111 protein-coding genes and 2 tRNA genes (2 of these 113 running past the window's edge) are annotated in these 113,502 nt (G+C 67.9%); 48 read left to right on the top strand and 65 right to left on the bottom strand.

Annotation, left to right across the window (positions count from 1 at the left end):
* A protein-coding gene (gene glmU, locus OG817_RS00835; RefSeq protein WP_406051501.1) for a bifunctional UDP-N-acetylglucosamine diphosphorylase/glucosamine-1-phosphate N-acetyltransferase GlmU crosses the window boundary here: on the bottom strand, window positions 1-1,424 show its 5' portion. Its footprint begins 64 nt before the window's first position; the window shows 1,424 of its 1,488 coding nt (coding positions 1-1,424); it begins with the start codon at window positions 1,422-1,424; the stop codon falls past the left edge of the window.
* A 155-nt stretch (window positions 1,425-1,579) separates the two neighbouring features.
* The gene (locus OG817_RS00830; RefSeq protein WP_406051500.1) at window positions 1,580-2,632 is read right to left on the bottom strand and encodes a hypothetical protein; all 1,053 of its coding nucleotides are present in this window, start codon (window positions 2,630-2,632) and stop codon (window positions 1,580-1,582) included.
* A gap of 266 nt (window positions 2,633-2,898) precedes the next feature.
* On the opposite strand from OG817_RS00830, the gene OG817_RS00825 reads away from it, so the two are divergent.
* Both OG817_RS00825 and OG817_RS00820 read left to right on the top strand, forming a co-directional pair.
* A complete protein-coding gene (locus OG817_RS00825) occupies window positions 2,899-3,396 on the top strand; it encodes a DUF664 domain-containing protein (RefSeq protein WP_406051499.1) in 498 nt (165 codons plus the stop codon).
* 13 nt (window positions 3,397-3,409) lie between these two features.
* Window positions 3,410-3,742: a VOC family protein gene (locus OG817_RS00820; RefSeq protein WP_406051498.1), complete on the top strand. Its 333-nt coding sequence runs from the start codon at window positions 3,410-3,412 to the stop codon at window positions 3,740-3,742.
* Window positions 3,743-3,813: 71 nt separating this feature from the next.
* Here OG817_RS00820 and OG817_RS00815 read toward each other — a convergent pair whose 3' ends face one another.
* Window positions 3,814-5,025, bottom strand: a complete 1,212-nt coding sequence (locus tag OG817_RS00815) for an IS110 family transposase (RefSeq protein WP_406046741.1) — start codon at window positions 5,023-5,025, stop codon at window positions 3,814-3,816.
* Window positions 5,026-5,288: 263 nt separating this feature from the next.
* On the opposite strand from OG817_RS00815, the gene OG817_RS00810 reads away from it, so the two are divergent.
* Complete coding sequence (locus tag OG817_RS00810) at window positions 5,289-5,507, top strand: VOC family protein (RefSeq protein ID WP_406051497.1); 219 nt, start codon at window positions 5,289-5,291, stop codon at window positions 5,505-5,507.
* 49 nt (window positions 5,508-5,556) lie between these two features.
* The gene (locus OG817_RS00805; protein ID WP_406051496.1) at window positions 5,557-6,396 is read left to right on the top strand and encodes an alpha/beta fold hydrolase; all 840 of its coding nucleotides are present in this window, start codon (window positions 5,557-5,559) and stop codon (window positions 6,394-6,396) included.
* Between the two features lie 6 nt (window positions 6,397-6,402).
* On the opposite strand, the gene OG817_RS00800 is transcribed toward OG817_RS00805, so the two are convergent.
* From OG817_RS00800 to OG817_RS00790, 3 genes are all read right to left on the bottom strand, one after another.
* A complete protein-coding gene (locus OG817_RS00800) occupies window positions 6,403-7,077 on the bottom strand; it encodes a nucleotidyltransferase domain-containing protein (protein WP_406051495.1) in 675 nt (224 codons plus the stop codon).
* Complete coding sequence (locus OG817_RS00795; RefSeq protein WP_406051494.1) at window positions 7,074-7,478, bottom strand: GNAT family N-acetyltransferase; 405 nt, start codon at window positions 7,476-7,478, stop codon at window positions 7,074-7,076. The genes OG817_RS00800 and OG817_RS00795 overlap by 4 nt, the downstream gene beginning before the upstream one ends.
* A gap of 505 nt (window positions 7,479-7,983) precedes the next feature.
* Window positions 7,984-8,913 carry a phosphotransferase family protein gene (locus OG817_RS00790; protein WP_406051493.1) on the bottom strand — a complete coding sequence of 310 codons (930 nt, stop codon included), beginning with the start codon at window positions 8,911-8,913 and terminating at the stop codon, window positions 7,984-7,986.
* A gap of 1,528 nt (window positions 8,914-10,441) precedes the next feature.
* On the opposite strand from OG817_RS00790, the gene OG817_RS00785 reads away from it, so the two are divergent.
* A complete protein-coding gene (locus OG817_RS00785; protein WP_406051491.1) occupies window positions 10,442-10,579 on the top strand; it encodes a hypothetical protein in 138 nt (45 codons plus the stop codon).
* A gap of 77 nt (window positions 10,580-10,656) precedes the next feature.
* Here the strand turns inward: OG817_RS00785 and OG817_RS00780 are convergent, their stop codons facing one another.
* The 3 genes from OG817_RS00780 to OG817_RS00770 form a co-directional block, all read right to left on the bottom strand.
* Window positions 10,657-11,028 (bottom strand): hypothetical protein, encoded by a 372-nt coding sequence (locus tag OG817_RS00780; RefSeq protein WP_406051489.1) that lies wholly within the window; start codon window positions 11,026-11,028, stop codon window positions 10,657-10,659.
* 297 nt (window positions 11,029-11,325) lie between these two features.
* Complete coding sequence (locus OG817_RS00775) at window positions 11,326-11,796, bottom strand: hypothetical protein (protein WP_396397979.1); 471 nt, start codon at window positions 11,794-11,796, stop codon at window positions 11,326-11,328.
* Window positions 11,797-11,957: 161 nt separating this feature from the next.
* Window positions 11,958-12,155: a hypothetical protein gene (locus OG817_RS00770; RefSeq protein ID WP_406051488.1), complete on the bottom strand. Its 198-nt coding sequence runs from the start codon at window positions 12,153-12,155 to the stop codon at window positions 11,958-11,960.
* An 843-nt stretch (window positions 12,156-12,998) separates the two neighbouring features.
* On the opposite strand from OG817_RS00770, the gene OG817_RS00765 reads away from it, so the two are divergent.
* Window positions 12,999-13,199: a hypothetical protein gene (locus OG817_RS00765; RefSeq protein ID WP_406051487.1), complete on the top strand. Its 201-nt coding sequence runs from the start codon at window positions 12,999-13,001 to the stop codon at window positions 13,197-13,199.
* Window positions 13,200-13,272: 73 nt separating this feature from the next.
* Entirely contained in the window at window positions 13,273-13,566 is a 294-nt protein-coding gene (locus tag OG817_RS00760) for a hypothetical protein (RefSeq protein WP_406051486.1), read from the top strand.
* A 174-nt stretch (window positions 13,567-13,740) separates the two neighbouring features.
* Here OG817_RS00760 and OG817_RS00755 read toward each other — a convergent pair whose 3' ends face one another.
* A complete protein-coding gene (locus tag OG817_RS00755; protein ID WP_406051484.1) occupies window positions 13,741-14,100 on the bottom strand; it encodes a hypothetical protein in 360 nt (119 codons plus the stop codon).
* A gap of 518 nt (window positions 14,101-14,618) precedes the next feature.
* Between OG817_RS00755 and OG817_RS00750 the strand changes: the two genes are divergently transcribed.
* Both OG817_RS00750 and OG817_RS00745 read left to right on the top strand, forming a co-directional pair.
* On the top strand, window positions 14,619-15,218 hold the full coding sequence (locus OG817_RS00750; protein ID WP_406051483.1) for a hypothetical protein: 600 nt from the start codon (window positions 14,619-14,621) through the stop codon (window positions 15,216-15,218).
* Window positions 15,219-15,573: 355 nt separating this feature from the next.
* Window positions 15,574-15,993, top strand: coding sequence for a VOC family protein (locus OG817_RS00745; RefSeq protein ID WP_406051482.1), 420 nt, complete (start codon window positions 15,574-15,576; stop codon window positions 15,991-15,993).
* Window positions 15,994-16,118: 125 nt separating this feature from the next.
* Here OG817_RS00745 and OG817_RS00740 read toward each other — a convergent pair.
* Window positions 16,119-16,190, bottom strand: a tRNA-Gln gene (locus OG817_RS00740).
* A gap of 123 nt (window positions 16,191-16,313) precedes the next feature.
* On the opposite strand from OG817_RS00740, the gene OG817_RS00735 reads away from it, so the two are divergent.
* From OG817_RS00735 to OG817_RS00710, 6 genes are all read left to right on the top strand, one after another.
* Window positions 16,314-17,321, top strand: coding sequence for an acyl-CoA desaturase (locus tag OG817_RS00735; RefSeq protein WP_406051481.1), 1,008 nt, complete (start codon window positions 16,314-16,316; stop codon window positions 17,319-17,321).
* Window positions 17,322-17,386: 65 nt separating this feature from the next.
* Entirely contained in the window at window positions 17,387-18,028 is a 642-nt protein-coding gene (locus OG817_RS00730) for a TetR/AcrR family transcriptional regulator (RefSeq protein ID WP_131362973.1), read from the top strand.
* Between the two features lie 74 nt (window positions 18,029-18,102).
* Window positions 18,103-19,287 (top strand): sensor histidine kinase, encoded by a 1,185-nt coding sequence (locus OG817_RS00725; RefSeq protein ID WP_406051480.1) that lies wholly within the window; start codon window positions 18,103-18,105, stop codon window positions 19,285-19,287.
* On the top strand, window positions 19,284-19,952 hold the full coding sequence (locus OG817_RS00720; protein ID WP_406051479.1) for a response regulator transcription factor: 669 nt from the start codon (window positions 19,284-19,286) through the stop codon (window positions 19,950-19,952). Before OG817_RS00725 ends, OG817_RS00720 begins: the two co-directional genes overlap by 4 nt.
* 103 nt (window positions 19,953-20,055) lie before the next feature.
* Entirely contained in the window at window positions 20,056-20,835 is a 780-nt protein-coding gene (locus tag OG817_RS00715; RefSeq protein WP_406051477.1) for an ABC transporter ATP-binding protein, read from the top strand.
* Window position 20,836: 1 nt separating this feature from the next.
* Window positions 20,837-23,296, top strand: a complete 2,460-nt coding sequence (locus tag OG817_RS00710) for an ABC transporter permease (RefSeq protein ID WP_406051476.1) — start codon at window positions 20,837-20,839, stop codon at window positions 23,294-23,296.
* Here the strand turns inward: OG817_RS00710 and OG817_RS00705 are convergent, their stop codons facing one another.
* Both OG817_RS00705 and OG817_RS00700 read right to left on the bottom strand, forming a co-directional pair.
* Window positions 23,297-23,644, bottom strand: a complete 348-nt coding sequence (locus OG817_RS00705) for a VOC family protein (RefSeq protein ID WP_406051475.1) — start codon at window positions 23,642-23,644, stop codon at window positions 23,297-23,299.
* 2 nt (window positions 23,645-23,646) lie between these two features.
* Window positions 23,647-24,435, bottom strand: a complete 789-nt coding sequence (locus OG817_RS00700; RefSeq protein WP_406051474.1) for a methyltransferase domain-containing protein — start codon at window positions 24,433-24,435, stop codon at window positions 23,647-23,649.
* 97 nt (window positions 24,436-24,532) lie between these two features.
* Here OG817_RS00700 and OG817_RS00695 point away from each other — a divergent pair, with 97 nt between their 5' ends.
* The gene (locus tag OG817_RS00695; RefSeq protein ID WP_396396956.1) at window positions 24,533-25,030 is read left to right on the top strand and encodes a MarR family winged helix-turn-helix transcriptional regulator; all 498 of its coding nucleotides are present in this window, start codon (window positions 24,533-24,535) and stop codon (window positions 25,028-25,030) included.
* 442 nt (window positions 25,031-25,472) lie between these two features.
* Here OG817_RS00695 and OG817_RS00690 read toward each other — a convergent pair whose 3' ends face one another.
* Window positions 25,473-27,275, bottom strand: a complete 1,803-nt coding sequence (locus OG817_RS00690; RefSeq protein WP_406051473.1) for an ABC-F family ATP-binding cassette domain-containing protein — start codon at window positions 27,273-27,275, stop codon at window positions 25,473-25,475.
* 49 nt (window positions 27,276-27,324) lie between these two features.
* Between OG817_RS00690 and OG817_RS00685 the strand changes: the two genes are divergently transcribed.
* A complete protein-coding gene (locus tag OG817_RS00685) occupies window positions 27,325-28,167 on the top strand; it encodes a fructosamine kinase family protein (RefSeq protein ID WP_406051472.1) in 843 nt (280 codons plus the stop codon).
* A 100-nt stretch (window positions 28,168-28,267) separates the two neighbouring features.
* On the opposite strand, the gene OG817_RS00680 is transcribed toward OG817_RS00685, so the two are convergent.
* Window positions 28,268-30,166 carry a GTP-binding protein gene (locus OG817_RS00680; protein ID WP_406051470.1) on the bottom strand — a complete coding sequence of 633 codons (1,899 nt, stop codon included), beginning with the start codon at window positions 30,164-30,166 and terminating at the stop codon, window positions 28,268-28,270.
* Window positions 30,167-30,461: 295 nt separating this feature from the next.
* On the opposite strand from OG817_RS00680, the gene OG817_RS00675 reads away from it, so the two are divergent.
* The 3 genes from OG817_RS00675 (at window position 30,462) to OG817_RS00665 (ending at window position 33,671) form a co-directional block, all read left to right on the top strand.
* Entirely contained in the window at window positions 30,462-31,787 is a 1,326-nt protein-coding gene (locus OG817_RS00675) for a hypothetical protein (protein ID WP_406051469.1), read from the top strand.
* Window positions 31,788-31,954: 167 nt separating this feature from the next.
* The gene (locus tag OG817_RS00670; protein WP_406051468.1) at window positions 31,955-33,304 is read left to right on the top strand and encodes a class I tRNA ligase family protein; all 1,350 of its coding nucleotides are present in this window, start codon (window positions 31,955-31,957) and stop codon (window positions 33,302-33,304) included.
* A 1-nt stretch (window position 33,305) separates the two neighbouring features.
* On the top strand, window positions 33,306-33,671 hold the full coding sequence (locus tag OG817_RS00665) for a hypothetical protein (RefSeq protein WP_406051466.1): 366 nt from the start codon (window positions 33,306-33,308) through the stop codon (window positions 33,669-33,671).
* Between the two features lie 25 nt (window positions 33,672-33,696).
* Here the strand turns inward: OG817_RS00665 and OG817_RS00660 are convergent, their stop codons facing one another.
* The 11 genes from OG817_RS00660 to rsmI form a co-directional block, all read right to left on the bottom strand.
* Complete coding sequence (locus OG817_RS00660; protein ID WP_406051464.1) at window positions 33,697-33,840, bottom strand: hypothetical protein; 144 nt, start codon at window positions 33,838-33,840, stop codon at window positions 33,697-33,699.
* A gap of 8 nt (window positions 33,841-33,848) precedes the next feature.
* Window positions 33,849-34,781, bottom strand: coding sequence for a 4-(cytidine 5'-diphospho)-2-C-methyl-D-erythritol kinase (locus OG817_RS00655; RefSeq protein ID WP_360442170.1), 933 nt, complete (start codon window positions 34,779-34,781; stop codon window positions 33,849-33,851).
* A 17-nt stretch (window positions 34,782-34,798) separates the two neighbouring features.
* Window positions 34,799-35,686, bottom strand: a complete 888-nt coding sequence (gene rsmA, locus OG817_RS00650; RefSeq protein ID WP_406051463.1) for a 16S rRNA (adenine(1518)-N(6)/adenine(1519)-N(6))-dimethyltransferase RsmA — start codon at window positions 35,684-35,686, stop codon at window positions 34,799-34,801.
* A 12-nt stretch (window positions 35,687-35,698) separates the two neighbouring features.
* Window positions 35,699-36,823, bottom strand: a complete 1,125-nt coding sequence (locus OG817_RS00645) for a ubiquitin-like domain-containing protein (RefSeq protein ID WP_406051462.1) — start codon at window positions 36,821-36,823, stop codon at window positions 35,699-35,701.
* A 220-nt stretch (window positions 36,824-37,043) separates the two neighbouring features.
* Window positions 37,044-37,658: a nitroreductase family protein gene (locus tag OG817_RS00640; protein ID WP_406051460.1), complete on the bottom strand. Its 615-nt coding sequence runs from the start codon at window positions 37,656-37,658 to the stop codon at window positions 37,044-37,046.
* Window positions 37,645-38,568 carry an ornithine cyclodeaminase family protein gene (locus OG817_RS00635; RefSeq protein WP_406051459.1) on the bottom strand — a complete coding sequence of 308 codons (924 nt, stop codon included), beginning with the start codon at window positions 38,566-38,568 and terminating at the stop codon, window positions 37,645-37,647. The genes OG817_RS00640 and OG817_RS00635 overlap by 14 nt, the downstream gene beginning before the upstream one ends.
* Entirely contained in the window at window positions 38,562-39,476 is a 915-nt protein-coding gene (locus OG817_RS00630) for a TatD family hydrolase (protein WP_360442185.1), read from the bottom strand. Before OG817_RS00630 ends, OG817_RS00635 begins: the two co-directional genes overlap by 7 nt.
* Window positions 39,477-39,486: 10 nt before the next feature.
* Window positions 39,487-39,912 carry an SRPBCC domain-containing protein gene (locus OG817_RS00625; RefSeq protein WP_396396935.1) on the bottom strand — a complete coding sequence of 142 codons (426 nt, stop codon included), beginning with the start codon at window positions 39,910-39,912 and terminating at the stop codon, window positions 39,487-39,489.
* A 5-nt stretch (window positions 39,913-39,917) separates the two neighbouring features.
* The gene (metG, locus tag OG817_RS00620) at window positions 39,918-41,717 is read right to left on the bottom strand and encodes a methionine--tRNA ligase (RefSeq protein ID WP_406051458.1); all 1,800 of its coding nucleotides are present in this window, start codon (window positions 41,715-41,717) and stop codon (window positions 39,918-39,920) included.
* A gap of 42 nt (window positions 41,718-41,759) precedes the next feature.
* Window positions 41,760-43,325, bottom strand: a complete 1,566-nt coding sequence (metG, locus tag OG817_RS00615) for a methionine--tRNA ligase (RefSeq protein ID WP_406051456.1) — start codon at window positions 43,323-43,325, stop codon at window positions 41,760-41,762.
* Between the two features lie 28 nt (window positions 43,326-43,353).
* Entirely contained in the window at window positions 43,354-44,196 is an 843-nt protein-coding gene (gene rsmI, locus OG817_RS00610; RefSeq protein ID WP_406051455.1) for a 16S rRNA (cytidine(1402)-2'-O)-methyltransferase, read from the bottom strand.
* Window positions 44,197-44,350: 154 nt separating this feature from the next.
* Between rsmI and OG817_RS00605 the strand changes: the two genes are divergently transcribed.
* The gene (locus OG817_RS00605) at window positions 44,351-46,033 is read left to right on the top strand and encodes a dolichyl-phosphate-mannose--protein mannosyltransferase (RefSeq protein WP_406051453.1); all 1,683 of its coding nucleotides are present in this window, start codon (window positions 44,351-44,353) and stop codon (window positions 46,031-46,033) included.
* Window position 46,034: 1 nt separating this feature from the next.
* On the opposite strand, the gene OG817_RS00600 is transcribed toward OG817_RS00605, so the two are convergent.
* The 15 genes from OG817_RS00600 to OG817_RS00530 all read right to left on the bottom strand — a co-directional run bounded on the left by OG817_RS00600 (window position 46,035) and on the right by OG817_RS00530 (window position 59,841).
* The gene (locus OG817_RS00600) at window positions 46,035-46,490 is read right to left on the bottom strand and encodes a GNAT family N-acetyltransferase (protein WP_406051451.1); all 456 of its coding nucleotides are present in this window, start codon (window positions 46,488-46,490) and stop codon (window positions 46,035-46,037) included.
* Between the two features lie 52 nt (window positions 46,491-46,542).
* Window positions 46,543-47,223: a DUF1707 domain-containing protein gene (locus tag OG817_RS00595; RefSeq protein WP_406051450.1), complete on the bottom strand. Its 681-nt coding sequence runs from the start codon at window positions 47,221-47,223 to the stop codon at window positions 46,543-46,545.
* A gap of 75 nt (window positions 47,224-47,298) precedes the next feature.
* Window positions 47,299-48,555, bottom strand: coding sequence for an MFS transporter (locus OG817_RS00590; RefSeq protein ID WP_406051448.1), 1,257 nt, complete (start codon window positions 48,553-48,555; stop codon window positions 47,299-47,301).
* Entirely contained in the window at window positions 48,552-49,364 is an 813-nt protein-coding gene (locus tag OG817_RS00585; protein WP_406051446.1) for a Rossmann-like domain-containing protein, read from the bottom strand. The genes OG817_RS00590 and OG817_RS00585 overlap by 4 nt, the downstream gene beginning before the upstream one ends.
* Window positions 49,365-49,398: 34 nt before the next feature.
* A complete protein-coding gene (locus OG817_RS00580; RefSeq protein ID WP_406051445.1) occupies window positions 49,399-50,445 on the bottom strand; it encodes a pyridoxal-phosphate dependent enzyme in 1,047 nt (348 codons plus the stop codon).
* Complete coding sequence (locus tag OG817_RS00575; protein WP_406057644.1) at window positions 50,442-51,935, bottom strand: ABC transporter ATP-binding protein; 1,494 nt, start codon at window positions 51,933-51,935, stop codon at window positions 50,442-50,444. The genes OG817_RS00580 and OG817_RS00575 overlap by 4 nt, the downstream gene beginning before the upstream one ends.
* A 413-nt stretch (window positions 51,936-52,348) precedes the next feature.
* Window positions 52,349-53,155 (bottom strand): ABC transporter permease, encoded by an 807-nt coding sequence (locus OG817_RS00570; RefSeq protein WP_406051444.1) that lies wholly within the window; start codon window positions 53,153-53,155, stop codon window positions 52,349-52,351.
* Window positions 53,152-54,090: an ABC transporter permease gene (locus OG817_RS00565; protein ID WP_406051443.1), complete on the bottom strand. Its 939-nt coding sequence runs from the start codon at window positions 54,088-54,090 to the stop codon at window positions 53,152-53,154. Before OG817_RS00565 ends, OG817_RS00570 begins: the two co-directional genes overlap by 4 nt.
* Window positions 54,091-55,632: an ABC transporter substrate-binding protein gene (locus tag OG817_RS00560; protein ID WP_406057642.1), complete on the bottom strand. Its 1,542-nt coding sequence runs from the start codon at window positions 55,630-55,632 to the stop codon at window positions 54,091-54,093. It abuts the gene before it with no gap.
* 185 nt (window positions 55,633-55,817) lie between these two features.
* Window positions 55,818-56,387, bottom strand: a complete 570-nt coding sequence (locus OG817_RS00555) for an NAD(P)H-dependent oxidoreductase (protein WP_360448210.1) — start codon at window positions 56,385-56,387, stop codon at window positions 55,818-55,820.
* 126 nt (window positions 56,388-56,513) lie between these two features.
* The gene (locus tag OG817_RS00550) at window positions 56,514-56,999 is read right to left on the bottom strand and encodes a MarR family winged helix-turn-helix transcriptional regulator (RefSeq protein ID WP_360448208.1); all 486 of its coding nucleotides are present in this window, start codon (window positions 56,997-56,999) and stop codon (window positions 56,514-56,516) included.
* Between the two features lie 46 nt (window positions 57,000-57,045).
* Complete coding sequence (locus OG817_RS00545) at window positions 57,046-58,038, bottom strand: copper resistance D family protein (protein ID WP_406051442.1); 993 nt, start codon at window positions 58,036-58,038, stop codon at window positions 57,046-57,048.
* Window positions 58,035-58,547, bottom strand: a complete 513-nt coding sequence (locus tag OG817_RS00540; protein ID WP_360448203.1) for a copper resistance CopC family protein — start codon at window positions 58,545-58,547, stop codon at window positions 58,035-58,037. Before OG817_RS00540 ends, OG817_RS00545 begins: the two co-directional genes overlap by 4 nt.
* A gap of 2 nt (window positions 58,548-58,549) precedes the next feature.
* The gene (locus OG817_RS00535; RefSeq protein WP_406051441.1) at window positions 58,550-59,239 is read right to left on the bottom strand and encodes a YcnI family protein; all 690 of its coding nucleotides are present in this window, start codon (window positions 59,237-59,239) and stop codon (window positions 58,550-58,552) included.
* A gap of 53 nt (window positions 59,240-59,292) precedes the next feature.
* Entirely contained in the window at window positions 59,293-59,841 is a 549-nt protein-coding gene (locus OG817_RS00530; protein WP_406051440.1) for a hypothetical protein, read from the bottom strand.
* Between the two features lie 92 nt (window positions 59,842-59,933).
* Between OG817_RS00530 and OG817_RS00525 the strand changes: the two genes are divergently transcribed.
* The 4 genes from OG817_RS00525 to proS all read left to right on the top strand — a co-directional run bounded on the left by OG817_RS00525 (window position 59,934) and on the right by proS (window position 65,350).
* Window positions 59,934-60,770, top strand: coding sequence for an ROK family protein (locus OG817_RS00525; RefSeq protein WP_406051439.1), 837 nt, complete (start codon window positions 59,934-59,936; stop codon window positions 60,768-60,770).
* Between the two features lie 30 nt (window positions 60,771-60,800).
* Window positions 60,801-61,469, top strand: a complete 669-nt coding sequence (locus tag OG817_RS00520) for a pentapeptide repeat-containing protein (RefSeq protein ID WP_406051437.1) — start codon at window positions 60,801-60,803, stop codon at window positions 61,467-61,469.
* 87 nt (window positions 61,470-61,556) lie between these two features.
* Window positions 61,557-63,776 carry an NADP-dependent isocitrate dehydrogenase gene (locus tag OG817_RS00515; RefSeq protein ID WP_406051436.1) on the top strand — a complete coding sequence of 740 codons (2,220 nt, stop codon included), beginning with the start codon at window positions 61,557-61,559 and terminating at the stop codon, window positions 63,774-63,776.
* A gap of 161 nt (window positions 63,777-63,937) precedes the next feature.
* Window positions 63,938-65,350 (top strand): proline--tRNA ligase, encoded by a 1,413-nt coding sequence (proS, locus tag OG817_RS00510; RefSeq protein WP_406051434.1) that lies wholly within the window; start codon window positions 63,938-63,940, stop codon window positions 65,348-65,350.
* A 101-nt stretch (window positions 65,351-65,451) separates the two neighbouring features.
* Here proS and OG817_RS00505 read toward each other — a convergent pair whose 3' ends face one another.
* The 8 genes from OG817_RS00505 to OG817_RS00470 form a co-directional block, all read right to left on the bottom strand.
* Window positions 65,452-66,435, bottom strand: coding sequence for a LuxR C-terminal-related transcriptional regulator (locus tag OG817_RS00505; RefSeq protein WP_406051433.1), 984 nt, complete (start codon window positions 66,433-66,435; stop codon window positions 65,452-65,454).
* Between the two features lie 60 nt (window positions 66,436-66,495).
* The gene (locus OG817_RS00500) at window positions 66,496-67,281 is read right to left on the bottom strand and encodes a hypothetical protein (RefSeq protein ID WP_406051432.1); all 786 of its coding nucleotides are present in this window, start codon (window positions 67,279-67,281) and stop codon (window positions 66,496-66,498) included.
* Window positions 67,282-67,655: 374 nt separating this feature from the next.
* A complete protein-coding gene (locus OG817_RS00495) occupies window positions 67,656-68,654 on the bottom strand; it encodes a LuxR C-terminal-related transcriptional regulator (RefSeq protein WP_406051430.1) in 999 nt (332 codons plus the stop codon).
* A gap of 89 nt (window positions 68,655-68,743) precedes the next feature.
* Complete coding sequence (locus OG817_RS00490; RefSeq protein WP_406051429.1) at window positions 68,744-70,180, bottom strand: GuaB1 family IMP dehydrogenase-related protein; 1,437 nt, start codon at window positions 70,178-70,180, stop codon at window positions 68,744-68,746.
* A gap of 132 nt (window positions 70,181-70,312) precedes the next feature.
* Window positions 70,313-70,876, bottom strand: a complete 564-nt coding sequence (locus OG817_RS00485; RefSeq protein ID WP_406051428.1) for a nucleotidyl transferase AbiEii/AbiGii toxin family protein — start codon at window positions 70,874-70,876, stop codon at window positions 70,313-70,315.
* On the bottom strand, window positions 70,821-71,342 hold the full coding sequence (locus OG817_RS00480; RefSeq protein ID WP_406051427.1) for a helix-turn-helix transcriptional regulator: 522 nt from the start codon (window positions 71,340-71,342) through the stop codon (window positions 70,821-70,823). Before OG817_RS00480 ends, OG817_RS00485 begins: the two co-directional genes overlap by 56 nt.
* A gap of 107 nt (window positions 71,343-71,449) precedes the next feature.
* Entirely contained in the window at window positions 71,450-73,696 is a 2,247-nt protein-coding gene (gene katG / locus OG817_RS00475) for a catalase/peroxidase HPI (RefSeq protein WP_406051426.1), read from the bottom strand.
* A 37-nt stretch (window positions 73,697-73,733) separates the two neighbouring features.
* The gene (locus OG817_RS00470; protein WP_393379657.1) at window positions 73,734-74,165 is read right to left on the bottom strand and encodes a Fur family transcriptional regulator; all 432 of its coding nucleotides are present in this window, start codon (window positions 74,163-74,165) and stop codon (window positions 73,734-73,736) included.
* 45 nt (window positions 74,166-74,210) lie between these two features.
* Between OG817_RS00470 and OG817_RS00465 the strand changes: the two genes are divergently transcribed.
* Window positions 74,211-74,657, top strand: coding sequence for a GNAT family N-acetyltransferase (locus tag OG817_RS00465; protein ID WP_406051425.1), 447 nt, complete (start codon window positions 74,211-74,213; stop codon window positions 74,655-74,657).
* Between the two features lie 608 nt (window positions 74,658-75,265).
* Here OG817_RS00465 and OG817_RS00460 read toward each other — a convergent pair.
* The 9 genes from OG817_RS00460 to OG817_RS00420 form a co-directional block, all read right to left on the bottom strand.
* Entirely contained in the window at window positions 75,266-75,973 is a 708-nt protein-coding gene (locus OG817_RS00460) for an aminoglycoside N(3)-acetyltransferase (RefSeq protein ID WP_406057640.1), read from the bottom strand.
* Between the two features lie 405 nt (window positions 75,974-76,378).
* A tRNA-Ala gene (locus OG817_RS00455) sits at window positions 76,379-76,451 on the bottom strand.
* An 83-nt stretch (window positions 76,452-76,534) separates the two neighbouring features.
* Window positions 76,535-77,317 carry a hypothetical protein gene (locus OG817_RS00450; protein WP_406051423.1) on the bottom strand — a complete coding sequence of 261 codons (783 nt, stop codon included), beginning with the start codon at window positions 77,315-77,317 and terminating at the stop codon, window positions 76,535-76,537.
* 97 nt (window positions 77,318-77,414) lie between these two features.
* Window positions 77,415-78,032, bottom strand: coding sequence for a GNAT family N-acetyltransferase (locus OG817_RS00445; protein ID WP_131362872.1), 618 nt, complete (start codon window positions 78,030-78,032; stop codon window positions 77,415-77,417).
* Window positions 78,032-78,520 carry a molybdenum cofactor biosynthesis protein B gene (locus OG817_RS00440; RefSeq protein WP_406051421.1) on the bottom strand — a complete coding sequence of 163 codons (489 nt, stop codon included), beginning with the start codon at window positions 78,518-78,520 and terminating at the stop codon, window positions 78,032-78,034. Before OG817_RS00440 ends, OG817_RS00445 begins: the two co-directional genes overlap by 1 nt.
* A complete protein-coding gene (gene moaC / locus OG817_RS00435) occupies window positions 78,517-78,999 on the bottom strand; it encodes a cyclic pyranopterin monophosphate synthase MoaC (protein WP_396396885.1) in 483 nt (160 codons plus the stop codon). The genes OG817_RS00440 and moaC overlap by 4 nt, the downstream gene beginning before the upstream one ends.
* On the bottom strand, window positions 78,996-80,222 hold the full coding sequence (glp, locus tag OG817_RS00430) for a gephyrin-like molybdotransferase Glp (protein WP_406051419.1): 1,227 nt from the start codon (window positions 80,220-80,222) through the stop codon (window positions 78,996-78,998). The genes moaC and glp overlap by 4 nt, the downstream gene beginning before the upstream one ends.
* A 96-nt stretch (window positions 80,223-80,318) precedes the next feature.
* Window positions 80,319-80,801: a GNAT family N-acetyltransferase gene (locus OG817_RS00425; RefSeq protein WP_396396882.1), complete on the bottom strand. Its 483-nt coding sequence runs from the start codon at window positions 80,799-80,801 to the stop codon at window positions 80,319-80,321.
* A gap of 23 nt (window positions 80,802-80,824) precedes the next feature.
* Window positions 80,825-82,213, bottom strand: coding sequence for a UTP--glucose-1-phosphate uridylyltransferase (locus OG817_RS00420; RefSeq protein ID WP_406051418.1), 1,389 nt, complete (start codon window positions 82,211-82,213; stop codon window positions 80,825-80,827).
* 66 nt (window positions 82,214-82,279) lie between these two features.
* Between OG817_RS00420 and OG817_RS00415 the strand changes: the two genes are divergently transcribed.
* The 3 genes from OG817_RS00415 to OG817_RS00405 are packed head-to-tail and all read left to right on the top strand — an operon-like array spanning window position 82,280 to window position 84,811.
* Entirely contained in the window at window positions 82,280-82,846 is a 567-nt protein-coding gene (locus OG817_RS00415) for a 5-formyltetrahydrofolate cyclo-ligase (RefSeq protein ID WP_406051417.1), read from the top strand.
* Window positions 82,839-83,747, top strand: a complete 909-nt coding sequence (locus tag OG817_RS00410; RefSeq protein ID WP_406051415.1) for a phosphotransferase — start codon at window positions 82,839-82,841, stop codon at window positions 83,745-83,747. The genes OG817_RS00415 and OG817_RS00410 overlap by 8 nt, the downstream gene beginning before the upstream one ends.
* A complete protein-coding gene (locus tag OG817_RS00405) occupies window positions 83,747-84,811 on the top strand; it encodes a serine hydrolase domain-containing protein (RefSeq protein WP_406051413.1) in 1,065 nt (354 codons plus the stop codon). Before OG817_RS00410 ends, OG817_RS00405 begins: the two co-directional genes overlap by 1 nt.
* Here OG817_RS00405 and OG817_RS00400 read toward each other — a convergent pair.
* A complete protein-coding gene (locus tag OG817_RS00400; RefSeq protein WP_406051412.1) occupies window positions 84,792-87,323 on the bottom strand; it encodes a penicillin acylase family protein in 2,532 nt (843 codons plus the stop codon). The genes OG817_RS00405 and OG817_RS00400 overlap by 20 nt on opposite strands.
* 79 nt (window positions 87,324-87,402) lie before the next feature.
* On the opposite strand from OG817_RS00400, the gene OG817_RS00395 reads away from it, so the two are divergent.
* Both OG817_RS00395 and OG817_RS00390 read left to right on the top strand, forming a co-directional pair.
* Entirely contained in the window at window positions 87,403-87,867 is a 465-nt protein-coding gene (locus OG817_RS00395; protein ID WP_406051410.1) for a DUF1203 domain-containing protein, read from the top strand.
* A 77-nt stretch (window positions 87,868-87,944) separates the two neighbouring features.
* Complete coding sequence (locus tag OG817_RS00390; protein WP_406051408.1) at window positions 87,945-88,313, top strand: FmdB family zinc ribbon protein; 369 nt, start codon at window positions 87,945-87,947, stop codon at window positions 88,311-88,313.
* Between the two features lie 17 nt (window positions 88,314-88,330).
* On the opposite strand, the gene OG817_RS00385 is transcribed toward OG817_RS00390, so the two are convergent.
* Window positions 88,331-89,437 carry an IS110 family transposase gene (locus OG817_RS00385; RefSeq protein ID WP_406051407.1) on the bottom strand — a complete coding sequence of 369 codons (1,107 nt, stop codon included), beginning with the start codon at window positions 89,435-89,437 and terminating at the stop codon, window positions 88,331-88,333.
* A gap of 273 nt (window positions 89,438-89,710) precedes the next feature.
* Between OG817_RS00385 and OG817_RS00380 the strand changes: the two genes are divergently transcribed.
* The gene (locus tag OG817_RS00380; RefSeq protein WP_406051406.1) at window positions 89,711-90,328 is read left to right on the top strand and encodes a hypothetical protein; all 618 of its coding nucleotides are present in this window, start codon (window positions 89,711-89,713) and stop codon (window positions 90,326-90,328) included.
* Window positions 90,329-90,447: 119 nt separating this feature from the next.
* Complete coding sequence (gene mscL, locus OG817_RS00375; protein ID WP_406051405.1) at window positions 90,448-90,837, top strand: large conductance mechanosensitive channel protein MscL; 390 nt, start codon at window positions 90,448-90,450, stop codon at window positions 90,835-90,837.
* A 74-nt stretch (window positions 90,838-90,911) separates the two neighbouring features.
* Here the strand turns inward: mscL and OG817_RS00370 are convergent, their stop codons facing one another.
* The 3 genes from OG817_RS00370 to OG817_RS00360 are packed head-to-tail and all read right to left on the bottom strand — an operon-like array spanning window position 90,912 to window position 92,177.
* Window positions 90,912-91,394, bottom strand: coding sequence for a GNAT family N-acetyltransferase (locus OG817_RS00370; protein ID WP_406051403.1), 483 nt, complete (start codon window positions 91,392-91,394; stop codon window positions 90,912-90,914).
* A gap of 10 nt (window positions 91,395-91,404) precedes the next feature.
* Window positions 91,405-92,040 (bottom strand): alpha/beta fold hydrolase, encoded by a 636-nt coding sequence (locus tag OG817_RS00365; protein WP_406051401.1) that lies wholly within the window; start codon window positions 92,038-92,040, stop codon window positions 91,405-91,407.
* Window positions 92,037-92,177, bottom strand: a complete 141-nt coding sequence (locus OG817_RS00360; RefSeq protein WP_396396861.1) for a hypothetical protein — start codon at window positions 92,175-92,177, stop codon at window positions 92,037-92,039. Before OG817_RS00360 ends, OG817_RS00365 begins: the two co-directional genes overlap by 4 nt.
* A gap of 246 nt (window positions 92,178-92,423) precedes the next feature.
* Between OG817_RS00360 and OG817_RS00355 the strand changes: the two genes are divergently transcribed.
* The 5 genes from OG817_RS00355 (at window position 92,424) to OG817_RS00335 (ending at window position 97,091) form a co-directional block, all read left to right on the top strand.
* Window positions 92,424-93,029, top strand: coding sequence for a hypothetical protein (locus tag OG817_RS00355; RefSeq protein WP_406051399.1), 606 nt, complete (start codon window positions 92,424-92,426; stop codon window positions 93,027-93,029).
* Between the two features lie 152 nt (window positions 93,030-93,181).
* On the top strand, window positions 93,182-94,498 hold the full coding sequence (locus OG817_RS00350) for an alpha/beta fold hydrolase (protein ID WP_406051397.1): 1,317 nt from the start codon (window positions 93,182-93,184) through the stop codon (window positions 94,496-94,498).
* A 118-nt stretch (window positions 94,499-94,616) separates the two neighbouring features.
* A complete protein-coding gene (locus OG817_RS00345) occupies window positions 94,617-95,111 on the top strand; it encodes a SigE family RNA polymerase sigma factor (RefSeq protein WP_396396856.1) in 495 nt (164 codons plus the stop codon).
* On the top strand, window positions 95,108-95,707 hold the full coding sequence (locus OG817_RS00340) for an META domain-containing protein (protein WP_396396854.1): 600 nt from the start codon (window positions 95,108-95,110) through the stop codon (window positions 95,705-95,707). Before OG817_RS00345 ends, OG817_RS00340 begins: the two co-directional genes overlap by 4 nt.
* Window positions 95,708-95,798: 91 nt before the next feature.
* Complete coding sequence (locus OG817_RS00335) at window positions 95,799-97,091, top strand: hypothetical protein (RefSeq protein ID WP_406051395.1); 1,293 nt, start codon at window positions 95,799-95,801, stop codon at window positions 97,089-97,091.
* On the opposite strand, the gene OG817_RS00330 is transcribed toward OG817_RS00335, so the two are convergent.
* Window positions 97,065-97,952 carry a hypothetical protein gene (locus OG817_RS00330; protein WP_406051394.1) on the bottom strand — a complete coding sequence of 296 codons (888 nt, stop codon included), beginning with the start codon at window positions 97,950-97,952 and terminating at the stop codon, window positions 97,065-97,067. The genes OG817_RS00335 and OG817_RS00330 overlap by 27 nt on opposite strands.
* A gap of 175 nt (window positions 97,953-98,127) precedes the next feature.
* Between OG817_RS00330 and lysX the strand changes: the two genes are divergently transcribed.
* Genes lysX through OG817_RS00315 form a run of 3 tightly spaced genes read left to right on the top strand, consistent with a single transcriptional unit; the run spans window position 98,128 to window position 103,706 of the window.
* Window positions 98,128-101,493, top strand: coding sequence for a bifunctional lysylphosphatidylglycerol synthetase/lysine--tRNA ligase LysX (gene lysX, locus OG817_RS00325; RefSeq protein ID WP_406051393.1), 3,366 nt, complete (start codon window positions 98,128-98,130; stop codon window positions 101,491-101,493).
* 14 nt (window positions 101,494-101,507) lie between these two features.
* Complete coding sequence (locus OG817_RS00320) at window positions 101,508-102,950, top strand: basic amino acid/polyamine antiporter (RefSeq protein ID WP_406051392.1); 1,443 nt, start codon at window positions 101,508-101,510, stop codon at window positions 102,948-102,950.
* A 12-nt stretch (window positions 102,951-102,962) separates the two neighbouring features.
* Window positions 102,963-103,706 carry a hypothetical protein gene (locus OG817_RS00315; RefSeq protein WP_406051390.1) on the top strand — a complete coding sequence of 248 codons (744 nt, stop codon included), beginning with the start codon at window positions 102,963-102,965 and terminating at the stop codon, window positions 103,704-103,706.
* A gap of 1,109 nt (window positions 103,707-104,815) precedes the next feature.
* Here OG817_RS00315 and OG817_RS00310 read toward each other — a convergent pair.
* Complete coding sequence (locus OG817_RS00310) at window positions 104,816-105,559, bottom strand: LuxR C-terminal-related transcriptional regulator (RefSeq protein ID WP_406051389.1); 744 nt, start codon at window positions 105,557-105,559, stop codon at window positions 104,816-104,818.
* 840 nt (window positions 105,560-106,399) lie between these two features.
* Between OG817_RS00310 and OG817_RS00305 the strand changes: the two genes are divergently transcribed.
* The 7 genes from OG817_RS00305 to OG817_RS00275 all read left to right on the top strand — a co-directional run.
* Window positions 106,400-107,089 carry a class I SAM-dependent methyltransferase gene (locus tag OG817_RS00305; RefSeq protein ID WP_406051387.1) on the top strand — a complete coding sequence of 230 codons (690 nt, stop codon included), beginning with the start codon at window positions 106,400-106,402 and terminating at the stop codon, window positions 107,087-107,089.
* Window positions 107,090-107,378: 289 nt separating this feature from the next.
* The gene (locus OG817_RS00300) at window positions 107,379-108,737 is read left to right on the top strand and encodes a hypothetical protein (RefSeq protein WP_406051386.1); all 1,359 of its coding nucleotides are present in this window, start codon (window positions 107,379-107,381) and stop codon (window positions 108,735-108,737) included.
* Window positions 108,738-109,212: 475 nt separating this feature from the next.
* On the top strand, window positions 109,213-110,007 hold the full coding sequence (locus OG817_RS00295; protein ID WP_406051384.1) for a hypothetical protein: 795 nt from the start codon (window positions 109,213-109,215) through the stop codon (window positions 110,005-110,007).
* Between the two features lie 160 nt (window positions 110,008-110,167).
* Window positions 110,168-110,656 (top strand): hypothetical protein, encoded by a 489-nt coding sequence (locus OG817_RS00290; protein WP_406051383.1) that lies wholly within the window; start codon window positions 110,168-110,170, stop codon window positions 110,654-110,656.
* Window positions 110,657-110,788: 132 nt separating this feature from the next.
* Window positions 110,789-111,391 carry an AAA family ATPase gene (locus tag OG817_RS00285; protein ID WP_406051382.1) on the top strand — a complete coding sequence of 201 codons (603 nt, stop codon included), beginning with the start codon at window positions 110,789-110,791 and terminating at the stop codon, window positions 111,389-111,391.
* 195 nt (window positions 111,392-111,586) lie between these two features.
* Window positions 111,587-112,291: a VOC family protein gene (locus OG817_RS00280; protein WP_406051381.1), complete on the top strand. Its 705-nt coding sequence runs from the start codon at window positions 111,587-111,589 to the stop codon at window positions 112,289-112,291.
* A gap of 161 nt (window positions 112,292-112,452) precedes the next feature.
* Window positions 112,453-113,502, top strand: the 5' portion of a protein-coding gene (locus OG817_RS00275) for an IS110 family transposase (RefSeq protein WP_406049628.1). It continues 42 nt past the right edge of the window; only the first 1,050 of its 1,092 coding nucleotides appear in the window; its start codon is at window positions 112,453-112,455; the stop codon falls past the right edge of the window.

The raw sequence follows: 113,502 nt of genomic DNA, 5'->3' as shown, positions 1-113,502 counted from the left end.
GACAGCGCTTCTTCGGCCGCCTTCGCCGTCTTGGTGCCGGCCCGCTTGCGCGCGACCCAGCCCTTGATGTTGCGCTGCCGCCCGCGCGCGACCGCGATCTCGCCCGGGCCGACGTCCTCGGTCAGCGCCGTACCGGCGGCCAGGTAGGCGCCGTCTGCGATGGTCCGCGGTGCGACCAGCACCGAGTTGCTGCCGATGAACGAGTGCTTGCCGACAATCGTCGGGTGCTTCGCCACGCCGTCGTAGTTGGCGAAGATCGTGCCGGCGCCGATGTTCGCGCCCTCACCGATCGTCGCGTCTCCGGCGTACGACAGGTGCGGCACCTTGGCGCCGTCGCCGATGGTGCTGTTCTTGGTCTCGACGAACGTACCGATCTTGGCCTTCACGCCCAGCTTGGTCCCGGGGCGGAGGTAGGCGAACGGTCCGACGTTCGCGCCGTCGCCGATCACCGAGCTCGACCCGTGCGCGCGGATGATCGTGGCGTCGGAGCCGATCTGTACGTCGGTCAGCGTCGTGTCCGGGCCGATCGTCGTACCGGACCCGACCGTGGTCGCGCCGTGCAGCTGCGTGTTCGGCAGCAGGGTGGCGTCGCGCTCGATCCGGACCGTCTGGTCGACCCACGTGGTGTTCGGGTCGACGACCGTCACGCCGGCGCGCATCAGCTTGTCGAGGTTCCGGCGGTTCAGCTCGGCTCGTAGCGTGGCCAGTTGGACGCGGTCGTTCACGCCCTCGGTCTGTATCGCGTCCTCGGTCGCGTAGGCGCCGACCCGCTTGCCGTCACTCTTCGCGATGGCCAGTACGTCGGTCAGGTAGAGCTCGCCCTGCGCGTTGTCGGTGGTCAGCCGGCTCAGCCCATCACGCAGCGTGGCCGCGTCGAAGGCGTAGATGCCGGCGTTGATCTCGTCGATCTGTCGCTGCTGCGGCGTCGCGTCCTTGTGCTCGACGATCCCGGCGACGGTGCCGTCGTCTCCCGGGATGATCCGTCCGTACCCGGTCGGGTCGGGCACCCGCGCGGTGAGGACGGTGATCGCGTTCCCCTGCTTGTCGTGCTCGGCGATCAGCTCGTGGAGCGTCTCCGCCTCCAGCAGCGGCACGTCGCCTGACGTGACGACGACCGAGCCCTCGAAGTCGGCCGGTACGGCGGTCAGCCCGGCGCGAACCGCGTCACCGGTCCCGCGCTGCTGCTCCTGGACGGCGATCCGGGCTCCGGGGTCGATCTCCTTCAGATGAGCCTCGACCAGCTCCCGGCCGTTGCCGACCACGACCACCAGGTGTTCGGGGTCGAGTGCACGGGCGGTGACCACCGCGTGCCCGACGAGACTGCGCCCGCCGATCTCGTGCAACACCTTCGGGATCGCCGATTTCATCCTGGTTCCCAGACCGGCGGCCATGATGACGACCGCCGCGGGACGATGGGAAGTCACGCGGTCTTCTCCTCGAGTTCCCTGCGAGTTTCTGGAACAAGTATCGGCACGGACACTCGAAACTGTGCCCGCGCAAGCCTACTTGCTCCTCAGACCGGAACCCGCACGGCCTCCGCGCGGCCGTGCGGGATCACGTGACTCGTCTCACGGCATTGTCAGTAGGCGAAGGCGGTGAAGGCCGAGAACGGAGCGTCCGGAGTGGCGCTGGTGAGGCCGGCCGTCCACAGCCGCCCGTCGGCAGCGGCGGCTCCGGTCAGGGTGCCGTACTCGGCGCCCGGGCTCGGTGCTTCGACGAACTTCGAACCGCGATACTCCAGCACGTAGGGCTTCGCGAAGATGCTGTTGCCGGATTCCTCGAATCGCTCCCCCACTGCGACCGGGCGGTTGTCACGCAGTGCGACGTCGTACAGCTGTGACCATCCGGTCGGGGCCGGCACCCGGGTCCAGGAGACGCCGTCGTAGTGCAGGACCAGTGGACGCTCCTCGGCGACATGCTCCACACCGACGAGCCAGATGTCCTTCGGCCCGGCCACCGCGATGCCGGTGGGGATCTGGGAGCCATCGGCCGGTACGTCGTCCACCAGCGTCCACCGCTTGCCGTCGAAGTGCGCCAGTCCGCCGTTCAGCCCGAGCCAGGCGTCCTGCGCGGAGATGACGGCCAGGGTGTTGCCGTTGATGGATCCCTCAAGTCCCGCCGTCAGTGGCTGCCACGATCCACCGGCGTACCGGTAGACGACCGCGTGCTCCTGCCCGTCGACGTTGGCCCAGCCAGCCGCCCAGACGGCGCCGTTCGGACCGATGGCGACGGTGCCGAACGACCCAGTCGGCACTGACGGCCCCGGTACGACGCGCCAGCGGGTGCCGTTCCAGTGCATCACCAACGGCTTGGGGGTCGCGGGATCGGCACGGTCCTCGCCGACCGCCCAGACGTTCTTGGCTCCGGCCACTGCCACGCTCTGAAGCGTCGCGTTCGTGCGCACCGGCTGTGCGGTGGCCGTCCAGCGCTCGCCGTCCCAGCGCAGCGCGAGCGGCCGCTGGTCCTGGAACCCGTCGATCTGGTCCCCACCCACGGCCCAGGTCTCCCCCGCCCGGCTGTCGATGTCGTCAAGGTTCGCCGGCTGCCGCCCGGTCGGAGTCACCGTCCACTGCAACGCCGCCTGCGCGGCGGCCGGCTGTGCTTCCGCGGTGATCGAGCTGCCTGTGAACACGCACGCAACCACCCCGAGAACCGCCACAAGCCTGCGCGTCCCCCGATTGTTCTCCCGCACTGAATGCCTCCACATCACTGTCCGGTCCCACGCGAATCGCAGGCACCACACCTCTAGACGCCTTCAACCCCACGTCCCGTCACGCCTGATCTGCATATGGCCCGACGCGGACGGGAGGGTCTGCGCATGGCGCGGCGCGGAGTGAGTTTGTTGTGACGGTTGGGCAGCTGGCGTGGGAGTGACCTCCGCAGGGGAGGATGGGTGGTATGGAGCGGGTTGGGCAGCCGAGGGATGGGGATGAGCGGGGGATCTTGCTGGGGTGGTTGGGATTTCATCGGGATGCGTTGCGGGCCAAGTGTGACGGGCTGAGTGCGGAGCAGCTGGTGACGCGGGCGGTGGTGCCGTCGGCGTTGTCGCTGCTGGGGATCGTCCGGCACATGGCGGAGATGGAGCGCGCGTACGGCGTCTGGGCGCTCGGCCCGAAGACCGAGTTGGAATGGGTCTGGGGGCAGTACACCGACGACGGTCCTGAGTGGGACTTCGACGTCGACGCCTCGATGGTGGACGCGTCGATGGCTGCCTGGGAACGCGAACGCACGGCCCACGACGAGCTGATCGCGCGGCACACCTCACTCGACGACATCGGACCCGCCAGCGGCATGAGCCTGCGCTGGAACCTGCAGAAGCTGGTCGGCGAGTACGCCCGCCACAACGGCCACGCCGACCTGATCCGCGAAGCACTCGACGGCCGAACCGGCGAATGACCAGGAGCGAACCATGGGACTCACTCTCGGAGCAATCGTTCTCAACGTGAAGGACATCGGCCCCGCGGCCGAGTTCTGGCGTCAGGCTCTCGGGTACGGCGCCGCACCCGACAACCCCGACTTCCTCGTCCCGCCAGGCGGCCGGCCCACCGAACTCCACCTCGACGAAACCGACCGCACCCACCTGGATCTCTGGGTCGACCGCAGCACGTCCACCGTCGAGGCCGAGATCGACCGCCTGATCGCCCTCGGCGCCCGCCGCGTCGAGGACTGGACCTACCCGCCCAACGCGGACTTCGTCGTACTCGCCGCCCCTGACGACACCGTCTTCTGCGTCATCGGTTGAGCAGTCGCCGAACCGCAGCTCCGGCCAATCCCCCTGCTCCACACCATCTGGAACTGATGCTCCTATTGGTGTCAAGCCGTGTTGAGCCAGGCGCGGTAGCGGTGGGCGAGTTCGTAGTCGGGGAACGTGCCGAGTTCGGTGCGGGTGATTTTGGTGATGTAGGTGTTCATCGCCTGGGCGGCCGCGGCGAGGGTGATGTTTTTGGCTTGCCGGGTGGGGCGGAGGTCGGCGAGCTCGGGCGCGGCCTGGCCTTGGGTGAGGGATCGGAAGATCTCACGGGCGAGGGCTCGTTTGAGGCGGCGGAGGATTTCTGCGGTGTCGCGGCCCTTGGCGCGGTGGGCCCGGACGTAGTCGCGGGTGCGTGGGTCGCAGGTCATTCGGACCAAGGCGATGGTGTGGAGTGCGTGGTTGGCGGCCCGGTCGCCGCCACGTGAGAGCCGGTAGCGGGTGGTTTTGCCCGACGAAGCCGGGACCGGGGCGGCGCCGCACAAGGCGGCGAAGGAGCTTTCGCTGCGCAGCCGGTCAGGGTTCGCGCCGGCGGTGACGAGCAGTTGTGCCGCGGTGGCCGGCCCGACCCCGCGCAGCGAGAGCAGGTGAGGGTTGGCTGCCCGGGTGAGATCCTTGAGCTGCTGGTCGAGTTCGGCGACCTGCCGGCTGAGGAAGCGGTGACGCTGGGCCAGCGCCTTCAACGCGGTCAGCACGGCCCGGACGATGGAGTCGCGGTGGTGGGCTGGTCGGCAGCCGGCCAGCGCGTCGACCAGTGGCTGGTCACGCAGCGGCCGGTATTTCTCCCGCAGCACGACGGGAGCCGTGATGAGCATGTGATGGATCTGGTTCATCGCGGCGGTACGTGCCTTGACCGCGGACCGGCGGACGATGTGCAGGGCACGGATCGCCTCGACCTGCTCGGTCTTGGCGGCCGCGTCGGCGCGGCCGGCCAGCACCGCATGAGCGGCCTGATAGGCGTCCAGAGGATCGGACTTGCCACGCATCCGGCGCCGGGCACGATCCGGGCGGGTGACTTCGCGGACCTCGATCCCCGCGGCCTGGGCGGCCCGAGTCAGCCCGGCGCCGTAGGAACTGGTGCCCTCGATCCCGATCACCACCAGCGTCCCGAACGTCGCCAGGAACGCCAGCGCGGCCCGGTAACCGTCCGGGGTGGTGCCGAACTCACGATCACCTAGTTCGCGGCCGACCTGGTCAACCGCCGCGACGTGGATCGTGTCGGCGTGGGTGTCAACGCCTCCGGTCACCGTGCCCGCGGCAGCAGCAGTCACTGTCATGATGGGTCTTGCCTTCCGTGTCGATCGGACAGGTCGACGCCGGCCGGGCGGCAGACAAGACATTAATGAGGCTTTGCCAGGCTCTTATTAGGTCATGCCGCCCGGCCGGCGACGGAACTCCCGAGCACCGGACGGACCAATTTGCAGTCAACCCAGCAGGGCGACAGTCGGCGGACGAGCCACGGCGCCCGAGAGCCTGCCCATCATTAATGTCGGCGGTGGGTGTGATGCTGTCCACGTTCGATCGGCGAAAGGGGACACAGATGTCCGGCAGAGAGGCTCCCCGTCTGACGCATGTCCGCGCGAATGTGCGCGACCTGCCCAGCGCGATCACGTGGTACGAGGATTTGCTCGGCGTCCAGGCACAAGGGCATTGGCCACCCGACGCCCCGACGTACGCCCACTTCACCCTCGGCCCCACGCAGTTCGCCCTCGGTCAGCCCTCGCAGCCTGCGACAACGCGCTTGAACGGGACCATCTGACGCACCGACGAGCAACACTCCGGGCCTGAGGTTTGGCATGCTCGGTGGCATGGGTGATGGGGCGCTGGTCGACGTCGGGGATGTCACGTTGTTCGTGCGGGAGCTCGGCGAGCGTGGTGACAAGCCGTCGTTGGTGGTGATGCACGGCGGGCCGGATGTCGGGCACGGCTATCTGGTGCCCGGGTTCGAACCGCTGGCTCGCGACCATCACGTCGTACTGTTCGACTTCCGTGGCTGCGGCCGGAGCACCCGGGGCCTTCCCGACGAGGACCTTCAACCGGAGTACGTCGTACAGGACACGCATCAGCTGATCGACAAGCTTGGCCTCGGACAGGTGGACCTGCTGGGCTTCTCCACCGGCGGCAGGGCGGCGATGCAGTTCGTGGACAGGCATCCTGAGCAGGTACGGCGGCTTGTCCTCGCGTCGACCACGGCTTACACCGATGCGGAGCAGTACCTGGCGGGCTGGGAGGAATACCAGCGGCGCCAGCGAGCGGAGGACGCCGCCGGCGGGAGGTTGCGGAACTCCACCGTCTTCGTTTGGGACCTCGACCTCGCACCGGCGTACCTGGAACTGCTGGAAAGCCTGGGTTCCGACACCGGCGACTGGAGCGAGGAACGCGCCATCAACGGCGACATGCACCCGTGGTGCCCCGGCGACCCCGAATGCATCCTCCGCGACTCCGGCAAGCCCATCCTCATCCTCCACGGCGAACAAGACATGGGCTTCCCCGTCCAACTCGCCCGCCGCCTCCACGCCGCCCTCCCCACCAGCCACCTGGCCGTCATCCCCAACACCGCCCACATGTGCCACTTCGAAAACCCAACCACCTGGTCCAACCACATCCGCGACTTCCTCCAGTCCCCTGAGCAGACCGCCGACAGCTGAGGCCGGTTAGCGGCTGAGTTGCTGCAGCCAGGGGTGGTTGTTGTCGGTACGACGGATCATGTTCCGAAGCCAGAGCTGCTTGTCCTGACTCAGCAGCGGCCAGACGCACGCCAGATCCCGCTCGTCCTTCGGACGCCGCTTTCGGGCCTTGAACAGCAGAACGATCTCGGGGTTGAGGTACCGAATCCCGTCGCCCGCAACCCACGTGACCTCGTCGAGCGGCGCAACGTGATCAGCGATGAACTTGTTCGTCCACAGACCATCGCGATCCGGCGTCAACGGCAGATCGATCACCCACGGAGCATCACCATGCTCCCGCACCCAGATCTGACTCGCCGGATGAAACACCTCCGGATGCCGATCAGTCAGCGGCCGCATGTCCTCCCCGGCAAGACACCACAGATGCCACCGATCCCCGACGTACGTCCGAAGCGCAGGCACATCAGAAGCAAAGATCGAGACATCCACATCGTCATGCCGGCGGCCCACCCCCGTGAACGCATCGACGGCCCACCCACCGACTACCCACCACGGCCGCCCGAACCCCTCCATGAACCCGGCAACCCCAGCCAGATCCATCGCCTCCCAGCGCCCATAAAGCCGAGCCCAGTACGCCGCCTCAGCCAACTCGTCGACCGTCGGCCCCAACCACTCGGGCCGCTGGTTCATCCAGCCGCTCACAGACTTCGGCGTACGACGACGTTGCGTTTCGCCTTGGTGCGTTCCTCGCCGTACACCGTGAACCCGGCGGCGAGAAAGGTACTCAGCATCCCGCGCCCAGGATCCCCGGGCAGGGCCTTGACCGGATACGCCTCCACCACCCGCGCGCCCGAACTACGAGCGTATTCGACGGCCGCCTCGACCATCGGCAGCGTCGTGCCACGCCCGCGATACCCACTCTGCACGAACAGACAGTTGATCGCCCAGATCGACTCATCCTCCGGCTCGTCGATAGGCAACACCCGCGAGTGGACGATCGCGTAGTACTCCGTGCGCGGCGCAACCGCACACCAAGCAGCCGGCCGCTCATCGACATACCCGATCAGCCCAACCGGCTCCCCCGCCCGCACAAACCCCTCCATGGCGGCCCGATTCTCCGCACTGCCATTCACCGCAACCACCGAACTCGGCAACCGCCGAGCCATGCACCAACACCCCCGCGTCCCCCCACTAGGCCCAAACAACTCAACCAGGTCCTCCCACCGCCGCTGATCAACCGCCTGAACCATCACGTCCATCCCCGCATTCAACCACCGCCCCCGGACAGAAACCCGCCCTCCAGAACGCACCACCAGGCGACGCAGGAGCACGCACCCATGGGCGGGTACGAGCACGCGAGTACACCGCTCCCGGAAACTATTCGTCGCTGGGTGCCCCTTTGTTTCCGAAGATCGCGACAGTCACCGATCCGGGGTCGAGCAAGGTCGAGCTACCTGCGTTGTCCGACGCTGAGGGTGGAGCCAGCGTCCGTGGCCTGCCGTCTGGTCAAGGCAGGCCTGCGCGTCCGCTGAGATGCATGTCGGTGGATTACCGGGTCGCTGTCCGCTGGGAGCGCGCGTTGCGCCGCGCATCCGGCATGGATGCTGATCACCGTTGGACGAGCAGTGTCTCGAGGTCTGGAAGTCGGGCGAACATGTCGGGGAGGCCGCGTACGCCGTTGCGCACGGCCTCGTGCGATAGCGCGAGGTCAGGGCCGGTGCTCGCCTCGACACCGGCCAGGCAGCGCAGGATGTTCCACCGTGTGTGGCCCAGCCAGCCACCGATCATGAACACGAACCAGCTTGGACCGGACGGCGGCAGCGCTCCGCCCCCGGCGACGTAGCCGTCGAGGACCGAGCGGAAAATGGCCGGCTCGATGGTGTCGAAGCCAGGTCCCTTCGCGAGGCTCAGCGCGGTCGAGCCGAGCTCACCGGACAAGTCGAGCATCCCCGAGAGCTCCCAGTCGAGCACTACCGGCCGACCGTCTCGAGCGAGCAGGTTCCACGGTTGAATGTCCTTGTGGGTCAGCACAACGGGGCCCGGCCGTTCGCAGGTGTCGACGAAGTCGGCAATCGCGAGCAGCGTCTCAACGTGGGAGGCGAGTTCGTCGGCCCACGGCTGTACGGTCGCCGCCGCCCGCTCGGCGAGCTCGGGCCAGTCCCGTGGCGTCGGATCCTCGACCGACACGTCGGTCCATTCGACGTCCAGCGCATGGATGCGCGCGAGAATCTCACCGATCTCGAACGCGTACGCCCCCGACACCGGTGCTTCGGGCACCTTCTCTCCCTCCACCCACCGGTGGACGAGCGCGTGATGGCTGACCGAGATCGGCTCAGGCATCGGTACGCCGGCTGCGAACGCCGCCTGCTCGAACCTGAACACGTCCTCGAAGCGGTAGGTCCAGCGGCGGTCGACGAGGTTCAACTCCTTCACCGCGAACGATCCCTGGTCGGTGTCGAGCCGGAACATCCGGTTGGCGAACCCGCCATGGACCCGGATCATCGGCCCGATCGGCGTACCGAGATGCGAAAGATCCACCCCACGCACTCTAGGACCCGCACTTCATCGACGCACCGGAATTGCCCGGAACGCATGCATCCAGGCTGAATGCCTGCGCGACGTCAGCGAGGCGGTCGACTTCTGCGGTGTGCTGGTGGGCTGGGACGGCTCGTGCCGCATGCTCGGCTGCACGACCTTCGACATGTGTACGCCGCCCTGCTCCTGATCGCCGGTGTCCGGTCCGCGTCGTCGCGGAACGCCTCGGCCACGCTGATCCGGTGATCACCCTCCGGGTCTACGCACATGTGATCCGCCAGCACGCGGACGAGGCTGCTCAGAGCGTCCCGAGCCGGGCTCCAGTTGCTCCCCCGCCAGGTTTCGATCCTGGTCTTCGAGATTCAAAGCTGCCGCCGACCCATCCAACCCGGTCCACATGTCCCCGCTACGAGCGAAGTGCCTAGAGCCAGGGCGGGTCGTATCGGCCCACATAGGCGCGTGCGCGTTCTGTGGGATCTGCCCAGTACTGGTGCGGTTGTCGATGCACGTGCTCTTCACAGAACTCCCGAAGGTCACTGCTGATCGTCTCCACCTGACGGACTGGGAGACCCTCGAAGTCGCTGTTGACCTGCAGAAGTTCGGACTCCAGGTTCCAACCCGACGCATCGAACGCCCACGTGCCCCACCTCGCGTACGTGTGAAGTGGATGCTCGTGGTCACCCAAGTACACCGCCGCCAAGGCGATCCCCTTGTCGGGATAGAAATCCCTGCACGTCCAGGCCAGCACGTGGCATGCCCCACTCGAGAAGAAGGCCTGATCCGTTCGTTCCCAGGAGACTCGTTGATCTGTCCGCTCGATCGCGGTTCGCCGGAACACCCCAGACGCTGTCACTGCCATGGGGCGATGCTAGCGACGCGGTCCCCGTCCGCGATGAGGCTCCAAGTACCCCGATGTGTCTTCCCGCCTGCCGACCAAGATGCCGGCCGATTCGGACCCGTCATCCCGGAGTCGCGAGGCCCCGCCAGACGCAAATGCTCTTGGCTCTCGTGAAGACCACCAGGGCGGGCGCGGGCGGTGAACGGCCGGAGGCCGCATCCGCACGGCCGCGCCTTGATCCATAAGAGCCAGATTCGGCAACGGGCCACGCGGCAAGACTGTCCTCCTTCGGCTGCGGCGCGACACTCGTCCGCCAGGTGATCTGCGACAGTCGAAAGCGCGGATCGCGGCAAATCCGGACGTTTCGGCCAGGAGGTCCATGCGTACTATCGGCGCTATGGCCAATGTCGTCCCAGGCAGGACTTCAGCTGCAGGTGACCGTGACTACTGACCAACACTGGCTGAAGCTCCACGCCGGCAGCGAGTACGACAAGGAATGGGAGCGCTACTTCAGCCTCCGCGAGGAAGCGCGCGTGACCAAGCTCGCTGAGGCCATCGCGGCCGAAGCAGAGCTCCTCGAGTCGGCTCTGAAATGGCGCTCGGCGACCGGCGGCCAACGGCTCTTAATGGTCCTCGTGCTTCACAAAGAGCGGAGCAGACTGATCAGAGCGCCTGGACAAGGACGACGGCAGCATGCAGTACGTCGAAACGGTGCTGCCATGGACCCGGCTCATCGATCTCACACCGGATCAGCAACAACGAATCATCGTCGAACGGATTAATCAGGTCCTCGACGAGCTGGCTCGCCGCGTGCTGGACCCAAGCAAGTAGCTCACCACCCAACACGACAGACCCTGGCCCAGTCTGCGGTCCGTCGGCTGTGACATGAGCTCGTTGCCGGCTGGACCCTAGGCGAAGAGGTCCTGCCCCTCCGCGCCAGTCGGATCGGAGGACAAGAGATCCTCGTGAAGGAACTCCAGGACTGAGCCGGTGTCGGGCGTTGGCTCGTCAGAGTCGTCGAAGCTGGTCTCGATGATTGTCCATCCCGTCTGGGCCTTGTCGTCCCCCTCTTCGGCATGCTCGGCGGACAAGAGGAACAGCAATCGGAACGCCGTCTCGTAGGACGCCGCGGTCATCGCTCGGGCGAGGTCGGCTGGAGACGCGCCCGCGTCGATGGCGCGTCGCGCCGCGGGAACGTTCAAGATGTTCCTTTCGTCGGTGGAACGAATCTCTTTCCAGACGACCTGTAGGAGTCGTTCGCGAACCCTGTCATCGGCCATGCAGGAACCCTAGATGCCCACCGTCGAGCAGGTCCGCTCATCGGCATGACAGCGCGGATCGCGGCTAGATCCGGACGTTACGCGAGCCGATGGCGCACCACTCGCGGCGGATGACGCATGCGCTGGCTCGGCGAGGGATGCACAAGTAAAGCTGACATCTCACCGCACTCGCTGACCGTGGCGTACGCCCGTTGTGCGGGCCGCTTGGGCCGGGCACCGGCGCGGCGCCAGCCTGGGACGACTACGTGGTCGTTCAAGCTGCCATGCTGCGCTGGTTTGATCCCGACAAGGTCGTCGTCAGCTATGCCCGGCAGAAGGTCGTGGTCGCTGGGTGGTCGTGCGCCACGCTGCTCGGAGGGCTTCGAGTTCGTGTCGGGGGAAGGGCCGGCCCCACTGAGTCTGGTAGTCGACCTCGCCGAGGTCGGCGGCGACGGCGTCGAATGCACGGATTACTGTCCAGGCAAGTGTGGTGATCGGCTGTCGACTGTGCCAAATCAGATTTCCGGCATGCTCGGGTGTTCTCGAATCGGCTGCTTCGACGAGGCGAATGTCGACCGTGTCGCCGTGACGCTGGAAGAACCATCTGTAGACGGTGGGTTCTGCCTCGAACTCGGCCTGTGTGTCGGTCTCGTACAGGACGATCCTGGATACGGCGCTTAGCAGTTGTTCGGGACCGTCGGTGACGTAAGAGACGACCGCCTCGGCACTGGTGTGGTCATCACTGACCGAACAGAAGGCCCATCCGTGATGTCTCAGCGTCCAGATCACCCGCACACCCCGCATTGTTGCACGACACAATGGCCAGGTCGTCATTCAATCGGGTCGGTTGCCTGCTGTGATTCTGCTTGCGCCGGCGCCCCCTCATCGGCATGACCGCGCATCACTATCCGCAGCAAATCCGTGCGTTTGCTGGCTGGGTGACGCTGGGGTCACTCGGAGCCCATGCCGGCGGCGATCGGCTGGAGCTCAGCCAAGAGCCGCTTGAAGATCCCTAGCGGTCCGTGCGCCTCCAGGGGTATGTGAGGCGCGTACTCCAGCAGATTTCGTAGCGCGAGCACCTCGGCTCGCGAGAGCTCCACCACTGCGACGTTCTTCGATGCAGCCGAGACATTCACGCTGTTCAGCATGGCACCAACCTCGCGCTCACAAGCAGTCCTGGGCGTTCACTATCCGCGGCAAATCAGTGCGTTCTAGGTTGCTACCGGCGGGACTGGAGTCTCGGACAGCCAGACGGCCGACCTGCCGTGGCCTGCCGCCTCAACGGCCGCAGTTGTACGACGCTCTGCAGGGCTTTCCCCTCGACTCACACTGAAAGCAGCGCGAGGCCCCCAGTCCCGGCGATCAACAGAATCTGACCAGCTCTCGCCCCTTCCTGCCGCGTCTTGACACAGAAGGAGCCATGAGAGTGCGTTGAGACGTACTCGGTCTGAGGGCTCAGTGGTAGGGGACGTAGTCGATTCTTTCGGCCCGCCGCCGCCAACCAGGCCACGGCCAGGCGTTCCTCCAGGTGCGAGGCTCGTGGTTGGAGCCGCGCACTTTGATGCAGCCACCCCGCCCTAGGTGAAACGCGGTCGCACGTCCCTCGACCGCAATATCGATGAAGGAGTCGATCGCTCGGAGGTCCAAGGCCAGATCGTCGCCGAGTTCCGCGGGAGCGGAAGCAGGGTCGTCGAGGCTGACCGTGCAGAGACCGCCAGATCCGAGGTACATCACCACACCCACCGCGCTTGGGTTATGTGGCCTCAGTCGATGCGTCGTCGCCCATTCTCCTTCTGAGACCTCCAACGTTGCGCAGTCCCGGAGACCTGCGACGCGCTTCTCGAAGTGGCTCCTGAGCCCGGACATGGGCAGACCTTAGGACAACCGGAACTCTTCCGCCCGCTCGCACGCTCATCGACATGATCGCGCTTCACTATCGGCGGCATGAGCGGACGTTCGGTGACGGGGCCTGAGCCACTATTGTCGAGGCCATGGAGCGTGCTGAGCGTGGGGGCTTGTGCCTGACCCTTGAGGAGGCTGAGATCGTTCGAGCCGCTCTCTTCACCATTGAGCATTACATGAACAACGTTTGGGATCAGAGCGAGGTCCGTGCCGTCTCAGGTTTCACGGTCGACCGGTTTGCGAGTGTCCGTCAGGCGATCGGCACGGCCAGCGATGGGCCATCCCGCTGAGCTCATTGCTCGCGCCGGGTTATCACCACTCCGCCTTGATCGCGGCAGATCCGCGCACTTCTATGCTCAAGACATGGGAGATGTGCCGGAAGCCTATCGAGCCGCAATCCGCGCGGAGTTGGACGCCCTGACGGCTGGCGCTCGACCAGACTTGCTCCACTGGGCGCGTGCCTATCCAGCGACGCTGGTCCGCCAGCCCGAGGAGATCTGGACACATTCCGAATCTGAGGTGGTCAGGCGGGACGACGGCACCGCCTGGAGCGTTCTGCCGCTGTGGACGACTGACGCGTCGCCGAGCGACTTGAGCGCGGAGATCGAGATCAACGCTGAAGGCCGCGTGACCATCCACGACGTGCACGTCCTGTAGCCCTCGCTGGGCACCAACGCGGCCATGTCGGTGTGTCCTCCCTTATGGGCCCGGAGCGGCCGAATTGCGGCGGCCGTCTCCACACGCCGCGAGTTGCGCTGATCCTCAACTCGGGCTGGGCGCGGAACCCCGTCTGGGCCTCACCACCTCCAGCTGTCGACGTGCGGTCTATTGCTACCGCGCACGCCAGTGCATCAGGTAGAGCCGCCGGTGGTGATATCCGGTCCAGGACGGGTCAGCGTCTCCGACCTGCAGATGGAGCTCGACGCTCGGCATCGGGTCGACGATTGGATCCATTGCCGACTCCAGGTCGTCAACCAGTTCCTGCATGTCCTCGCGAGTGTCGGCGTCATCGGTGCTTACGCAAGCATGCAGAACCACCCGCTCGTAGCCGGCCTCGACCGCCAGTCCTCGAACAGCGGTACCGATTCGGCCCTGGGAGGCTTGGAGCGCCTGCACCAGGACACCGTTCTCCCACTCGATTCGGGGCCCGTAGTCCGGTCCATAGGTAGTCTCGGGCGGCTCATGACGCATGGCCGCATCATCCCGTGACGGAGGTAAGAAGCGCTACCCGGTGCCAGCGCACTCAATCCGGCTACTTGTGCGTGCGTTGGCCAGCGTCCCAGGATCAGGCCAGGCTTCTAGCCTGTCGCGCATCAGTTGGCGGACATGTGTCGCAGATCTATTGGCGGATCACAGCCCGCGGAGCTGGTTGTCCTGTGACGGCTGATGCCTGACATTCGTCTGCCAGCTGGTGGTTGTCATCGGCACGACCGCGCGGAACGCGGCAGATGCGGACGTGTCCCTGCGGCTTCGAGCACGTGCGCCGGGGCCAGGTCCTGAGCACGCGCCCCTTCGCCGTAGTCTCGCCGTCACTCTGGCGGCAGACGCCACATGGGTATGTGCGTCAGCCTGCCGACATGCCATAATCGCGCGGTGAACCGGGGCGGCGGGTCCAAGCCGAAGCCCCCCGTTTCCAGGCGCGGCGGAGGTTGCGGATCTGGGCCTCATGCCTGGTTCTCTGCCTGGTTTTCGGACTGCTGTTTCCCGCGATGTTCTACGTCCGCTACGGCCTCGGCTGGGCCGCCATCTGGGCAGTGATGTTGATTGCCTCGTCGCTTCCGGTTCGGCTCATCAAGCCTCCGACCTGGCGGACCTGGCCAAGAAGACATTTGAGCTGGGCGTTTGCCTACTGGGTATTCGTCATGACGACACTTTTCTTCGGCCTGGTCGCCCTCCTCTTGGGACTTTGGCTGTCGCCATGGTGGTGCTTGGTGATCTCTCTTTGTGCCGGAGTGCTATCTATCGCTGGGATCTGGCCCGCCCAGCTGCGCCACTACGAGCTGCAGCGGAGCCTGGCTGATGCCGAGCAGAAACACCGGAAGAGCGGATGGCTCGCTGTGAGTGTTTGGGAGCACGAAGACCGCAGCTTCGAGGTAGTGATGGCTTCAGATGTCATCCGCGACGGGATGGGTCTCGAACTAACGGACCTCGGCTCATCCGAGACCGGCCCCGTCCTTGAGGCGTTCTGGCACGACGACGGCACCGGCTTCGACTTCATCGTCCATCACGCGGGCACACTCCCCTTCGCCGTTGTCGAGCGCTTCGTGGCCGCCGCGAAGAGGAGTCTTGCGCCCACCGAGCAGTCCTGAGAGCGGTCCAGCGGACGATCGCTCATCGGCAGATCCGTGCGTTGCTCCGTCACGTGGACGGCGGACTTCTAGCCTGTCTTCGCCGCTGCGGTTGATGGGACCACTTCGGCGGCCACCGCAGAGTCTGACAGGGACCCTGCGTTAGTTGCTTGTCGGCAAGTCCGTTAGCAAACGGCCCCTGCATGAGCGAGCCCCCAGGTCTGAAACGCTCTGACCTGGGTCTCGTCGCTCCCCCGCCGGGTTTCGATCCTGGTCGTCGAGGTTCAACGTTGCTGATAGTCCGTCCATGGTGGTCTGTGCTAGGCCTGTCTGTCCTGGTTCGCGAGCCTGAATCCAGGCGGTCTGATCCATACTCGTGCGCATCGATCCACAGTTGCTGTTAGCAAGAACGATCCTGAAGGAGCAGAGCATGCCGGGTTCGACGGGCGGGGCTCTTGTCCATATCAACCCGATCCTGAACGTCTCCGACCTACGGGCCAGCATCAAGTTCTACACAGAGGTCCTCGACTTCGAACTCCTTGGCACCTTCGGAGATCCAGCCGACTTCGGCATCATCCGCTGGGACGATCACGAGATCTATCTGTGCGTGAACGGCCAGGGACAGCCTGGCACGTGGCTCGCGCTGTTCGTCAGCAAACCCGCCGCACTCTACGACCGACTCGTCACCGACGAAGCCAAGGTTCTGATGCCCTATGCAGGCGACGATGGTGAATTCCGCGTCGCCGACCCGGACGGACATGTGCTCCGGGTGTTCCCAGGTTCCCCAGAGGAGTAGCCGGTCTGACTCTGACGTGCAGAGCAGGAGACCCGCTGGGTCACGCGCACGTCCTCCGCACGCACACCGACGAGTAGCGGCGTGTTAACCCCGGCTCAGAGCGTCCCGAGCCGGGGTTTGCGTTGCTCCCCCGCCAGGTTTCGATCCTGGTCTTCGAGATTCAAAGTCTCGCGGGCTGCCGATTACCCCACGGGGGATCGTGGTCGCCGGGACAGTTTGCCATGGAGTGGGGTGGACGACACGCTGAGGGGTTCCTTACCTACGGGTCCGTAGGTTACGGTAGCGTAGGTAAGCAATCCTCCATCCGAGGGATCGAACACATGACTCCACCCGCCGTTGCCGCACCGGAGGCGCCGACCCGCGCCCAGCAGGCCGACGATTTCGACGTCGACACCGGAACGCTCGGGGGTGAGCAGAAGCGCCCATGGGAACAGGTTGCGCTGGCGTTGTTCATCGGTATCCCGTTCCTGGCCGTGCTGGCCGCCGTACCGATCGCGTGGGGCGGATTCCTGGGCTGGCGCGACGTGGTCCTGGCGGTGGTCTTTTACACGCTCGCCGGGCACGGCATCTCGATCGGTTTCCACCGGCTGTTCACGCACAAGTCGTTCAAGCCGAACCGCCCGATGAAGTACGCGCTCGCCATCGCCGGCTCACTGGCGATCGAGGGCCCCGTGGTCCGCTGGGTGGCCGACCACCGCAAGCACCACAAGTTCTCCGACCGTGACGGCGACCCGCACAGTCCGTGGAAGTACGGCAACACCGTGCGTGCACTCACCAAGGGCTTCATGCACGCCCACGTCGGCTGGCTGTTCGATACCGAGCAGACTCCGCAGCGGCAGTACGCGCCGGATCTGCTGAAGGACAAGGACGTCGTCCACGTGTCCCGGATGTTCCCGATGCTCGTCGCCGTCTCGCTGCTCGCGCCGGCCGTCATCGGCGGCCTGTGGTCCTGGTCGATCGAGGGCGCGCTGACCGCGTTCTTCTGGGCCAGCCTGGTCCGGATCGCGCTGCTGCACCACGTCACCTGGTCGATCAACTCGATCTGCCACACGATCGGCGACCGGCCGTTCAAGAGCCGGGACAAGTCCGGCAACGTGTGGTGGCTGGCGATCCTGAGCCAGGGCGAGTCGTGGCACAACCTGCACCACTCGGACCCGACCTGCGCGCGGCACGGAGTGCTCAAGGGACAGCTCGACACGTCCGCCCGGTGCATCTGGTTCTTCGAGAAGATGGGCTGGGTCAGCGACGTGCGCTGGCCGGTGCGCGAACGCCTGGAGGCCCGCCGTGTCGACGCCGACGCCAAGACCCCGCTGAAAGCGGCTGCCTGAGGCGCCACCGGTAAATCTCCCGCTGGCAACACCGAAGTACGGCATGATGCTGACGTGATCTTGACGTGACGGAACCCAAACCGCGGCGGTCCGGCCGGATCCGGATGACGAGTGCCGAGCGTCGCGAACAACTCATCACCATCGCCCGCGGCCTGTTCGCCCAGAAGGGGTACGAGGCGACGTCGGTGGAGGAGATCGCGGCCCGCGCCGAGGTCTCCAAGCCCGTCGTCTACGAACACTTCGGCGGCAAGGAAGGCCTGTACGCCGTGGTCGTGGACCGCGAGGTACGGGCGCTGCTCGACGGTGTCACCCAGTCGCTGACAGCCGGCCGCGCGCACGAACTGGTCGAGCAGGCGGCGCTCGCGCTGCTGGACTACATCGAGAACAACTCCGACGGCTTCCGGATCCTGGTCCGTGACTCGCCGGTCGGGTCGTCCACGGGCTCGTTCATCTCGATCCTCAGCGACGTCGCCACCAGGGTCGAGCACATCCTGGCCGAGGAGTTCAAGCGCCGCGGCCTGGACCCCAAGAACGCCCCGATGTACGCCCAGATGCTGGTCGGCATGGTCGCGCTCACCGGCCAGTGGTGGCTCGACGCCCGCCGCCCGAAGAAGCCGGACGTCGCCGCCCACCTGGTCAACCTCGCCTGGAACGGCCTGTCCGGCCTCGAAGCCAAGCCGACCCTGTCGACCCGCCCGCACAAGTAACAACCGCTGGTCGTACGCCGATATCCGCCCGTGGCATGACCCCACGGCGGTGACCGCGCCGTACCCTGGCCCGCATGACGGGGATCCTGACCGCGCGGCCCGTGCCTGCCCGCAGCAAGGCGTTCGACCTGCTGCTGACCGGCGGCCTGTGCATGGTCTTCGGACTCCTGTCGATCGCGCAGTCCGGGTTCGAAGGCATCCTCGGCTTCGGCATGCTGGTGCCGCTGATCTGGCGCCGCAGCCATCCCGAGCTCGTCTTCTTCGGCGTCTCCGCAGTCGCCTCGGTGCAGTGGCTGTTCGGCGCCCAGCTGATGCCGGCCAACGTCGGCCTGCTCGTCGCCCTCTACACGATCTCGGTGTACGGCGAGGTCCGGTACAGCCGGATCGCGCTCGGAATCGGCGGCCTCGGCGTCCTGATGGCGACGTCGCGGTACTGGACGAACTCCGACTGGCGCCAGCAGGTGACCATGATGGTTGCCCTCGGCGCGCTGGTCTTCGGCGTCTGGGCGTTCGGCGAACGGCGCCGTACCCGCGGCCTGTACGTCGCCCAGCTCGAGGAACGCGCCGAGCAGTTGGAACGCGACCGCGACCGTGAGGCCAAGCTGGCCGTGTCCAACGAGCGGACCCGGATCGCGCGCGAGATCCACGACGTGGTCGCGCACGGTCTCTCGATCATGATCGTCCAGGCCGACGGCGGACTGTACGCCGCGGACAAGTCACCGGAGCAGGCGAAGAAGGCGCTGGCCACGATCGGTGACACCGGACGCGCGAGTCTGACCGAGATGCGCAAGATGCTCGGGCTGCTCAAGCAGGACGAGCAGCCCGAGCTCGACCCGAACCAGCCCCGCCCGCAACCGGGCGTCTCGTCCCTGCCCGAGCTGATCGACAACGTCCGCGACGCCGGGCTCACTGTCGGCTACCAGGTGACCGGCGAACCGCGCGACCTGGAGGCGTTGCTGGGCCTGACGGCGTACCGGATCGTGCAGGAGGGCCTGACCAACACGCTGAAACACGCCGGGCCGGGAGCGCGGACCTCCGTCCTGCTGGACTTCGGGCGCGAGGTGCTGACCGTGGTGGTCACCGACGACGGCCGCGGTGCCGGGGTCGCGCCGAGCGCGGACCCGGGGCACGGCCTGGTGGGGATGCGGCAGCGCGCCTCGATCTCGGGCGGTACGGTGAGCGCCGGACCGAAGGCGGGTGGCGGTTACGAGGTGATCGCCAAACTTCCGTACCACCTTCCCACTGGAGGCGAGCAGTGAGCGATGACGTGATCAGGGTCTTCCTCGTGGACGACCAGGAGCTCGTCAGGGCCGGGTTCACCATGCTGGTGGACTCGCAGCCGGACATGCGGGTGGTCGGCCAGGCCGGCGACGGCGGCGAGGCGGTGGAGAAGATCCAGGTGACCGCGTGCGACGTCGTACTCATGGACGTCCGGATGCCCCGCCTGGACGGCGTGGAGGCCACCCAGCGGCTTCAATCGTTGCCGCAGGCACCGAAGGTGATCGTGCTGACCACGTTCGACCTGGACGAATACGCGTTCGCCGCGATCAAGGCCGGCGCGGCCGGCTTCCTGCTCAAGAACACGCCGCCGGCCGGCCTGCTGTCGGCGATCCGCCAGGTGTACTCCGGTGACGCGGTGGTCTCCCCCAGTACGACGAAGCGGCTGCTGGAGCAGTTCGCCGGCGCACTGCCCGACACCGGGACCGAACGGCCGGATCTGGCCGAGCTGACCGCCCGGGAGCGCGAGGTCCTGCTCGAGGTCGCCCGCGGCCTGTCGAACACCGAGATCGCCCAGTTGTTCACGTTGTCCGAGGCAACGGTCAAGACGCATATCGGCCGGATCCTGGCCAAGACCGGGCTGCGTGACCGGGTCGCCCTGGTGGTGCTGGGCTACGAAACGGGACTGGTCCGGCCGACCAAGTAATACCCAGGTCGTACTCCGACTCCAGTCTGCGGTCCGACGAGATCCGGTGGCGGAATCACTAACTTCTTGACCAACGTCAGGTTCAGTTGAATCAAGGAGTGACATGAGTTTGCAGACCGGTGAGCTTGCGGTCGGGCGGTTGCCGCAGGACGGGACGCCGCGGACCGCGATCCGGGCGCACGAGTTGCGCAAGGTGTACGGACAGGGCGACACCGCGGTCGCCGCGCTCGACGGTGTGTCGGTCGACTTCGGCGTCGGCCGGTTCACCGCGATCATGGGTCCCTCCGGCTCGGGCAAGTCGACGCTGATGCACTGCCTGGCCGGGCTCGACACCCCGACCAGCGGCCAGGTCCTGCTCGGCGAGACCGAGCTGACCCAGCTGCCGGACGCCGAGCTGACCAAGATCCGCCGCGACCGGGTCGGCTTCGTGTTCCAGTCGTTCAACCTGCTGCCGATGCTGTCGGCGAAGGACAACATCCTGCTCCCGATCGAGCTGGGCAACCGCAAGCCCGACCAGCAGTGGCTCACCACGCTGATCGACGTACTCGGACTGCAGGACCGGCTCACGCACCGCCCGTCGGAGCTGTCCGGCGGCCAGCAGCAGCGCGTCGCCGTCGCTCGCGCGCTGATCGGACGGCCGGAGGTCGTGTTCGCCGACGAGCCGACCGGCAACCTCGACTCGCGCTCCGGCGCCGAGGTGCTCGGGTTCCTGCGCCGCTCGGTCCGCGAGTTCGGCCAGACCGTGGTGATGGTCACCCACGACCCGCTCGCCGCGTCGTACGCCGACCGCGTCGTGATGCTTGCCGACGGCAAGCTCGCGGGCGAGCTGCACGACCCGAAGCCGGAGACCGTGCTGGACGCGCTGCGGCAACTGGGGGCCTGACGTGCGACGCTCGATTCTCTCCTCGCTGCGCGCCCACCTGGGCCGCCTGGTCGCCGCCTGCCTGGCGATCGTGCTGGGGGTCGGCTTCGGCACCCTGGCGATGACCGCGCACGGGTCGGCGTCGCACGGCGTCGACACGACGATCGGAGCGCAGTACCGCGGCGTCGACGCCCTGGTCTTCCCGGAGAACGCCGAGATCACCGCGGCGGACCTGACCAAGGTCGAGAAGGTCCCGCAGGCCGCGTCGGTCGTCACGCTGACCACCGCCTACCTCGAGGCGTCGTACCCGGGGCTGGTCCGGGACGAGAGCGTCGAGGTCGACGCGCTCTACGACACCACCAAGATCGCCGGCCCCGGTACGTCGTCGGGCCGGTTGCCCACCGCAACGAACGAGATCGCGCTCCCGGCCAAGCCGGCGGACAAGCACAAGGTCTCGGTCGGCCAGAAGCTCCGCCTCAACTCGTGGAACAACAAGTCGTGGGACGTCACCGTGGTCGGCCTGCTGGACGACTCGAACTCGGTCGGCCAGGCGCATGCCGTCGCCACCCCGGCGGCGGTGAAGATCTTCGAACCGGACGGATCCACCCGGGCGGTCGCGATCGCGGCGAGGCCCGGCGTGGATCAGGAGGCACTCGCCGCCGCCGTCCAGAACGTCGTCCCGCAAGATCTGAAGGTCTACACCGGTGAGGAATGGATCGACCACGAGGTGAAGGGCTACACGAACGGCATCGACGTCCTCGGCGGTGTGTTCGGTATGTTCGCGGTGATCGCACTGTTCGTCGCCTGCCTGGTGATCGGCAACACCTTCACGATCGTGATCGCCCAGCGCACCCGCGAGATGGCGCTGCTGCGCTGTGTCGGCGCGTCTCGCCGGCAGGTGTTCTCCTCCGTGCTCGCGGAGGCGAGCGTGGTCGGCGTGGTCGCGTCCGCGATCGGCGTCGTGTTCGGGGTCGCGCTCTCCGCGCTGGCGCTGGCGCTCGCCCGCGAGTTCGACTGGGGCATCCCGCCGGTACCGCTGCACCTGGACGTGTGGTCAGTGCTCCTGCCGCTGCTGCTCGGGACCGTGGCGACCATCGTGGCCGCCGTCGTACCGGCTCGCCGGGCGACCCGGGTCGCGCCGCTGGCAGCGCCTCGCCCCGAGGCCGCTCCGGCCGCCGGGTCGAAGGCCGGTGTAGTGAGGCTGGTCCTCGGCTTCCTGTTGCTCGCGGGTGGTGGCCTGCTGCTGGCCGTGGGTGCGGGGAGTAGCCAGGTGATCGTCGGCGTGGCCGGCGGTGTGCTGTCGTTCCTCGGCGTTCTCGCGGTCGGTTCGCTCCTGGTACCGGCGCTGATCAGGGTGATCGGCGCGTTGCCGGCCCGTACCGGCGTACCGTCGCGGATCGCCGTCGCCAACGCGGTCCGGAACCCGAAGCGTACGGCGGCCACCACCTCGGCACTGCTGATCGGTGTGACCCTGATCAGCCTGACCTGCGTCGGGATCGCGTCGGTGCGCAAGACGTTCGACGTGTCGATGGACAGTCAGTACCCGGTCGACCTGGTGGTGCGGGCGTACAACGACAAGATGCCGGCCAGTGCCGAGCAGCAACTGCGTGACATCAAGGGCATCACGCAGTTGGTCCCGGTGAGCCAGGTGACACTGAAGGCCGGCGATCAGCAGGTACCGGTGACCGGGATCGACCAGGCCGCGGCCGGGTCGGTCATCCACGACCCGACGCTGGCCGGTCAGCTGAAGCCGGGTACGGCGCTGCTCGACTACCAGACCATGACCGGGTTGGACATCAAGAGCGGCACTCCGATCACGCTCGTCTCCGGTCAGCACAAGTTGACGGTCACGGCGCAGGGCGCGACCGGACTGGACCCGATGACGATCACGGCCGCCGACCTCGCGAAGCTCGTCCCGACCGCCGCGGTGAACGGGTTCTGGGTGGCGTCCGACCCGAAGGCGGACGGGTCGCAGGTGATCGACTCGGTGGAGCAGTCGATCCCGACGGTCAAGGATCTGTCCGTCAGCGGCGGCCTGGCCGAACGGACCAGCTACACGAAGATCTTCGACGTCCTGCTGCTCGTCGGCATCGGTCTGCTCGGGGTCTCGGTCCTGATCGCCCTGGTCGGCGTGGGCAACACGCTCAGCCTGTCGGTGCTGGAACGGACCCGGGAGAACGCGCTGCTCCGGGCCATGGGTCTGACCCGGCGCCAGCTCCGAGGGATGCTCGCGGTCGAGTCGTTGCTGATGGCACTGGTCGCGGCCGCGCTCGGCATCGTCCTCGGCCTGATCTACGGCTGGACCGGGACCAGCGCCCTGATGGGCGGCCAGACCGTCGACGGCGGCGTGGAGTACGCCGTACCCGTCACGCTGCTGGTCGCGATCGCCGCGGTCGCTGCGGTCGCCGGCCTGCTCGCGTCGGTCCTGCCGGCCCGGCGGGCCGCCAAGGTCGCTCCGGCCGGCGCCTTGGCAACCGAGTAGTCAGACGATCTCGACCCGATTCCCGTGGCCGTCGGCGGTGTGGAACCGCCGGCGTCCCGGGATCGTCTCGATGTCCCAGGTCACCGGATATCCGAGCTCGGTGAGCTTGGCAGCCAGCGCATCCAGGTTGTCCACGGCCAGCGCAGGGTGCGCCTTCTTCGCCGGCCGGAAGTCCTGCTCCACGCCGACGTGCACCTCCGCGGTGCCTTCCTTGAACCAGCAACCGCCTCGAGCCTTCAGCAACTCCGGCTTCTCCACCTCGGTCATCCCGAGCGCGTCCCGGTAGAAGGCCCGCGCGATGTCCTCCCCGCCTGGCGGACAGGACACCTGTACGTGATCAAGCCGCATCCTCAGCTCTCCTTCTTCTGAGCCACGGCAAAGATCCGCCGGAACGGCAGCAGAGTCCCGTAGTCCCGCTGCGGGTACGCCTCCGCCAACCGAGCGCCGTACTCCGCCTCGAACCGCACGCGTAGGTCGTCCGGCAGCGACTGCAACACCGGTCGCGCGCCGGTCCCCTTCACCCATTCGAGTACGGCGTTGTCACCTTGCAGAACGTGGAAGTACGTCGTCTCCCACGCGTCGACGACACACCCTTCAGCACTGAGTACGTCGATGTACTCCGCCGGACCAGGGACGTCAGGCCGTAGCGAGGTGTCCTTCGCGTACTCCGCGTACGGCTCGGTGGCGGCGAGTTCACGCAGGATCGCGTGCGACGGAGCGTTGCCATTGCCGGGGATCTGGATCGCCAGCCACCCACCTGGCCGCAGCGCCTTGACGAAGCCGGGCAGCAGGTCCACCTGCTCCGGGATCCATTGCAGCGTCGCGTTGGTCACGATCACATCGATCGAACCTGCCGGCGCAGACCATTCGCGTACGTCGCCGAGCTCGAACGTCAGCCGGTCGTCGGCGTACTCCTGTGCCGCCTCGAGCATCTGCGGCGAGTTGTCGACGCCGACGATGGTTGCCTCCGGCCACACCTCCCGCAGCGTGACGGTCAGGCCGCCGGGGCCACAGCCGAGATCGACGACCGTGCGGACGTCCTCGGCCCGGACCCGGCCGACCAGATCCGCGTACGGCCGGCCGCGTTCGTCGGCGTATGTTCCGTACTGCACTGGGTTCCACACCGGTGACGTGCGCATGGCGAGCACCTCTCTGACGCATTTATCTTGATGTCGAGATACTCTAGTCCTCCCACTTGTCTTGATGTCAAGACTCTTGATGACGTAATCTCGAAGCATGGATGACGAGGTCGACCGGCTGATCGAGGCCTGGCGCAGGGAACGCCCCGACCTCGACGTCGCGCCGATGGAGGTGCTGTCGCGGGTCAGCCGGCTGGCCCGGCACCTGGACCGCGCCCGCAGCCAGGCCTTCGAGACCCACGGTCTGGAGTCGTGGGAGTTCGACGTACTCGCCGCCCTTCGTCGCGCCGGAGCGCCGTACCAGCTGTCGCCGGGCCGGCTGCTCAAGGAAACCCTGGTCACCTCCGGCACCATGACGAACCGGGTCGACCGGCTCGCAGCCCGCAGACTCGTCGAGCGGCTCCCGGACCCGGGCGACCGGCGTGGCGTGCTCGTCCAGCTCACCACCACCGGCCGCGACGCGGTGGACGCCGCGATGGCCGATCTGCTCGCGCACGAACGCTCGCTGCTCGGCACGATCAGCGAGCGCGACCAGGCCAAGATCGCCCGGGTACTGCGCGAACTCGTCCGGCCGTTCGACCTGGAAAAGCACTGACCGGGTGCCGTTTGTATACATTCACAGGTGACTTTTTCCGGCCGCGGAGAAAGCCCGGGAATTGTGCCGGAATAATCCGAAAAGACGACCCGTCACCTCACCGGGGTTCCGATCGTTGCTAGTTGCAACGAGATCGAGAGGCTGCTGTAGCGGACGGCTATCGACACTGAGTGAGCACGCGCACTATGGTCCTCACTGTCGGTGTCCGATCGACCACGAAACGTCAAGAATACGGTGACTTCGGCGGCAAGAGGTGGTCCGCCGAAAGTGGCCGCGCGGTGTCCGGGGCTCGGGGCCCGAACAACGCCGGCCGGCACGGGGCCCGCTCACCCGGTAGGCGCGGCGCGCCCTCCGAAGAACAGGGGATCGGAGGACGCGCCGCGACTCGGTGGGATTTGATCACGCCGCGACTTCGCGGTGGAAAATCACCCGGGATTCGCGCTCATTCAGCGCGTTCGGCCGCCTCGAACCACGCGGTTTCCAGTTCGCCGCGTTCCTCGGCCAGCTTGCGCAACTCCGTGTCCAGCTCGGCCAGCCGCTCGTAGTCGCTCGCGTGCGTGGCGATCTGGTCGTGCAGCTTGGCCTCCGCCTCGGTGAGCTTCGCGAGCTGGCGTTCGATCCGGTTGAGTTCCTTCTTCGCCGCCCGAGCCACTGCCGCGTCAACGACCGGCTCGTCCGCCGGCGTCGATTCGTCGGACACCACGGGCTCGGAGGTCGAGGACGTGAACGTCGTACGGCGAGGGCCCCGGTCGGCGAGCTCCTCGATGTACTGGTCGACGCCACGAGGCAGATGCCTGACCCGGGCGTCGCCCATGATCGCGTAGACCATGTCGCTGACGCGCTCGAGGAAGTACCGGTCGTGGGTGACGGTGACGACGACACCCGGCCAGCTGTCGAGGAAGTCCTCGAGCACGGTGAGGGTCTCGACATCGAGGTCGTTGGTCGGCTCGTCGAGGATCAGTACGTTCGGTTCGTCGAGCAGGATGCGCAGCAGCTGCATGCGGCGCCGTTCACCACCGGACAGGTCCGAGATCCGGGTCGTCAGCTTGTCGCCGGTGAACCCGAACCGCTCCAGCAGTTGTGACGACGTGAGCTCTCCGCCCCGCCCCGCGAGGGCCGCCGTACGCCGGATCGCCGTGATGTGGTCGAGGACGGTCGCCGCACCGTCGACCTCGTCGAGGTTCTGCGACAGGTTGGCGGTCCGGACTGTCTTGCCCTGCTTGACCCGGCCGTGGTCCGGGGCGAGCTGACCGGTCAGCAGCCGCAGGAACGTCGTCTTGCCGGCGCCGTTCGGTCCGAGCAGCCCGATCCGGTCGGCCGGCCCGAGGCGAAACGTGACGTGGTCGAACATCAGCCGGTCGCCGAAGCTGAGGCTCACGTCCTCGGCGTCGAACACGTCCTTGCCGAGGCGCGCGGTCGCCAACTGGGACAGCGCCAGCTTGTCGCGCGGCGGCGGCTCGTTCTCGATCAGGGCGTTCGCGGCGTCAATCCGGAACTTCGGCTTGCTGGTCCGGGCCGGAGCACCACGCCGCAGCCAGGCGAGTTCCTTCTTCAGCAGGTTCTGCCGCTTCGTCTCGGAGACCTGGGCGCTCCGGGCGCGTTCCGCCTTCGCGAGCACGTAGGCCGCGTACCCACCGTCGTACGACGTGATACGGCCGCCCTGCACCTCCCACGTGTCGGTGCACACCGCGTCGAGGAACCAGCGGTCGTGGGTGACGACGATCAGCGCACCGGCCCGGTCGACCACGTGATCGGCCAGCCAGTTGACCGCCTCGATGTCGAGGTGGTTGGTCGGCTCGTCCAGGATCAGCAGGTCGACCTCGGTCAGCAGCAGCCTCGCCAGCGATGCGCGGCGGCGTTCCCCACCACTCAGGGTGCCGACGAGCGCGCCGTGGTCCACTCCGCCGAGCAAGTGCTCCATCACCGACCGCGTCCGCGGATCGGCGGCCCAGGTGTACGTCTCGACATCACCGAGCACCGCGTGCAGCACGGTCTGCTCCGGGTCGAGGTCGTCGCTCTGACCGAGGTACCCGAGCCGGAGGTCGCGATTGTGAGTGATCCGGCCGCTGTCGGGCTCCTCCCGCCGGGCCAGGAGCCGGAGCAGCGTCGATTTACCGTCGCCGTTGCGCCCGACCACGCCGACGCGCTCGCCCCGGCCTACGCCAAGACTTACCGAGTCGAGCAGTGTCCGGGTCCCGAAGCCCTTCGAAACAGCTTCCAGATTGACCAAGTTAGGTGCCGCCATAACGCGCCCCAGGGTAGCCGACCGGTGCGCACGTGCCAGGATCGTCCACGTGCTGAATCCCGCCTGGCTCGACGGCCTCTCCCTCGGCGACGTCGTGAGCGCCTCACCGGTGGACGGTGGGTACGCGAGCAAGACCTATCGCGTGAGTACGACGCTGGGCCGGTCGGTGATCGTGAAGACGCACGACGACGTACCGGTTGATCTGTATGCGCTCGAGGCGGATGGGCTCGAGGCGCTGGGCGTGCCGGGGGCGTTCGTCGTACCGAAGGTGCTGCGGGTCACACCGACGTTCATCGTTCTGTCCGACCTTGGGGCGTCGTCGCTGCCGGCGGACTCTGACGACTTCTGGCGTGATGCCGGCCGTCGGTTGGCTGTGCAGCACCAGCAGACCGCGAACAAGTTCGGCTATCACCAGGACAACTACCTGGGCGTCCTCCCGCAACGCAATCCGTGGAACGACGACGGTCACGCATTCTTCGCCGAGCACCGCCTGCTCCGCTACCTGGAAGTCCCCAACTGCTACAACGCCCTCTCCCCCGGCGACCGCCGCCGCCTGGAACGCCTCGCCAACTGCCTGCCCGACCTGATCCCGTCCCAGCCCGCGTCCCTCCTCCACGGCGACCTCTGGCACGGCAACCTCCTACCGGCTCCCGCCCTGATCGACCCCGCCGTCTACTACGGCTGGCCCGAAGCCGAACTCTCCATGCTCCACGGCTGCAGCAACATCCCCACCTCCTTCTACGACGCCTACCAAGAACTCCACCCCCTGAACCCCGGCTGGCTGGACCGCCTCCCCCTCCTCCACCTCCGAGAACACCTCTGCGTCCTGGCCCACTTCGGCCCAGCCCCCGAAACCCTCACCAAACTCCACACCACCCTGACTCGGTACTAGTCGCCCGCTCGCGCGCTCCTCGGAGCATTTTCGTCGCTAGGCGCAACTTTGTTTCCGAAGACCGGTTCGTCCGGGTGCGGGCAGCGCGTTCAGGGTTCGGTCATTGGCGGTTGAGGTGGACCAGGTATTCATTGTGGTTCAAGGGGTTTCCGTCGGTTCGAGGGCGGGTTGGGGCTGGGGTGGGGACGGGGTGGTGGGTGTGGAAGGTGGTGGTGAGGAGGGCTTCGCCGTGGGTGAGGGTGGGGAGGTGGGACTCGAAGGGGTGCGTGGTGGCGGCGGGGATGGTGCCTTCGAGGTGGGCGTGGTCGGGGTGCAGGGTGGTGTGCTCGACCAGGCCGCGGGATTCGGCGAGGTGGCCCAGCACGCGGGAGATCGAGTCGGGCGGGATGTCGAGCTCGAAGTGGTTGATGGGCTCCAGCACCGTCGTCCCGGCGTCATGGATGGCCTGCATCAGGACCGGCGGGACCAGGCGACGGAAGTCGGCGGCGGTCGTGCCCACGCTGCTGTATTCGGTGTAGGTGAGGTCGATCCGGCAGCTCGGAATCTCCCAGCCCGACAAACCCTGCTGCAGGGTCTGCCGGACCGTCTCCTCGATCGCCGTGTGGAACGCCCGCGGGAGCGCCCCCAGCTCGACCTCGAGCCGGTAATCGATGCCCTCGGCAAGCGGTGAGACGCGGAAACCGACCCCCGCCACCCAAGGGTTGCCGGCAGCACCCATCTCCCGGTACGTCGTTCCCACGCCGTCCACCCGTTCGACATAGATCGGACTGGTCTCGCTGAAGGTGACCGCCAACCCGTATTCGCTTTCCAGCAACGAGGCGATCACCTCCTTCTGCACCTCGCCGTACAGGCTCACAGTGAGGTCCTCCGCCTTCCGGACGCGGATCAGCGGGTCCTGCTCGGCGAGCTGGGTGAGCGCCTGGAAGAGCCTCATCCGATCCCCGGCAGAGACGACGGTTTCGAGCGTCGGTGGCGCGAACAGTTGCCCGACCCCGGCCGACGGCACGCCGAGCTGATCGCCGATCCGGATCTCCTTCAACCCGCGCAACGCCACGATCTGCCCAGCCTCTGCTCGCTCGACGGACCGCCGCGACCCGCGCTCGAAGACGTCCACGGCCGTCGGGCGAGCCTGGTACGACGGGCCGTCCGCAGGGTGCACGTCGACGTACGCCCGGGACGAGAGTGAACCGGCGAACACCCGAGCCGACGCGATCTTCTGCCCGGCCGCACCCCGCTCGACCTTGAACACCCGTGCCCGCAGGTCGTCCGACGGGCCAGCCGTTGCCCGCGGCAACCACGACCGAATGCCTTCGATCAACTCCGGCACCCCGTCGCCCGTCATCGCCGACCCGAAGTACACCGGATGAACCTGCGCAGCCCCCGCCTGCCGCCGCAACTCGGCCGCATAGTCGTCCACCGACAACGAGTCGTCCAGATACCCGGCCAGGAACTCGTCATTGCGCTCGGCAAGCAGTTCCCCGAGTCCCTTGTTCTGCAGGGAGAACGGCGAGAACCGCGCCGCCCGCGTGCCGAGATCCCGCACCGATCCCATCGGTACGGCGGAGGTCGTCAGCAACCGCGCGATGTCTGCGAGCAACTCGCCGTACCGGGCGCCGACCCGGTCGATCTTGTTCACGAACAGGCACGTCGGGATGCGCAGCCGGGCCAGCGTCCGCATCAGCAGGCGGGTCTGGACCTGCACACCCTCGACCGCCGAGATCACCAGCACGGCGCCGTCCAGCACGGACAGCGCCCGCTCGACCTCGGCGATGAAGTCGGAGTGGCCGGGGGTGTCGATCAGGTTGACACTCAGGTCACCCAACTCGAACGACACCACCGCCGAGCGGATGGTGATGCCACGTTTCCGCTCGAGGTCCATCGAGTCGGTCTGGGTGTCGCCCGCATCGACCCGGCCGACCCGGCCGATCACACCGGCGGCGTACAGCAGCCGCTCGGTCAGGCTCGTCTTACCGGCGTCGACATGCGCCACAATGCCCATCGTCAGAGAGTTCAAGGGTCCTCGCGAATACGTCGAAGTGATCAGTCCTGTCGAGGTAGATCACTGCGCGGCGCATCCCGGTCTCCTGTCACTGGTCCTGGTCATTCGGACCTTCGATGGCAAACGCTTGGATGGTAACCCCGGGCCCGGTACGTCGCGAGCGATTTTCCCGTCAGCCCTTTCAGGAGGCGATCGGCGCCGACTAACCTGCCGCCCACGCAGCCGCCCAGGTCCCGTTACATACTTCGCGGAACGGGACTTCCAGGGCGGCCGCTGGGGAGGACAAGGAGTTCTCATGTCTCTGACGGACGACTATCTCGCCGCCGCCATCACCCGGGGTCCCACGCCGAGCGCGATCCGCGCGGCGGTCGACCCGAAGCTCGACGCCACCACGTTCCTCGGCCGGTCGCTCAGCCGCCCGGCCTTCCTGGACGCGGCCGAGTACGGCCGGCTGACAACCGACCTGGATCTGCTGCACTCTGCCCTGACCCGGCTGCCGGAGCGCGTGTTCAACGGCGACCTGGGGGCGTTCGCTCGCGCGGTCGGCCTGACCGAGGCGCAGACCGAGGCCGTCGTTCGCGGTCGCGGGCCGGCTCCGAGCCGGATGGGTCGCGCGGATCTGTACAAGGACGAGCAGGGCTTCCATCTGCTCGAGATCAACATGGGCAGCACCGTCGGCGGGGTGGACAACCCGGTGCTGAACCGGGCGTTGCTGGAGCTGCCGTTCTTCGCCGAGTTCACCGACGAGCACCGGCTCACCTTCACCGAGACGATGGAGGAGGTCGTCCGGACGATCCTGACCGAGGCGAAGGTGCCGACCGGCGTACGGCCGGTGATGGCGATCGCCGACTTCCCGGACAGCTATCCCGACCTCGAACGGCAGTTGCACAAGAGCGCCGCGATGCTGGCGCCGATGGGGATCGACGCGCTCCCCTGCCCGGTGGACGCGCTGACGTACACCGACGACCGGGTGTGGCTCGGCGATCAGGCGATCGACGTGGTGTTCCGGTTGTTCATGATCGAGGACCTGCTGAAGCCGGGTGCGGTCGAGATGCTCGAGCCCGTCCTGCAGGCGGCCGAACGGGGGCACGTCGCGATCTTCACCCCGCTCGACGCCGAGCTGTACGGCAGCAAGGGATCGCTCGCGCTGCTGTCCGACGAGGCGTACCGCGATCGCTATCCGGCCGACGAACTCGCGGTCCTCGACCGCATCCTCCCGTGGACACGGATGGTCCGCACTGGTCAGGTCACCGTCGACGGACGGCAGGCGGATCTCCGGGAGTACGCGATCGCCAACCAGCAGGAGCTGGTCCTCAAGCCGACCTCGCTGCACGGCGGGGACGGCGTACTGCTCGGCTGGCAGACCGACGCGGCGACCTGGGCCGACCGGCTCGACACTGCGATGGGCAACCCGTGGGTGCTGCAACGCCGGATCCATCCGGTGCCGGAGACGTTCCTGACCGATGACGGGGACGAGCAGTGGTTGCTGACCTGGGGAGCGTTCCTGGTCGCCGGCGGCCTGGGCGGATTCCTGATCCGCGGATCGCGTGATCTCGACGGTGGCGTGGTCGGCATGTCCACCGGCGCGACCGGCGGCTGCTGCTTCTTCCAGGCACCATAGTCAAACGTTCGCTTCGTCCGGCGGTCTGAAAACCCCTTGTTTTCAAGGGTTTTCAGGCTGGCGGGTGACGGCTCCAGGGAGTAATCTCGCGGACTGCGACCGGCCCTGTGAGGAGAGTGATCGGGGATCGGCCGCGCACATTGCCGCCCCGAGGTAGGAGCCGCCGCATGATCACCTCCACCGGTGTGACCGTTGTCGTCGTGCCGCCGGCGACGGCCAACGGGCCGCTGCACGTCGGGCACCTGTCCGGGCCGTACCTGGCCGCGGACATCGCGGCCCGGGCGGCGCGGGCGCGCGGCGAGCGGGTGGTGACGACCGCCGGCTTCGACGTCCACCAGAACTGGGTGCTGACCCGCGCCGAGAAGGAGGGCGTCGACGTCGAGAAACTGGCCGCCGCCTACCGGGACGAGATCGTCGAAGCACTGGATGCCGCCAGAATCCAGTACGACGTGTTCCTCGACCCGCAAAGTACGGCGTACCAGCACGGCGTCACCACCCTCGCCGCCGACCTGACCGAGGCCGGCCGGTTCCCCATGCGCAGGCTGACATTGCTGGCCTGCGAGGACTGCGGACGCACGCTGCACCAGTCGTACGTCGTCGGCACCTGCGCCTGGTGTGGATCGGAGGCTGCGGGTGGCGGCTGCGAGGGTTGCGGCGGCTACACCTCGGCGGAGAACCTCGTGGACCCGGTCTGCAACCGCTGCGGTGGCGCGCCGAAACCGTTCCAGGCGAACGTCCCGGTGCTGTCGATGGAGGACTACCGCCAGGAACTGATCGAGATCTGGTTGCGCGCCGAACTCCCGGACCGCGCTCGCCGGATCGTCACGCACTACCTCGAGCACCGGCTGCCCGACATACCCATCGCGTATCCGACCAACTGGGGACTCAGAGGCACCGGCCCGCACGAGGGTCTGCGGCTGGAGGTGTACGCCGAGGTCGGGTTGTCCACCGTGTACGGCGTCGCGCAGTCGTTGCAACCCGGGGCGCTGGGACTGGAGAAGACCTCGCGGGCGTGGTCCGAGGTCGGCGCGCTGTGGCACTTCAACGGGATCGACAACGGGTTCTACTTCGCCCTGTTCTGGCCCGCGGTCTATCTGGCCTGCGGGGTGCCGCCAGAGGCGATCGGCGGGGCGCAGGTGAACGAGTTCTACACGCTCGACGGCTCGAAGTTCTCGACCAGCCGGAACCATGCGATCTGGGCGAACGACTTCCTGCACGACGAGGACGTCGACATCGTGCGGCTGTATCTCGCGTGGGACCGGCCCGACCGCTACGCCAGTGACTTCACGGTGTCGTCGTACCGGGAGTTCGAGGCGTACGTGCGACCGCTGCTCGACGGTGCGGTCAAGACGTCGGCGGTGCCCGCCGTACTGGCTGAGGAGGACGTGAAGCGGGGTGCGGCGGCGTTGAGGCCGCGCGGTTTCGATCCGGCGCTCGCGGTCCGGTCGGCGCTGACCGGGCTGGCTGCGAGTGCACCCGGAGTCGATCAACTGCTGTCGATCCTGATCGGGCGGTGACATGGACGTCCCGAACTACGACGGCCGGATCTTCCGCCCGCTCGGCAACCCGCCGGACGCACCAACCGGCCGCTACCACCAGAACGGCAAGCTGATCTGGGCCGAGTTCGGCGGCGGCCGCCTGTACTTCGGCCGCCTCGTCGGAACGTGTGACGACGACGGCGTCATCACCGCCACCTACTGCCAACTCGCCACCGACGGCACCGTCACCGCCGGCCAGGTCACCAGCACCCCCGCCTACACCCCCGCCGGCACCCTCACGCTCACCGAGCACTACCACCGCCTCGACGGCGCCACCGGCACCTCAGTAATAGAAGAGGTAGACCCTTCCCTGGCCCCACCCCCACCCGATTCCCTGACCGGCTGAGCACTACACCGAGGAGCCGGGGGTGTCACGTCAGGCGATCGAAGTCTTCGGCGATCGCTTGATTGGTCTCCGCGGAGTCCCACTCATCCGCGCGCACGATCCGTCCGGCGAGCGACCCGCGACCGGCAGGCTGCAGCCGCCCGGGAGTCTCTTCCTGCTGTTCGTCCATGATTCTGCCTAGCGGTTGGCGGGGGCGGGGAGGATTCGGGCTCCGGGGACGGGGGCTTCGGCTTGGCGGACCATGCGGCAGAGGCCGGACTCGGCGAGTTCTACTGCGAGATCGACGGCGCTGCGGCTGTCGGCGGCGAGGAACAGGCAGGTGGGACCGGAGCCGGACACCTGGGCCGCGAGGGCGCCCTGGTCGAGGCCGAACTGGAGGGTGTCGCCCAGCTCGGGGCGCAGCGAGAGAGCGGCCGCCTGGAGGTCATTGCCGAGGGCAACTGCGAGTGCGTCGGGCCGGCCGGAGAGCAGTGCGGTGAGGAGCTCGGGGCGTACCTCCGGCGACTCGACCCGGCGAAGCGGACGCAGCCGGTCCAGCTCGCCGTACACGGCCGGCGTCGACAGTCCACCCTCGGCAATCGCGAAGACCCAGTGGAACGTACCGCGCGACATCACCTCGGTGACCTGCTCGCCGCGGCCGTGGCCGAGCGCGGTGTGGCCGACCAGACAGAACGGTACGTCGCTGCCGAGCTCGGCCGCGAGATTCTGCAACTCGGTCTGTGACAACTGCAGGCCCCACAGCCGATTGCACGCCACCAGAGTCGCTGCCGCGTCAGTGGATCCGCCGGCCATCCCACCGGCGACCGGGATGGTCTTCCGAATCGTCAGCGCGACGCCTTCCTCGACGTCGTACTCCGCCTGCAGCAACCGCGCCGCGCGGACGGCGAGGTTCGTCTCGTCGGTCGGTACGTCGGCCGCGAAGTCACCGACCGCCTCGACCGAAACCGCCGCGTCGTCGTCCCGCACCACCGCGGTCACATCGTCGTACAGGGCAACGGCCTGGTAGACCGTGGCGACGGGGTGATACCCGTCCGGGCGCGGCGGACCGACCGACAGACCGAGATTGATCTTGGCCGGCGACCGCACCGTGACCTCAGCAGAAGGTGACACGCGGACAGGCTAGTGCCTTATGCAGGTGACGCGTCGTGTCCTGCGCCTGCGAGGGCGGCGAAGTCCGTGATTCCCAGCATCTCGCCGCGCAGGCCCGGATCGATGCCTGTGACGCGGAACACCTGGTCGAGGCGATCGCGGTCCGGCATCCAGCGCGCGAGCGCCGAGCGGACGGTCTTGCGCCGCTGCGAGAACGCCGCCTCGATCACCGCGAACACCTCCTGCCGGCTCGCACTGGAGACCGGCGGTTCCCGCCGCTCGAAGGCGACCAGCCCGGAGTCGACGTTGGGCGCCGGCCAGAACACGTTCCGCCCGACCGGGCCGGCCCGGCGGACCTCGGCGTACCAGGCGGCCTTCGCGGACGGTACGCCGTACGTCCGCGAACCGGGCGGGGCGGCGAGCCGGTCGGCGACCTCGGACTGGACCATCACGAGCCCGTGCCGCAGCGACGGCGAGACCTCGAGCAGATGCAGCAGCACCGGTACGGCGACGTTGTACGGCAGATTGGCGACGCACGCGGTCGGCGATCCGATCTGTTCGGGACCGACCGTCATCGCGTCGGCCTCGATCACCGTGAAGTCACCGGCCTGGTCCGGGGCGTACGTCGCGATCGTCGACGGCAACGCGGACGCGAGCACCGGATCGATCTCGACCGCGGTGACCGGGTGCCCGTCGGCCAGGAGAGCCAGTGTCAGCGACCCGAGGCCGGGGCCGACCTCGAGCACCGTCTCTGCGGCCGTCAGCGCAGCGGCCTTGACGATCCGGCGGACCGTGTTCGGGTCGATGACGAAGTTCTGGCCGCGCTGCTTGGTCGGGCGGACGCCCAGCGCGGCGGCCAGCGAACGCACTTCCGCCGGACCGAGAAGTCTCGGTCCGGCGGAAGTGGATGAATCAGACGAGGTCACCCCGTCAGTGTGTCAGGCTCGCTGGCCACACACTGGCCAGGCGCCGTACCCACCGCGGTCGGCCTTCACCTTCTCCGCGATCGCGATCTGCTGCGCCTTGGACGCACCGTTCGCGTTGTAGGCGTAGGCAGTGCCGCCGTAGGCCGCCCACGTGCCGTGGTCGAACTGCAGGCCGCCGTAGTACCCGTTGCCGGAGTTGATCGACCAGTTGCCACCGGACTCGCACTCGGCGATCCGGTCCCAGGCACCGGTGTTGCCACTCGCCGGCGGCTCGGTGTCGGTGGTCGGCGGCTCCACGGGCTTCGCCTTGGTGCCGACGAGGACCTTCTCGTCGACCGGCGCGGTGACCACCTTGGTCGTGAGCACCTTGCTGGTCGTCAGCTTGCCGTCCAGGTAGGTGTACACATAGGTGACCGCCTTCGAGCCGTTGGTCCCCTTCGTGGTGGTCTTCTTGGTGCCCTCGAGCATCGTGGCCGACTTGGTCTCGTCGGTCCCGTGCGCGATCGCCAGGGTCTTGGTGACCCGCTTGACGTCGACCTTCACGTACCCGACCCGGTTCACACCGGGCTTGAGGGCGGTGGTCGCCGCCGGGCTGATCCGGTCGTCGGAGTCCCAGGCGATCTTGGCGCCGGTGAGAGCCTCACCGACGGTCGAGGCCATGGACTTCACGGTCGCGACCTTGCCCTGCCGGACGATCTGCACCGTCTTCGGGGTCTTGACCACCAGCTCCAGGCCCTGGCGCCCGATCGGCGCGCTCCGGCTGGTGGAGAACACCGCAGCGCTGTCGTACCGCAGACCCAGGTCGGCCAGCGCCTCGTTCACGCTGTCCTCCGTGGTCCAAAAGGCCTTCTTGGTGCCGTCGGCGTCGACGATCAGCTGGCGGCCGTACTGCACCGCGATCTCCTGGCCGTCCTTCAACTTCGAGTCCGGTGACGGGGCGACGACGTCATGCTCGCCGATCTGAACTTTCTCGGCCTTCAGGGCGTCTGCCACGGTGGAGCCGAAGGTGTGCACCTTCTGCACCTGGCCGTCGACGGAGAGGCTCACGGTCTTGCTTTTCGCGGCGTACGCCACGGAACCGCCCGCAACGGCGAACGCAGCCGTCGCACCGACGACCGCGATGATGGACTTACGCACTAACGCTCCCAGGTAGGGCCACCCGGGCACGGGGGCGGACAGCGCTGGCGTAAGGCCGCAAGCTCCGGGTAATTCAGGGCCCGGGGACCACGGTCATCGCCGAGGGGCGCGCTGCCCGGAACCTTCCCCGATCCCGGCCAATATCACGAGACAGTAACGAAGATGTCCCGGAAGCGCCAATCCTCTCGTCGGCGAGTCGCAAAATAGGGTAATGGGCCAGTTACGCCAGGTGATGGCCCCACTGCCCTCGATGCACCACTTCGCCCGTGTTCCGGCGGCCTCGTTTCAGCGACGGGGAGCGCTTGTCCGGGGCCCGGTGGCCGACCGCCAGCAGGCCGATCAGGTCGAACCCGGCAGGCACCCCGAACTCGTCGTACAGCGTGCCCACCTTGTCCGCTGGAGGCCCGAAAAAGCACGCTCCCAGGCCTTCGTCGACGACCGTCTGCAGCATCAGCAGCACGGCCATCCCGGTGTCGACGTACCAGTACGGCGCCGTCCAGTGGGACTCGTCGCGGTCGGTCCAGCCCTTGTCCGCTTCGGCGTACCGATCGAGGTACGCGTCCTTGTGCGCGAAGGCGAGGACCAGCAGCGGCGCCCGACGCAATCCTGTGAGCCATCCCACATACTTCTCGTCGGGGTCGGCGGCCGCGATTCCCCAGTACCGCTCCCGATCGTCACCCTCCAGGGTCAGGAACGCCCACCCCTGGCTGAATCCGCCGGACGGGGCGTGCAGACCGTTCTCCAGGATCCGTTCCCGGACCTCTGCCGGCACCAGCCGGTCGGGGTCGAAGTTCCGCACCATCCGGCGCCGCCGCACTACCTCACTGAACTCCATGGGCACTGTCTACCAGCCGCGCCAGCAGGTAGGCCTCGGTGCCCGCGAGCCCGACCGAGCAGAAGATCACCGTCTGCTCGGCACTCGTCCTCCCCGGAGCGTCCCCGGCGAGCACCGCACCAAGACTGGTCAGCCGATCGTGCTGCGGGCTCCCGACCAGGATGAACGGCGGGTCGTACGCCGACGTCTGCGGGATCGAGTCGGTCACCGCGACATCCGCCCTGGCAACCAGGTCGGGACCGAACTCGGCCCGGCCAACCTGCTTGGGTCCGAGGGTCGTCACATACGCTCCCGGCGCGATCCAGCCGGCCTCGATCACGGGTACCGGACTGTTCGTCGCGAGTACGACGATGTCTCGCCCCTCGACCGCGTCCCGCGTCGACTCCACCGCGTCCGCGAGCAGTCCCAGCTCCGCGGAAACCCTTGCTGCAAAGGCGTTCCGGCGTACCAGGTCACGACTGAAGATCGCGACCGACGACAGCGGACGGACCGTGGCGATCGCCCAGAGCTGGGTCCACGCCTGGGTGCCGGTCCCGATCAAACCGAGGGTCGTCGCGTCCGGATTCGCCAGTGCGCCGACAGCGACACCACCGATCGCACCGACCCGTCGCGGCCCCAGTTCGTTGCCCACAGCAATGCCCCGGACGGCGCCGGTGCTCCAGTCGTGCACCACGACCACCTGGCTGCCGGGATCGGTGTCGAACGAGTCGTACGACCGGTAGCCGAACCACTCCCCCGTCAGCGCTCCCGTGGTGAACACGAGCCGGCCGTCGCCCAGGACAGTGCTGACCCGCGGCGGAGTGTGCAGTCGCCCCGCGTGGGCGGCCAGGATCGCCTCGCGCATCCAACCGACCGCGGCGGCGGGCTGGAGCCGGGCCGTGATGTCGGCGTCGGTGAGGACGTCTACCACGAGCCGCCGAAGGCCCGGTCGGCGTTGTCGCTCAGCGCACCGCACAGTTCGGCGACCGAGATGTTGAGTACACCGGCCATCTTCCGAGCCGTGTGCGGGATCAGGTACGACGCGTTCGGCTGGCCGCGATGTGGAGACGGGGTCAGGTACGGCGCGTCGGTCTCGACCAGGACGCGATCGAGCGGAGTCACCGCCAGCGCGTCGCGCAGCGACTGGGCGTTCTTGAACGTCACCACGCCGGCGAAGCTCAGGAACGCGCCCCGGTCGACGCACTTGCGGGCGAACTCGGTGTCGCCGGAGAAGCAGTGCATCACCAGCCGGTCCGGCACGCCCTCGCGGTCCAGGATCTTCAGGATGTCGTCGTGGGCGTCGCGGTCGTGGATCATCAGCGTTTTGTCCAGCCGCTTCGCCAGCTCGATGTGCGCGGCGAACGACTCGTGCTGTGCGGCCCGCCCGTCCTCGCCGGTGCGGAAGTAGTCCAGCCCGGTCTCGCCGATCACGCGAACCTTGTCCGAGGTCTGCGCCAACCGCTCGATCTCGGCCAGCGCGCTGTCCAACTCCCCTGCAGCCTTGAGTTTCGGCGCTTCGTTGGGGTGCAGAGCGACGCCCGCGATCAGGTTCGGGTACTGCTCCGCGGCCTCGACCGCCCAGACCGCGCCCGGCAGGTCACAGCCGACCTGGACGATCCGGGTGACGCCGACGGACGACGCCATCCGGATCGCCTCGGCCGGGCTCAGCCAGGCGCCGTCCTCGCCGTCGGCGATGTCGAGATGGCAGTGCGCGTCGACCACGCTCATCGGCAGCGGGTCGGGCAGCGCCGGACGGCGCCGGTCGCGCGACCGGCCGTCCTCCCCGATCGCCGCGCGTTCCCGGGTCGGCCGGTCGACCTCCACACCATCAGCAGACATGCTGCCCAGGTTACTGACCTTCTGCAGCTTCTTTGACCTTGGCCACGAGCATCTCCCACATGCCCTGGGAGTGCTCGGCCTCCTCCTCGCTCGCGTTGTTGTCCTGCGTGAGCTTGAGGTGGGTCGCGTCGTCGCCGGTCAGCTCGTAGGTGAGCGTGTGGTAGTTCTCGGGCACGTCGGGCTGTCCGGTCAACGGGCTGAAATGCGTCAGCCTCAGCAAGCGGCCGGACTCGACCTCGAGGACCTCGCCCTTGTCCTGATAGGGCTTGCCCTCCCACTCACCGCTCCAGGTGATCGGACTGCCGACCTGCCAGTCCGTCTCCACCTCGGCACCGAACCACAGCTGCTTCAGTTGCTTCGGATCGGTCAGCACCTCCCAGACCTGCGCAGGAGTCGCCGCGATGTCGGTCTCGGCAGTCGCCAGGTAGCCGGTCATTGTCATCAGCTCCTTTCTGCTTCGACCGTACGACCGTCGTCGCCTTCGCGCTTGTACAAACGCGTCAGTTCCGCGTCGACCACTTCCTGCCCCAGCTTCGTGAACACCGGCGTCGGCGGCCGCACAGGAGTTCCCGGTACGACGGGCTCCGATTCCCAGCGTGGTTGCGTGGTGTAGTCGCCGGTGATGATCGGGTACGACGGCCCGCCGTCGAGATCGTCGGCCTCACGAACCTCCGGCTGCGGCTGGAACGACCCTGTCCCGCCCAGCGTCTCGTGCACCTTCTGCGCCGAGTGCGGCAGGAACGGCGCGAGCAGCCGATTGCTGTCGGCCACCACCTGCGCGGCGACATGCAGGATCGTCGCCTTCCGCTCCTGATCGGACTCCTTCCAGGGCGCCTGCTGGGAGAGATACTGGTTGGCGTCCGCGGCGTTCTTCATCGCTGCCCCGATGCCGAGCCGGAGCCGGTGGTGCCCGAGGTGATCGCCGACCGTCCCGAACGCTTCCTTGCTGCTGGCAAGCAGTTCGCGATCGGCCCGGGTCAGCTCCCCGGCTGCGGGGATCGCGCCGAAGTTCTTCGCGATCATCGACGCGGTCCGGTTCACCAGGTTGCCCCAGGTGCCGACCAGTTCGTCGTTGTTCCGGCGGACGAACTCCGACCAGGTGAAGTCGGAGTCGTGCGTCTCCGGCCCGGCGACGGCGATGAAGTACCGCAACGCGTCCGGCCCGTACCGCTCCAGGACGTCGCGGACATAGATCACCACCGACCGCGAGGACGAGAACTTCCGCCCTTCCTGGGTCAGGTACTCGCTGCTCACGACCTCGGTCGGCAGGTTCAGGACGCCGTACGGCCCGGGCGAGGCGTTGTAGCCGAGCAGTTCGGCCGGCCAGATCTGCGCGTGGAAGGTGATGTTGTCCTTGCCCATGAAGTAGTACGACAGCGCCTCCGGATCGGACCACCACTTCCGCCAGGCCTCCGGATCACCGGACCGCCGGGCCCACTCAATGCTCGCCGAGAGGTACCCGATGACCGCGTCGAACCACACGTACAGGCGCTTGTTCGGGTTGTCCTCCCAGCCCGGCAGCGGCACCGGGATGCCCCAGTCGATGTCCCGCGTCATCGGCCGCGGGCGTACGTCGTCCAGCAGGTTCAGCGCGAACTTGAGGACGTTCGGCCGCCAGCCGGTCCTGGTGCGGAGCCACGCCCCGAGCGCATCGGCGAGGGCCGGGAGATCCAGGTAGATGTGCTCGGTCTCCACGAAGACCGGCGTCTCACCGTTGATCCGGCTGTGTGGGTTCCGCAGGTCGATCGCGTCCAACTGGTTGCCGCAGTTGTCACACTGGTCGCCGCGCGCACCGTCGTACCCGCAGATCGGGCAGGTGCCTTCGATGTAGCGGTCCGGCAGGGTGCGGCCGGTCGACGGCGAGATGGCGCCCAGCCCGGTCCGTGGGACGAGATATCCGTTGCGGTGAACGGTTCTGAACATCTCCTGTGCCACGGCGTAGTGGTTGCGCGTGGTCGTCCGGGTGAACAGGTCGTACGACAGCCCGAGCGCCTGTAGGTCCTCGACGATGACCCGGTTGTACCGATCGGCGAGCTCCCGCGGGGTGACGCCTTCCCGCTCCGCCTGGACGAGGATCGGCGTACCGTGCTCGTCGGTCCCGGACACCATCAGTACGTCGTTCCCAGCCATCCGTTGATACCGGCTGAACACATCGGACGGAACGCCGAAGCCGGAGACATGGCCGATGTGCCTGGGACCGTTCACGTACGGCCAGGCCACGGCGGACAGGATGCTGGTCATGCGCCCGACTGTAGAGGCCGGGCGCAGCACCAGGCGACCGAGTTAGACCTCTTCGAGCCGCGGGAAAAGCGGGTCGCCCTTGGTCAGGGTGGCGCCGGCGGGGAGCTGGCCCCAGGTGGCGGCGTCCTGGACACGCTGGTCCTTGAGCGCGCCGAGCTTCTCCTCTGCGCCGAGCAGGGTCCACAGCTTCGCGGCCGACTTCGGCATCGTCGGGTTGTGCAGTACGGCGACCGCCCGCAGCGCTTCGGCGGCGGAGTACAGGATCGTGGCCAGGCGATCCCGCTGGGTCTCGTCCTTCGCGACCTTCCACGGCTCCTGCTCGGTCACGTAGCCGTTGACCGCGCCGACCAGCTCGTTGATCGCGGCCAGGGCGTCCTGGAACGCGAGCGTGTCCATCGCCTTGTCCGCGGTCGCGACGGTCTGCGCGAGCTTGTCCGCCAGTGCCTGCTCGGCCAGCCCGTGGTCCGCCGGCTTCGGCAGCGCACCGTCGAAGTACTTCCCGACCATCGCCGCGATCCGGCTGGCCAGGTTGCCCAGGCCGTTGGCGAGCTCCGAGGTGTAGACCGCGCTCAGGTGCTCCCAGGAGAACGACCCGTCCGACCCGAACTGGATCGTGCGCAGGAAGTAGTAGCGGAACGCGTCCGACCCGAAGTGGTCGGTGATCTCGTGCGGCGCGATCGCGGTCAGCTTGGACTTGCTCATCTTCTCGCCGCCGACCAGCAGCCACCCGTGCGCGAACACCTGCTTCGGTACGGCGACCTCCGCGGCCATCAGCATGGCCGGCCAGATCACCGCGTGGAACCGGAGGATGTCCTTCCCGACCAGATGTACGTCGACCGGCCACAACCGCTCGAACCGCTCCGGGTCGGTGCCGTAGCCCGCCGCCGTCACGTAGTTCAGCAGCGCGTCGATCCAGACGTACAGGACGTGGTCCTCGTCCCACGGCACCGGGATGCCCCAGTCGAAGGTCGACCGGGTGATCGAGAGGTCCTGCAGGCCCTGCTTGACGAACGCGATCACCTCGTTGCGGGCGCTGGCGGGAGCGACGAAGTCCGGCTGGGATTCGTACAGCTCCAGCAGCTTGTCGGCGTACGCCGAGAGCCGGAAGAAGTAGTTGGTCTCGGAGACCTTCTCCAGCTCGGTGCCGTGGATCATGCACCGCTGGGTGCCGTCCTCGTCAGTACGGATGTCGGTCGGCAGCTTGAACTCCTCGCAGCCGACGCAGTACAGGCCCTCGTACTCGCCCTTGTAGACGTCGCCCTTGTCGTAGAGCTTCTGCCAGAACTCCCGGACCCGCTCGGTGTGGCGCTGCTCGGTGGTCCGGATGAAGTCGTCGTACGCGATGTCGACGTCGACCCAGGCCGGCTTCCAGGACTCCTCGACCAGCTTGTCCGTCCAGGCCTGCGGGGACATGCCCTGCGCCTCGGCGCTGCGCATCACCTTCTCGCCGTGCTCGTCGGTACCGGTCAGGTACCACTTCTGCTCGCCACGCTGGGCGTGCCAACGGGTCAGGACGTCCCCGGCCACCGTCGTGTAGGCGCTGCCGATGTGCGGCGGGGCCGTGACGTAGTAGATCGGGGTGGTGACGTAATAGGCCTTCTCGGACATAGGAAAAGGGTAGTGCCGAACGCCAGGGCTATTTACCGGGGTCTCGGGCGGCCAGGACGGCGTCGTACACGGTGCGCTTCGGGACGTTGAAGCGCTTGGCGACGTCCGAGATGGCCTGCTTGCGCGGTGTACCCGCCTCCTCGTCGGTCGCGACCTCGGCGGCGAGCTCGGCAGGGGTGAGGACCTTGTTCGGATCCGCGCCGGACACGACGACCGTGATCTCGCCCCGGACGCCGTCCTTGGACCAGGTCACGAGCTCGTCGAGCGGGCCGCGCTTGACCTCTTCGTACGTCTTGGTGAGCTCCCGGCAGACCGCCGTACGACGATCCGCGCCGAAGGCCTCCGCCATCGCCTCGAGGGACGCGGTCAGCCGGTGTGGCGCCTCGAAGAACACCATCGTCCGCGGCTCGTCCGCGAGGTCGGCCAGCCGCCGGGCCCGCTCCCCGGGTTTCCGCGGCAGGAACCCCTCGAAGGTGAACCGGTCCACCGGGAGACCGGACAGCGCCAGGGCGGTCAGCACCGCCGACGGCCCCGGTACGGCGGTCACCGCGACGTCTGCGTCGATCGCGGCGGCGACCAGCCGGTATCCGGGATCCGAGACGCTCGGCATGCCCGCGTCCGTCACCACCACGACGGTCTGCCCCGAGGTCAGCGCCTCCAGCAGCTCCGGCGTCCGCTCCCGCTCGTTCCCCTCGAAGTAACTGACCACCCGGCCCGCGATCACGATCCCGAGCTCCGAGGTCAGCCGCCGCAACCGCCGCGTGTCCTCCGCGGCCACCACATCGGCTTCGCCCAGCACTCGCCCCAGCCTCGGCGAGGCGTCCAGCCCGTCCCCGATAGGAGTCCCCGCCAACACCAATCGCCCGGTCATGCCGCTGAGTCTAGGGCGCGTGCATCTCGACAGGAGGTGTCGGTTTCGAGACGTCCGATCCCCGCCTGAGCATCGCTCAGGCCTGGCCTTTCCACCCGAGACGTCCTGTCGATCTGCACAGTCCGTGAGGCGGAGTGACCGGGGCGTCCGTACCATGGCGGGCGTGACTGCTGTGATCGAGGACGGAACCGCGCGCCGTGCGGACGCTGCCGCCGGGCGGGAGACGCTGGGGCGGGACGTGCTCGGGAGACGGTTGCCACCGCTCAAGGAACGGCTGTACCCGCCGATGCCGCGCGACTTCGAGGGCGGCTGGATCGCGACCCTGGCGATCACCGCGCTGGCCGCGTTCATCCGGTTCTGGCACCTCGGCGACCCGGCCAAGTTCGTCTTCGACGAGACGTACTACGCCAAGGACGCCTTCAGCCTGCTGAAGTTCGGGTACGCCCGGCAGTTCATCGACCAGCCGGAGGGCGCCGCGGACAAGGCGATCCTGGCCGGCAACCTGGACGTCTTCAAGGACACCCCGAGCCTGACCGTGCACCCCGAGGTCGGCAAGTGGATGATCGCGGCCGGTGAACAGCTGTTCGGGATGAACACGTTCGGCTGGCGCTTCATGCCGGCTCTTTTCGGTGCCCTGACCGTGCTGCTGGTGATCCGGACCGTACGGCGGATGACCCGGTCGACCCTGATCGGCAGCATCGCGGGCATCCTGCTCGCGGTCGACGGCCTGCACTTCGTGATGTCCCGGGTCGCGCTGCTCGACATCTTCCTGGCGTTCTGGCTGGTGGCGGCGGTCTCCTGCCTGGTCGCCGACCGGGACTGGACCCGGCGCCGGCACGCGAAGTCTCTCGATACCCCGGTCGCCGACGGCGAGCGCCGTGGCCTCGGCCGCTGGCTGCTGTTCCGGCCCTGGCGGATCCTGGCCGGTGTCTGCTTCGGCCTCGCGCTCGGTACCAAGTGGTCGGCGGTGTGGGTGCTGGCCGGCTTCGGCATCCTCGTCTTCGCCTGGGACTACGGTGCCCGGCGTGCGCTCGGCGTACGGCTGGCATTCCTCAAGTCGGTGCTGGTCGACGGCATCCCGGCGTTCATCAGCATCGTGCTGGTCGCGGGCGTCACGTATCTGGCGACCTGGACCGGCTGGCTGCTGCACGACAACGCCTACGACCACGACTACGCGTCCAAGAATCCGGCGACCGGGGTGATGAAGATCGTCCCGGACGACTTCCGATCGCTGCTGCACTACCACGAGGAAGTGCTCGCGTTCCACACCGGCGACTACATCAAGAACGCCACCCACCCGTACGCCTCGAACCCGGCCGGCTGGCCGATCATCGCCCGCCCGATCGGGTTCGACGCGGTCAACGACATCAAGCCGGGGACACCGGGCTGCAACCCGCCGGCCGGCCAGAACTGCCTGTCGGTGATCTCGGCCTTGGGTACGCCGATCCTGTGGTGGGGCGGAGCGCTGGCGTTGATCGCGGCCCTGGTGCTGTGGATAGGCTCGCGGGACTGGAGATTCGGGATACCGATCGTCGGCTACGTCACCTGCTGGGTGCCGTGGTTCGCGTTCGACGACAGACCGATCTTCTTCTTCTACGCGGTCACGATGATCCCGTTCACCGTGATGGCGCTGGCCTTGGTGCTCGGCAAGATCCTCGGCCCGGCCAGATCGGCGTTCGGCAACGCGACACCCCGTCGCCTGATCGGTAGCGCGGTCGTCGGTGCCTTCGTCGTCCTGGTCGTGCTGAACTTCGCCTACATCTGGCCGATCCTCACCGACAAGGTCCTCCCCCACGCCGACTGGCTCAGCCGAATGTGGTTCAAATCCTGGATCTGAGTTACCGGGACGCGTACTCGATCGTCCCGAACGGCCAGAGCGTGGCCAGCCAGGAACTGACGGCTTCGTACAGCGCCACGTCCAACTCGGCCCGGTCGGCGCGGACCCACGAACGAACATCGGCGATGTGCTCATCGCTGCGGGACGGATAGATGTACACGCAACCGATCACCTCGGCGCTGCCGGCCTCGAGCACGGTGTAGGTGAATCCCCGGCGCTGGACGAAGTCGTCCGCGTGACGCTGCAGGTCGCCCAGGTTCGCCTCCGCGCTCATGCCGCCGACCGGCGGCCAACTGCCCTGGAAGCCCGGGGTCGCGCGGATGTGGTCGATGCTGTCGGTCCACGCGGCGTAGTCGGAGGCGTTGTGCTCCGGGCCGAGCGGCGTCAGCCGGAACCGCGGCGTGATCAGCTCAGTGGGGACGACGAAGTCGGAGGGGACGAACGGTTGGCCGGTCATGGTCGAAGGCTAAGAGCCGGAGCGCCCGACCGCACCCGAATTGCTCCGGCGATCAATGCCCCAGTTGGCCGTGGCCGTGGTTCTTGAAGCGCTTCTTGTGGCGTTTGGCTGACGACTGACCGCCCACGCCGCCGAAGAGGGCCAGGCCCTTGACCACGACGACGGGCGCGTCGGGGTGCGGGTCGTCGCTCCCGCGGGCGCCGAAACCGCCGAAGATGCCGACGCCCTCGTTGCGGACGGTGACGCCCTCGGGGACGGTGATGTCGATCCCGCCGAACACGGCGAACGCCCAGATCGTCACCTCGCGGCCCTCGAACACCGCGTCGGTCATGTCGAGGTCGTGCCCGCCGAACACCGCGACCGCGTTGGTCCGGCGCTTCACCCGCCAGCGGCCGGTCCGCTCACCGCCGCCGAAGATGGCCAGCATGGTGTCGAAGCTGTCCTGCGGGTTCGCCGGCTCCTCGATCGGGACCGGGCTGTTCGACGTGGCCGGCTGAGCCATCGGGGTCGTCAGCGGCGTCGCCCCGCCCGGGATGACCAGGTCACTGGTGATCGGCTCCAGCTCGCCGAGAGTCTTGGCCTGCAACGTCTGCTCCAGCCGCTCGGCATGCTCGTCCTGAGACAACCGCCCCGACATCAGGGCTTCCCGCAGTACGTCGACAACCTGGTCGCGATCGGTGTCGGACGCGCGCAGGCGCGCATGCGGGTTCTGGCGGTCGGGCAGGTTCTCCATAAGACCGAACGATATATCGAGACAGGCCCGAAACGGAGCCTGAATCTTCCGGATCGATTCCCTGACCGCCGGGGGTCAGGTCAGTGTCGGAGCACGGCGTACTCGGACGGCGAAGAGGACTGCGATCAGCGTGATCGCGGAGAACGCCAGCGCGGTGCCCGGGTAGCCGCCGAGCCCCAGGCTGAGACCGCCGATGGCCGCGCCGAGGAACGTGCCGAGGCTCATCCCGGCGGCGTTGACGCTGAGGGCCGAGCCGCGGAGGTCTCCACTGCGGCGGACCAGAAGAGTGGTGACGCAGGCGGCGACGGTCGCGTGGCTGGCGCCGAGGAGCGCGGTCAGGAGGAGAGTCAGCGGGAGTGTCGGGGAGAAGTAGAACAGCGCGACGCTGGTCAGCGCGACGCTGAGGCCGATGAGCAGCATCTTCTCCGGACCGATCCACGGACGTTCGAGCGCGATGTAGCGGCCGGACAGGAGGTTGCCGAGGAAGAACGACGCGCCACTCAGCGACCAGACGAATGCGAACCAGCCTGGTGCGAGGTCGAACCTCGCGTCATAGAAGGCGGCGAGGTAGGCCAGGTAGCCCATGAAGGCAGCCGTCCGAAGCATCGCGACGACGAGCAGCGGGAGCGCGCCGGGGATCCGGGCCAGCTCGCGGTACGTCGTGAGGTAGCTCATCTGCTGGCTGCCGCCGGAGCGCAGCGGTGCCTTCCGGCCGCGACCACGCCAGAAGAACGCGGCCGACAACGCCAGCGAGACAACCGATCCGGCGAGCAGGTTGCCCCGCCAGCCCCACAGCAGCCCTGGTACGGCGAGAAGCGGCGCAGCCAGCATCGCCATCATCGAGGTGGTCGCGGACACGAGCGTCGCGGCCCGCCCTGCCGCGGCCGGAGACGTGAACCGATCAGCCGCGGCCGCACCGATCGACGGCGCCAGGATCGAGGTGGATGCCCCGATCAACAAACAGAACGCAGCCAGCGCAAACACGTTGCCCACAGCACCAAGTGCCGCCGAGACCCCCAGTAACGCCAGCCCACCCGCAGCCACCAACTCCCGCGCCAACCGGTCGATCAACGGCGCCACCAGGAACCCGACCACCAACGCGGCCAACCCACCCAGGCCGCGCAACCCTCCAACCTCGGCTACATCCCCACCGGCCGCGGCCGCGATCGGCACCAGGTACATCCCGAACACCGTGAACGGAATCAAACTCACCGCCGAAGCCACCAAGAACGGCCACAACCGCCGCACCATCCACCAATCCCCAGGTACGTCTGCCGATCGCCCGCCGACCACGCGTGCAGTGATCGCTGGGTTCTGACTGGGACTGCTCATGTGTCCGTCCTGGAGGGGTAGCGGTAGAGAGTGGTGGGGCGGGCACTGAACTGGGAGAAGGGGAAGGGCTCAGCGGAGAGGGCGGTGACTCCGGAGCCCAGGAAGGCGCGGACGACGGCGCTACCGGTCTGCGCATAGATCGCCAGCGGCTTCGATTGCTGGCGGCAACGGTCCAGGAGTACGTCGAAACTCCCGTTGGACAAGGTCATCCCGGTCGCCACGACGGCGTCGGCGGCATCGACGACCTCGGTCATGTCACGCGACACCGGCAGTCCGGATGCGGTCTCGCGCAGGTTGAAGTCGCAGGGAAGGCAGATCCCACCTCGCTCGGTGATCGCGTCGACGAGTGGGTTCACCACCCCGATCAGCGCAACTTTCCAGCCCGGTCGAACGTCGAGTAGCCCGGCGACCGCCGCATCCCGGGCCCGTGCGCGGATGTCCGGCGTACCGGCGGGGAGCACGATCTCCTCGGCTCCGGACGCCGAATGATGCGGCTCCACCGAGGCGAGATAGGCGTCCAGCGCCGCGATCTTCACCGGCAGCGGGCCATCCGCGATCAACTCGTCCAGCGAGATCCCGGACGCATCCGCGCAGTACGACGGATCGAGCTCGCCCGCCTCGAAGGAGCAGGCACCGAACACCTCGCCCACGCGGAGCAGGACGTAGTAGTTCCGGTACGTCACCTCGGCCCCCGGCAGCCGAGTCGTGTGATGCAACCAGAACGCGCTCGTGACGGACAACGCCGACGGATCCGGGCCAAGCGAACCGGCGAGGACGGAGGAGGTGAGCGCAGCCACGGAAGCGGTCATCGGCCAGCCTTTCGGTCGTCGGTCAGACCAGACACTAATGCGACGGAGTCGCAGATGGAAACTCCTCGCGCCGTGTCCAGGCGGATTCCCGGCGATCCCACGACATCGCCGACCACGGCACCGTGAGCTGGTCCAGCGAGTCGATCTCGCGCGGCCGCATCGACTCCATCGGCCGGGCATCGGCGTGCCGGGCGAACGCGGACTCGACGTACCGCGACCCGGTGTCGGCGGCCAGGAACACGTGCTTGCGGCTGCTGTCGCAGTTGTGTTCCCACAGCGCCGAGAGGTACGCCGCGCCCGCGGACAGGCCGGCGAACACCCCGGAGGTCCGCAGCAGGTCCACCGCGGCCGACATCGCGTAGTCGAACGACACCCAGTGCAGCCGGTCGTACAGCTCGTGCCGGACATTGCGGAACTCGATCGAACTGCCGATCCCCGCGATGATCATCTCCGGATCCTGGGTGTGCCCGGCGCCGAAGGTGATGCTGCCGAACGGCTGCACGCCGACCAGGTTCACGTCCCGGCCGCGATCGCGCAGGTACTCCGCGATCGCGCCCGTCGACGCGCCGGTTCCGACCCCTCCGACGAGACACAGCGGGCCGGCCGGCACGAGTTCGGCCACGAGATCCGCCACCGCGCCGTACCCGAGGTAGTGGATGTCGTCGTGGTACTGCTGCATCCAGTGGTACGACGGGTTGTCGCGCAGGATCTCGCCGATGCGGCGGACCCGGAGGTTCTGGTCGAGCTGCAGGTTGTTCGACGACGGCACCTGCTCGACGGTCGCGCCGAGGATCTCCAGCTGGATCTTCAGCGTCCGGTCGACGGTGGTCGAGCCGACGATGTGGCACTTCATCCCGTAGCGGTGACAGGCCAGCGCCAGCGCGTGCGCGTAGATCCCGCTCGAGCTGTCGATCAGCGTGTCGCCGGGCCGGACCGTGCCGGTCTCCAGCAGGTGCCGTACGGCGCCGAGCGCGGAGTACACCTTCATCGTCTCGAACCGCAGGCAGATCAGGTGATCCCCGACGCGGATCGGATCCGGGTCCTTGATCGCCTCCGCCAGGTGGTCGTGCAGTCGCGTCATCGGCGCGGTTCGCTCCTCGTGTCGAGTGTCAGCACGGGCGGAGATTGTGGGTGACCGATCGAGGCGGCCCTCACCAGCCGCCGGGTCAGTTCGTGGCGTGGGTCGGTCATCACGGTCGTGGGTGGTCCTTGCTCGACCACCCGACCGGCGTCGATCACCAGGACGTGGTCAGAGACCGCCGCGACCAGGCCGAGGTCGTGGCCGATCCAGATCAGCGCGGTGCCGCTGTCTTTCAGCTCGGTCAGTAGCTCGACGACGAGCGCCGTACCGTGATCGTCGAGCGCGGTGGTGATCTCGTCGCAGATCAGTACGTCGGGGTGGGCGAGGACGGCCCGGGCCAGCGCGGCTCGTTGCAGCTCACCACCGGAGAGGCGGCTCGGCGTACGGGCCGCGGTCATCGCGGAGACGCCGAGGCGGGCCAGGGTGGCGACGGTTTCGGCGTGGGCCTGCTCGGGGTCGAGACCGCGGAGGCGTTGGGCTGTCCGGGCGACTTGCTGGTCGACCGGACGGCGTTCGTCGAACGAGCCGCGGACCTCCTGCCAGACGTACTGGACACGGCGGTTCTGAGTACGTGATCGCTTGCGCAGGACGGGTAGTGATTCGTCGTCGAGGAGGAGCCGGCCGGTGTAGCCCTCGTGCAGGCCGGCCAGGCAGCGGGCCAACGTGGTCTTGCCACTGCCGGAACGGCCGACGACCCCCACGCACGCGCCCGGGCGAACGGCGAGGTCGATCTCGTGCAGGATGGGGTCGCGGCCGCGAGGACGCAGCGACGCGGACAGGTTCATTGCCTGGAGCAACGGACGCCCGGTGCTGGTGGTTCCCGATCGCTCGAGGTCTGGTGCTTGCGGGAGTACGTCGGGACCGCCGGAGTCGATCACCTGGCCGGCGGACAGCACCACGACGCGGGTGGCGAGTGCGCGAACCAGGTCGAAGTCGTGACTCAGCAACAAGATCCCGAGGCCGTCGGCGGCAAGTTGCCTCAGCTCGTGGACCAACCGCAGCCGGGTGATCGAGTCGAGGCCGGTGCTCGGCTCGTCCAGCACCAGCACCTTCGGGCGGCACGTCAACGCCTGTGCGAGTGCGACCCGCTGCCGCTGGCCACCCGAGAACTGATGCGGAAACCGCCGCAACGTCTCCCGATCCCCCGGCAACTGTGCCGCCCTGAGTGCTCCCGGGACCACCGATTCCCCACGATGATGCAGCCCCTCGAGCTCCCGCAACGTCGTACCGATCCGCCGCGCTGGGTTGAGCGCACTCCCCGGATGCTGGGGCATATACGCCACCACCCGCCCCCGAACCCGGGCAGCCGCGCCCGTCACCCCGTTGCCATCAACAACAACCTCTCCCCCAACCTCCACGACTCCCTCCAGCCAAACCCCCTCCCCAACCTCCCCCAACAACGCCAGCGCCGAGGTCGTCTTCCCCGACCCCGAAGCCCCCACCAACGCCGTAACCTCGCCGGCTACCACCTCGAACGACACCCCATCCACCAGCACCGCGCACCCGGAGTACGCCCCGAGCCCCCTGACCCGCGCCACCACCCCCAGCCCGCTTCCACCCGGCTCCACCACCCCCAGCCCCGTCCCACCCGGCTGCACCACCCCCAGCCCCGTCCCACCCGGCTGCACCACCCCCAGCCCCGTCCCACCCGGCTGCACCACCCCCAGCCCCGTCCCACCCGGCTCCACCATCCCCAGCCCGGTCCCACTCGGCTCCTGCCGCGTCTGCTGGGTTGACCCAGCAGATGGTGGGTTGGCCAGTCGGATTCCCGGGGGCCAACCCACCGACGGGTGGGTCAGCCCACGAGATGGCGGATCGGTGGGCCGGTCGGCGGGCGGATCGGTGGGCCGGTCGGCGGGCGGATCGGCGGGCCGATTGGCGGGCGGATCGGCGGATGGGGTGGTCATTCGGTCGCCTCGGTGGGGCGGCGGGTGTGATGGAGGAGACGGTCGGCGAGGAGGTTGAAGCCGAGGGTGAACGAGACCAGGAGGAGGGCCGGGGCCAGGACGGACCACGGTTGGAGGAGGAGACCTTCGCGGTTGCGGGAGATGCTGACGGCCCAATCGGGGGCGGTGGGACTCAGGCCCAGGCCCAGGAAGTTGACCGAGGCAACCAGGAAGACCGCGAGAGTGATGCGGGTGCCGAGGTCGGCGGCGACCGGGCCGAGGACCGAGCGCCCGACGTACCCGAGATTGATGGTGAACCAGGACTCGCGCTGCATGCGGAGAGCCTCGACGACCGGACTGCTCGCAGCGTCCAGCGCGGCCGCTCGCACCAGCCGGGCAACCGTCGGAACGTTGACCAGGGCAACGGCCAGAGTGATCGCCAGAGCGGACGCTCGCCAGCCGACCGCGACCACGCTGATCACGAGCAGCGAAGGCAACGGCAGCAGTACGTCGAGCGGCCGGATCAACCCTTCGTCCAACCACCGGTGCCGCGTGGACGCAGCCACCAGCCCGATCAGCCCACCGATCACGTACGCGATCACCACCGCGCCGATCGCCATCCCCAGCGCTGTCCTCCCACCAACCAGCAGGAGTTGCAGCACATCCCGCCCCAACCCATCCGTCCCCAAAACCCCCTCCGACGCATACGGCAACCCAGGCTCGGCCTGGACAGGGACGAGTGGTCCGAAGACCGCAACGAGCAGTGGGAGGAGAACCAGCATCACCGACACCACCACCGACATACGCGCGCCGGGGTGGTTCATCGGAGTAGCTCCGTTCGGGGGACCAGGCGGTTGCAGACCAGGTCGGCGGCGAGGTTGAGGAGGAGGGCTGCTACTGCGAGGACCAGGGTCAGGCCCTGGACTACCGGGACATCGCGGGTTTCGACGCCGTCTACCAGGGCGGTGGCGAAACCGGGGATCGCGAAGATTGCTTCCACCACAAGGACCCCGCCCAGCAAGGTGTCCCCGGTTCGCGCCAGCTCCTGGACCCCGGGGACCGCGGCGTTCGGCAGCACGTGCCGCAACAGCAACCGCCGTCGCGGAATCCCGAGCCGCCGCGCCTGTACGACGTACTCCGCGCGCAGCGCAGTGATCGTCCCCGCACGGACCTGGCGTGACAACAAGCAGACCGTCCGCCCAAGAAGCACCGCGACCGGCAGCACGAGCAACACCGGGGAAGCGAGCAACGACCCGCCGATCCAGGTCGCCGGCAACCACCCGAGTTTCAGCGAGAACACCGCCACCAGCAGCACCGCGATCACGAAGTCCGGGATCGCACTCAACGCCAGCGTCACCGACGTGATCGCCCGATCAAGCCGCCCGTTCTCCCGTGCCCCCATCACGATGCCGAGGGCAACAGCCAACGGTACGACGACCGCAAGCGTCGCCAGCGTGAGCACCAGCGTCGCCCCCACCGAGCTCTTCACGATGTCGACCACCGGTCCCCCGCTGATCAACGACGTACCCAGATCGCCCTTCAGCACGTTGCCGAACCAGTCGACAAACCGTTCCACCAAAGGCTGATCCAGCCCAAGCTCAGCACGCAGCCGCGAGACCTGATCCGGCGTCAGCGTCTCGGTGAACCGCATGTCCGCCGCATCCCCAGGCAGCAAGGCAGTGAGCACAAACACGAGCACCGAGAGCACAGCCAGCTGAACGACGGCGAGCACGGCCCGCTGTCCGGCGTACGACCGCATTCAGGCCAGCCACACCTTGTCGAACCGGCCCGAGTCCAGCGTGTTCGGCGGCACCGCCTGCACCCCCTGCACCGTCGCCGACACCGCGACCAGATAGTCCGGCAGCCCCCACGCGAGTATGCCGCCCTCATCCCGCAGCGTCCCCTGGAGTTCGCCGTACTTGGCCGACCGCGCACCCTCATCCGTCAGCCGCTGCGCCGCCGCAAACCCGACATCGAATGCGGGCCGCCGCCAATGCGTCACGTTGAACGGCGACTTACTGAGCAGGCGATCCGTGACGTACTGCGGAATCGGCATCGCGCCGGACCGATGGTTGCCGATGACACCCTTCGTGAGCAGGTCCTTCGCATACGTCTGCGCACTCCCCGGGACCACCTTGAGCTTCACCCCGGCCTCGGCGACCTGCTCCGCGAACAGCGTGGCCGACTCGACGGACCCGGCCGAGGCATCCGCGGTCAGGAACTCGATCTCCTTGTTCACCAGCCCGGCCTTCCTCAGCAGGTTCTTGGCCTCCGAGACGTTCCGCTCCCGCCGCGCCAGGTCGGCCGGATAGTACTGATATCCCTTGCCGAACAGGTCGTTGCCGACCTCACCCCGCCCGGCGAGCACCACGTCGACCAGCCGCTGCCGGTCGGCGAGCAGCTTGAACGCCATCCGCACGTCCGGGTTGTCGAACGGCGGCTGATCCACCTTCATGACGAACGCCTGCATCGTGCTGGCCTTGGCGGCCACGATCCGCACTGTCCTCCCAGCGGACGCGGTCCGCGCGAAGGTCGCGGTCATGTCGTTCGCATACTCCGCCTGTCCGCCTTGTACGGCGTTCGCCCGGGCCTCGGTGTCGGCGGACAGGATGTGCAGTTCCTCGATCCGGGCCGGCTCATCCCAGTAGTCGTCGTACCGATTCGCGATCATCGACCGGCCGGCCTCGAACGAGACGAACCGGAACGGGCCGGTTCCAACCGGTTTCGCCGGATCCTTGAATCCGTCCCGAACGATCTGGGTCCCGATTCCCGCCAGCAGGGCAGGGAACTCGGCGTTCGGAGCGGTCAATGTCAGCTCGACCGTACGCGCATCGACGGACCGGCTGCGCCTCAGATCCAGGGTCGCGAGCGACGACTGGGCGACACGCTCGGGCACGGCCGGGTCGGCGATCCGCGCGAGGCTGTAGAGCACGTCCTCGCTGGTCAGCTTGCCGCCGTCATGGAACGTCGCATCCCGGAGGCTGAACCGCCAGGTCGTCGCCTGCCCGTCGTGCTCCCACTTCTCGGCCAGCCGCCCCACTGGCTTCAGATCGGGCCCCAGCTCAACCAGCTTCTCGTACGTCGCCTTGTGCCGCGCGATGTCCACGAACAGGCTCTGGACGTGCGGATCGAGGACCTCCTTGGCACCGCCACCGGCGTACACGGCCCGCAGCCGGCCGCCGTTCTTCGGTTGGGCCGCGGCCTCGCCATCGGCGCCGCAACCGGTCAGTCCGGCCAGTGCCGACGCACCGGCCAGCCCCAGGAACCCGCGTCTGTTCAGAGCATCGGACACGCGCCACATCCTCACGTTAGTGAAAACGATTGTCAAATCCAGCGCGCATCCGAACCCGACGCCATCATTCTTCCGACAGCATCCGTCCACTGCTCTCCGTGACGGCGTGTCACTTCTGCATACCGGGAGTCACCACCAGAAAACGAAAGCCCGCCCCGGCGCAGAGCACCGGGGCGGGCGAGAGACGTGAAGTGTCAGACAGCGGCGGGGACTCGGACGCCGGCGAGGGCGTTGCTCCAGCTGATCACCTGGTCGAGCATGGCGTGGACCTCGGGCTCGTGGAAGTCGGCTGGGGCGAACTCGGAGTAGTTCTTGAAGTCGGTGGCCAGCGACAACGTGACCTGGTTGCGGACGTCGGCGACCTTGAGCTCGCCCATCACCAGACGCAGGTGCTCGACCGCACGCGCGCCGCCGACCGCGCCGTAGCTGACGAAGCCGGCCGCCTTGTCGTTCCACTCCTTGAACAGGAAGTCGATCGCGTTCTTCAGCGCGCCGGAGGTGGAGTGGTTGTACTCCGGGGTGACGAAGACGAACCCGTCGAAGGACGCGATCTTGTCTGCCCAGGCGTGCGTGTGTGGCTGGCTGTACTGGCCCAGCGACGGCGGCAGGGCCTCGTCCAGGTGCGGCAGCTTGTAGTCGGCGATGTCGACGAGCTCGAACTCGGCGTCACTGCGCTGCTTGGCGAGATCCAGCACCCACTGAGCCACGGCTTCGCCGTTGCGGCCCGGGCGCGTACTGCCGAGGATGATCGCGATCTTGGGCATGACTGTTCCTTCACGAAGAGAGGGGCGCCCGGAGGCTCTTTGATGATGCATCACCAAAGTAACCGATCGAGATGACATGTCAACCCAAGGATCGGAGCTCTCACCTGCTGGGACCGCCGGGGTGACCTATTCCTCGCAGTCCGGTGTCGCGCACGGGTTCGCGGGCACCGCGGTGAGGACGCGTTCGAGGAGGACGCCGAGCTGGCCCTGCTCCTCGGGACTCAAGTGGTCGAAGAAGTAGCTGCGGACGGCCTCGACGTGGTCCGGTGCGGCCGCCTCGATCGCCTTCCGGCCGAGGCCGGTGAGCCGAATCATCGAGCCACGGGCGTCCGACTCGCACTCCTCGCGGGTGACCAGGCCACGCTTCTCCATCCGGCTGACCTGGTGCGACAGCCGACTGCGCTCCCAGCCGACCGACTTGCCGAGATCGCGAGTGCGCAGTACGCCGTCCTCCGCGACGGACAGCGGATGCAGCAGGGCGTAGTCGGCGCCGGACAGGCCGGAGTTCGCGATCAGCCGGGCCTCGAGGGCGCGCGTCAGCTCGCGATGCGCGTCACGGTACGACTCCCACAGACGCGCCTCACGCGCATCCAGCCACCGTGGTTCCGTCATCCAGCCATTGTACGGACATCTGTTGACATATCACCGAGTCAGCAAGTCATGGCGTGCGCGAAAGGGCAACGGCCAAGCCCACGGTCCCGGCCATGATCAGCAGCTCGACAACCGCGAGCCGCCGGAACGCCGCCGGATCCCCGGCCGCCAACTCCGGGAGCGTTGTCCGCCGATGCCACCACCCGACCAGCACCAGCATCGCGAACGCCACGGTCTTTGCGAACACCAGAGCGCCGTACCCGCTGGTGACCCATTGCGTGATCAGCGCCCAGCCGTCGTCCCGCCCACCGAGGTGGATCTCCGCGGTCAGCAATCCGGTGACGCCCATCGCGATCGCACAGACCAGTGCCAGCCGGCTGAAGCGCTCGACGGCCTGCCGATCCCGGGCATACCGCAGTACGGCGCCCAGGCCGCCGATCCACGCCGTTGCCGCGAAGACGTGGACGACCAGTGAGGTGGTCGCGAGGACGGACCACACGTTCGTTCGCTCGATCGCGCCGTGTCCAGTGAGCAGCGGACCGGTCAGTGCAGCTGCGGTGAGCACCGCCGCGAACCGCGCGCCGCGAACCGTCCGGCAGCCGCTCAGGACCACCGCGAGAATCGCCGTGAGTACGACGGCCACCGCCAGAGCCCTGACCTGCAAGAGCTCCCCCGCCACGGATGCATGCTCGGCAAGGTGCGACAACGGGATCCCCAGGATCACCGCGCCCGACGTGATCAGCCCGCCGATACTCGCCACCGCCCAGACAGCGGCCGCGATCGCCGCGTCCTGGCAGGCCCGCAAACCCTTCGGCGACAGGTTCCCATCAGTTGCTGGAAGCAAGAGTATGACCGCTACCAGGGCACCGCCCGTCGCCACCGCGGCAGCATCGGCGACGAAACGCAGTACCGGAACCGACCAGGACAACGGCACTCCGGCACCGCTGAGACCGGCCGGCAACGGTTGCGGCGCACCGCCTGCCGCGAGCAGGGCGACGACCATCACCACGATGCCGGCGGCAACCATCCCACCCGCGACGGCCGGTTTGGCCGACCTCATTGCGAGGCGGGCCGGCGGCGCACGATGACGATCGCGAGCGCCACCACGACCAGCATCACCAGGCACAGGGCCACGATCGTGACCGTGTTCGAGCCGCTGTCCTGACTGGCGGTCGGCGTACCGCCCGGCTGGGTGGCCGGGTGACCGGCGTGGGTGACGGTGAACGATCCAGTGACGGTGATCGGGTGACCGTCGGCCGACACCACGCGGGCGTCGACCTGGTACCGGCCGGCGTCGACCATCGCGCCGACCGGCTGGGTCACGGTGTTGTCGATCACCTGCACGTCGCCGGTGGCCACATTGGTCCCGGACGGCGACTTGACCTGCACCTGCGTGCCGTTGCTGCCGACCGGCTCATTGAAGGTCAGCACCACCTTGGTCGGCGGTGCGGACATGGACGAACCATCGGCCGGGGTCATCGACTCGAGCTTGGCGTGCGCCGCCGCCACTCCGGTGGAAACCACCAGAGCGAGCAGCGACGCCACCAGTACTGCGATCAGTCGGCGCATGACTACGCCTTCTCGGATCCAGCCGGCTTGCGGGACCGGAGTCCCAGGCCCAAGCCGATCAGGCCCAACAGCAGGCCGGCGCCACCGAGAACGCGAGCCAGCTGGTCCGACGAGTCCCCGGTCTCCGAGGTCGTTGCCGCGACCGGCGTGATCGCTGCGGCCAGCTTGAGCGTCGGAGCCGGGTGCTCCGGCTCGTCAGCACCCTCCTTGGCGAGTTGGTCCCACTTGACCACCTCGCCATCGCTGTAGGACTGCACTGCGGGGAAGCTCAGCGCATCGACACCGTCCGGAATGCGCCCGACGGACAGGGAGAACTCGTCGAAGTTGCCGGCCGGGACCCCACCTGCCGTGGCAGTCCAGGTCACGGTGGTGATCGCCTTGGTCAGCGTGACGTCGCCGACCTTGACCGGCGCGGGCAACTGCTCGGTCGTCTTCACCACCGTCCAGCCGGGCTTCACCTGCGCGCCGACGCTGGCGAACGGGTGGTCCTTGGGCAACGAGACGACGAGCTTCGTGGTGGCGGCCGTATCGGACTCGGTCGGCACGCGGAAGACCAGCTTCGCGTACCCACCTGGCTTGGCGTCCGGCGACGACACCGTGACGTGGGCCGACGCCGAGGTGGCGGCGCCGGCCAGCACCAGCGTGGATGCCGCCGCGATCGCGACAGCACGCAGGGCGAACTTCTTGGACATGGGAACCTTTCGCGGTCACACGGGACAACCCGGCCGCGAAGGCACGCGGCCGGTCAGGACATCGCTGGGATCGCCCGGATGACCGGCGGCCCGCGCCGCGAGACGTTCGAGGTGAGCCGCCGCTGAACCAGTCGCGGCGACGGCGGTACGACGAGCAGTACGGCGGCGTACCGGCGTACTGGAGTCAGGATCGGCAGCCGCGGCAGGAAGCGCGCGAAGATCCGCAGTACTCGGTGGACCCAGCGACGTGCGCCTGTGATCGCGACGACACCTGCGAGCAGGACGGTCAGGTGCGCGGCAGTCATGACGAGACTGCCGCCGATCCCCTGCGGCATCCCCCCGTGGTGCGTCGGCATGGCCATCGGCTCGTGGGCCGCATCCAGGGTGATGTGGACGAACAGTTGGATCGCGGCGAGCACGACCACGGCCAGTGCACGTTCGCCGGCGAGGTACTCACCCAGCAGCCAGCAGACCGCGGTCAGGGCGAGCAGCGGCGACACCAACTGGAGGGCGACAGTGCCGCCCGCGAGCGCGTGACCGGCTACCGCGACGACGACGCTCAGCGCCGCGACCACGGGCGTCGCACTGCTCTCGGCGTGCATTCCCCGATCCCCTCGAGTGTCACTCGTACCAGACACTCTACGGACAGGGCTGCCGCGAGCGGCCCGCACCCTGCTGCTGTCAAGATGACCGGATGGACGTAGCAGTGCTGGAGGTCGGGGGCAGTCATGTGACGGCGGCGGTGGTGTCGCCGGACGACTGGTCCGTGAACGTGGTGGAACGGGCGAATCTCGAGTCGCAGAAGGCGGCCGAGGTGGTCGTCGCGCAGTTGGCGGCGGCGGCCCGGAAGTTGCCGCTGGCAAACGGTCTGGCGGTGGCGCTGCCCGGTCCGTTCGACTTCGCCACCGGCGTCGCCTGGTATCGCGGACAGGACAAGTTCGACCAGCTGTACGGGTACAACCTGGGCGACAGTCTGCGGGCTGAGCTCGCTCTGGACCGGCTGATGTTCATGAACGACGCCGAGGCGTTCGCTGTCGGTGAGTGGACCGCGGGCGAGGTCCGCGGCGTCGAGCGGTGCGTCGGTGTCACCATCGGCACCGGCGTCGGTACGGCGTTCCTCGCCGACGGCCACGTGGTCCGCGAGGGCGACACCGTCCCGTCTGGCGGTGAGCTCTACAAGACGGAGTACGACGGCAAGCCTCTGGAGGACTCGATCTCCGGACGGGCGATCCTGCGCAGGTACTTCGCGAGCACGGGTACCGAAGCGCCTGGGGTCAAGGAGATCGCCGAGGACGCGCGGGCCGGTGACGCCGCCGCGAAGGACGCCCTGCTGACAGCCTTCGGTGATCTTGCGACCGCACTCACCCCTTGGCTGGATCGCTTCGGGGTGACGAAGACCGTGCTGGGTGGCTCGATCTCGGGGGCTTTCGACATCGTGGCGGAGGTGTTCAGCTTCGACGTCGCGCCCACCGGTGACACCGAGCACTCGGCGCTGATCGGCGCGGCGGCGCACTACCTGCGTTCGACCTGAAGTGTCCACGGCTCTGGCTACGGTCACTCCATGAAGATCGCCGCGCCCCGGCTGCGCACCCAGCTCGAGTCCGCCTCGCCCACGCCGGAGGACATCGACGACGAGACCAGGCTGCTCGACCTGTCCTTGGAGGACGTGGATCTGAGCGATCTCGTCGCCGAGCATCTCGAGCTGAGCGGCTGCCGGCTGACCCGCACCAAGCTGGCCGGGTCGGACCTGGACAAGTTGATCCTGGTCGACGCGGAGCTGTCCCAGTGCGACGTCGCGAACGCCCGCTGGTCCGATGCCGCCCTCACCCGGGTGGCGATCAACTCGTCCCGGCTGACCGGGTTCGCCGGGCCGGGGATGAGCATCCAGCACGCCACGATCCGTGACAGCGTGCTCGACTTCGGCTCGTTCCGCTTCGCGAAGTTCGTGAAGGTGGAGTTCTCCGACTGCCGGCTGCAGAACGCGGACTTCGTCTCCGCGGACCTCACCGGCGCCGTGTTCCGCGGCTGCGACTTGACCGGGGCGGAGTTCTCCCAGGTCAAGGCGTCCGGGGCGGTCTTCGTCGACTGCACCTGGGACGCCGCCCGCGGCCTCACCGCCCTGACCGGCGCGACCGTGGCCGCCTCCTCCCCGATCGACACCCTGACCTTCACCAGCGCGGTCACCACAGCGGCCGGCATCACCCTCGCGCATCCCGATGACCTCGACTAGGCGGCGTGAGCATGGACACGTCCGGTCTGGGTGGGGCGGACTGGCTATTAGGGTGGGGGCGGAGCTTGCCGACCTGAAGTGGAGCACGTGGTGACCGACTCGACCATCATCTACACCCACACCGACGAGGCTCCGGCGCTCGCCACGTACTCGTTCCTCCCGGTGATCCAGGCGTACGCCGGTCAGGCCGGGGTCGGGGTGGAGACCCGGGACATCTCGCTGGCGGGCCGGATCATCGCCCTCTTTCCGGAGTACCTGAAGGACGACCAGCGGATCGCGGACGCGCTGGCCGAGCTCGGCGAGCTGGCCCGGACGCCGGAAGCCAACATCATCAAGCTGCCGAACGTCTCGGCCTCGATCCCCCAGCTGAAGGCGGCGATCGCCGAGCTGCAGGCCCAGGGCTACGCGCTGCCGGACTACCCGGACGAGCCGAAGACCGACGCGGAGCGGGAGGTCCAGACCCGCTACGACAAGGTCAAGGGCTCCGCGGTGAACCCGGTGCTGCGCGAGGGCAACTCGGACCGGCGCGCGCCCGCCTCGGTGAAGAACTACGCCAAGACCCACCCGCACCGGATGGGCGCCTGGTCGGCGGACTCCAAGACCAACGTCGCCACCATGGGACAGGACGACTTCCGGTCCACCGAGAAGTCGGCCGTGATCGCGGCCGACGGCTCGCTGCGGATCGAGCTGGTCGGCGACGACGGCACCACGACCGTCCTGCGCGAGTCGGTGCCGGTGCTGGCCAACGAGGTCGTCGACGCCTCGGTGCTGCACGTCGCCGCGCTGCGCGAGTTCCTCACCGCACAGATCGCCCGGGCCAAGGCCGACGACGTGCTGTTCTCGGTCCACCTGAAGGCCACGATGATGAAGGTCTCCGACCCGATCGTCTTCGGCCACGTGGTCCGCGCCTTCTTCCCGAACACCTTCGCGCAGTACGGCGACGTACTGGCCAAGGCCGGCCTGACTCCGAACGACGGGCTCGGCGGCATCCTCAACGGCATCGCGTCGCTGCCCGAAGGCGCCGAGATCAAGGCGTCGTTCGACGCCGAGCTGGCCGCCGGACCGGCGCTGGCGATGGTCGACTCGGACAAGGGCATCACCAACCTGCACGTCCCGTCCGACGTCATCGTCGACGCGTCGATGCCGGCCATGATCCGCACCTCCGGACATATGTGGGGACCGGACGGCCAGGAGCACGACACGCTCGCCGTGCTGCCGGACAGCAGCTACGCCGGGATCTACCAGGTCGTGCTCGACGACTGCCGCGCCAACGGCGCCTTCGACCCGTCCACGATGGGCTCGGTCCCGAACGTCGGCCTGATGGCGCAGAAGGCCGAGGAGTACGGCTCGCACGACAAGACCTTCGAGATCCAGACCACCGGCACCGTCCGGCTCGTCGACGAGGCCGGCAACGCCGTACTGGAGCAGGCCGTCTCGGCCGGCGACATCTTCCGCGCGTGCCAGACCAAGGACGCCCCGATCCGCGACTGGGTCAAGCTGGCCGTCACGCGGGCCCGGGCGACCGGCGACCCGGCGGTGTTCTGGCTGGACGAGACCCGCGCTCACGACGCTCAGATCATCACCAAGGTCCAGAAGTATCTGTTCGACCACGACACCGAGGGTCTGGACCTGCGCATCCTCGCGCCGGTCGACGCGATCAAGTTCTCGCTGGAGCGGATCCGCCGCGGTGAGAACACCATCTCGGTGACCGGCAACGTACTGCGCGACTACCTGACCGACCTGTTCCCGATCCTCGAGCTCGGCACCAGCGCGAAGATGCTGTCGGTCGTGCCGCTGATGGCTGGTGGCGGGCTGTTCGAGACCGGCGCCGGCGGTTCGGCGCCGAAGCACGTGCAGCAGCTGGTCAAGGAGAACTACCTGCGCTGGGACAGCCTGGGTGAGTTCTTCGCCCTGGCCGCGAGCTTCGAGCACCTGGCCCAGGCGACCGGCAACGCACGCGCCCAGATCCTCGCCGACACCCTGGACCGGGCCACCGCGACGTTCCTGAACGAGGACAAGTCGCCGACCCGTCGCGTAGGCGGCATCGACAACCGCGGCAGCCACTTCTACCTGTCCCTGTACTGGGCCCAGGAGCTGGCCAAGCAGACCGACGACGCCGATCTGGCGAAGGCGTTCGGCCCGCTGGCCGAGGTGCTCACGGCGAGCGAGCAGACGATCGTCGACGAGCTGATCGCCGTCCAGGGCAGCCCGGTCGACCTCGGCGGCTACTACCAGCCCGACCCGGCCAAGGCCACCGCCGTCATGCGCCCGTCCAAGACCTGGAACGACGCCCTCGGCTCGCTCTGACGACGCGGGCACCGTTAGGGCGTCCGCGTCCGGGCGGACGCCCCGCACCTGAACATCCGCCTCTGTTGTCTCTCGCAACTCCCGGCGCCCGCCAGGACGCCGGGAGTTGCTGCTTGTTATTGCGTGGCCGCCCCAGCGATCGCCTTCCTACACTGACCGGCATGACCGCAACCCGATCCGTGCTTGCCACGCAGGCCACGGACTTTCCCCGATGGTTCCAGGATGTGATTGCCAAAGCCGAGCTCGCCGACAACGGGCCGGTGCGGGGGACCATGGTCATCCGACCGTATGGGTACGGGATCTGGGAGCGACTGCAGGCGGCACTGGACGAGCGGATCAAGGCTGCCGGCGCGGCCAACGCGTACTTCCCACTCCTGATCCCGGAGAGCTACCTGCGCCGTGAGGCCGAGCACGTGAAGGGCTTCAGTCCCGAGCTCGCCGTGGTGACGCATGCCGGAGGCAAGCAACTCGAGGAGCCGGCGGTGGTGCGTCCGACCTCGGAGACCGTCATCGGTGAGTACATGGCGAAGTGGATCCAGAGCTATCGCGACCTGCCGCTGCTGCTGAACCAGTGGGCCAACGCGGTCCGTTGGGAGCTGCGGCCACGGTTGTTCCTGCGGACGACGGAGTTCCTGTGGCAGGAGGGCCACACCGCGCACGCGACCGCGGAGGATGCCCGCGCGTTCGCCACCAGGATCCTGTACGACGTCTACCGCGACGTGATGGTGAACGTGCTGGCGATCCCGGTGCTGCCCGGCCGGAAGACGCGGCGGGAGCGGTTCGCCGGGGCGATCAACACGATGACGCTGGAAGCCATGACCGGTGACGGCAAGGCGCTGCAGATGGGCACGGCCCACGAACTCGGCCAGAACTTCGCCCGTGCCTTCGACATCGGCTTCCAGTCGAGCGACGGGCAGCGTGAGCTCGCCTGGACCACCTCGTGGGGCAGCACCACACGCATGGTCGGCGGGATGATCATGGTGCACGGTGACGACGCCGGGCTGCGCGTGCCGCCGGCCGTCGCGCCGACCCAGGTCGTCGTACTCGCGGTCAGGGACGAGACCCTCGAGGCCGCTCGGCGGATCGCGGACGAGCTGGCGGCGGCCGGTCTGCGCGTCGAGGTCGACGATCGGACCGATCAGCCGTTCGGCCGGCGCGCGGTGAACTGGGAACTGAAGGGTGTCCCGGTTCGCATCGAGCTCGGCCCCCGCGACCTGGACAGCAATGTCGCGACGGTCGCACGTCGGCTGCGGGGCTCCGGCAAGGAGACCGTCGGCCTGCCGGATATCACGTCGACCGTCGTGGCGGCGATGGACGCAGACCAGGCTCTCCTACTGGCCGAGGCAGCCGCTCGCCAAACCGCGCGGACCACGGCCGTCTCCACCGTGGACGAGGCCCTGGAGGCGGCCGCGACCGGGTGGGCCAGCCTGCCGTACGACGTGGTCGGCGAAGCCGGCGAGGACCGACTGGCCACGGCCGGCATCACCGTCCGCTGCCTGCAGCGCTCGGACGGCACGCTCCCGACCGAGGACAGCGAGAGCGGCCTGACCGCGATCGTTGCCCGCTCCTACTAGCGCGGCACGGACTGCCAGGCCATCACAATCGGGCGCCGGCGCTCGGCTCCCGCGGAGCACTGCTGCGAACAACCCGTTGTGATGGCCTGGCGGTCCACCGGTCAGCGCGCCAGGTACTTGCGGACGTCGTCGGCGACCTGGGCGCGATGGACCATGCCGTACTTGCGCAGGATCGCGCTGAGGTGGGTCTTGACGGTGTTCAGGCTGATCCCGAGCTCGGCCGCGAGCTGGTCGTTGTCCAGGCCGTCGACGAGCAGGACGGCGACGTTCTGCTGGGCCTTGGTCAGGCTGGTGAACCGGCGCTCAGGACCCTCGTCGGTGTCCATCAGCATCTCGATCAACTCGGACTGGATGTGCTCCGTCGCGTCGACGATGCGATGCAGATGGCCTTCCACCGCCACGGCCAGCTCGGACTCGCTCAACGCCTCCGTCGCGATCTCGCGGATCGACGCGACCCGGTGGGTCAGGTACTCCATCACGTGGTCGGAGGTGAGCAGGTTGGGTCCGGCGTCACCGGCCGGCAGCATCCGCAGCGCCTCCCGGTCCTCGCCTTCACGGGTCAGCACCCGCTCCACCACGCCACCCAGCCACTCGAACGCCCGGACGGCGTTGTCGTCGTAGCTGTCCGGCTCGTAGCTCTGCATCGACAGCATCCCGAACAACTGGTCCGGACCATCCTTGGACGGCCGGAAGATCGGCACCGTCACCGCGTCCTCGGACTGCCGTCCGACATCACCGATCGGTACGCCGGCATGGAGCGCGGCACCGTTGTCGTAGGCGTACCGGTAGGTCTGCCGCCGCTTCAGCAACCACGCGGTCTGGCCGTTCGGACCGAAGTTGTGCGTGTCCGGGTCGACGTATCGGCCGTCGTCGTGGCCGTAGGGATAGCGGACCCGGCTGCTGCCCTGCAGGAAACCGACGAAGAACACGTCGACCCGCGCGATCTTGCCGGCCACCACCCGCACGTAGTCGTACAGGCCGTAGTGATCGGCTCGGAACAGCGCCTCGATCTTGTGATATGCCTCGCGCAGGATGATCGCGGTCTCCGCGTCGACCCTCAGCGGGGCGGACTTGTCTGCCTCCACGACGTCGACCCTTCAATCGATCACTCGACTATGACGCCGCCGCCGGGATATTGCCAGGTGCTAGTCCGCCAGGCGGACCCAGGCGGGCCAGACCGACGTTTTGTCCAGGTACGGCGCCAGCAGGACACTCACCTCCGCATCGTCGGCGCCCCGCAACTGGTCGGAGGCGATCTTGCGGGTGATGCCGGCCAGGAAATCGGCGATCTGGATGCGATGGTCGGTGAACGAGTCCACCTGCTCCAGCGCGGCGAATCCCTCGGTCGACTGCTGCAACCGGCCGACCCGCTCGGCCGACAACGTGGTCTGCCGATCGTGCGCGATCGCGACCGCCTGGCCGCCGTCGGTCCAGAACTCCACCGCCCGGACGATCGCCGGCATCAACGGGTCCAGCCGGGGGATCGGCGACTCGTCGGTGGCCCGGACGAAGTCGTTGGCCGCTTCCAGGAAGACTCGCGCCTCCGCGGTACGACGGCCGGCGTCGTACAGGAACCGGATCGTCTCGGATCGGGCGCCGAGGAAGTCGACCAGCGCGGAGACGAGGAAGTAGGTCTTGTCGACCAGGAACACGTGCGCGTTGCCCTCCAGCGGGCCGTCCGGTCCGAGGAACCAGAGCAGGACCGCGCGGTGTTTCGACCGGAGCAGGTGGCCGGCCTTGTACATGGTCGCGGGCGACTTGATCCGGGCCCGGAGTTCGGCGACGCACGCCGCCGCGGTCTGCTCGTCCAGCCGCACGCTCGCGTGCGCGAAGACGTCGGTCACGCCGCCGACGAGCTTCTCCCCCTCGTACCCGGACTCGTCACACGCGATCTCGACGGCCCTGGGTCCCGTTGGCGCGGTGGTCGGCACGTCCCGACTCTCTCACCGCACGCAAGCACCGCGCACGCCGATTACACAGAGAAGTCGCGGGTGGTGGGTCCGAGTTCCCGAGTCGCCCTCCCAAGCCTCGGCCGAACTCCCCTCACCACCCGCGACCAGATCAGGACGCCAATTCCTGTGAGCCCCCGCGTCTGTCGATCTCACAGCCCCCTGTCAGATCGGCGACCCCCCCGCAGTTCTTCTGGCGTCCTCTCCCTCCCCCCGTTGACTACACCGTGCCACCTCGTGTCCGGACCTGCCTATCGCCCACGGCATGAGGTTGTTGTGTCCTCAAGCTCATCCCGGGGATGATGTAGTCGTTTACGAGTCCCACACCTCGGGCAGAAACTTGCAGTCCTGCCTGGTCAGCGGGCCAGATAGCGGCGTACGTCGGCCGCCACCTCGGCGCGGCTGGCCAGGTCATACTTGCCCAGGATCGTTCTGAGGTGGGACTTGACCGTGTTGACGGAGATGCCCAGTTCGGTCGCGATCCGGGTGTTGCCGGGGTCCTCGGCGAGGAGCAGCGCAACACTCTGCTGGGTCGGAGTCAGCAGCGCGAACCGCTGCTCGGGTCCGTCGTCCGCGTCGAGCATCATCTCGATCAGCTCCGACTGCGTCTGCTCGGCCTCCTTGATCAGCTTTCCGAGCGAGTCCCGCGCAGGATCGGCGACATCGGTCAACGCCATCGCCTCGTGCGCAAGCGCTCTCAGGATGGCGATCCGGTTCGACAGGTACTCCATCACCGAGTCCGAGGTGAGCACGTTCGGGGACTCGGCCCCGGCCGGAAGCAGCCGTAGCGCCTCCCTGTCCTCCGCCTCCCGCGTGAGCACCCGCGCAGTCATCCCAGCGAGCCATTCAAACGCCCGTACGGCGTTGTCGTCGTAGCTGTTCGGGCGATAACTGTGCATCGACATCATGCCGAACAGCTCGTCGGGTCCACCGTCGCTGCCGGGCCGGAACATCGGCACGGTCACCGCATCCTCCGACGGCTTGGTCACGTCGCCGGCCGGGACGCCTGCCTGCAGTACGGCGCCGTTGTCGTAGGCGAAGCGGTAGGTCTGACGCTGACGCAGCAGCCACGCAGTCTGCCCGTTCGGCCCGTAGATGTGGCTGGCGGGATCGTCGTACTGTCCGCTGTCGTAGCCGTACGGGTACCGGACCCGGTTGGACCCGTGCAGGAAGCCCACGTAGAAGGTGTCGACCGAGGTGATCTTCCCGGCCACCGCGCGGACGTAGTCGAACAGGCCGTAGTGCGAGGCCCGGTAGAGCGACTCGATCTTGTGGTACGCCTCCCGCAGGATGATCGCCGTCTCCGCGTCCACCCTCAGGACCCCCGGCGATCTGTCCTCCCCAGCAACTGGCATCCGCAACCCACCCCAGGACATCGCATTGACGTCAGGTCACCGAGTATCCACCGTTCGGCCCGCCGGGGAGACGGGATTCGGTGCGTCGGTCACCAGCTGGTGTCGAGGGGCTTGCCCTCGGCGTACCCGGCGGCCGTTTGGAGGCCGACGACCGCGCGCTCGTGGAACTCGGCCAGGTTCGCGGCGCCGACGTACGTGCAGGAACTGCGGATGCCGGACACGATCGAGTCGAGCAGGTCCTCGACGCTCGGCCGCTCCGGGTCCAGGTACATCCTGGCGGTCGAGATGCCCTCGCCGAAGAAGCCCTTCCGGGCCCGCTGGAACGGCGTGTCGTCGGCTGTCCGGGAGCGGACCGCGCGGGCCGACGCCATTCCGAAGCTCTCCTTGTAGATCCGGCCGTCGCTGTCGCGGTGCGGATCGCCGGGCGACTCGTACGTCCCGGCGAACCAGGAGCCGATCATCACGCTGGAGGCACCCGCGGCCAGCGCGAGCGCGACATCGCGCGGATGCCGTACGCCGCCGTCCGCCCACACGTGCTTGCCGAGCTCACGGGCCCGATCCGAGCACTCCAGTACGGCGGAGAACTGCGGACGACCGACAGCCGTCTGCATCCGCGTCGTACACATCGCGCCCGGTCCGACGCCGACCTTCACGATGTCCGCGCCGGCCGCCACGAGATCGCTGACGCCCTCGGCGGTGACCACGTTCCCGGCGACGATCGGGACCTCTGGCCCGAGGGCGCGGACCTGCTCGAGGACCTCGAGCATCCGCTCCTGGTGACCATGTGCGGTGTCGATGACCAGTACGTCGATGCCGACGTTGAGCAACGCCTTGGCCTTCTGCTCGGCGTCGCCGTTGATCCCGATGGCCGCCGCGACCCGGAGCTTCCCGTTCGCATCGACCGCGGGCTGGTAGAGGGTGGCGCGGAGCGAGCGCTGGCGGGTGAGGATGCCGACGATGTTGCCGTTCCCGTCGACGACGGGCGCGAGCCGGTGCCGGCCGTCGTGCAACTGGTCGAACGCGGCCTCCGCATCGGTCCCAGCCGGCAAGGTCAGCAACTCCCGCGACATGATCCCGTCGAGCTGGCTGAACCGGTCCACGCCCGCGCAGTCGGCCTCGGTCACCACGCCGACCGGACGGCCCTCGTCGACCACGATCACCGCACCATGACCGCGCTTGGGCAACAGGTTGAGCGCCTCGCCCACGGTCCCGGTCGGTGGCAGCACCAGCGCGGTGTCGTGCACGGTGTGCCGTTCCTTGATCCAGGCAACCACCTCGGCGACCACGTCGACCGGGATGTCCTGCGGGATCACCGCCAGCCCGCCACAGCGCGCGATCGTCTCCGCCATCCGCCGGCCCGACACCGCTGTCATGTTCGCCGCGACGACGGGGATCGACGTACCGCTGCCGTCACTTGTGGACAGGTCCACGTCCAGCCGGGACGTGACACCGGACCGGTTCGGCACCAGAAACACATCACTGAACGTCAGGTCCCCCGCAGGCTCCCGATCATGATGAAACCGCATGGCACGACCCCTTCCGCCCGACAACAACCCCGCCAGCCTGACACGCGCCTACCCCACTCACAAGCAACTCCCAATCGCGACTGGTTGCACAGAGTAAAAGCAAATTGAAAGGTGCTTGAGCGAGGCGGATTGCTATGGCTCGGTGGCACGCAGGTCTGCGGCCCACGCCAGCAAGTTGCTCTTGTCGTACCGCTGAGCCAGGACGTAGACATCGGCAAAGTCTCTGGCTTCCGCTCGATCGAAGAGAGCGATGACCTTCCGGCCGGCGAGTTCTTCGAGGCCGAACGTCGGCCCGGCGATACTCACAGTGGACGGACGGCTCGGTGCGGAATCCATCGCGAGATCGACGAGCAGGTCTTCGGTTCCGGACACCACGAGCCGGCAGAACGTCTCGCTGTCGCGTACCCGACGCAGCGACCAATCCCGCGCCGCCGCCGCGACTTCGAACGCGTCCCGGGCGGTCGGAACGTCGCCGCGGTCCGGTCCCGTGAAGAAGTCAAGATCCCTGGTCGGCCGCGATGTGAGCTGCTGTGCCGCTAACGCAGCTCCACCGGCAAGCAGGAACCAGCGCTGGCCGGCAGGCTGAAGAACATCTGCGCAACCTCGATCTGGAACGGCGTCAGACGGACTCGGTCGGGCGTCATGCGGCCGCTTCGACAGCGTTCTCGACGACTCCGGCCCAGGCCGCACGGACATCTCGCGGGAGCACCAGTTCCGGCCACAGATCGATCAGTAGCGCGCCGTCGACGTACGCGAGAACGTCCTCGGGTCCGCCCTCCCGCAGAACGATCTCGTACACCCGTGCCCGCTGCACTCGATCGTGGAGGTTGAACCGCCGGCCAGGCTCGGACCAATTCAGATGCAGTGGCAGTGCAACCACAGCAAAGGCGCGGTCGACAGGTTGCCTGGGCAGCCGGGTGGGGACTGCAACCGTCCGGCCACGAGTCGTGATCTGCTCGACAAAGTCGATCCGCGGGCGAAGGCCCAACTCAAATCCCGCTTCGGCCAGCAGACGTGCGGCAGTGTCCAGCGTTGGCGATTTCCGGCCGTGCTCGTACGCGGACAGCGTCGGTCGAGACGTACCAGCGCGACGGGCAAGCTCTTCTTGACTCAACCCCGCGGCACGCCGAGCCTCTGCCAGCAAGTCCGCAGTACCCTTCATGCTCCACCTCCATGTATCCGAAAGGATACACCCCGCCGGGATGCCTGGAAGTACAAGACCGGCTCCCACCGTCGCGGTGGGAGCCGGTCTTGTTGTTCGGTTGCGGGTCAGGCGACGTCGAAGCGGTCCAGGTCCATCACCTTGGTCCAGGCGGCGACGAAGTCCTGGACGAACTTGGCCTTGGCGTCGTCGCTGGCGTAGACCTCGGCGACCGCGCGGAGCTCGGAGTTCGAGCCGAAGACCAGGTCGGCCCGGGTGCCGGTCCACTTGGTCTCACCGTTGACGGTGGCCTCGAACGTCTCCTGGCTGTCGTCGACCGACGTCCACTCCGTGCCCAGGTCGAGCAGGTTCGCGAAGAAGTCGTTGGTCAGCACACCGGGAGTCTCGGTGAGTACGCCGTACGACGAACCGCCGTAGTTCGCCCCGAGGACGCGCAGGCCGCCGACCAGGACGGTCAGCTCGGGCGCGCTCAGGGTGAGCAGGTTCGCCTTGTCCAGCAGCAGGTACTCGGCCGGGAGCCGGCTGCCCTTGCCGTAGTAGTTGCGGAAGCCGTCCGCGGCCGGCTCGAGCGCGGCGAACGAGTCGACGTCCGTCTGCTCCAGCGACGCGTCCGTCCGGCCCGGCGTGAAGGGTACGGCGAGGTCGTGCCCCGCACTCTTCGCGGCCACCTCGACGCCCACGCCACCGGCGAGCACGATCAGGTCGGCCAGCGAGATCTTCTTGCCGCCGGTCTGCGCGGCGTTGAAGCTCTCCTGGATGCCCTCGAGCGTCCGCAGTACCTGCGGGAGCTGGTCAGGGTTGTTGACCTCCCAGCCGCTCTGCGGCTGCAGCCGGATGCGCGCACCGTTCGCGCCACCGCGCTTGTCACTTCCGCGGTACGTCGAAGCCGACGCCCACGCGGTCGAGACCAGCTGCGCCACCGACAGCCCGGAGGCCGCGATCTGCGCCTTCAGTGCGTTGACGTCGTCGGCACCCACGAGCTCGTGGTCGACCGCCGGCACCGGGTCCTGCCAGATCAGCGTCTCGGTCGGGACCTCGGGGCCGAGGTACCGGCCGATCGGGCCCATGTCGCGGTGGGTCAGCTTGAACCAGGCCCGCGCGAACGCGTCCGCGAACTCGTCCGGGTTGTCCTTGAAGCGACGCGAGATCGGCTCGTAGATCGGGTCGAACCGCAGCGCCAGGTCGGTGGTCAGCATGGTCGGCTTGTGCTTCTTCGCCGCGTCGTAGGCGTCCGGGATGACCTCCTCGGAGTCCTTGGCCACCCACTGGTTCGCACCGGCCGGGCTCTTCGACAGCTCCCACTCGTAGCCGAACAGGATCTCGAAGAAGTCGTTGCCCCACTGGGCCGGCGTCCTGGTCCAGGTGACCTCGATGCCGCTGGTGATCGTGTCCGGACCCCTGCCGGTGTTGTACGTGTTCCGCCAGCCAAGACCCTGGTGGTCGATCGGGGCGCCTTCCGGCTCCGAACCGACGTACTCCTCCGGGTCGGCCGCACCGTGCGTCTTGCCGAAGGTGTGACCACCCGCGATCAGTGCGACGGTCTCCTCGTCGTTCATCGCCATCCGGCCGAACGTCTCCCGGATGTCGCGCGCCGAGGCGACCGGGTCCGGATTGCCGTTCGGGCCTTCCGGGTTCACGTAGATGAGGCCCATCTGTACGGCGCCGAGCGGCTTCTCCAGGTCGCGGTCACCGGTGTAGCGCTCGTCGCCCAGCCAGGTGGTCTCCGGACCCCAGTAGACGTCGTCCTCCGGCTCCCACACGTCCGGACGTCCACCGGCGAACCCGAAGGTCTTGAAGCCCATCGTCTCGAGCGCGACATTGCCGGTCAGGATCATCAGGTCGGCCCAGGACAACGCCTGGCCGTACTTCTTCTTCACCGGCCAGAGCAGCCGGCGGGCCTTGTCCAGGTTCGCGTTGTCCGGCCAGCTGTTCAGCGGCGCGAACCGCTGCTGCCCCGCACCGGCGCCGCCGCGGCCGTCGCTGATCCGGTACGTACCGGCGCTGTGCCAGGCCATCCGGATCATGAACGGGCCGTAGTGCCCGAAGTCGGCCGGCCACCAGTCCTGCGAGGTGGTCAGCACCTCGGCGATGTCCGCCTTCACCGCGGGCAGGTCGAGGGTCTTGAACGCCGCGGCGTAGTCGAACTCCTCGCCCAGCGGGTTCGCGACGGCCGGGTTCTTGGCCAGGATCTTCAGGTTCAGCTGGTTCGGCCACCAGCCGCGGTTGGCGTTGCCGCGGGTCGGGTGGGCGCCCTGTCCGTGCGCTACCGGGCAGCCGCCGGCCGCCTGCGCGTTGTCTTCGCCGCGGCTCTCCTCACTGCCTTCGCCGGGCAGTGGTTCATGCTTCTCGGACATCGAATTCCTTCCAGGACTGGACGTTTTCAACAGGAAGTCAGGTACTGCGTGTGGACGAGCAGTCGGCGCACAGGCCCCAGTAGATGACCTCGGCCTCGTCGATGACGAACCCGCGGTCGTCGGCCGCGGTCAGGCACGGCGCGTGCCCGACCGCACAGTCGACGTCGGCGATCGCCCCGCACGACCGGCAGACGGCATGGTGGTGGTTGTCCCCGACCCGCGACTCGTACCGCGCAACCGACCCGAGCGGCTGGATGCGTCGTACCAGGCCGGCCGCCGTCAACGTGTGCAGCGAGTCGTACACCGCCTGGTGCGACACCTCGGGCAGTTCGTTGCGCACGGCCCCTATGATCGAGTCCGTGTCGGAGTGCGGATGCGCGTACACCGCCGTCAGCACCGCCACCCGCGGCCGGGTCACCCGCAACGACACGCCCCGCAACAGTTGCTGGAGCTCGTCGGTCGTCGGCACGTCGAGCAGTCTTGCGCCTTTTCTGGAATGAGTCAAGATTAGTTGATGTCGCAGAATGAGACGATGGTCGACGTACTGCACGAGGTCGAGCCCGACCGCCTCCCCGAACTCCTGACTCTCTTCAACTCCGCTTGGTGGATGTCGGACCGGACGACTGAGGAGACCGAACGCATCCTGCGCGAGTCCGACATCGTCGTGGCCCTCGCCGATCCTCCGTCGGACCGCCTGACCGGCTTCGCCCGGGTCCTCACCGACTACACCCACATCGCCCTGATCCTCGACGTGGTCGTAGCCCCGGAGCACCGCTCGTCGGGCCACGGCGCCACCCTGATGAGCACCATCGTCGACCACCCTCGATTGCAGACCGTCCGCAGCCTCGAACTGGTCTGCCAACCGGACCTCATCCCCTTCTACCGCCGCTGGGGCTTCACCACCGAAGTAGGCCGGTCCCTCCTCATGCGCCGCACGAACGACCCACGACTGACCTCCTGACACGTTGCCGGGGTGATGGGCCGCAGTGGGTAATCTGGGGGCATGCCTGTGGGCGGGCGGGTGTGGAAGCATCCGAGGGTGTCGATCGGCGTTGGCGTGGTCGCTCTCGCGGCGATCGCAGCCGTGGTCATCGCGCTTGTCAGCCGTGGACCTGAGACGCCGCAGACATTCGGCCCCTGGTATCCGTTGACCAATCAGAGCGGCGATCCGGCCGTTGCGGACTTCGAGAACCACGTGCCGTGCGCGATCGACGACCCGCCTGCAGCCGAGTGCCAGCGGGTGAAGCTCGGCGTCGTCCTGTACCGCGACGAGGCAACCGGCGCACCGTCGACGTACCTCATCTCTGTAATCCGGGTCGGCGTCGGAAACGACCGCGAGACCCACGAAGGAACCTGGACCGTCGCCCGCGGCACCGGGCTCGACCCGCAAGCGACCGTCTACCAACTCGACACGGGTGCTCCGGAACACCTCCGGCAGTACTGGCCGGTCGGTGACGACATCCTGTACCTCCTCGACAAGGACAAGAAGCCGCGCGTCGGCGACGCCGCGTACGGCTACGCCTTGAGCAGCATCCCATCGGCCAGAAGGTCCAGGCACCAAGGTAGGAATCAGAATCGGTGCTGCGACATCCAGTCCGTGGCGAAGTCGACGACTGCCCGTTGCGACATCAGCCGTGCCGTAGCCGCACCAACCATGCCGACCCGTTCTCCGCCCGCGGCCTCGAACGCTTCCCCGATCTGACCGAAGTCACCCTCGTCCTCATCGACGTCCTCCCATTCCCGCCACACAGCAGTCCCGTCCGCCAGCCGCAACGAGGACCCGACGACGTGCCGAGGCGCTTTCGGGCTGCGCCACTCGGACAAGTGCATGGACGTGTTGCGCTCATGTCCGCACCCGAGCAACAGCACTGAGCCGTCCAACCGGTACACCGCACCCAACGGCGAAGACTCCCCCAGCCCATCATCAAGGCGGTGTCCCTCGACGACTTCGTCGGCCCGCGCCCCCAAGGCGGCAAACGAAACCTGCGGATGACTACTCCGCCGCGCCCCAGGCCACGTACGCACCAACTCCGACAGCCGCCCCAACGCCCGCCCGGCAGGCGTCAACGCCGGATCAAACCCCGGCGCCTCCTCCCGAATCACCGACCACCAAGCTTCCGGCACCGGCGGATTGACCCAATGCGCCGGATCGGTGTTGTCCGGCGTATGCGTAGGGACAACCAGCGTCCCCTCCGCCCCCAGCACCTCCAACAACGCCTCCACCACAGCCTGAGGCCCCCCAGCCACGAACCCCAAACTCCGCAACGAAGAATGCATCAACACAACCCCGCCGGCCCGCACCCCCAACCCCCTGAGATCCGCCACCAACGACCCCCGCGTCGCACACCCATCAACCATCCCCAGACCCTAGACGCCGACCGCACCCCAACACGCGACCCCAGCCACGGAGCCGAGCGCAGCGAAGGCGCACCCCAACAGGCCACCCCAGCCACGGAGCCGAGCGCAGCGAAGGCGCACCCCAACAGGCCACCCCAGCCACGGAGCCGAGCGCAGCGAAGGCGCACCCCAACAGGCCACCCCAGCCACGGAGCCGAGCGCAGCGAAGGCGCAGGGGGTGCGGGTGGCGGAGCCCCCGCTCGCGGCGAGCGGAGCGACGCCGCACAAACGACGAAGGCGACCCGGTCCGCGCTCTCCGCGGACACGAGTCGCCCATCGACTTCGTGGAGCTGAGGGGATTCGAACCCCTGGCCTCTTCGTTGCGAACGAAGCGCGCTACCAACTGCGCCACAGCCCCGAGTTGGTCGCCGGTTTCCTGGCGACCGCGAAACTCTAACACGCCTATGGTCGCGGGTTAAAACCGAGGTTGTCGAGTGGGTTTCAGTCTCCGACCGCGCGCTTGACCTCGGGTTCGGCGGGCGTCTCGACGGGCTCGGGGAGGGCGGGCTTGTCGGCCGGGTCGGTGGTGCGGGCGGAGGAGAAGACCTCGTCGTCGGACAGGGAGATGGTGCGGACGGTGCGGTCCGGTGCCTTCTCTTTCATGACGTACGTCGGCAGCGTCACCGGCACCGGATCCCACAGTCCCTCGGCAGGCGCGGGCTTCTCGACCGGGGGCTCGGGCAGCTTGACCTCGATCGTCAGCTCCTGGTCGGGAGACGGAGTGGGTGCCGGCTTCCCGGCCGGGCCACGGTCGTGCCGCGCCTGGGCCTGCGCCCGCCGCTTGTCGGCCAGTCGGGCACGCGTCCGGGCCTGCCGTCGCAACTGGATCCGGGTGAGTACGACGAACCCGACGATCAGTGCACCCGGGATCGCGACGGTCCACCACAGCAGCATCCCCAGTCCCGCCAGCGCGGTGACCGACAACAGCGAAAGGGTCAGGATCGACAGCACCCGCCGGCGGCGCATGGCGGCCACCCGGCGGGCTCGGTTGGGGACGTACCGCGTCGGTGGCGGCAGGTCCTCGGCCGATCCCTTGTCGTCCACGGCACCTGCGGGACGTACGACGTACCGGGGCCGTGACGGGTCTCGTGAGAGTACGCGCGCATCGGCGGACGACGACACCGGGCGGCGCCGCGCCTCGTCGCCGCGCTTGAGAATCATGGGGACGAGGTAAGCGGCCCACGCGGCGACGATCGCCACATAGATCAGCCCTGTCGTCCCCATGCGACGACGCTAAGGTGCACGGGGGGCCAGATGATGTACGTGAGACGGTGTGTCGCAAGAAGACTCGTGTGACTGATGTGAACAGTACGCAGCGTAGTCAGGGTAACCGCGATACGAGACCGGGCCCGACTTCCTCGATGTTCAACGCGAAGATGCGATGGTCGCGCCAGTCGCCGTCGATGTGCAGGAACCGCGGCCGCTCCCCTTCGTACCGGAAGCCGAGCTTCTCCACGACGCGCAGACTTGCCTTGTTCTCGGGGCGGATCGCCACTTCGATCCGGTGCAGCCCGAGGGTGAACCAGCAGTGGTCGGCTGCGAGCGCGACCGCGGTCGGAACGATGCCACGGCCGGCGTACTGCTCATCGACCCAGTAGCCGAGGTTCGCCCAGCGCGCCGAGCCGTAGGTGATCCCGGAGACGGTCAACTGCCCGACCAGCGGCCATTTCGACCGTGGCCCGACGCCCGCGGCACCGCCGTACGTGATGACGAACGGGAGCATCCGCCCGTACCGCGCTTGCCGGTTCCAGTCTCGTGCCATCGCCCGGAAGGTCCGCGCACCGTCCTCCGCACCAGGCGGTTGGGTGGCGTCCCACGGGCGCAGCCAGCTGACGTTGCGCTGGCGTGCGGCCGCCCACTCGCCGCCATCGCCTGCGCGCAGCGGACGCAGCGCGACCTGCCCGTGCTGGAGCTCCACAGGCCAGTGCACGATCGCCATCAGTCGGTGTCCGTCCTGACATGGTCGCCGCCGTGCACCTGGTCGACGGCGTGCCGCAGCAGCGGCTGCAGTACGGCGAGTCCGTCCTTCACACCGCCCCGGGACCCTGGCAGATTCACGATGACCGTCGCACCAGCCACTCCGGCGAGCCCACGCGACAGAGCGGCCGTCGGTACGCCGTTCGCCACGCCGTACGCCCTGATCGATTCGGCGATGCCCGGCACAACCTTCTCGATCACGGCAGCGGTCTGCTCGGGTGTCTCGTCGGTCGGCGAGATGCCAGTGCCCCCGGTTGTCAGCACTACGTCGTACGACGCTTCGACCGCGGCTCGCAACGCGACACCGACCGGCGGACCATCCCGCACGACCTGGGGACCGGAAACCTCGAAGCCCCATGACGTCAGGCGCTCGGCGATCACCGGACCGGTGGTGTCGGTGTAGACGCCGGCGGCGGCGCGGTTCGAGATGCTGATGACGAGAGCCCTCACGGCCGCTCCCAGTGCCCGGTCTTGCCGCCTTCTTTGAGCTCGACGCGGACGTCGGACAGAACGGCGGCCGGGTCGATCGCCTTCACCATGTCGATCACGGCGAGCCCCGCGACGGCGACCGCGGTCAGCGCCTCCATCTCCACGCCTGTGCGGTCGGTGGTCTTCACCGCGGCGGTGATCAGTACGGCGTCGTCCGCCACCTCGAGGTCGACCTTCGCTCCGGTGATCGCGATCGGGTGGCAGAGTGGGACCAGGTCAGGGGTCCGCTTGGCACCCATGATGCCGGCGATCCGGGCGACGCCGAGCGCATCCCCCTTCGGTACGCCGTCGCCGCGCAGCGCGGTCACCACCTCGGCCGAGACAAGAACCTTGCCGCTGGCAACAGCCCGGCGACTCCCCACGTCCTTGGCCGAGACGTCGACCATCCGGGCGGCCCCGGTCTCGTCGACGTGGGTCAGCCCCGTCGGGTCCTCCGTCATCCGGTCTCCTCGTCCAGCAGCAACAGCTCGACCTGATCGCCGGCCCGGACCGACGTCACGTCCTCCGGCACCACGATCAGCGCGTTCGCACGGCTCAGCCCACCGAGCAGGTGTGAACCGTGCCCGCCGACTGTACTGGCCATCCAGCCCTGGTCGCCCGGCCTGGCCGCGGCGCGGACGAACTGCCGCCGTCCCGACGGTGAGCTGAACGCGTCCAGCGACACGCCCTGGACCGTGGACCGCCGGTACGGCATCTGTCCCATCAGCTTGCGCAGCGCCGGCCGGACGAACACCTCGAACGACACGTACGCCGACACCGGGTTGCCTGGCAGCGTGAAGATCGGCACCTCGTCCTCACCGAGCACACCGAACCCCTGCGGCTTGCCCGGCTGCATCGCGACCTGCGGGAAGTCGACCGTGCCGGTCTTGCTGAGGATCTCCTTGACGATGTCGTACGCACCCATGCTCACGCCGCCGGTGGTGATCACCAGGTCGGCTCGAACCAGCTGGTCGGACAACGTGTCCATGATCTTCTTCGGGTCGTCGTCGACGATGCCGACGCGGTAGACCACGGCCCCGGCGTCACGGGCCGCGGCGGCCAGCGTGTAGCTGTTCGAGTCGTAGATCTGTCCCTCGCCCAGCCGGCTGCCCGGCTCCTTCAGCTCCGCTCCGGTCGAGACCACAACCACTCGCGGCCGCGGCCTGGCCTTCACCCGCGCCCGGCCGACAGCGGCCAGTACGGCGATCTGCCGCGGTCCGAGCACGGTGTCGCGCTCCAGGACCTGCTCTCCCGCCCGCACGTCCTCACCGGACCGACGGACGGACATGCCGAGCGACGGCTGCTGAACGATCCGCACATTCACGGTCCCGCCGTCGGTCCACTCCACCTGGACGACGCTGTCCGCACCCCGCGGCATCGGTGCGCCGGTCATGATGCGGACACACGTCCCCGGCGTGACCACGATCGGCTCGCTCCGGCCGGCTCTGATCTCGCCGACCACTGGCAACGTGATCGGGTTGTCCTGCGACGCGCCGGCCAGGTCGGCGGCCTGAACGGCGTACCCGTCCATCGCCGAGTTGTCGAACCCGGGCAGGCTCACCCCCGAGACGACGTCCTCGCAGAGCACCAGCCCCAGCGCCTCCATCAGCGGCTGATCGAACGCCGGCAGGGCCGTCACCCTGCCGAGCACGGCCTCGAGATGCTCATCCACACTCCGTCTCACGAGCCCGACCCTAATCGGTACAGAACGACAGGAGGTAGTTGACGTCCCGCCCGGCCCTCACGCTCACGGTTGAGTCGGAGATGGCCGTCGGCGGCACTACCTCCTGTCGATATGCACGGCCTCCGGGTGGTTCCCCCAGGTCATGCGGATGTCCGGTGCCCGCTCCTCGTTCGCCGCGCCGTCGGTACGACGTACTTCGGTGAAGCCGTGCCGGGCGTAGAACGACTGCGCCCGGGTGTTGGTTTGGAAGGTCCACAACGCCAGCCCGCCGGGCCGGAGATCCTTCGCGAGCTCGACGAGCGTCGACCCGACGCCCTGACCGGCCGCGTCCGGGTCGACGTACAGCTGGTCGAGGTCGTCGCCGTCCAGCGTCAGGACCGCGACGATCCGGCCGTCGTCGAGCCCCACCCACGTCTGTGCGTCCGGTAGTAACACCTCCGCGAACCAGGTCGCGACCTGCTTCGCGGAGTGGATCGCGGGCGGCAGCAGCGAGGGCTCCGCGTGCCGCGAACGCCACCAGACCTGCGCGGCCTCGTCCGTGTCGTACGGCTCCAGCGGCCGGATCAGCAGGTCGTCCATCCAGTTCCCCCCAGCTCGTGATGTCAGGCGCGGAGTTCGGCCCCGTCCGGGATCACCCGGCGCTCGCCGGCCGGCGACTCCAGCTCGACGTCGCCAACCACCACCACATCCTTGCCGAAGGCAACGTCACCGCGCACCTCGAGCCGGTCGGCGCGGACCAGCGACGGCGGGCCGGCCGGGAACCGGACGTCGAAGTCGGCCAGGATCTTGAAGTACTCCGGGTCGAGGTCGACGTACGGCTCGTCGCCCTCGTGCGTGGTGGTCAGGTCGCCGGCCTCGTCCAGCTCGTAGACGTCGGAGCGCAGTACCAGCAGGTCGTTCGTGGTCTTCACCGGTTTGAACCGGCTGCGGTCGACCAGCACCGCCTGCGAGCCCTCGAAGGTCTCGATCGCGGTCCCCATCCCGGTCTCCAGCTGGATCACCTTGGGCGAGGACGGGTCGGCCGGGTCGACGGTCTTGCGGTTCACGATGATCGGCAGCCCGAGGATCCCGTCGTGACCCTCCATCAGCTCGGCCAGCCGGTCCAGGTCGATCCACAGGTTGTTGGTGTTGAAGGTCTTGTGCCGGGCGACGTCCTGGAAGTACTTCGTGTCCTCGGCCGCGACCTGTGCGCTGTCACGCAGGATCAGCCGCCCGTCGGACTTGCGCACCGCAACGTGCCCGCCCTTGCGGTCGGACCGGGTCCGACGGCAGACCTCCATCCCGAACGGTACGTCGTGCTCCGCCATCCAGGCCGCGATCCGCGGGTCCGCGGTCGCGCCGAGGTTGTCGGCGTTGGAGATGAACGCGTGCCGGAAACCGTGTTCCCGCAACGCGTCAAGGGTGCCGGAGGCAACCAGTGCGGTGAACAGGTCGCCGTGCCCCGGCGGGCACCAGGCCAGCTCCGGGTCCGGCTCCCACTCCGCCGGCGTCAGGTCGTCGGCGAGCAGCTTCGGCTCCATGTTCTGCTGGAAGTCCAGCGGCAGGCCGTCGATCGCCAGGCCGTCGTACTCGCTGAGGATCTGGCGCGACTCCTCCGTGGTCCGGAACGAGTTCATCAGCACCAATGGCAGTGGTACATCGTACCTGCGCCGGGTGCTGAGGATCTGCCGGGCGATGATGTCGAGGAAGCTCAGTCCGTCCTTGACCGGCAGTGCGGACTTCGGGCCGGTGACACCCATCGACGTACCGAGGCCGCCGTTGAGCTTGATCACCACCGTCTCGGCCAGCGCTGCCCGCTGCGCTGCCGAATCGGTGTCCAGGTGGTCCAGATGCGGCAGGTCCCCTACCGGCTCGATGTCGTCCTCGCGGATCGTGCCCTGCTGACCGGACTCGAGTAACCGGTAGTAGTGCGTGAAGACCCGGATCGCGACGTCGGCGGTGCCGGCCGCGCGCATCTTCTCCTGCGCCTGTCGTAGACCTGCCTCACTCATGTCCCAACACTAGGGGACGCGTGGTGATCACAGTGTTAACCGCGTCACGCCGCCTACGATCAGTAGGTGTTCGCGTCCAAGGCCGCTGCGCGGTCCCATTTCCTCGGTGCCCGCAGCAATCGATCGTCCGCAGGGGACCTGCTGGCAGGTGCCCGCTCGTTGGCGGCGGTGCAGAGCGCCCGGCGGGTGGCTCTGTACGTGTCCAGGGGGCCCGAACCGCAGACTGGCGCCCTGATCGACTGGCTGCTGGCTACCGACCGTGACGTCCTGCTGCCGATCCTGTACGCCGACAACGACCTCGGCTGGGGTGTGGCACCGGGAGCGGCCGATCTGGTCCCCGGCCGGCTGGGTCTGTCCGAGCCGCCCGTGGACCTAGGCCCGGATACCATCGCCACCGCGGATCTGGTCATCTGCCCGGCTGTGGCTGTCGCCCGCGACGGCATACGCCTCGGACGCGGTGGTGGCTCCTACGACCGGGCACTGGCACGAGTGTGGCCCGGTACGCCGATCTGGGCCGCGGTGTACGACGTCGAAGTCGTCGACAAGCTTCCAGCCGACGACCACGACCGTCCGGTGCACGCGGCGCTCACGCCAAACCACTTGCTCCTGCTGCGAGGATCTCTGGATGACTGAGACCGCGGTAGAAGCCGCAGCCACAGCCGGACGTGACCTCGGCCTGACGGTCACCGACCCGACAGTCCTGTACAGCGCCTTCTCGGTGGTAGTGCACCTCAAGCCGTCCCCTGTGGTCGCACGCGTGCCGATGAACCTGCCGGACTACCTGATGGAAAGAGAGGCCACCGCAGTACGTCAGCAGCGTGAGCTGGACGTGGCCGGGTGGCTGGTGGACCAGGGCAAGCCGGTGATGGCGCCGAGCCCGCTAGTGCCACGGAAACCGGTGGAGAAGGACGGCCTCTCCATGACGTTCTGGCAGTACGTCGAGGAGGACAGGTCGGTCGAACCCGACTACGTCGCGGGGACGGTCCGGGCCGCCGAACTGCACGCCATCCTCGCGGAGTACCCGCGAGAGCTTCCGTGGCTGACCCCGCTGCTCGCTGTGCCGTCGGGCATCGAGTCGCTGGAGGCGGTGCCTGGGCTGCTCGAGCAAGCCGATGTCGACCGGGCGCGTGCCGAGTGGGCGGTGCTGGGACCGGTGCTGTCGAGCCGGGCCGCCTTCGAGGCGGTCTTCCCGTCGGCCACGATCCAGACGATTCACGGCGACGCTCCGTCGTACAACGTGATCCCGACGAAGGACGGAGTGCTGTGGTCCGACTTCGAGGACACGACGCTCGGCCCGATCGAGTGGGACCAGGCGGGGTTCGGCCCGGAGCTCGGCAAGGTGTACGACGAGGCGGCGGCCGCACTGGGACGCCCCCAGCTCGATGAAGCTGTGCAGCGGGTGATGGACATCGCTCGGGTCATGCAGGTCATCGTGTGTACTCCGCTGGTGCCGCGACTGCCGGACCTGGCGGACGGCATCCGGATGTTCGCCGCACAGTGGCGGGACATGCCGTTCGCTGGTGGACTGGGCTGATGCTCAGCGAGTACGTCGACACCGGTGTCCTCCCCGGTCTGATCTCACTGGTCAGTCGCGGCGACGAGACCCGGGTCGACGTACTCGGCAAGCTCGCGTTCGACGGTCCGGAGCTGCAGCGGGACAGCCTGTTCCGGGTCGCCTCCTTCACCAAGCCGATCGTCGCCGCGGCGGCGATGATCCTGGTCGACGAACTGCGGCTGTCCATGGACGCACCGGTCGGCGACCTCCTGCCGGAGCTGGCTGATCCCGTCGTACTGCGGCAGCCGGATGGACCACTCGACGACACGGTCCCGGCGGAGCGGCCGATCACCCTGCGGGACCTGCTCACGTTCCGGCAAGGGCTGGGCGAGTCGGACCACCCAGCGCTGCGGGAACGCGAGCAGGAGCTGGAGCTGCGCACGTTCGGGCCTCCGGTGCCGCGTACTCCGCTCGAACCGGACGAGTGGATGCGGCGACTGGGGACACTGCCGTTGCAGTATCAGCCGGGTGAGCGGTGGATGTACTCGACCGGCTCACACGTGCTCGGCGTACTGATCGCGCGGGCGACCCGAGGGCCCTTGGAGACGTTCCTGCGGGAGCGGATCTTCGAACCGCTCGGCATGCGGGACACCGGGTTCATCGCGTCGGATCAGGCGCGGCTCACGACGGCGTACCTCGGAGAGGACGTCCTGGACGCGGCGGCGGACAGCCAGTGGCTGGAGCCGCCGTCCTTCCCGGATGCGAGTGGTGGGCTGATCTCCACGGTCGACGACTTCCATGCATTCGCCCGGATGCTGCTGGCCGGCGGCGACGGTGTGCTGTCCCCTGCGGCGGTCGCGGAGATGACAACTGATCAGCTCACGGCAGCACAGCGTGCTGCCGCCGCCGACTTCCTCGGACCGGAGACCGGATGGGGGTATGGGCTGTCCGTCGGAGGCGGGCGGTACGGCTGGGCCGGCGGTCTGGGGACGCTGTGGTCGACCACGCCGGCCGACGGGACCATCTCGATCCTGCTGACCCAGCGTGCCCTGTGGACGTGGCCGGAGGCACTGTTCGCCGAGGCTAGCGCTCCGGCTTGGTGAACGTCAGGAGATCCTTCCGGCTCTCCTCGACGGCGCCCTTGGTGTAGGCCCAGGGCAAGGTCTCGCCACGTACCCACAGCTCGGTCTGATCGGTGTAGTGGGACGAGAACGCGTGCCCGGACACACCGGTCAGGTTGATCCAGCGGGACTTGTCGAAGTCGGCCAGGTCGACCACCATCCGCATCGAGGGTGTCGACGTCACCGCGTAGCCCTCGGCGGCATCCCACGAGGTCGCGTCCACGAGCGACGTACCGCCGCCCAGCTCGTATGGTCCACGGTTGAACATCCGCTCGATCACGCCGATACCCGACGTACCGAGCGTCTGGTTGGTCAGCGTCAGCTTGTGCAGCTTGCCCCACTGCCAGTTCGCCGGCTCGCGGGCCATCTTCTGGGTGATCTCGGAGCGGGCCTCGACCAGCGCCTCGCGGAGGATGTCGTCGCGGCTCTCCAACTGCGGCGTCCCGATCTTGTCCCACCACTTGCTGTTCGGCTGGGCGAGCAGTGTGTGGATCACTTCGAACCAGCGCGAACCACCGTCCGGCCAGGTGCTCTCCGGGAGCTGGTCGTGGAAGGTCAGCGCGAGGATGTTGCGCCACACCACGTTGAAGTAGGCCGCCGCCGCGGAGTCGGCCGGCTGGGTGAAGTCCCAGTTCTTGAGGGTGTCCTGCCCCTGCCGGTCGAAGCTGTCGTCGATGCCGATCCGGAGCAGATACGGCACCACCATCTCGGCCACCCGGTTCTTGGTGTCCAGCTGGATCGACGCCATCGCGTTCGCGTCCAGCTTCCCGGCCGCCTTGATCCGGTCGGTGATCTGCTGCGACCGGTAGCCGTAGTCCCAGTCGTCGGTCAGGAAGTACTTGTACGTCGGCGGCACCACCGCCTGGTTCGCGGTGACGATCACGCCGCCCGCCGGATCGAAATCACTCGGCAGCGAGTCGAACGGGATGTACCCCTTCCAGCGGTACTTCGGATCCCAGCCCGGCACCGGCCAGTCACCGCGGCCGGCGTTGCGGATCGGGATCCGTCCGGGCGCCTGGTAGCCGATGTGGCCGTCGGTGTCGGCGTACACCAGGTTCTGCGAAGGGACCTGGAACGACTTCGCCGCGGCCCGGAACTGGGTCCAGTTCTGGGCCCGGTTGATCGCGAACAGTGCGTCGGCGGTGCGGCCCGGGGTCAGTGCGGTCCACTGCAGTGAGACGCCGTACGCCTTCGGGTGTTTGCCCCGCTTGGCGACGATCTCCCCGATCTCGCGCTGGTCGTCACCGACGTCGGAGATGAGCGGACCGTGCCGGGTCTCCCGGACGGTGATCTTCACCGGTTCGTCCTCGCCGGCGACCTTGAACGTCTCCTCGCGCGTCGCCATCTTGCTCCACCGGTTGTTGTAGAGCACCTTGTTCCCGTTGACGCGCTCCAGGTACAGGTCCTGGACGTCGGGGTCGAGGTTGGTGAAACCCCACGAGATCGCGTTGTTGTGGCCGATCACCACGCCGGGCAGACCCGAGAAGCTGAAGCCCGATACGTCGTACGGACAGGCTCGGCTGACTTTGTTGCAGTGCAGACCGACCTGGGTCCAGATCCCCGGCATGGTCGCGCCGAGGTGCGGATCGTTGGCCAGCAGTGGCTTACCGGTGGTGGTGTGGTCGCCGGAGACGACCCAGGAGTTCGATCCGATCCCGTCGCCCTGGCCGAGCAGTTGCGGCAGCCCCTTGGCCACCTTGTCCACGGTGTCCAGGGACTTCAGCAGGTCCTTCGTCAGCATCCCGCGCCGCAGCTCGGAGTCGGCCGGCGCGGTGGTGAACTGGCCGTCGCGACCGACGGCACCCGTCGCGAGGATCGGCTCGTTCCGGTCGAACGGATAGTCCGGGTAGAGGCTCTCGATGGTGCGCGCCGGGAACGACGCGAGCAGCTTGGTCTTGGTGATCTCGTCGTCCATGTTGCCGCCGAGGTCCCACGCCATCGCCTTCAGCCAGGCCAGCGAGTCGGCCGCGGTCCACGGCTCCGGGCGATAGTCGGTGCCCTTCAGCGACAGTACGGCGTACTCCAGGCTCAGACCGGAGCCACTGTGCGTCGAGAGGTACGAGTTCACTCCGCGCGCGTAGTCGTCGAGGTACTGCCGGGTGGACGGCCTGAGCAGACCGAGCTCCTTCTCGGCGACCCGGCGCCAGCCCAGGGTGCGGATGAACTTGTCGGTCTCCAGAGCGCTCTCGCCGAACAGCTCGGACAGCCGCCCGGCGGTGACGTGCCGGCGGAAGTCCATCTCGAAGAAGCGATCCTGCGCTGCCACGTACCCCTGCGCGGCGAACAGATCGGACGGGCTGTCGGCGTAGATCTGCGGGATGCCCTGGGCGTCGCGGACCACCTCGACCTCCGCGTCGAGACCGTCCAGCTCGATCGTTCCGTCGTAGGTCGGGAAGGAATGGCGCACGACGAAGACGACGGTCCCGGCGATCACCAGGAGGACCGTGGCGAGGGCGATTCCGCTGATGACGAGAACTCGAAGCAGGCGACGCACGGACCCAACCGTAGAGAATGCCGCCGTCCACCCCAAATGGGGTCCCTCACAACTTTGCGTTGCTCTGCGTTCCATCGCCATGAACACAGAGTTGGAATACGTCGCCGTCCCGGCCGCCGACCTGGACCGCATCCGCTGTAACGACCACGACGACTTCGGCAATCCGATCGTTCCGCTGACCTCCGGCGGTGGCGAACCGCTGCGGTGCTGTCTCACGATCGCTCCGGCCGGCGACCGGATCGCGCTGGTCTCGCACCGGCCAATGACGGCCGGCGGACCGTACGCCGAGGTCGGACCGGTCTTCGTCCACCTGTCCGACTGCGGGGGTCCCGCGTCCGACGGCTACCCGGCCGACTTCCGGGACCGGCGGTCGGTACTGCGCCCGTACGACGCCTCGGGGCAGATGCTCGACGGGGTGCTGGCCGCGGCGGGGACCGGCGAGATCGAGCTCAAACAGCTGTTCGACGACCCGGCGGTGGACACCGTTCAGGTGCGCAACGTGATCGCCGGCTGCTGGAACTTCACGGTCCGCCGACAGGCCTGAGTTGGAATACTTCGGGCCGCTGGCGCATTATTAGCAGTCGAGTAGTAGGAGTGCCAGCGGCCTGAAGGGAACCGAACGTGCCGACGTATCAGTACCAGTGCACCGACTGTGGTGAGGCGCTCGAGGTGCGACAGAGCTTCACGGACGACGCGCTGACCGTCTGCCCGGCGTGCCAGGGCACGCTGCGGAAGGTCTTCAACGCCGTCGGTGTCGTTTTCAAGGGTTCCGGCTTCTACCGCAACGACAGCCGCTCGTCGGGCAAGACCACCGTGCCGGCCAAGTCCGAGTCCTCGGCGGCCTCCTCGTCGTCTTCGTCTTCGTCCTCCTCGTCGGAGTCGAGCTCCTCGTCGTCAGGTGGCTCCTCGTCCTCCGGCAGCTCGTCGTCGTCCAACGGCTCGTCTGGTGGTTCGTCGTCCTCGTCCTCGACGAACACCAGTGCTGCCTGACCTGCTGCCTGATGCTCCTATAGACCGCCGGGTGTCAAGTTTGGGGTGGTGAGGGCTTGTTGGATGAGGGGGAGGAGTTCGCGGCAGAGGGCGCGTTTGAGGCAGCGCATGATTTCTTTGGTGGTTTTGCCTTCGGTGCGGCGTCGGGCGACGTAGGCGCGGGTGGGTTGGTGGTGGCGCATGCGGACCAAGGCGATGGTGTGCAGGGCGGAGTTGGCCTGGCGGTCGCCGCCATGGTTGAGGCGGACGCGATGGGTGCGGCCGGAGGCGACCGGGACGGGTGAGGCGCCGCAGAGCGCGGCGAAGGCTGCGTTGCTGTGGAGCCGGTGGGGGTTGTCGCCGGCGGTGGCCAGGAGTTGGCCGGCGGTTTCCGGGCCGACGCCGCAGCGCTCGAGCAGCGCGGGTGCGGTCTGGCGAGTCAGGGCGCGCAGTTGGGTGTCGGCGTCGGTGATCTCTTCGGTGAGGTGCTGGCAGCGGCGGGCGAGGCGGCGCAGCGCGGTCTTGGTGGCCTGGATCGGGTCGGCCAGATCGGCGGCCGGGCGCAGCGCCGTGGCGTGCTCGACGAGTTGGTCGGTGGGCAGGCCGGCGAGTTGGCTGCGTAGTGGCTCGGGGGCAGTGACGACCAGGTGCTTGAGCGTGTTGGTCGCGGCGGTCCTGGCCTTGACCGCACCGGAGCGCGCGGTCCGCAGGACGCGGATGGATTCCACCACACCGGTGCGTGCCTTCGGGGTGCCGGTCGCGGTGCCGGCCAGTACCGCGCGAGCGGCGGCCTCGGCGTCGATCGGGTCGGACTTGCCGTGCTGGTGGCGGGTCTGCCGGTTCGGCCGCGACACCTCCACGACCCGCAGACGTTCGGCAGTCAGCTTGCGAGCCAGCGACGCGCCGTAGCTGCCGGTGCCTTCCACACCCACGGCAGCCAGATCGCCGAACCCGCCCAGCCAGGCCAGCAAGCGCTTCTCCCCGGCGGCGGTGGCCGGGAACTGGGCATGAGCCAGCAACCTGCCAAGGTGATCGACACACGCCGCGGTGTGCGTGTCCAGGTGGGTATCCACGCCGCCGACGACCTGACCGGGTCCAGCGACCTCGGTGATGTCGAACTGGGTAGCGCTGATCGGGTCTGTCATCGTAGAGACAGCCGTCCTCTCGTTTGCGAACCGACATGGGACGGCACGCACCGCCGGCTGGGCGGACAGCACATGGACGGGCCTCTGCGACAGGCTCCTATCAGGTCACGTTCCGTCCGGCCGGTGCGTGCAGCTCGCCGGCCGAAGACAGATCAGACAAAAGTCAACCCGTTCCCAGGCGACGGTGGATAACAGAGTCATCCGGCCGACGAGCACATCATCCATGTGGATAACTGAAGGGCGGCCGCCGGCGAAACTCGTACCTTCTCCGGCATGAGACTCCCTTCACTCCTTCGTGACCTGTTGCGTGCCGCTCGGTGGCATCGCCGGCTTCTCGCCGGCGTGGCTGCCGCGGCCGCTGTGTACTTCGGCCTCGTCGCCCTGTCCCCTCCACCACCGCCGACCATCGCCGTGCTGGCCGCTGCGCGCGATCTCACCGGCGGAGCCGTCCCATCCGACGGTGATCTCCGAACACTCGACCTGCCCGTCGGCGCCGTGCCCGACGGTGCGCTCCAACCCGGCACGGATCTGACCGCGCGCGTTCTGAGCGGACCGGTCAGATCCGGTGAGCCGTTGACCGACGCACGCTTCCTCGGTCCTGTTTCGGTTCCACCGGGATCGCTGGCCTACCCGTTCCGCATCGACGACCCCGACATCACCGCACTCCTCCGCGTCGGCGATCGCCTGAACCTGTACGCCGCGACGAGCAGTACAGCCGAGTCCGCGGATCTGCTCGCTCGAGCGGTGCGAGTGGTCGCGCTGCCGAGTCCGCGGACGACGTCCTCCGGCGCTCTCGTCGTCGTCGCCACCACATCGGACGTCGCGACCAGACTGGCCCAGGCCACAACCAATTCCCGCATCACGGTCGCACTGACACCCGACACCGGCTGATCACCAATCGGACAGGTCCCGGCACGAAGCGTGGCTGCCCCCCGGCGCGCTCCCTCGCCCTCGCGGCTGTGCGGTCCTACCTTGTCTCGGGTACATCACCTGCTTCGTGGAGGCACCATATGCTCAAGGGCTTCAAGGAATTCGTCATGCGCGGGAACGTCGTCGACCTCGCGGTCGCCGTCGTCATCGGCGCCGCGTTCGGCCTGGTCGTCAGCTCGGTCGTGAACAACCTGATCAACCCGCTGATCGCCGCCATCTTCGGCAAGCCGGACATCAGCGGCGTCTTGACGTTCACCATCAACAACGCGGAGTTCTCGATCGGCGCGATCCTGCAGGCGGGACTCAACTTCCTGTTCGTCGCCGCGGCCGTGTACTTCGTCATCGTGATGCCGCTGAACAAGCTGGCCGAGCGCCGGGCCCGCGGTCAGGAGCCGGAGCCGGACCCGCTCACCACCGAGCAGGAGCTGCTGACCGAGATCCGCGACCTGCTGCGTTCCCGTTCGGTCTGATCTCTGCAGGAGCGGGTAGGCGCACAAACCTCAGCCCCTGAGCTCGCCAGGCGCCTACCTTCTCCCCGGTTTCGTCAGTCCCCGGCGTAGCGCATCCAGCGGTAGGCCACCGGCTGATCCGCGTTCCACTCGTCCATCAAGCCCGCCGGCACGTCCACGAATCCCGACCGTTGGTAGGTCGCGATCGCGATCGCGTTCTCCGGCCGCACCCGCAGGAACACCTCGGAGTACCCGGCCTTACCGGCCGGTCCGAGCAACGCCCGCACCAGCTCCGCCCCGATCCCCCGACCGCGGACCTCCGGGTCCAGGATGATCCGCGCCAGCTCGACCTCGTCCTCCTCCTCGTCGAGCCAGACCTCCCCGTAGCCGACCGGTCGTTCCCCGTCGAAGAGCAAGTACGACTCGATGTCCGGGTCGTCGTCCTTGCGCCAACTCGCCGTCAACTCCGTCGGGAACGGGTACTCGGCCCGCCCGGACAGCAATCCCACTTCGTTCGCATCCACGGCCCAGCTCGCGACCAGACCGTCGTACCCGCTGGTGAACCCCCGAAGCTCCACGCCCGTCCCCTCAGTTCACGAACTCCACGATCGTTCGCACCAGCTGGTCCAGGTACGGCGGGAAGGTGGGCAGCGGTGGCTCCGCGCTACCGGCCAGCTCACGACTCCCCTGGATCAACCGCAGCAATGCGTCGACCGTCTTGCGCTGATGCGACGGATTCTCCGGCACCGACGGAAGCACCGCCACCGGGATTCGGGTCAGCCCGGTGAGCTCGGCGTCAGTCACACCCCGCAGAGTCTCACCGGCCAGCAATCCGTCCACGACCTCAGGAGGGCAACCGAACTCGATCAGCCCCGCACGTGTACGCGCATCCACGGCCGCATCACCGCCGGTCGCAGGCCAGGCCAGCAGCAGCCGCTCGACGAGGTCCGGATGTTCCATCGCGAGCCGGGCCGCGACCGGACATCCGTTGGATGCTCCAACGATCGTCAGTCCGCTGTCCCCCGGCGGCAATCGGAGGTTCCGGAGATGTTCACCCAGCGCCGTGACCTCGGCGTCCCATCCACTCGGCCGCTTCAAACGGTCCGGCGCCAGCACGGTCACCCCGTGCGACGCCAGTCCGCCGATGACTCCCGTCGTACCCCAGAAGGCTTTCGCGTCCATGGCATCCCACAGGCCGCCGTGGATCAGCAGGACGGTGTTCATTCGTGGTGGGGCGGGACCTCGCGGAGGATGCGCTCGTCGTCGTCGCTGCTGAAGTCGTTGTCGCCCCAGGTGCGCGGGTCGTCATCACGGGTCTGGTCCGGCAGCAGCGGCTCGTCGTCTTCGTACGGGCTCGTCATGCCTTTAAGATTACCGGGCCTGCGCACCCCCGCCCCTGGAATTCCGGGGATCCGTAGTGACGGCGGTTCAGGCCTCCATCGCAGCGCGGGACGGGCGACCAGCGCGTGCACGTTACAGGTCTGCCTCGGTTGCCGAACGATCCGGCGGCGTGACCGGAACGACGCGCCGCCGTGATGTTCCGGCACGCATGACGTGACGCCGGTCGACCATCATGGGTGACCTTGCCAACCCGGAAGGACCGAGTCGTGAGTGCATTACGGACACGGGGCCTGATCGGTGCGACGCTTGTCGTGGCTGTACTCGGCATCACCGCCGCCTGCGGTGACGAGAGCTCCACGTCCCCGCCCGCCGCCCAGCCCAGCGATACGCCGACCACCCCCGGCAGCCCAACCGCGTCGCCCACCTCCAGCGGCACACCCAGCACCGACTGCCCTGACACGATCGCAGCCGTCCGCGCGGCCGCCGACAAGGTCGTGTGGGGCAAGGGCGTGGCGACGTCAGTGTTCCAGCCGGTCAGCGTGACGATCTGCCAGTACGACGCGCAGGCGTCCGGGCAGGCCTATGCGACCGGCACCACCCAACGCACAGCCAAGCAGGCGACCGACCTGTTCGCGCTGGTGAACGCACCGAAGCCCGTTGCCAAGAAGCCGGCCTTCTGCACGAAGGAACTCGGCCCGACCTACGTCCTGCGGTTCACCGACAACGACCGCGGCGTCCTCTCCTACACCGCGGAGGCCTTCGGCTGCCGCCGCCTGGTGGCGACCTCCTTGGAGGGCCAGGGCAAGCCGGGCGTGCTGCCGGCTCCACGCCAGGTGACACCCGAGCTGATCAAGTCGCTCGGCCTGCGCTGACCCTGCGCCGGACGTGCACCCCGAAGCCGTCCGGACCGGGGTCAACCGCGCCTGCCTTGCGGGTCCCTCCCTGGGGCCGACCCGCAAGGTAGGCAGCGGCGGCTTGTCAGCGCCCTCCCGAACCTGCACTCTGTTCGTTCCGGGAGGGGTACATGCGACTGCTACGACTGCTGTGCGCGCTGCTACTCGTGTGCACGGCCTGCTCGTCGGAAACCCCTTCATGCGCAGGGGTTTCCGGCTTCACTTGTACGACGCTCCGCGTACCGCTGGACCATCAACGGCCGGACGGTCCGTCGCTCGACCTGGCCGTGGCGGCCGCGGACAATGTAGACGCGCCGCGTGGCGTGCTCCTGATGCTCACCGGCGGCCCCGGCCAACCGGGTGTCCCACTCCTGGCTCGCGTCCGTGCGTACCTCGCTGCCGAGGTGTTACGCGAGTACAGGCTGGTCATGTTCGACCAGCGCGGCACGGGCACGCCTGGCATCAATTGCCCTTCTCTGCAAAGAGCTGTGGGCGGCTCGGACTTCCTGACACCACCCGCCGAGGCTGTGGACGAGTGCGCGCAGCGGATCGGACCTGCGCTCGGGTACTACGGCACGCCGGACACCGTCGAGGACATCGAGCTGCTCCGGCAGCACCTCGACGCCGACCGCCTGACGCTGGACGGTACGTCGTACGGGAGCTTCACGGCGGCGCAATACGGACTGAAGTACCCGGACCGCGTGCAGTCGCTCGTGCTGGACTCGATCGTCCCGCACAAAGGCTTCGACCCGCTCGCCGTCGACCTGACGGCGACAACCGGTAGGGTCCTGAAGGCCGCATGCCGCCAAGACCCTGCTTGTACGACGGATCCCGTCGCCGACCTCGCCTGGTTGGTACAACACGGGGTGAGTGGCACCGACGTGATGGAGAGCTTGTCCGTCTCCAGCCTCAACACAGTGAACCCATCGCTGAAGGGCATCCCAGCGATCCTGCACGCCGCCCGCAACGGCGACGATGCCGGCTTGAAGGAGTTCCTCCAGCAGGCGACCAGCAGTGGTCTCTCCTACGACACGTTGTCCGCCGGACTGCACATGGCCACGCTCTGCTCGGACCTGCGCTTCCCCTGGACCGGCCAGTCCGCCCGCGGCCAGTCCGCGCGCGGCCAAGCACTCGAGACAGCTCTACGCCGTCTGGATCCGAAGCAGCTGTATCCGTACGACCTGCGCACCGTACGCGAACAGCAGATGATCCAGGGCTGCCTGCGCTGGCCGGCCGCGCGGACGTCGACGTACCCGAAGGCGCAGGAGTTGTTGCCGCGCACACTGATCCTCCAAGGCAGCAACGACCTGTTCTGTCCGGTGGAGTGGGCTCGATGGGAGCAGGCGAATGCACGCTCGGCACGGCTGGTCGTCGTACCGGGTAGTGGGCACGGTGTGCAGCGCGATGCGCGCGGGCAGGATGAGGCCCGCAAGTTCCTGCTGGGCTAGGCGGTCTAGTCCAGCAGTCGCGGTGAGATCCAACTGTGTGTGAATGGTTGCAGCACCCTGAGCCACTCGATGCGTCTAATAGGTGTGAGGTGTTGTACGCCCGGCCAGGGAGCGGCGAGTGGAGTTCGAGGAGTACGTGTCCGCCCGCGGACAGGAACTGGTGCGGCTCGGTTTCACGGTTTCCGGCGACTACCAGCGAGCGGAGGATCTGGCGCAGATCGCGCTGATGCAGGCGTTCCGGGCCTGGCGCAAGGTGCGGACGGCGGACGATCCGCACAACTACGTCCGGCGGATCCTGATCAACGCGTACCTGTCGATGACGCGGCGGCGCTCGTTCACCGAGGCGCCGACGGCCGAGATCGACGCAGAGCGCACAGTGCCCGACCCCGCCACCGGCATCGTGAACTCCGACGACCTCTGGCGCTCGCTGGCCACGTTGTCGGCCCGGGAGAGGGTCGTGCTGGTCCTGCGCTACTACCAGGACCTGGACGACCACACGATCGCCGACCTGCTCGGCATCAAACCGTCCTCCGTCCGCGCGACCGCCAGCCGAGCGCTGGCCACGCTGCGACGGACCAGGCAGTCCCACCGTGTTGATGAGAGGTTGTCGTGAGCAACACCGATCTCGAGGATGACCTGCGGGCAACCCTCGACCGTGCCGCGGCCTCGGTGCCGCCGGTCACCGACCTGACCGAGCGGGCCACCACCGGCGCCCGGCAGGCCCAGCGCCGTACCTGGATCGCCTCCGGAGCCGCCGCCGTCGCGGTGGCCGCGATAGCTGTCGTGGGGTTCAACCTGGCCGGCCGGGACGCGCCTTCGCAGTCGCCGGTCGCGGCCGGCACCGCCTCGGCGACGCCGGCCGCGAAAGTCCAGCTCTCGCCCCAGACCGTGGCCGGGACCTGGCGAGCGGTTGAGATGGACGGACTGAAGACGCTGAAGGCGGCGCGACCCGAGGATCCGGTGCTCGTGCTGCTGCCGGACGGGACCTGGAACGGGTCCGACGGCTGCAACGGCCTCCAGGGGACGTACACGATCGGTCAACGCGGCGAGTTCACCGCCACGGTTGGTCCGCAGCGCATGGTCGGCTGCGAGAACGTGCCGCACACCGGCGTACTGAAGACGGCCAAGCGGGTCGCCCTGGACGCCGACACGCTCCGGTTCTTCGCCACCGACGGGCGTCAACTTGCGAGTTACGCTCGCGCACGGTAGTCGAATTTGCTTGCGGACGGTGATCAACTATTGACTGAACGGAGTCACGGGCTGGACGATTTACGGAGCCGTCCACCGATTGGGGAGCTCTGTGCGACTCACAGCAACCGTCCCGCTGCTCGCGCTTGCCTCCGTTTCACTCCTCGCAGTCGGTCTCACCGCGACAGCCACGCCTGATGCGGTGACCGAAGCGGCAGCATGCTCGCACGCTCAGCCGAGCGCGAGTTCGGTCCAGTCCAAGCGCTTGGCGCAGCCGACGTCGTCGACCGATGCCCGCCCGCTCGGCGAGGCGCTCGGTGACGGCATCTCGGTCGCCGTGCAGTCCCTGGAGCCTCTGGACGCCACCGGCCGGCCGACGTCAGGGCTGCCGTACGGACTGAGCGCCGGCGTCATCGGCGTGGTCGGCTCCGCCACGACCGGCTACCAGGTCGTGGTCGACAGTTCGGTGCTGGACTCGAAGAAGTACCAGGCCGCGATCGCCCGCAGCGTCCCGACGGCCGGCCAGGAGATGGTCGGCCTCGAGCGCAGCTGCCGCTCGGTCCGCGCGATCTCCGACGCCTGGAACGCGGTCGGCGCCCGCTCCTGGTCCTCCGATGCGAGCCGTACGACGTTCGCCGCCGACCTGGACCCGGTCACCGAGGACATCGTCGTGGAGTACGACGAGGCAAGCACCTCCCCCGCATCACTCGACGGCTTGCGCAGACTGAACGGCGTACAGGCAGTCGCCAGCTCGCTGGAGCGAACGACCCGGCTGAGTGACACGCCGAACGGCGGCCACTGGGGCGGTGCCCGGATCACGTCGGCCCTCAAGAACTGCTCGGCCGGTTTCTCCGTCGTACGACGCTCCAACGGGCAACGCGGCTCGGTCACCGCCGGCCACTGCGGCGGCGTCGGCACGGTCTGGAAGTCGGGCAGCAACTACTACGGCACCACGTCCGTGCGGACGAACTACCCCGACTACGACCAGTCCTTGCTGACCGGCAGCACGTACGGCCCGAAGATCTGGACCGACGGCCCCGGCGACCCGGTCGACACCCGAACTGTCACCGGCGGCGCCGACCCCGGTGTCGGCACGGCCGTCTGCCAGTCCGGCAGCTTCAGTACGTCGCTGTGCGGCCTCAGAGTCATCTCGAAGTCGGCGAAGTACTGCGACACCGACGGCTGCACGACGTACGTCATCCGCGCCACCCGAGGCGGCCAGATCGCGATCATCGGCGGCGACTCCGGCGGCCCGGTCTACACCGCGCCCGGCCGCACCACCGCCACCATCCGCGGCATCACCTTCGCCGGATCCGGCTGCGCGTCCTCCCGCTGCGCCACCCTCTACGCCGAGCGCTACGACTCGATCGCCGGGCACCTAGGCGTCCGCGCCCTCACCGGCTAGCCTCCGGGGCTCGTGCTGGGCGAGGTCACCGTTCCTCGACAGGCTGATTGCGCCGCCCACGGCGAGGACGAATCCCAGTGTCGCGACCCACCCCCAGCCCGGCCTGGGCATGTCGCCCAGCATGATCAGGCCGACCAGGGCGGGTGCGACCGTCTCACCGACGACCAGCGGCGCCGTCGCTTGCGTCACGCTGCCGCGTTGCAAGGCCGTCGAATACGTGAGGAGCGCGACCCCGCCCGCCAGGAGCAGCGCATAGATCGACGGATCGGTGAACAGCGTGCCGAGATCGCTGAAGAACGTGTCGAGATGGAGCGAGCCGGGCAGCACCCGGGCGGCCACCGCAACCGCCCCGAAGGCAAGGCCGGCCAGCGCGCCGAGGGCGGCGGCACCCGGGGGGCCCTTGATCTGGGCCAGTGGCACCGCCAGAACCCCGAGTACGACGGCCGCCACCAGCACGCCCCAACGTTCCGCCTCGCTGACCGAGACCGCACGGTCCTCCGCCGCGGACAGGCCGACCAGCACCAGTCCGGTGAGGACAACCAGCAGGGCGATCCAGTCGGAGCGATTCAGCGGCATGTGCAGGAAGATCGCGCCGAGAACCGCGGTGACCGCCAGGAAACTCGCCACGATCGACTGCACAACGAACAGTGGCAGCGATCTGAGCGCCGCGATCGACAGCAGGAACGCGAAGGCGTCGAGCCCGGTTCCCAGCAGGTACGGCCAGGAGCGGAACAGCCGGATCGCCAGCCGCGGATCGAGGCCCTCCACGGTCTCGGCACGGCGTGCGGCGACTGCCTGCAGGACCGATGCCACGCCGTAGCAAACGGCTGCTGCAAAGGCTCCGAGCAGGCCGGCGATCATGTGCCGAGGCTACGCCGGAATTCCGCAGGTCAATACGTTCGACTAAAAGCACCGTCACCAAACGTGCTCGGGCGGGGTCGTTCGGGTAGGTATACGTCACCAACGGTCTCGTGTACCGTCGTGACCGGGGAAGCGATGCGCACTGTTGCATTGCTGCGTTGCACAGGGGTGGGCGATGAGCACAACGGTGGATACTGCTGCGCTGCCAGCAGAATCGCGTGCCCGGACTCGCTCGGTTGGTGTTCTCAAACCGCTCGACGATCGCTGGCCGGACCGTTTCGCCGCCGCGATGTTCGTATTCGCCGCGCTGGCCGCAATTGTGGCGCTGATACCGCCGTGGCGGAATTATTTCGCGCGGGAAGAAGACATCGTTTCGATGCTCACAATTCCCATTGTGCCGAGCCTCGTTTATGCCGCATTACTCACAGCGATGGGTGTCGCACTGCGACGCAGGCTGCGCGCCGCGTGGTGGCTCCTGGTGCTGTGGTGGCTGATCCTCCCGGAGCTCGCGAGGATCGCCTCTCTGCTCGACGGCGGCTCGCTGATCCAGATCGCCGGCTTCGTTCTGATCGCCGGAGTGCTCGTCATCGCGTGGCGCGCCCGGCCCCAATTCGCGGCCAGACGGGTGCCGGGCAGCCTGCTGCTGGCGATCGTCTCGTTTCTGGTCGGCGGCGCGGTCGTGCTGTTCGGCGGCGCCGCCTTGGTCCACCGGTTCGGCGACGCGAGCAGCTTCGCGACCGCGGCGCAGTACGTGTTCGTCGAGATGCTGACCGATGTCGGCTGGGCGGCTCCCGACGAAGTGGTGACCTCACCGTTCTGGGTGCACGCGGTGATCGGGATCTCGGGCGCATCCGTCGTACTGATCTCTGTGCAATTGTTGTTCCGGGCGCCCAAGCAGACCCGGACGCTGGACGTCGCCGACGAGGCCAGGATCCGGACGCTGCTGCGGGACTTCGGCGACACCGACTCCCTGGGGTACTTCGCGACTCGCCGGGACAAGTCGGTCATCTGGGACACCGGCAGTCCGGCCTCGGCCCGGGCGGGTGTGTCGTATCGCGCGATCGGATCTGTCAGCCTGGGCAGCGGGAACCCGGTGGGCGACCCCGAGCACTGGCCGGCGGCCATCGCGCGGTGGCGCGAGGACGCGAGGTCGAACGGCTTGTCGCTGGCGGTGATGGGCGCGGGCGAGGAGGGTGCGGCCGCGTTCGCAGAGGCCGGGCTGACGGCGTACGAGATCGGCGACGAGGCGGTCCTCGACCTGCGGACGTTCTCGCTGAACGGGCCGGGTATGAAGGCGGTTCGGCAGTCGGTGTCCCGTTTGCAGCGTCGCGGCTACACCACGAGGGTCATGCGTCATTCGGCTCTGAGCGCCGACGAGTTCGCGGCCCTCAGCGTCGCGGCCGGCTCGTGGCGCGGCGACGGCGGGGACGAGCGGGGGTTCTCGATGGCGCTCGGCCGTCTGGAGGACTCACTCGACGGTGACTGCGTTCTGGTGCGTGCGGATGACGCGGACGGGAACCTGCGCGGATTCCTCAGCTTCGTTCCGTGGGGCCGGACAGGGCTCTCGCTCGACTTGATGCGTCGCGACCCGTCCGCCGACAACGGCCTGGTGGAACTGATGGTCACAGGCCTCGCCGAGCAGGGCGCCGCGCTCGGCATCGGCCGGCTGTCGCTCAACTTCGCGATGTTCCGGGAGGCGTTCGAGCGAGGCGAGGAGCTCGGAGCCGGCCCGGTTGCCCGGCTGTGGCGTCATGCGCTCCTGCTGGCGAGCCGCAACTGGCAACTGGAATCGCTGTACCGCTCCAACGCCAAGTACCTCCCGGTCTGGCAGCCACGATTCATGTGCTTCGAGTACACGTCGGACCTGCCACGGGTGGGAACGGCCGCGGGCAGTGCGGAAGGGTTCCTCACTCGTCCTAGCCTCTCGATGCTGCGGGGCAAGTCCGCGCAGAACGGCGAGACCACTCTGGACACCGCCGACGCCGACCACGCCGCCGCGGTCGCCGCCCTGATCCCCGCCCCGCCGGATCCGCTGGCCGAGGCGATGTCTTTGCAGAAGCTGCCCGAACAGGTGCGGGTACGGCGGGAGAAGCTCGAGCGGATCCGGGCCAGTGGCGTCGATCCCTATCCGGTGACGTACCCGCGGACGCACACGATGGCTGAGGTCAAGGCCGAGGCCGGAGTGCTTCCGCCGGGAACGTCGACGGGTACCCGGGTATCGGTGGCGGGCCGAGTCATGCTCAAACGCGACCACGGACGGTTGGGTTTCGCCAAGCTGCGCGACGGAAGCGGCGACCTGCAACTCATGGTCGACCTCGCCGCCGTCGGCCAGGAGACCTTCGACTTCTGGCGTCACGAGATCGACCTCGGAGACCATATCGGCGTCACCGGCGAAGTGATCACGACCTTGCGCGGCGAGCTCTCGGTGCGCGCCGAGTCCCTTCAACTGACGTGCAAGGCGGTCCGCCCGCTTCCGGACAAGTTCAAGGGAATGGTCGATCCGGAGGCACGGATCCGGGCTCGCTATGTCGACCTGATCGTTCGTCCGGCCGCTCGCGACATCGCGTACACGCGGGCGACCGTCGTACGGAGTGTGCGTGAATCCCTGCATGCGCGCGGATTCACCGAGGTGGAGACTCCCGTCCTGCAGTCGATCCACGGCGGCGCGAACGCCCGTCCGTTCGAGACCCACATCAATGCCTACGACCTCGATCTGTATTTGCGGATCGCCACGGAATTGCACCTGAAACGACTGCTGGTCGGCGGAATGGAGAAGGTCTTCGAGGTGGGCCGGCAGTTCCGCAACGAGGGCGTGGATTTCAAGCACAATCCGGAGTTCACATCGCTGGAGGTCTACGAGACGTACGGCGACTACAACACGATGCGGATCCTGACCCAGGAGATCATCCAGGAGGCTGCCACCGCCGTGTACGGCTCGCCGCTCGCACGCCGTACCGATGCGAACGGGAAGACGGTCGAGTACGACCTGTCCGGGGACTGGCCGGTCAAGAGCATCTGCGAGGCGGTGTCGGAGGCACTCGGCGAGGAAGTCACCGCGGACACACCGATCGAGGCGCTGCGCGGACACGCGGACAAACTCGGACTGGAGTACGCCGGCGACACCACCTGGGGACCCCTGCTCGAAGAGATCTACGAAGAGCTGTGTGAACGCACCACGACGACACCTGTGTTCTACAAGGACTTCCCGAAGGAGAACGCGCCACTGACGCGGCCGCACCGGTCGGACCCACGGCTGGCGGAGAAGTGGGATCTGGTGATCTTCGCGGCTGAACAGGGTACGGCGTACTCCGAGCTGGTCGATCCGGTGGACCAGCGCGCGCGACTCGTGGCCCAGTCCTTGCTGGCCGCTGCCGGCGATCCGGAAGCCATGCAGGTCGACGAGGACTTCCTCGAGGCGCTGGAGTACGGCATGCCGCCGACCGGTGGGATGGGGATGGGGATCGACCGCCTCGTCATGAACCTGACCGGGCTCTCGATCCGCGACACCATCCTGTTCCCGCTCGTCCGGCCGAGCGGGTAGGGCGTGAGGCCGTTGTGACCACCCGCCACGCAACCGCTGTCCAGAAGGTCTCGGTCCTCACCCTGACCGGCATGGTCGTCGGTTCGATGGTCGGTGGTGGAGTCTTCACGCTCCCCGGCGAGTTCGGCGAGGCGACCGGCGTACTGGGTGCCGTCATCGCGTGGATCATCGCCGGCACGGGCATGCTCATGCTGGGCCTCGTCTTTCAGTCGCTCGCCGTACGCCGGCCGGACCTGGACAGCGGTGTGTACATCTACGCGAAGACCGGGTTCGGCGCGTATGCCGGGTTCAATGCGGCCTTCGGCTACTGGGCCAGCAACGTGGCGGGCAACGTCTTCTTCATGGTCTTCACGATGACCACGCTCGGCACCTTCTTTCCGGGCCTGGGGCAAGGAAACACCTTCCTCGCCGTCGTACTGGCGTCGGCGCTCGTGTGGTTGTTCCACTTCCTGATCGCGCGCGGCGTACGGCAGGCGACCGTCGTCAACCGGATCGTCACGATCGCCAAGCTCGTGCCGATCCTCACCTTCATCGTGATCGTGGCCGTGGCCTTCGAAGCGGGGACGTTCGCGGACAACTTCTGGGGCGGTGACGAGCGGTCGGTCGGCGCGGTGTTCGACCAGGTCAAACAGACGATGCTGGTCACCACGTTCGTGTTCCTCGGGATCGAGGGGGCGAGCGTCTACTCGCGCTTCGCCCGTCGTCGTGAGGACGTCGGGCGAGCGACGGTGCTGGGGTTTCTCAGTGTGCTGGCCGTGTTCGCGTCGGTGACGCTGCTCTCGTACGGCGTACTGCCGCAAGCCGACCTGGCGAAGGCCAAGCAGCCGTCGATGGGCGGCGTACTCGAATCCGTGGTCGGATCGTGGGGATCGACGTTCATCAGCATCGGCGTGATCATCTCCGTCCAAGGCGCGTATCTGGCGTGGACGTTGATCAACGCGGAGGTTCTTTACATGCCGGCGCGCGGTGGGGTGATGCCGAAGTTCCTGACCCGTGACAACGTGCACGCGACCCCGATCGCCGCCCTGCTCACCACGACCCTCGCTGTTCAGTTGGTGCTCGTTCTGGTCCTGTTCGTCAACGACGCGCTGGACTTCATGCTGAAGCTCGATACCGCGCTGTCGTTGGTGCCCTACCTGCTGGCGGCGGCGTACGCGCTCAAGCTGACCATCACCAGGGAGACCTACACAGCGGCCGACGAACCGGAGCGGCGCAAACAACGGGCGATCGCAGCCGTCGCGGTCCTCTACTCGATCTTCATGCTGTACGCCGCAGGCCCGAAGTACCTCCTGCTCGCCTCGATCGTGTACGCGCCGGGGACCCTGTTGTATCTCCTGGCCCGCCGCGAGGAAGGCCTGCGTGCGTTCAACCGGGCCGAGGCCGTGGCGTGCGTGGTGCTGATCGTCGCGGCGGTGCTCGGTGTCGTGCTGCTGTTGACCGGCTCCAGCGATGTATGACGGGTGATGTAGGTGCACTGGTATCAGGACCTCGTCGACACTGGCCGGGCGCAGGCTGCCTGGGCGCTGTTCGCCTTCCTCCTCACGTTCACCGTCGCCCGGGCCATCACTCGTCGCATCCGCGCCAAGCAGGCTTCCGCGCAGCCCGATGATGGTGGCCTGTCCGACGTCCACATCGGTGGCGTCCACGTCCACCACCAGGTCTGGGGAATCCTGCTGGTGTTGCTCTCCGGGCTTCTGCAGTTTCGCTACGCCCCGGCGTCTCCCTGGGCCGAGGTGCTTGCAGTGATGTTCGGGGCGGGGGCAGCGCTGACGCTCGACGAGTTCGCGCTGTGGCTCCATCTCGACGACGTCTACTGGGGACCGGAGGGACGCAAGTCCATCGACGCGATCCTGCTGGGCGGGGCGCTGGGAGTGGTACTCCTGATGCAGACGAGCCCGATCGGAGCCGAGCCCGAACGGGCCGGCGGTGGGCTCGCGCGGTGGGCCTACTTCGCGAGCGTCGGCTTCCACCTCGTGATGGCGATCCTGTGCTTCCTCAAAGGCAAACTGGCCACCGGCCTGATCGGCATCGTCATACCGGTGGTGGCTTTTGTCGGAGCGCTCCGACTGGCCAAACCCGACTCGACCTGGGCCGTACGCCGGTACGGCGAACGCAAGACCGAACGAGCCGGCAAGCGCTTCGGCCCTACCTACAACAAACGCTGGAACCGAATCCGCGACGCCCTCGGCGGCCAGCCGAGCCGCCGCGCCTGACGATCGGCGCTAGGGCCGCAGCGTCCCCGGCCTCAAAGCCGTGGCTACGAGTCCAACTACAGGAACCACATCGAACCGCACCTGGGGCAGCTGCCACTGACGAGCACAAGTCCACCCCGTGCTCTCCCCCAACGCCCAGCAGACTGTCGAGCATGTCGTCGAATGTGCCAGCCGCTCATGACGAGTTCGTTCCATTGAGCGCCATCCCCGCGAAGGCCGCCGACCGTGAGCGCTGATCGTGCTCAGTGGTCAGCGGCCGTCGTTGACTGTTCAGGGCGCTTCGGGGGCACATCAGGGGCACGATCTTGTGTCGTGAGACGACCAGGTTGAGCATGGCAGCGTGCCCCCTCGATCGGTGCCGCGGCAATGTGTGGATGGGTCGACGTGGAGCGCGCGCAGCGAGCGAGCATGTACGAGGTTGACGCTGACCTCGCAGAGCGGAGCCACGTGGGATGCCATGGCCGCGAACTTCGCCGTACAAGCCAGTCCTTGAATCGCTGCCTTGGCCGGCGGATCACGAAGTGGCTCGCCGATACAACACGAGAGCCGTCGAACGATGAGGCTGCAGGACCGCTCGGGTTCAGCCAACTCGGCAGTCTTTGGCCGCAACTTTGTGTCATCCCGGAGTCGTGAGGCCCCGCCGGAGGCGGCTGTTGTTGCAGAAGAGACACCGAGAGCGGGCGCGGGCAGTGAACGGGCCGAGTCGCATACGTACGCCCGCGCCGCGCGCCGAGCGCGCGCCTTGATCCACTCGAGTCCTGTCCGCTTCCGTTCGCCGGCGGTTCGCGAGATTCAAGTTGCAGACCCGCCGCCGGCCACAGTCCACCGGGACCCCGGTCGATCGGGCGCTGAGCGTTGGAGGGGCTCGAAACGCAGTGCGGCGTCTACAGCCGTCGACAGGTCGCGTTAGCAAGTTCGTCAGCAAGCAGACGAAGAGAAGTAGGCTGACCGCCACACCTGGCCCGCCGCAATAGGTTGCCGGCAGCTGTCCTGCAGACAGGTCGGTCCGACCGCTGCGATGCCTGAGGGACAAGTCGACAAACAGCGGGTGCACGCGATCATCGTCGTCGGCGAGTCCGAGACCAAGCGTCGCCTGCCCGATCGAGCGGCTATTCCAATCCGGCGGTACTCATGCTCGTCACGGCCGCCGTCCGGCTGGTGACACCGAGACGCTCGTAGATGTGGTTCAGGTGCGTGCGTACCGTTCCCTCTGACAGCCGCATCCGCCGAGCGATCTGCGTGTTGGTGTAGCCCTGGGCAACATATTGCAGAAGCTCGAGCTGTCGTGGGGTCAGAGCCGCGGGTGCCCGGCGCCGGCGTTCGGCGTTTCGGAACGCGGCGACCAGGTGCGGCCGCAGCAGGGTAAGCAACAGCCGATCGCGTTCGTCGAAGTCACTGCCCGGGCCGCGCCACAGCATCAGCCGCGCAGCATGTCCAGGTTCGTCCGGCAACGAGACCGAGAGCGCCCGGAACATCTCCGCACCGCAGTACTCGATGTACAGCGGGCTGGCTCGCAGCTCCCGGTCGGAGACAAAGTCGCTCAGCTTGGTCACGTGGGCGATGTCGCCGGTGCGATCGGGGTAGTTGGCGGCGTCGTCCGATCTGTAAAGCTCCCAGAACTGCGCGTCCTGGTGGTCTGGACCCAGAACGTCCCGCGTCTCGTGCAAGTCCTGCTCGACGATGAACAGTCCCAGTGCCGGCCGGCTCCGGCTGAACTCCACGTAGTCGCAGCGGAACAGGTCGCGCGCGCAGTCCATGAGCTCCCACGGCAGCCCTGGCCCGGGATCGTCCGGCTCCAGGGCGAGCAGACCGCGCAGCGCGTCCAGGTCCCGCCCGCTGATGCTGTCGGCCATGGGTGCCTCCCCGCCTGCGACGCTACGCCGTCGCCGCGTCGGCAGCCATACGCGACACCGCGTATTCCAGCCCGCCAGGCCTCAAACCTAGCGTCGAGACACATCCGGGATCCGAACCGGAATTCGACCAGGAGCCTCGTCATGGACCACGCACGCACAGCCATCGCGGTTTCCGCACTCGCACTGAGCGCTGCCGCGCTCGGAGCGACCAACGCAGCAGCAACGCACCCTGCTGAAAACGGCACGTTGCCGGCCCCGGCTGCACCCTACGACTGGCCGGATTGCCACTGGGCCTACCACCCTGTGTGCGACGAGGCCCTCTGGACGGAGCCCCGCGAGGAGGCGGCGCTCGCCCCGGGTCCGTCAGACGACAACCGAGCCCAGACTATGCAAGCCGGCGCCTCTGCACTCGGCGGAGCGGGCGTAGCGCTCACCGGAATGTGGATCTACCGACGTCGCCACGCGGTGAACACCTAGGTCTCGCGGCCGGGATCAAACGTGGTGCGAAATGAAGTCGAAAGAGGTCGACTGGAGGGGTCAGAGTCCCTTCGAACACGGACTTCTGACGCCTGGAGAGACTGGTTGCTAAGGCATCGTTGCCCCTTTTGAACTGCGGGTTGTGGGTTCGAGTCCCACGGGCCGACCAAACGGCATCTCGAGGAACGCACCAGGAGCTCGCCGCCGGCCGGGCGGCCAACCGCGAGCTGATGACTCAGCTGAAAACCAGACCGACATAGCCGCCCGTGCCAGCCACGCACTGCGGCGTTCGGGCCGGCACCGGCCCAGGCGGGCAGATGCTCGACGTGGCTGCGGCACGACTTGGGCTCTATTGTTGCGCGGGTGGACGAAGCCATCGCCGAGCAGATCGAGTACTACCGGGAGCGCGCCGGAGAGTACGACGAGTGGTGGGTCCGTCGAGGGCAGTACGCATTGCCACCAGAGCTAGAGCGGCAGTGGTTCCACGACGTCGCCCAGGCGGAGACAGCGTTGCGGGATTTCGCTCCGACAGGACGGGTGCTCGAGCTGGCCTGCGGCACCGGGCTGTGGACCCGGCATCTGGTCGGACACGCCCAACACGTCACCGCCGTCGACGCCTCACCGGAGGTCATCGAGCACAACCGCGAACGACTCGCCGGGGCACCACTCAACATCGAATACGTCGTGGCCGATCTGTTCGACTGGCAACCCCCGTCGGCGGCGTATGACGTGGTGATGTTCACCTACTGGCTGTCGCACGTCCCCGACGATCGACTGGCAGAGTTCTGGTCCGGGGTCCGGACAGCGCTGAAACCTGGCGGCCGAGCCTTCGTCATCGACAGCACTTCGCCGTCGCCCCAACCGTCAGGCGGGCGACCGGAGCAGCGCCAGCTGGCCGACGGGCGCCAATTCACCGTGCTGAAACGGTACTGGAGCGTCGACGAGCTCGAGTCCGACCTGCGCTCCCGCGGCTGGAGCCCGATGGTGTACACGACCGACAACCAGATGATCCTTGTCGCAACCGCCGCCACCGGTCCTGAGCGCGCTGACTGACTGAGTCGCCGTCGCGGCAGACTGCAGGCAATTCGTCCCCTGACCTGCACGTTTGGTGGGTGCCCCCGGCAGGATTCGAACCTGCGGCACATGGTTTAGGAAGCCGTTGGACCGCCTAAACTGCGATTAACTGAGCCATCGTTGGGCAACTTTGCTGCGCTCGGAGATTACTCTGGTTGCCGCTACCAGCCCAGAGTTCATCCCCAGACGCATCCCCAGCGGCAGGGCTGACAACTTTCTGGCCGGAGCGTGCATCGAGGTTGGTAGGACCACCTTGGGAGGGGTTGCGATGTCCCGGTTGCGCACTGTCACGCTCGCGCAAGTCTTGTTCCTGGCGCTGGCCACTCTGGGCGTAGGCAGCACCCCTGCCCACGCCGTCGACGAATGCCTGCACCCGCCGGTCCTCGGTGACATTCACACCGAGGGCGTGGTGCCCGACCTGCTGGCCGGCGACGGACAGGCGACGATGTTCATCGCCTACTCCGGGGACTGGTATCCACCTGACTACTGCTCGGGGGTGACGGCCACCGTGCAGAAGACCGATGGGTCACTGCGCCGCGAGATCGCCTTCGACGGTCGCGACGGCACCGGCATGCCACCGGCGATCGCGATCACCGCGACCCTGCCGATCCCGCTCGTGAACGGTGCCGGGGACTGGGTCGTGACCAAGGTGACGCACGGGGCCGAGTCGATGGCTGTGTCGGTGCCGTTCCGGATCCGTCGCGGCACCACCGCGACGATCGAGCAGCCGGCGCGGGTGACCAGCCCGACCAAGACCACGGTCACCGGAGTGGTACGGAACTACACATCCACCGGCAGCCTCGCGGTCAGCTCCGGCCGCACGGTGCAGCTGTACGGCGGCGGGGCGCAGAGCGCCGAGCTGCACTTGCTCGGATCGGGCAGGACGGACACGACCGGGCGCTACCGGTTCCAGCTGCCGATCTCCGCACCCGTCCTGTTCAGGGTCGCGGTGGTCCTGAGCGCCGGCTACGGCCCGGCCGGGTCGGGCACCGTGACCGCGCGGGTGCTCGCGAGCCTTTCGCCGCTGATCGCTTCGACACGCGGCTACATCGGGGTGTGGTGGCGCGTCAGCGCCAAGGCCTTCCCGACGACGGTGTTCACCAACCTGCAGCGGTGGGACGGCGCGTCGTGGACCTGGACGCAGTCCTTCGGCAGCCCGGCCGCCGATGGCACTTTCACGCGCTGGTGGAAGCCAGATACCGCCGGCACCTACCGGCTGCGGGTCGAGCTCGCCGGAACCGGCCCGGACAACCTGCCGATCGATCGTGAGGTCAGCCCGGTCACGGTCACCGCCCGGCCGGCGACCATCACCGGGTCCGCCGGCGCGACCAACGCGACGGTCATCCGGCCGGGTACGAAGATGTCGACGTACGGCCACCTGACGGCGATGTACACGACGGGTGCCACCGGCCCGTTCGCCGGTCAGCAGGTCGTCGTGCAGATCCGGCCGCACGGCCAGACCTCGGTCCCGTACAGCACGGTCGCCACAGCGACGACGACCGGCACCGGGTACTACTACACGAACTGGTTCGCGCGATCCGACGTGGACGTGCGGGTCGCGTTCATCTCGCCGTATCAGTCCGTCGGCTCGGCCTTCCGCTGGCTGCGGGTGGTGGACGTCAGGTAGGGCGCACCAGCGGGACACGGACGACGAACCGGGCACCGCCACCTGGGCGGTCCCCGGCCGAGACGGTGCCGCCGACCCAGCGGACGTGCCGGGTCCACGTTCGCCAGTCCGAGACACGCCGCCTGGATGTCGTGGGAATACGTCGAGCGCGTGGACGTCATCGGGCGAACGGCAATCTCGCGGTCGTTGCCTGGAGCAAGCAGGCTCACCTGTTCCCCAAGTCCGGCGAGGCAGGTCTGGGCGCGTTCTATCTGCCCACACTAGGAGCAGTCGCGATCTTCCCCATTGGGCCGCTGCGCGCCAAGCGGCACGAAGTCGCCCGCGCCCTACACATGTATGGACAAACTCGCTACTAACCGCTCCGATGTCGAGGCGAGGTACTGCTGGTCGGCTGTGGCTGACGACCACGCGGAGCTTTTCAGCGGTCTCAGCGCTTCGGCAGCACTACCGCTACGACATCGATTGGTACCTGTGCATGACAAGCACGTCCACCGCCAGAGTGTTCACCATCGACCACGATCTCGATCTGATCGTCAGGGGGGAGATCTCCCTGAGCGCCGAGGGTCGCGAGATCGTCGACCGTACCTGGACCGAGAAGGCCAGGGACAATCCCACCTTTCACAACGGTGAACTGCTGTCCCTGTCGGGATTGCGTTCCACTGAGGGACGCTGGGTCGGCGACCTAGGCTGCACCACCTTCGCCCACTACCTGGCCAACCGCGAACAGGATCTCCCGGCGGCCGACACCTGCTGCCCGGTTGCGGTCAACGTGCTGCCCATCACCAGCGACGGACGTGCGCTCCTCGCTGATGTCGGGACGACCTCGTCGAGCGCGGGCAAGGTGAAGTTCATCGGTGGCGGCGCAACGCCGGCCGACGTGGTGGACGGAGTGCTCGACGTCCAGGGCGTCATGCGCAGGGAGCTGGACGAGGAGTTCCCCGGACTCAACGAGCACTGGTCGATGGCGCCGCGCCTCGAGGCACTCCTCGTCGGCGGCAACCGTCGGCAAGTGGTGCTGTTGTTCGTCGGTCGTCTCCGGATCTCAGAGGCTGAAGCACGCACCCTCTACTTGGGAGGTGCGGACCCGGACCAGGAGCTGAGCGGCGTCCTCGCAGTGGTTCTCGGAACGGCCGGGCTGCATTTGTTCAACCGTCGCGAGGGTCGCCGGTCACTCGACTACGTCGTTCCGGCGTTGATGGCGCAGGTGCGCGCCGACTGGGACGGTGGGCTGGCCGAGGCGCGGCGCTTCCTGGACGGTTCCGATCAGTGAGCCCGAGGTACTGTCGCCTGCCGACCCCTCACGTTCCTTCGCCCGTCTCCCGCTCAACTGGCGCGTCTCGAGCGCGACAAGCACCCGAGGGACAACAGCAGGCAGCCCTTTCCGCAGCGTACCTACATCGGTTGGCGCCTTCCCGCCGGTGACCGACTCGATGCCACGCGCAGTCGCCGCCTTGACCGCTCTCTTCCGGCATCATTCGCAACTCGGGCTGTTGTACGGCGTCCAACTCGGCCTGGCCCGCTCGAGTAAGGTCCCGCAGATCACTGTCGTGCGCCGGTCGGAGACCGAACACACGACAGCGATCGAGGGCCGGCTCGCCGTCCCCACATCACCGGGTGAGGCGGTGGCCACCGCGACGGTGTGCGAGACACCGTCCGAAACCCTGGCGGGCCTGGTGATCGACCACCTCGTCCGCGACAGCCAGTCGCCTTTCGTCCTCGAAGAACAGTTCCACGCCCTCTACGGCGAAGCGACGACCCGCGGGACCTGCCCGCCGACCGCGCCGACGGTTCACCGAACTCGAGTGGGAGGCCGCACGCACCCATCGAGACGCCGCAGTCGCCCATTACCGGCGCTCACCTACGAGGGTCTGATCGCCAGTCCTCTGCCGCTCGTAGACGGGTCGGCCGAACCGAACTGATTCGTCCCCATCCCTTCGGACTAGAACACCAGTTCGAGTAATCGCCGACAGCCTAGCTGTCACCATGGCGGGCGATGCGGTGCTCGCCCACCCCTGGATGCTCGTCGGCGAGTGGCAGGCACCATGGACCACATGCACGCGACTGTGAGAGACACGCAGGCGGGGCAGGCAGCCACACTGTTGTTGATGGTTGGCCTTCCCGGGTCCGGGAAGACCCTTCGAGCGGGGGAGCTGGCGGCGGAGCGCGGAGCCCTGCAGCTCACCGCCGACGACTGGGCGCTCACGCTCTTCGGCCAAGAAGACCGTCACCAGGAGCCCGGCGGCAAGCGGTGGCTGCTGGAGGGCCGACTCGTCGCACTGGCCATCGACGCCCTGCGCCTGCGGCTCAGCGTCGTTCTTGACTTCGGTCTGTGGTCGCGTGATGAGCGCTCCGCCCTGCGCTGGATGGCCGCTTCAGTGGGAGCGTCCTGTGAGATCGTGTACCTGCCTGTGGAACGCGAGGTGCAGTGGAGCCGGATTCAGAACCGCTGGAAACACACGCCCGAGCAGACATTCCCTATGGCCGAGGCGGAGCTCGACCCCTGGAGAGAGCAGTTCGAGGTCCCCGACGCAGACGAGCTCTCCGGTTCGTTTCTGCCCTCCCCGCCGCCCGGGGATGAGAGCTGGTTTGACTGGGCACAGCGATTTTGGCCCTCCCTCGCTCAGAGCCTGAACGGGCGACTCTCCGAGAGATGACGGTCCACGGCGTGTGCGCCGCGTAGGCGAGCGGGGCCTTCCAGGTAGTCGCGCGGGAAGACATCACCGCGGATCGCGAGCCACCCCCGGCGCCGGATGTTGCCGCGACGAGCGATCCCCTTCCGGACGGGGCAGCCTATTCGATCTCTGCGCAAACCAGTCGCCAAGGCCACGAGCCCGTCCTAGGGTGCGGAGGTGGCTTTACGACTGGAAGCAGTGGTCTTCGACGTGGCCGACGCAACCGCGGTCGCGGCCTTCTGGGCCGGGCTGCTCGACCGAGAGGTCCTCACGGAGCCCGGCGGCGCGTTGGTACCAGGCGACAAGACGCAGGTCGGGCTCCGCTTCGTCACCTCCGACGCCTTGCAGGTTGGCCCGCGACAGCTGCATCTGCACCTGACCAGCACCAGCCTTGAACACCAGCAGCGAACCGTCGAGACAGCGCTGCGCCTGGGCGGCCGCCACCTTGACGTGGGCCAAGGACCCGACGACAAGTTCGTCGTACTGGCCGATCCTGGCGGCAACGAGCTGTGTGTGATCGAGCCGGGCAACAACTATCTGGCCGGCACCGGCTACCTCGGCGAGGTCACCTGTGACGGAACACGAGACGTCGGCCTATTCTGGCGCGACGCGCTGGGCTGGCCGCTGGTGTTGGACAAGAACGAGCAGACCGCGGTCCAGTCGCCGCTCGGCGGCACCAAGATCTCATGGGACTCATGGGGCGGACCGCCGATCCAACCCAAGAACGCAAGGAACCGGCAGCGCTTCGACCTGGTCACCGCGAACCCCACCAGCGAGGCGGAACGACTGGTCTCACTCGGTGCGACCCGTCTTGCCGACCGGGCTGACCGCGTCGAAATGGCCGACCCAAACAGCAACGAATTCGGCCTTCACACAGCCTGAGTCTCAAGTCACCGCCGCGGACGATCGCGACCCGGCTAGACGGTATGACGTGACGCCGTCGTCGTGACGGGGTTGCGGGCCGGGGCCTCACTCACACAGATTCGTGGGTTACCGAGCAGGGGCCGCCTGCTCGGCCTATCCGACATGTGTGGGAGGCCCCGGTGTTTTCCGAGCGTACGAGTGTTGGGCTGGATGTGCACGCCAGGTCGGTCGCGGCCGCGGCGATCGATGGTGTGACCGGTGAGCTGGTGCAGGCCAGGCTGAGTCCGTCGCATGGTGAGATCCGGTCGTGGTTGCAGGGTCTGCCGGGGCCGGTTGCGGTGACGTATGAGGCGGGTCCGACGGGGTTCGGGTTGTCGCGTGCATTGAACGTGGCGGGGATTCGGTGTGTGGTCGCGGCGCCGAGCAAGTTGCAGCGCCCGTCAGGAGATCGGGTCAAGACCGACGCCAAGGACGCGATTCACCTGGCCCGGTTGCTGCGCCTGGACGAGGTCACCGCGGTGGCGGTGCCCACGGTCGAGCAGGAGACCGCGCGGGACCTGGTCCGGGCCAGAGAAGACTGCCGTGGTGACCTGATGCGGGCCCGGCACCGGCTGTCGAAACTGTTGCTGCGCCAAGGCATCGTCTATTCGGGCGGGCAGGCCTGGACCGGCGCGCACGATGCGTGGCTGCGGCAGATCGGCCGGCAGTCGTTCAACTCCGGGCCGCTGCAGCTGACGTTCGAGTCCGGCTATGACGCCGTGCTGAGTGTGCAGGCCCGCCGCGACCGGCTCGACGCCGCGATCGAGAAGATCGCTACCGACAGCGAGTTCACCCCGATCGTGCGGCGACTGGGATGTCTGCGTGGCGTGTCCACCCTGACCGGGTTCGCGCTGGCCGTCGAGATCGGCGACTGGCACCGGTTCACCGGCAACACCATCGGCGCGTTCGTCGGCCTGGTGCCCAGCGAGTACTCCTCCGGAGCGTCGCGGGTCCAGGGCTCGATCACCAAGACCGGCAACACCCACGTCCGCAGACTCCTCATCGAGGCTGCCTGGCACCACCGCGCCCGCTACCGGCCCAGCAAGACCATGCGCGACCGATGGGAACTGGCCACACCCGCCGCCCGGGCCCGCGGCGATGCCGGCAACCAGCGGCTTCACCAACGCTGGACCCGCTTCACCAACCACCACAAACGCCACGTGATCGCCAACGTCGCGATCGCCCGCGAA

The organism is Kribbella sp. NBC_00889, assembly GCF_045207705.1.
Taxonomy (GTDB): Bacteria; Actinomycetota; Actinomycetes; order Propionibacteriales; family Kribbellaceae; genus Kribbella.
This window is presented reverse-complemented; position numbering and strand designations above follow the sequence as displayed.

Coding starts and splice junctions, on each gene's coding strand:
- OG817_RS00680 (WP_406051470.1), bottom strand. CDS start 30,166: ATGGGCATTGTGGCGCATGTCGACGCCGGTAAGACGAGCCTGACCGAG.
- metG (WP_406051456.1), bottom strand. CDS start 43,325: ATGTCCGAGAAGGCCTATTACGTCACCACCCCGATCTACTACGTCACG.
- OG817_RS00780 (WP_406051489.1), bottom strand. CDS start 11,028: ATGGCCGATGACAGGGTTCGCGAACGACTCCTACAGGTCGTCTGGAAA.
- OG817_RS00825 (WP_406051499.1), top strand. CDS start 2,899: ATGGAGCGGGTTGGGCAGCCGAGGGATGGGGATGAGCGGGGGATCTTG.
- OG817_RS00545 (WP_406051442.1), bottom strand. CDS start 58,038: ATGAGGTCGGCCAAACCGGCCGTCGCGGGTGGGATGGTTGCCGCCGGC.
- OG817_RS00360 (WP_396396861.1), bottom strand. CDS start 92,177: ATGACGAGCCCGTACGAAGACGACGAGCCGCTGCTGCCGGACCAGACC.
- OG817_RS00750 (WP_406051483.1), top strand. CDS start 14,619: ATGTTCTACGTCCGCTACGGCCTCGGCTGGGCCGCCATCTGGGCAGTG.
- OG817_RS00600 (WP_406051451.1), bottom strand. CDS start 46,490: ATGACCGGCCAACCGTTCGTCCCCTCCGACTTCGTCGTCCCCACTGAG.
- OG817_RS00640 (WP_406051460.1), bottom strand. CDS start 37,658: ATGGAGTTCAGTGAGGTAGTGCGGCGGCGCCGGATGGTGCGGAACTTC.
- OG817_RS00820 (WP_406051498.1), top strand. CDS start 3,410: ATGGGACTCACTCTCGGAGCAATCGTTCTCAACGTGAAGGACATCGGC.
- OG817_RS00520 (WP_406051437.1), top strand. CDS start 60,801: ATGAAGATCGCCGCGCCCCGGCTGCGCACCCAGCTCGAGTCCGCCTCG.
- OG817_RS00530 (WP_406051440.1), bottom strand. CDS start 59,841: ATGCACGCCGAGAGCAGTGCGACGCCCGTGGTCGCGGCGCTGAGCGTC.
- OG817_RS00550 (WP_360448208.1), bottom strand. CDS start 56,999: ATGACGGAACCACGGTGGCTGGATGCGCGTGAGGCGCGTCTGTGGGAG.
- OG817_RS00785 (WP_406051491.1), top strand. CDS start 10,442: ATGCAGTACGTCGAAACGGTGCTGCCATGGACCCGGCTCATCGATCTC.
- OG817_RS00300 (WP_406051386.1), top strand. CDS start 107,379: ATGTCCCGGTTGCGCACTGTCACGCTCGCGCAAGTCTTGTTCCTGGCG.
- OG817_RS00660 (WP_406051464.1), bottom strand. CDS start 33,840: ATGGACGAACAGCAGGAAGAGACTCCCGGGCGGCTGCAGCCTGCCGGT.
- OG817_RS00565 (WP_406051443.1), bottom strand. CDS start 54,090: ATGCGGTCGTACGCCGGACAGCGGGCCGTGCTCGCCGTCGTTCAGCTG.
- OG817_RS00490 (WP_406051429.1), bottom strand. CDS start 70,180: ATGCGGTTTCATCATGATCGGGAGCCTGCGGGGGACCTGACGTTCAGT.
- OG817_RS00380 (WP_406051406.1), top strand. CDS start 89,711: ATGAGACTCCCTTCACTCCTTCGTGACCTGTTGCGTGCCGCTCGGTGG.
- OG817_RS00445 (WP_131362872.1), bottom strand. CDS start 78,032: ATGGCGATCGTGCACTGGCCTGTGGAGCTCCAGCACGGGCAGGTCGCG.
- OG817_RS00365 (WP_406051401.1), bottom strand. CDS start 92,040: ATGAACACCGTCCTGCTGATCCACGGCGGCCTGTGGGATGCCATGGAC.
- OG817_RS00725 (WP_406051480.1), top strand. CDS start 18,103: ATGACGGGGATCCTGACCGCGCGGCCCGTGCCTGCCCGCAGCAAGGCG.
- katG (WP_406051426.1), bottom strand. CDS start 73,696: ATGTCCGAGAAGCATGAACCACTGCCCGGCGAAGGCAGTGAGGAGAGC.
- OG817_RS00580 (WP_406051445.1), bottom strand. CDS start 50,445: ATGACGCGACTGCACGACCACCTGGCGGAGGCGATCAAGGACCCGGAT.
- OG817_RS00765 (WP_406051487.1), top strand. CDS start 12,999: ATGGAGCGTGCTGAGCGTGGGGGCTTGTGCCTGACCCTTGAGGAGGCT.
- OG817_RS00385 (WP_406051407.1), bottom strand. CDS start 89,437: ATGACAGACCCGATCAGCGCTACCCAGTTCGACATCACCGAGGTCGCT.
- OG817_RS00465 (WP_406051425.1), top strand. CDS start 74,211: ATGTCGCAGAATGAGACGATGGTCGACGTACTGCACGAGGTCGAGCCC.
- OG817_RS00330 (WP_406051394.1), bottom strand. CDS start 97,952: ATGATCGCCGGCCTGCTCGGAGCCTTTGCAGCAGCCGTTTGCTACGGC.
- OG817_RS00670 (WP_406051468.1), top strand. CDS start 31,955: ATGATCACCTCCACCGGTGTGACCGTTGTCGTCGTGCCGCCGGCGACG.
- OG817_RS00350 (WP_406051397.1), top strand. CDS start 93,182: ATGCGACTGCTACGACTGCTGTGCGCGCTGCTACTCGTGTGCACGGCC.
- OG817_RS00480 (WP_406051427.1), bottom strand. CDS start 71,342: ATGAAGGGTACTGCGGACTTGCTGGCAGAGGCTCGGCGTGCCGCGGGG.
- OG817_RS00735 (WP_406051481.1), top strand. CDS start 16,314: ATGACTCCACCCGCCGTTGCCGCACCGGAGGCGCCGACCCGCGCCCAG.
- proS (WP_406051434.1), top strand. CDS start 63,938: ATGACCGCAACCCGATCCGTGCTTGCCACGCAGGCCACGGACTTTCCC.
- OG817_RS00540 (WP_360448203.1), bottom strand. CDS start 58,547: ATGCGCCGACTGATCGCAGTACTGGTGGCGTCGCTGCTCGCTCTGGTG.
- OG817_RS00450 (WP_406051423.1), bottom strand. CDS start 77,317: ATGGGGACGACAGGGCTGATCTATGTGGCGATCGTCGCCGCGTGGGCC.
- mscL (WP_406051405.1), top strand. CDS start 90,448: ATGCTCAAGGGCTTCAAGGAATTCGTCATGCGCGGGAACGTCGTCGAC.
- OG817_RS00590 (WP_406051448.1), bottom strand. CDS start 48,555: ATGAGCAGTCCCAGTCAGAACCCAGCGATCACTGCACGCGTGGTCGGC.
- OG817_RS00310 (WP_406051389.1), bottom strand. CDS start 105,559: ATGGCCGACAGCATCAGCGGGCGGGACCTGGACGCGCTGCGCGGTCTG.
- OG817_RS00805 (WP_406051496.1), top strand. CDS start 5,557: ATGGGTGATGGGGCGCTGGTCGACGTCGGGGATGTCACGTTGTTCGTG.
- rsmI (WP_406051455.1), bottom strand. CDS start 44,196: ATGACCGGGCGATTGGTGTTGGCGGGGACTCCTATCGGGGACGGGCTG.
- OG817_RS00285 (WP_406051382.1), top strand. CDS start 110,789: ATGCACGCGACTGTGAGAGACACGCAGGCGGGGCAGGCAGCCACACTG.
- lysX (WP_406051393.1), top strand. CDS start 98,128: ATGAGCACAACGGTGGATACTGCTGCGCTGCCAGCAGAATCGCGTGCC.
- OG817_RS00405 (WP_406051413.1), top strand. CDS start 83,747: ATGCTCAGCGAGTACGTCGACACCGGTGTCCTCCCCGGTCTGATCTCA.
- OG817_RS00690 (WP_406051473.1), bottom strand. CDS start 27,275: ATGGCGGCACCTAACTTGGTCAATCTGGAAGCTGTTTCGAAGGGCTTC.
- OG817_RS00425 (WP_396396882.1), bottom strand. CDS start 80,801: ATGGACGACCTGCTGATCCGGCCGCTGGAGCCGTACGACACGGACGAG.
- OG817_RS00555 (WP_360448210.1), bottom strand. CDS start 56,387: ATGCCCAAGATCGCGATCATCCTCGGCAGTACGCGCCCGGGCCGCAAC.
- OG817_RS00485 (WP_406051428.1), bottom strand. CDS start 70,876: ATGTCCGTGCGGCCTGGGCCGGAGTCGTCGAGAACGCTGTCGAAGCGG.
- OG817_RS00700 (WP_406051474.1), bottom strand. CDS start 24,435: ATGCGCACGTCACCGGTGTGGAACCCAGTGCAGTACGGAACATACGCC.
- OG817_RS00630 (WP_360442185.1), bottom strand. CDS start 39,476: ATGTCTGCTGATGGTGTGGAGGTCGACCGGCCGACCCGGGAACGCGCG.
- OG817_RS00815 (WP_406046741.1), bottom strand. CDS start 5,025: ATGACAGTGACTGCTGCTGCCGCGGGCACGGTGACCGGAGGCGTTGAC.
- OG817_RS00560 (WP_406057642.1), bottom strand. CDS start 55,632: ATGTGGCGCGTGTCCGATGCTCTGAACAGACGCGGGTTCCTGGGGCTG.
- OG817_RS00760 (WP_406051486.1), top strand. CDS start 13,273: ATGGGAGATGTGCCGGAAGCCTATCGAGCCGCAATCCGCGCGGAGTTG.
- OG817_RS00460 (WP_406057640.1), bottom strand. CDS start 75,973: ATGCATTCTTCGTTGCGGAGTTTGGGGTTCGTGGCTGGGGGGCCTCAG.
- OG817_RS00605 (WP_406051453.1), top strand. CDS start 44,351: ATGGCGGGCGTGACTGCTGTGATCGAGGACGGAACCGCGCGCCGTGCG.
- OG817_RS00290 (WP_406051383.1), top strand. CDS start 110,168: ATGCCACGCGCAGTCGCCGCCTTGACCGCTCTCTTCCGGCATCATTCG.
- OG817_RS00570 (WP_406051444.1), bottom strand. CDS start 53,155: ATGAACCACCCCGGCGCGCGTATGTCGGTGGTGGTGTCGGTGATGCTG.
- OG817_RS00675 (WP_406051469.1), top strand. CDS start 30,462: ATGTCTCTGACGGACGACTATCTCGCCGCCGCCATCACCCGGGGTCCC.
- OG817_RS00585 (WP_406051446.1), bottom strand. CDS start 49,364: ATGACCGCTTCCGTGGCTGCGCTCACCTCCTCCGTCCTCGCCGGTTCG.
- OG817_RS00525 (WP_406051439.1), top strand. CDS start 59,934: ATGGACGTAGCAGTGCTGGAGGTCGGGGGCAGTCATGTGACGGCGGCG.
- OG817_RS00770 (WP_406051488.1), bottom strand. CDS start 12,155: ATGCTGAACAGCGTGAATGTCTCGGCTGCATCGAAGAACGTCGCAGTG.
- OG817_RS00695 (WP_396396956.1), top strand. CDS start 24,533: ATGGATGACGAGGTCGACCGGCTGATCGAGGCCTGGCGCAGGGAACGC.
- OG817_RS00810 (WP_406051497.1), top strand. CDS start 5,289: ATGTCCGGCAGAGAGGCTCCCCGTCTGACGCATGTCCGCGCGAATGTG.
- moaC (WP_396396885.1), bottom strand. CDS start 78,999: ATGACGGAGGACCCGACGGGGCTGACCCACGTCGACGAGACCGGGGCC.
- OG817_RS00705 (WP_406051475.1), bottom strand. CDS start 23,644: ATGCGGCTTGATCACGTACAGGTGTCCTGTCCGCCAGGCGGGGAGGAC.
- OG817_RS00715 (WP_406051477.1), top strand. CDS start 20,056: ATGAGTTTGCAGACCGGTGAGCTTGCGGTCGGGCGGTTGCCGCAGGAC.
- OG817_RS00535 (WP_406051441.1), bottom strand. CDS start 59,239: ATGTCCAAGAAGTTCGCCCTGCGTGCTGTCGCGATCGCGGCGGCATCC.
- OG817_RS00795 (WP_406051494.1), bottom strand. CDS start 7,478: ATGGAGGGGTTTGTGCGGGCGGGGGAGCCGGTTGGGCTGATCGGGTAT.
- metG (WP_406051458.1), bottom strand. CDS start 41,717: ATGACCAGCATCCTGTCCGCCGTGGCCTGGCCGTACGTGAACGGTCCC.
- OG817_RS00495 (WP_406051430.1), bottom strand. CDS start 68,654: ATGCCAGTTGCTGGGGAGGACAGATCGCCGGGGGTCCTGAGGGTGGAC.
- OG817_RS00395 (WP_406051410.1), top strand. CDS start 87,403: ATGAACACAGAGTTGGAATACGTCGCCGTCCCGGCCGCCGACCTGGAC.
- OG817_RS00295 (WP_406051384.1), top strand. CDS start 109,213: ATGACAAGCACGTCCACCGCCAGAGTGTTCACCATCGACCACGATCTC.
- OG817_RS00665 (WP_406051466.1), top strand. CDS start 33,306: ATGGACGTCCCGAACTACGACGGCCGGATCTTCCGCCCGCTCGGCAAC.
- OG817_RS00625 (WP_396396935.1), bottom strand. CDS start 39,912: ATGACCGGCTACCTGGCGACTGCCGAGACCGACATCGCGGCGACTCCT.
- OG817_RS00595 (WP_406051450.1), bottom strand. CDS start 47,223: ATGGAGAACCTGCCCGACCGCCAGAACCCGCATGCGCGCCTGCGCGCG.
- OG817_RS00410 (WP_406051415.1), top strand. CDS start 82,839: ATGACTGAGACCGCGGTAGAAGCCGCAGCCACAGCCGGACGTGACCTC.
- OG817_RS00420 (WP_406051418.1), bottom strand. CDS start 82,213: ATGAGTGAGGCAGGTCTACGACAGGCGCAGGAGAAGATGCGCGCGGCC.
- OG817_RS00755 (WP_406051484.1), bottom strand. CDS start 14,100: ATGCGTCATGAGCCGCCCGAGACTACCTATGGACCGGACTACGGGCCC.